Here is a 112,830-nt window from a genome sequence, read left to right as displayed (position 1 = left end):
GTCCGGCCTCGACGCCCCTGTGCAGCACGCGTTCGGCCGTCGCGACCGCGGTCGCGTTGAGATCAGGGATCACCTCCGACTGGGAGATGATCTCGGCCCGATGCACGTTCTCGATCGCCACCAGCCGCACGAAGTCGCGGTGGCTCGTGTGATGATCATAGGTCGCCTCGGCCAACGCGCGAAGCGCGGCGACCGGTTCGAGATGGTCGATCTCCAGTTCGCGCTCGAGTTCGCGGATCACGGTGTACGCGCTCTCCATCGCGGCGAGATAGAGCCCCTCCTTTGACTCGAAGTAGTAGTAGATCATCCGCTTCGTCGTGCGCGTGAGACTCGCGATCTCGTCGATCCGCGATCCCGCAAGCCCGTGCGCGGCGAACTCCGTAGTCGCGACGCGCAGGATGTCCGCGCGCGTCTGCGCGGCATTGCGGGTCTTCGGTGTTCCGCGGTCCCCGGTCTTCTGCTCCACGTCGTTCTCCCGTGCGCTCATCGCTTCGTTCTCAGAATGTCACAATCGGGGTGAGCACCGAGCCGACCCCGCCGACGACCTCGAGGGCGGCGCAGCTCGCGAAGAACTCCCAGCGTCCGATCGATGCCGCGTGCGCGGCGACCGCCTCGAGATCGAGCATCTCCCCGAGTGGCATCCCGACATCGCGGATGAGCACGCAATGCAGGGGCATCTCGTCCCCGCCTCGCGCAGGCGTCGCCTCGACGCCCCAGTTATCCGAGGCCACGAAGGCGACGTCCCTATCGGCGAGCCAGGACGCTGTGTCGAGCGCGAGCCCCGGTTCAGTCGCGAAGAATCCCCGACGGTCATGCTCCTCGGTGATGCGGGCGATCCAGCCCGTGCGGATGAACAGCAGGTCACCCGCACCGATCGCGACGCGCTGCTCGCGGGCGGCGCGCTCGAGCAGCGCGGCGGAGATCTCCTCTGAGCGGCCGAGTCGTCGCCCGAGCAGTCGCGGGATGTCGAGCAGCACGCCTCGGCCGGTGAGGGCCGTCGCGAGATGCTGGACGCCGAGGCGCGCCGCCCCGGCTCTCGTCACCGCGGTCACGGGCACCCCGTTGTACAACTGCCCGTCGTAGCCGACGTGAGCGAGACCGTCCAGCTGAGTGCTCGCCTGCAGGTGCACGAAGAGCGCATCGTCGAAGTAGTGGAATCCCGTCGGATGCGGCGGATCGTCGACGGTGCGCGTCATGAGGTGCAGGGGGTTCTGCCTGCCGGACTCACCGGTCTGCGGACCGTCGGCGCCGAGCGGCAGACCGAGCCCGAAGCTCAGGCCGGAGGAAACCAGGGCGGCGGCCGCGGCCCGTCGCTCCGGCGTGATGAGGTTGATCGTGCCGAGCTCGTCGTCCGGTCCCCAGCGCCCCCAGTTCGACAGTTTCCGTCCGAGGGCGCGGTACCCGTCCGTCTCCGCGTCTGCGCGCATCTTCGCCGCTCCGTCCTCGTCCTCGGCCCCGGCCGCCTACCGCCCTGCCGTCCGCCGCTTGCGGCGGCTGTTGACGGAGTCGAGGAGCACGGCCAGGAAGATCAGCGCGCCCTGCACGAACTGCACCCAGAACGAGGATACGTTCAGCAGCGTCAGTCCGTTGTTGATCACGCCGATGAGCAAGACGCCGACGAATGTCCCCATCATGCTCCCCTTGCCACCGAAGAGGCTCGTGCCCCCGATGACGACCGCGGCGATGACCTGCAGTTCGGTTCCCGTGGCCGCATTCGGCGTGGCGGAGTCAAGGCGCCCGAGCAGGATGATGGCCGCGATTCCCGCTGTAAGGCCGGCGATGACGTAGCAGGCGAACACCACCCTGCGCACGTCGATGCCTGCGAGCCGCGCCGCCTCCGCGTTCCCGCCGACGGCGAAGACGCGATGACCGAACGTGGTCTGCGAGAGCACGAGGTGAGCCAGGATGAACAAGAGAACGGTGACGAGCGCCGAGGTCTTGATGTCGAGGATCGCCGAGGCTCCGAGCCAGCTCAGGGACGGCGGCAGCCCGTAGACCGACTGACCCTGTGAGATCTGGAGCGTGAGCCCCCGCGCCATGCCCATCACGGCGAGCGTCACAATGAACGGCGCCAGACCGAGCCAGGCGACGGAGGCCCCGTTGGCGGCGCCCACGAGCACCGACACGAGCACCACCGCCGCGACCCCGAGGAATCCCGACCCGCTCGCCTGCGCGACGATCGCACCGATCATCCCGGCGAGCGCGATGTTCGAGCCGACCGAGAGGTCGATGCCGCTCGTGATGATGACGAAGGTCGCCCCGATCGCCGCAATGCCGACGACCGCACTCTGCGTCACGATGTTCGTGAGGTTGCTCGCCGTCAGGAAGCTCGGCGTGAGGAACGCGAGCGCGATTGAGACGAGGACGAGCGCGACGACGATCGGAGCCAGGCTGCTGCCGACCAGTCGGCTCAGCCAATGCGGCGAACGCGCCGCATTCGGGCGCTCCTGAGTAAGTGTGTCAGCCATGCGTGGTCTTCTCTCCTGCGTGCGCACCTGCCCCAGAGGACAGGTGAAGAATGTGTTCGCGTTCGAATGTGTCTCGAGTGCGCTCGGCGATGATGCGTCCGCCGGCGAGCACGTACACCCGGTCGGCGACGGCGAGGACCTCGTCGGTGTCCGAGCTGCTCACGAGGACGGCCGCACCGCGCTCGGCGAGTTGGAAGATCTCCTCGTAGATGCTTGCCTTGGCCCCGACATCCACGCCGCGCGTCGGATCGTCGAAGCAGGCGACCCGCGGCCGGCGCTCCGAGAGGCGCGCCACGACGATCTTCTGCTGGTTCCCGCCCGAGAGCTCGCCGATCGCCTGCCGCGTCGAGTGCATGCGCACCCGGTAGCGGGCGACGATCGAGCGAGCGTACTCGGTCAGCGCCCGGACGTTCAGTACGCCCAGACGGGAGACCCGGCCGTAGTCGCCGTAGACGAGATTCGCCTCGATCGTGCCGTCGAGGACGAGGCCGTCCTGTTTGCGATCCTCCGAAGCGTAGTGGAGTCCGCGGCGCATCGATCGGCGGATCGAGCCGGTGCGCACGGCGTCGCCGTCGACCCGCACGCGACCGGAGACCGCAGGAGTGACGCCGCACATGGCGCGCATGAGCTCGGTACGCCCGGCACCGGCCAGTCCGACGAGTCCGACGATCTCCCCGGCGCGCGCCTCCAGGGACGCGCCCCGCACCCCTGGGGCGACGAGGTCCTCGACGTCGAGCACCCGTCCGCCGAGTTCGCGCTCGCGCCACGGATAGGCCTGCTCGAGCTCCGCGGCGAGCATCGTCCGGACGAGGGAGTGCGCATCCCACTCGCCCGCGGGGCCCTCCGCGACTTTGCGCCCGTCGCGGAGGACGACGAAACGATCGGCGATCCGGAAGAGCTCGTCGAGGTGATGGGTGACGTAGAGGATCGCCATCCCCTGGGCGCGCAGACGCTCGACGACGGTGAGGAGGGTCTCCACATCGCCCTCGGGCAGCGAGGACGTCGGTTCGTCGAGCACGAGCACTCGTGCGTCGCGGATGAGGCATCGTGCGATCTCGGCGAGCTGCCGCTGGGCGATCGTGAGCTCGCGCAGCGGCGCCTCGAGTTCGAGGTACTCGAGGCCGACCGCCCGCAGTCCGGCGAGCGCCCGCTCGCGATTCGCGCGGTGCCGCTTGACCCCGGCGCGCGCGTCGAGATTGCCGAGGAGGAGGTTCTCGAGGAGCGACAGGTCCGGCACATCCGTGAGCTCCTGGTAGATCACGCTGATGCCGGCGTCGATGACGCCTCGCGTGGTCGCAGGCAGCGGTCGACCGTCGAGGACGACGGAGCCGCCGGTGGGCTCCGTCGCACCGGAGAGGATGCGGATCACGGTCGATTTCCCGGCCCCGTTCTCGCCGACGAGGCCCGTCACGGTGCCGGGGCTGAGGGCGAAGCCGACGTCGTGGAGTACGGTGTGGCTCCCGTAGGTCTTCGAGACGCCGGTGAGGCGCACGATTGGCTCAGGAGTCGAGGTCATCCGCCCAGATTCCGTACTCGGCGACGTCGTCGGAGTCGATGTTGGCCGGCGTGAAGACCATGCCGGGCCACTCGATGAACCCGCTGACGTCTTCGCCGCTCTCGAGATCGGCGATGCCGTCCATGACCCGCTCCGCGAGTCGGATCGGATGGGACGCGACGGTCATGTCCTGCCGATTCGCACGAATGTCCGCAACAGCCGGAGCCGGGGCATCGTTCCCGGTGACGAAGATGTGCCCATCCTCACCGACGGGCACGAAGAGGCCGGCGGCTTCGATGGCCTTGGTCGCGCCCTGCGCCTCACTGTCGTTCGCGTTCATGACGGCGTCGACATCGGGGTGGGCCTGCAGGATCGTCGAGAGCGCCTGGAAGGTCTTATCCGTGTCGAAGCCGCCGTCCGCGGTCGCGACCACCTCGATCCCGGGGTACTCGCCGATGACGTTCTCGAACCCGCGCGTACGGTCCGCGCCCGCTGCGCTGCCCGCAATGCCCTGCATCTCCACGACTTTGCCCTTCGGCTCGCCGTACTTCTCCGTCAGGAAGTCGACGATGCCCTGCGCGCTCTGCTCGCCGATACGCACGTGGTCCATCGCGACAGTGAACGTGACGGCGTCCGATTCGATCGTGTCCGAGATCGCCACCACCGTCGCGCCGGACTCGGCGGCCTGCTCGACGGCGGGGACGATCGCCGAAGCGTCTGCCGGGCTCACGACGATGTAGTCGGCGCCCTGGCTGACGAGATTCTGGATGTCGCTCGCCTGGGTGTTGTTATCCCCGTTGGAGTTGGTCTGCAGCAGAGTGAAGCCGTGCGCCTCCGCCCCGTTCTCGAGTCCCGTGATGAGGCCGGCGAAGTACGGATTGGTCAAGGTGTAGCCGGAGAAGCCGACGACGACGCCGTCGTCGGCGCCGTCCGCGGCGCCGCCCTGCTCCGCCGAGGCGCAGGAGGTCAGCGCAAATGCGGAGACGGCGAGGACGGCGAGCCCCGTGAGGAGTCCGCGGTGGATGCGATGTCGTGGAGTCATCTTTGATTCCTTCGTGTGTCGGTCGTGCAGGGTGGATGGGTGGGAGGTCACGGCGACGGCGCGGAGCCGAGTTGCGCGCTCCGCTCGTCGAGGAGGCCGAGGAAGTGGGCGCGCATTCGCGCCCGATCCGGGTCGAGGCCCGTGATGATTCGGAGGCTGTGGTACGCCTGCCCGACCGCCATCATGCCGCCGTCGAGCACACGGTGCCCGAGGACGGTAGCAGCCCGCAGCAGTTGCGTCTCGAGCGGCAAGTAGACGACCTCGGAGATCCAGGCGTCACGGTTCACCGCTTCGGGGTCGAACGGCAGCCCTGGGCTCAGCGCCATGCCCGTGGGCGTCGCGTGCACGACGCCGTGGGCGCGGGAGAACGCGCCGGGCAGCTCGTCCAGGGCGATCGCGCGCACCCGACCGCCCGGGAACGGGCCAGCGAGCCGGGCGAGCAGCTCGGACGCCCGCGCCGCATCGGCGTCGGCGATCGCAAGCTCACCGACACCGAGGCTGAGCAGGGCGTACGCCGTGGCCGAGCCGGCGCCTCCCGCTCCGACCTGAACGACGCGGCGACCTCTGACGTCCCCGATACCGATTTCGACGGCGTCGCGGTAGCCGATCCAATCGGTGTTGTGCCCGACGGCGCCGGCCTCGCCGAACTCGATGAGATTGACCGCACCGAGGCGCTCTGCCGAGGGACTCAGCGCGGCGATGTGATCGATGACGCGCTGCTTGAACGGGTGGGTCACGTTGATCGCGTCGTACCCTTGCGCGAGCACCCGATCGAGGATGCGCGGGAGGTCGTCGGGGGTCTCGCCGGTCTCCGCGATGTCGATCACCCGGTACTCGTAGTCGAGCCCGAGCAGCAGCGCCTCTTGACGATGCATCGGCGGCGTCAGCGACGCTGTGATGCCCTCGCCGAGCAGCCCGACTCGGATCGCGCGATCGTGCCGCGGGTGCGCGGCCGCATTCTTCGGAGACGCGCGCGGATCCGGCGTCATCGGGCGGTCCCCGCGAAACGGCGTGCGAGCACGACGAGGGCGGCGGCGTAACCGTCGGGGCCGGCCCCGGAGATCGTGGCGGTGGCGCGTTCGGCGACGAATGACACGGCGCGATAGGGCTCGCGACGGTGGACATTGCTGAGGTGCACCTCGACGACGGGGATGGGGATCGCGGCGACGGCGTCGCGCAGGGCGATGGAGGTATGCGTAAGTGCCGAGGGGTTGAAGACGACGCCGTCGAAGCGCTCGGGCGCGGCATGGAGAGCGTCGAGGAGCGCGCCCTCGTGATTGCTCTGGATCAGTTCAACCTCGATCCCGAGCGGCTCGGCGGCCGTTCGGACCTGGTCGATCAGCTGCTGCTGCGTGAATTCCCCGTAGATGCTCGGTTCGCGCGCGCCGAGCAGATTCAGGTTCGGTCCGTGTAGGACCAGCACGCGCTGGGACATCGTCGTCGGCCTCTCGTTTGTTACTAACCAGATAGTACATTAAGGGCGTTCACGTCGGTCGTCAAGTCGACGGATGCCGCGGTGACAAATTATTAACCATTTGGTACATTGTCGCCATGCGCACCTCCATTGCCACGGTCTGCCTCTCCGGCGGCCTCACCGAGAAACTCCACGCCTGCGCCGCGGCGGGCTTCGACGGCGTCGAGATCATGGAGGCCGATCTCCTGGCGGCCTTCGAATCACCCGAGGAGATCCAGGCGCTCTGTCGCCGCCTCGGGCTCAGCATCGACATGTACCAGCCCCTGCGCGACATCGAGGGCGTGAGCACGGGACTCTTCGAGGAGAACCTCCGCCGAGCGGAGGCGAAGTTCGAACTCATGGAGCGTCTGGGGACCCGTCTCGTGCTGCTCTGCAGCAATGTCGCGACCGCCACGGTGGCCGATGAGACCGTCGCTGCCGCGCAGCTCGGCGCCCTCGCCGACCTCGCTGCCGAGCACGGGATCCGCATCGCCTACGAGGCGCTCGCCTGGGGACGGTACGTCAGCGACTACCGTGACGCGTGGCGACTCGTCCAGCTGGCGGATCGCCCCAATCTCGGCCTCTGCCTCGACAGCTTCCACATCCTCTCGCGTGGGCACGATCCGTCTGAGATCGAGTCCATCGACGCGGAGAAGCTCTTCTTCCTGCAGCTCGCGGATGCTCCGGCGCTGGATCTCGACGTGCTGTCGTGGAGCCGTCACCATCGCCTGTTTCCCGGCGAGGGCGCATTCGATCTCGTCGGATTCCTCGGTCACGTGTTGCGAGCGGGCTACGACGGGCCGCTGTCGCTCGAGGTGTTCAATGACACGTTCAGGCAGACCGACGTGCGCCGCACGGCGCAGCACGCGCAGCGTTCGCTGCGCTGGTTGGCGGATCGGGCGGCGGCGGCCGGCGGGTGGAGCACCGGCCGTCTCGCGCCCGCACAGCCCCCGCTCGGCGTGGACTTCGTGGAGATCGCCGGGCAGGACCTCGCGGCGGTCGATGAGATGCTCGACCGGCTCGGCTTCGCCTTCGCCGGGCGGCACCGCAGCAAGCCCGTCCGCCTCTGGACCGCGGGAGACGCCAGCATCATCCTCAACGAGCAGGATCGAGGGCTAGAGCCGCGGATCGCCGCGCTTGGCCTGCTCGTCGCGGATGCCGAAGCGGCCGCTGAGCACGCGCGCGGCATCGGCGCTCCCCCGGTGTTCCGGCGGATCTCTGCAGGGGACCAGGAGCTCCCCGCGGTCTTCGCCCCGGACGGCACCGAGGTCTACTGGGCGGACGGCCCGGCGAGCGCGAGTTGGCGTGCAGAGTTCGGCGGCGGCTTGGCTTCCGCCGACGGCCTGCTCGGGATCGTCGACCACGTCAACCTCACGAGCCCCTGGCAGGACTTCGACGAAACGGTGCTCTTCGGGGCCGGCGTCCTCGGCCTCGAAGCCGAGGCAAGCTCAGAGGTGCCGGGCCCGCTGGGCTTGGTCCGCAGCGTCGTGATGCGCAGCGCCGACGGGGCGGTGCGCTTGGCGATGAACCTCGCCCCTCCGGCGGCCCCCGCACTCCCGCGTCACCTCGCGATCCGCGTCGACGACGCCGTCGCGGTCGCGTCCGCCGCACGACAGCGGGGCATGGAATTTCTGCCCGTCCCCGACAACTACTACGACGATCTCGCGGCGCGCTTCGCCCTTGACCCGGCGTTCGGCGCCCGACTCCGCGGTCTCGGGCTCCTCTTCGATCGTGACGACGCCGGAGCGTTCATCCACGGCTACACGCCGACGATCGGAGGAGTATTCCTCGAGATCGTGCAGCGCATCGACGACTACCGAGGATACGGCGCGACCGATGCGCCGATCCGCCTGGCGGCGCAACGCGTAGCGGCCCTACAGTTGACCTCATGGTGAACTATCGATTCCTCGGCAACAGCGGCCTCAAGATCTCCGAGATCACGTACGGCAATTGGATCACGCACGCCTCGCAGGTCGCGGACGACGCCGCGGTGCGCACCGTCCACGCCGCGCTCGATGCGGGGATCACGACGTTCGACACCGCGGACGTCTACGCGAACACCGCCGCGGAGGCCGTGCTCGGCCGGGCGCTGTCGGGGCAGCGGCGCGAGAGCCTCGAGATCTTCACGAAGGTCTACTTCCCGACCGGTCCGATGGGCCCGAACGACAACGGGCTCAGCCGCAAGCACATCCGCGAGTCGATCGACGGCTCGCTCGCGCGCCTCGGCACCGACTACGTGGACCTCTACCAGGCCCACCGCTACGACCACGAGACGCCGCTCGAGGAGACCATGCAGGCCTTCGCCGACATCGTGCGGCAGGGCAAGGCCCTCTACATCGGCGTCTCGGAGTGGACCGCCGAGCAGCTGCGCGCCGGCCACGCGCTGGCCCAGCAGCTCGGATTCCAGCTCATCTCCAACCAGCCGCAGTACTCGATGCTGCACCGCGTCATCGAGGGCAAGGTGGTGCCCGCCTCCGAGGAGCTGGGCATCTCGCAGATCGTCTGGTCGCCGATGGCCCAGGGCGTGCTCTCGGGCAAGTACCTCCCCGGCCGGCCCGTGCCCGCCGGCTCGCGCGCGACGGACGACAAGAGCGGCGCCGAGTTCATCCAGAAGTTCCTGCGCGACGACATCCTCGAGGCCGTGCAGCGCCTGCGGCCGATCGCGGAGGAGGCCGGGCTCACGATGCCGCAGCTCGCCATCGCCTGGGTGCTGCAGAATCCGAACGTCGCGGCGGCGCTCGTCGGGGCCTCGCGGCCCGAGCAGCTCGCCGACACCGTGAAGGCCTCGGGCGTGACACTCGACGCCGACACGATGGCGGCGATCGACGCGGCGCTCGGCGACGCGCCGAACCGCGACGCCGAGGACACCTACCGCGTCTCGCCCGAGCGCCGGCTCGTCTGAGACGGGCCTTCGCGGCGGCGCTCGGGCGCGGCGGATCGGCGACGGGACCCCCGGCTCAGAGCAGCCGCAGGTCCGTCTCGATCGCCGCCGCCGCGCCCTGCGCGAGCGGCAGGATCCGATCCCGCAGCCCGTCCCGGGTCTCGCGCGTCGCGCTCGTCGACACGTTGAGCGCCGCGGCCACCCGTCCGTCGCGGCCCCGCACCGGGACGGCCACCGAGCGCAGCCCCGCCTCCAGCTCGCCGTCGATGAGTTCCCAGCCCCGCTCCCGGACCTCCGCGATGCGCCGCCGGAGCCGCGCGGGGTCGACGAGCGTCTGCGGGGTGAGCGGCGCGAGCTCGGAGGCGGCGAGCACCGCGTCGAGCTCGGCGTCGGGAAGCGCCGCGAGCAGCACGCGCCCCATGCTCGTCGCGGTCGCCGGGAAGCGGGTGCCGAGGGTGATCGACACGCTCATGATGCGCCGCGTGGGCACGCGCGCGATGTAGACGACGTCGGCGCCGTCGAGCACGGCGGCCGACACGGATTCCCCGACCTCGGCCGAGAGCCGTTCGAGGTGGGGCTGCATCGCCTCCGGCAGCGAGAGCGCCGAGAGGTAGCCGTAGCCGAGCTCGAGCACTCGGGGCGTGAGCGCGAACTCCCGACCGTCGGCGCGGACGTACCCGAGGGACTCCAGCGTGCGCAGGAAGCGCCGGGCCGCCGCCGCGGGGATCCCGGCGCGTCGCGCCACCCCGCTGAGGCTCAGGGCGGGGTGCTCGGCGTCGAAGGCGCGGATCACCGCGAGCCCCCGCGCGAGCGACTGGACGAAGTCGGCGGGCGCGTCGGGCGCCGGCACCTATGCCTCCTCGTTGAGCATGCGGGTGACCATGGCGACCATGAGGGGCTTCTCCTTCGGATCACTGACCGCGACCATGAGCGTGATCGCCGCGAGCGCGTTGTTCGAGATTCTCGGAGCACCCTGGACGTCGAACAGCGCACCGTTCTTCGCCAGAAAATGCACGAAGAGCGCCGCCGCACTGCGCTTGTTCCCGTCGGAGAGCGGGTGATCCTTCACCGTCAGGTACAGCAGATTCGCGGCCTTCTCCTCGACGGTGGGATAGAGATCGTTCCCCTCGAATCCCTGATACACCGCGCCGATCACACCGGCGAGTCCCGCTGAGCGCTCCTTCCCGAACATCGTGTCCGCCGGAAACTCTGCGGCCACTTCGGCGATCACCCCGCGAGCCTCATCGAGCGTGAGCACCCACTTCGGTGAGGTGCTCCCCAGCACGTCGAATACCCCGGTATCGTACGCTCGCAAGAGTCGCAGACTCGGCAGATATGCGCTCAGCACCTCCGCGACGCCCGCGACGAGCTCGTCGCTCGTGCGTTCGAGTACGCGCACGATCGCACCGAGTTGTTCCAGTCGTCGGGCGTTGGCGGCGACCCCGTCGAGCACGTACCTTCGGAGCACTCCCGTCGCCCAACGACGGAAACCGATTGCGCTCGCAGAGTTCGCACGGTACCCCACCGCAAGGATCACATCGAGGCTGTACAGCGTCACCGGCCGATCGGCGGAAGCAATTTGCACTTTCTGCAAATTGCTTTCGGCATCGACCTCCTCATCGGCGAGCACATTGCGGATGTGTCGCGAAACGCTCGACACGCTGATGCCGAACAACTGCGTGATCTGAGATTGGGAGGCCCACACCGTTTCTCGCTCGCGGTCGAACGGCAGAGCGAGTTCGATGCCGGGTGCCGAGTAGACGACGACATCTGCACTGCTCATCAGAAGGCTCCCTCGCGACTTGGGCCTGCTCCACCATCGACCCTCATTCTCTCAGGCGCGCGACGAATCGGGCGAAGACGTCGGTATGCATTGCGGGCCGCTGCACCTCAGCAGAGAGTCTGAAACGCTGGCAACCAGGAGCAGCGACCGGCGCAGGCGCGCAGTTTCGCACGGAAGCTCGAGCTACCGCTCGAGGACGACCGCGAGGCCCTGACCGACGCCGATGCAGATCGCCGCGACCGCGACGCCCCCGCCGCGGCGCGCCAGCTCGTGCGCGGCGTGGCCGATGATGCGTCCTCCGGAGGCGCCGAGCGGGTGCCCGATCGCGAGCGCGCCGCCGTGGATGTTCAGCTTCTCCGGGTCGAGCTCCGGCCAGCCGGCGAGGCACGCGAGCGACTGCGACGCGAACGCCTCGTTGAGCTCGACGACATCGACGTCGGCCCAGGTCTTCCCGGCGCGCGCGAGGGCCTTGTTGGCGGCCTCGATCGGGGCGATCGGGAAGTCGTCGGGATCCACGCCGTGCGCCGCCCGGCCCGCGATCCGCGCGAGCGGCTCGGCGCCGTCGAGCGCGCCCTCGCCGCCGATGAGCACCGCGGAGGCGCCGTCGTTGATCGAGGAGGAGTTGCCCGCGGTCACGCTGCCGTCGCGGGCGAAGAGGGGCTTCAGGCCGCCGAGCTTCTCGACGGTCGATCCGTCGCGGATCCCCTCGTCGCGCACGAGCTCCGCACCCGGGACCTGCACGATCTCGCCGTCGTACACCCCCGCGGCCCACGCCTCGGCGGCGAGGCGGTGCGAACGCACGGCGAACTCGTCTTGCGCCTCGCGGCCGATGCCCCACTCGCGAGCGATCTTCTCGGCGGACTCGCCGTTCGAGATGGTCCAGTGCTCCGGCAGCCGGGGATTCACCATGCGCCAGCCGATCGAGGTGTTCCAGAGGGTCTGGTTGCCGACCGCCGGCCACGGCTTGGCCGACTTCTCCACGACGAAGGGGGCGCGGCTCATCGACTCCACGCCGCCCGCGAGGATCAGCTCGGCGTCGCCCGACTCGATGGCCCGGGAGCCCTGGATGACGGCCTCGACCGATGAGGCGCAGAGCCGGTTGACGGTGACCCCGGTGACGGAGGTCGGGAAGCCGGCGAGGAGCGCGCCGAAGCGCGCGACGTTGCGGTTGTCCTCGCCCGCCTGGTTCGCGTCTCCGAAGATCACGTCGTCGATGCGCGCGGGATCGAGGCCCGTGCGCTCGACGGCCGCGCGCATGACGACGGCGGCGAGGTCGTCGGGCCGCACGCCGGAGAGCGCGCCCCCGGCGCGGCCGAAGGGCGTGCGGACGGCGTCGTAGATGAAGCTGGCGGTCATGAGGATTCCTCTCGGGGTCGTGCCCGTGGCTCAGTGCGTGGCGTCGGCGAGTTCGAGCCCGGTGAGCTCGCGCAGTTCGGCGACGGTCGTGTCCCCGAACACCTCGCGGACGGCGAAGCCCTCCGCGGTGACGTCGAACACGGCGTGATCGGTGTAGACGCGGGAGACGCAGCCGACGCCCGTGAGCGGATAGCTGCACGCGGCGACGAGCTTCGACTCGCCCTGCTTGGTGAGCAGATCGGTCATGACGTAGACGTCCTTCGCCCCGATGGCGAGGTCCATCGCCCCGCCCACGGCGGGGATGGCGCCGGGCGCTCCCGTCGACCAGTTCGCGAGGTCGCCGTTCTGGGCGACCTGGAACGCGCCGAGCACGCAGACGTCGAGGTGCCCGCCGCGCATCATGCCGAAGGAATCCGCGTGATGGAAGTACGCGGCGCCCGGCAGCGCCGTCACGGCCTGCTTGCCGGCGTTGATGAGATCGGGATCGACGGCGCCAGGCTCGGGCGCCGGGCCCATGCCCAGCATGCCGTTCTCCGTGTGGAGGATGATCTCCTCGTCCTCGGGGAGGTAGTTGGCGACGAGCGTCGGCGCGCCGATCCCGAGGTTCACGATCGAGCCCTCGGGGATATCGGCGGCGATCCGCGCCGCGAGGTCCTGCCTGCTGATCCGCGTGGTCATCGCGCCTCCTCCTCGCTCGGGGCCGCCTCGAGCGGCCGGCCTTCGAGGTCCACTCCGCCGACGAACTCGCCGTCCGCGAGCCACCGGCGCTCGCCCACCGCGACGACGCGGTCGACAAAGATGCCGGGGGTGACGACCGTCTCGGCGTCGATGCCGCCGAGCTCGACGAACTCGTCGACCTGCGCGATCGTCGTCGCCGCGGCGGTCGCCATGATCGGACCGAAGTTGCGTGCGGTCTCGCGGTAGACGAGGTTGCCGAAGCGGTCGGCGCGGCGCGCGCTGATGAGCGCGAAGTCGGCGCGGATGGGGTACTCGAGCGCGTAGACGCGGCCGTCGATCTCGCGCGTCTCCTTGCCCTCGGCGAGCTGCGTTCCGACGCCGGTGGGGGTGAAGAACGCGCCGATGCCCGCCCCCGCGGCCCGGATGCGCTCGGCGAGGTTGCCCTGCGGGACGAGCTCGAGCTCGATCGCCCCCTCGCGGTAGAGGCCGTCGAACACCCAGGAGTCCGACTGACGCGGGAAGGAGCAGATGATCTTCCGCACGCGGCGCTTGGCGAGGAGCGCGGCGAGGCCGACATCGCCGTTGCCGGCGTTGTTGTTGACGATCGTGAGCTCGCCCGCGCCCTGCGCGATCAGCGCGTCGATGAGCTCGACGGGCTGGCCGGCACGGCCGAAGCCTCCGATCATGACGGTCGCCCCGTCGGGGATGCCGGCGACGGCCTCCTCGACCGACGCGATGCGCTTGTCGATCATCACTCCTCCAATTTTCGCTGTGCGAAACTTGATTCGCCTTACGAACATGCTAGCGCGCTGCGCCGGGATCGGGAAGCCCCGCCCCTCCGCTAGAGTGCAGGAATGCCCACGCCCACCGCCCCGCGCCGTTCGCGGCGGCTGGTGCTGCTGTTCATCGCCGTGTGCCTCGTCGCGATCAACATGCGCATGACCATCACGGGGATCGGCCCGCTGCTCGAGCAGATCGCCGCCGACCTCGGCACGAGCCCGGCGGCGCTCGGCGGCCTCGCCTCGGTGCCCCTCGCCGCCTGGGCGATCGTCTCCCCGCTCACGCACGGACTGAGCATGCGTTTCGGCCTCGAGCGCACGGTCGGCTGGGCGCTCGTCGCGCTCATGATCGGCACGGCGTGGCGGTCGCTCCCCGGCCCTCCGATCTCGCTCTGGCTCGGCACGGCGCTCATCGGCGCCGCCCTCGCGATCGGCAACGTGCTCATGCCGGCCGTCATCCGGCGCGACTTCGGGGATCGCATCCCCCTCGTGATGGGGGTCTACACCGCCCTGCTCGGCGGCCTGGGCGCGGTGTCGGCCGGCGTCGTCGTGCCCATCTCGCACCTCGAGGGCGGCGACGGCGAGCTCGGTTGGCGACTCGCCCTCCTCACCACGGGGGCCATGATCCCGGTGGCGCTGGTCGCGTGGGTTCTCGCGGCGCGCGCGCCTCGAGCGGAGACGCCTGTCACCGACCGCGGCGCGGATCCGAGCGCCGATGGCGGCCCCCGCCGCGACGCCGCTCAGCTGGGCGAGGCGGCGCACGCCGGCGACCCCGTCGTCGCACCGCCGGCCGCGCCGCGCGCGACGGCGGGGATGCCGGTCGGCCGCCGGATCTGGCGCGATCCCGTCGCCTGGTTCGTGGCGCTCTACATGGGCCTGCAGTCCACGATCTTCTACATGCTCGCCACCTGGCTCGCCCCGATCGAGACCGATTCGGGCGTCTCGCCGGTCGACGCCGGGATCTCGGTCATGCTCCTCCAGCTCGTGAGCATCGTCGGCTCCCTCGCACTGCCCCTCATGTACCGCGGGCGCATGCGCCGCTGGCTCGCCGCGATCGTCCCGCTCGTCGTCGGCGCCTCCTTCGCGGCGATCGTGCTCTCGGGTCCGGCCCTCCCCTGGATCGTGCTGTGCGGGCTCGGCTGCGGCACGTCGCTGAGCATCTCGCTGCTGCTCATGGCGGTGCGGGCGCGCGACGCGATCACGGCGAGCGCGCTCTCGGGCATGGCGCAGTCGATCGGCTACCTCATCGCCGCGCCCGGCCCCGCGCTCTTCGGCCTCGCCCACGAGGCGAGCGGGGCCTGGATCTGGCCGCTCGCGCTCCTCCTCGCGGCATCGCTCGGCCAGGCGCTCGTCGGACTCGCCGTGGGACGCGAGCGCTTCGTGTTCGACCGGCGGGAGCGCCCTGCGCTCAGTCCGCGAAGGCGACGCGCTTGAGCAGCTCGGCGAGCCGCGCGCGCTCCTCGGCGTCCAGGCCCGCGTAGGGCCGCTCCTCGGCGGCGAGCACCTCGGCGCGCGCCGCGGCGCACAGCCGCTTCCCCTCCGCGGTCGCGACCACCGCCTTCGAACGACGATCCCGGGCGTCGGCGCGGCGCTCGACGAGCCCCCGCCCCTCCAGGTCGTCCACGAGCGCCACGATCTGACTGGGATCGAGCCTGAGGTACTCGGCGAGCTCGCGCTGCGTGGGCCGGAGCCCCTCCGCGGCGATCGACAGCACCGAGTACGAGCGCGCCTTGAGTCCGAGCCCGCGCAGCGCGGCGTTGCCCGCGGCGAGCGCCACGGCGTTCGCCCGGGCGAGCAGGAAGCTCAGGTCGTTGCCGAGATCGCTCCCGGCCCACGCGGCATCGGGGGACGGCGCTGGCGTACGTGGCATCGCACCAGCATATCAATAGATACCGTCGTCAATGATTGACTTTTTCAATCAATTCCGATGTACTGGTCCCAGTCACAGCAGAAGGAGTCAGCATGTCGCTCGCAGGCAAAGTCGCCATCGTCACGGGATCCGGGCGGGGCCTCGGTCTCGCCTACGCCCAGGAGCTCGCCGCCCAGGGCGCATCCGTCATCGTGAACGATGTCGACGCGGCCACCGCCGCCGAAGCCGTCGCCGCGATCGAGGCCGCGGGCGGCACGGCGTCGGCCGTCGTGGCGCCGGTCGGGCCGAGCGCGACCGCGAAGGCGCTCGTGGACGCGGCGTTCGAGCGCTACGGGCGCCTCGACATCCTCGTGACCAACGCGGGCGTGCTGCGCGACACCGTGCTCTGGAAGATGAGCGACGACGACTTCGACACCGTCGTCGACGTGCACCTGCGCGGCACCTTCACCTGCGTCCGCGAGGCGGCGAGCCGCATGCGCGAGCAGGGCGAGGGCGGCCGCATCATCTGCATCGGCTCCCCCACGGGGCAGCGGGGCAACTTCGGCCAGACCAACTACGCGGCCGCGAAGGCCGGCATCGTCGGCATGGTGCGCACCTGGGCGATGGAGCTCAAGAAAGCGGGCATCACGGCCAACGCGGTCATCCCCGTCGCCGCGACCGCCATGACCGCCACCGTCCCGTACTTCCACGCGGCGGTCGAGGCCGAGGCGAAGGGCGAGGCGATGCCCGCGTTCTTCCGCCACGACCTCGGCTTCGGCGACGCTGGCGACGTCGCGCCGCTCATCGCGCACCTCGCCTCCGACGCCGCGGCGGGCGTCACGGGCCAGGCCATCGGCGTCGGCGGCGACCGGCTGCAGCTGTGGTCGCATCCGGAGCCCGTCGCCACCGCCTACCGCGAGGGCGGCTGGGACGCCGCGGCCCTGAGCGAGGAGTTCGACGCGATCGTCGGCGAGCGCCTGCAGTCCGTGGGCGAGAAGTTCCCGCCGCTCCCCGAGGAGCTGCAGCCGCCGCAGGCGTGATCCCGCGTCTGCGCGGGCCCGCCGCAGGGCCCGCGCCGACGCATCGGCGCCCGCAGCGCACCGTCTCCCGACGACCCCACGACAAGGATCGAAGATGACCCGATACGAACCCGCGATCGATCTCGACGCGATCGTCGCGATCGACACGCACGTGCACATCGAGCAGGATGCGCACGGCCACAGCTCGCTGCCGGGCGACCTCGCGGAGGCCGCGGCGAAGTACTTCGCGACGGGCGGCCTGCAGCCGGAGCTCGATGCCGTCGCCGACTACTACCGGGAGCGGCGGATGGCCGCCGTGGTCTTCACCGTCGACGCGACGACGAATCTCGGGCACGAGCCGATCCCGAGCGCCGATATCGCCGCGGGCGCGGCCCGCCACAACGACGTGCTCATCCCCTACGCCTCGGTCGATCCGCGGCGCGGCGCCGCCGCCATCGAGCAGGCGAAGCGCCTCATCGAGGAGCACGGAGTCCGCGGCTTCAAGTTCCATCCGACGGTGCAGGGCTTCGATCCCAGCGACGAGGCGCACTACCCGCTCTACCGCGTGATCGAGGAGGCCGGCAGGGTCGCCCTCTTCCACACGGGCCAGACCGGGATCGGCGCCGGCATGCGCGGCGGCCGGGGCCTGCGGCTCGCGCTGTCGAATCCCATGCTGCTCGACGGCGTCGCCGCCGACTTCCCCGACCTCCAGATCGTCATGGCCCACCCCTCGGTGCCGTGGCAGGAGGAGGCCCTCTCGGTCGCCACGCACAAGCACAACACCTGGATCGACCTCTCCGGGTGGAGCCCGAAGTACTTCCCCGCAGAACTGCAGCGCTACGCCGGGACGGTCCTCAAGGACCGCGTCCTGTTCGGCTCCGACTTCCCCCTCATCACCCCCGACCGCTGGATGCGCGACATCGAGCACACCTCGATCAAGCCCGAGGCGCTGCCCGGCATCATGAAGGACAACGCGGTCAGGCTGCTGGGCCTCGGAGGCGCGGCATGACGACGCCCCGCGATCCCGCGCTCGCTCCGTCCGAGGTGTTCGGGATCGATGCGCTGCGGATCGCGGAGACGATGCTGAGCCCCGCCGGCGCCGCCGCGCTCGCGGAGCTGCAGCGCACCCTCGACTCCGCGGTGCGCCCCCTCGTGAACGAGGCGTGGGAGACGGCGACCATGCCTCCCGGGATCATCGGGGCGCTCGCCCCGCTCGGCCTGATGGCGCCGGACGGCATGCGCCCGGAGGAGGCCGATTCCACGCTCTTCTCGGGCCTGCGCAACTTCGTGCTCGCCCGCACCGACGTGTCCGTCGCGACGGTCTACAACGCGCAGTCGGGCCTCTTCCGCTCGACCGTGCGCCTGGGCGGCTCGGACGAGCAGATCGCCCGCTGGGATCCGGCGATCCGCGACTTCTCGTTCACCGGGGCCTTCGCGCTCACCGAGCCCGAGCACGGCTCGGACATCGCCGGAGGGCTCGCCACGACGGCGACGCGCACGGGCGACGAATGGCGCATCTCCGGCCGGAAGCGGTGGATCGGCGGCGCCGGCGCCGCCGATGCGCTCGCCGTCTTCGCCCGCAGCGCGGAGGACGGCGAGGTCAAGTGCTTCATGGTGCCCCGCGACGCCGCGGGCGTCTCGCTCGAGACCATTACCGGCAAGGTGTCGCTGCGACCCATGCAGAACGCGGAGATCACCCTCTCGGACGTGCGCGTGCCCGAGTCCGCGAGGCTCCAGCGCATCGACTCCTGGCGCGACGTCGCCCGGATCATGGGACGGCTGCGCTCCGATGTCGCCTGGATCGCCGCCGGCCTGCAGTCGGGCGCACTCGACGCCGCGGTGCGCTACGTGCGCGAGCGCGAGCAGTTCGGCCGTCCCCTCGCGGGCTTCCAGCTCATCCAGGAGAAGCTCGCGCGGATGGCCGGCAACGTCACGGCCTCGCTCGCCTTCGTCACGAGGCTCTCGCAATTGCAGGACGCGGGTACCTTCACTGACGAAAACTCCTCGCTCGCGAAGATGTGGGTCGCCCTCCGCGCCCGCGAGACGGCGGCGCTCGGCCGCGAGATCGTCGGCGGCAACGGGATCCTGCTCGAGCACGACGTCGCCCGCTTCTTCGCCGACGCCGAGGCCGTCTACTCCTACGAGGGCACCCACGAGGTCACCTCGCTCATCGTCGGCCGCGGCCTGACCGGCGTCTCCGCCTTCACCTGACCCCGGGGACGGTCGCGATCCGTCGCGGCCCCATCCCGTCACCCATCCCGACCACCCCGATCCCCACGACCCGACCCCAAGGAGCCCCCATGACCACCACCGCCGACTACGCCGACGCCGCCTCCCTCGCCGGGACCGACCTCGGCTGGAGCGCCTGGACCGAGGTGACCCAGGAGCAGGTGAACACCTTCGCCGACGCGACCGACGACCACCAGTGGATCCACGTGGACCCCGAGCGCGCCGCCGCGGAGAGCCCCTTCGGCGCCCCGATCGCGCACGGCTTCCTCTCGCTGTCGCTGACGGTGAAGTTCTGGAGCGAGCTGTTCGAGCTGAACGGCGTCACCACCAAGGTGAACTACGGCCTCGACAAGGTGCGCTTCGTGTCCCCCGTGAAGGTCGGCGCGCGGATCCGCATGAACGCCGTCATCGCCGAGGTCACCGAGGTGAAGGGCGGCGTCCAGTTCGCCGTCGACCAGACCATCGAGATCGAAGGCGGCGAGCGCCCCGCGCTCGTGGCCAGGGGCATCTACCGCTTCTACGCGTGACGCGCGGCGGGGCCCGGCTCCGGGCCCCGCGCACCCCGCCCCGGGCCTCCCGCCCCCTCCCCGCATCAGCCCACTCGACGAAGAGACACCATGCAGAATCACGGACTCGGCTCCTGGCTCGCCACGCGCAGGCAGAAGCACCCAGACAAGGTCGCCCTGATCTTCAACGCCCAGGATTCCGGCGAGGACGAGCGGCTGACGTACGCGGAGCTCGCCGACCGCGCCGATGCCTTCTCCGGCATGCTCTGGCAGCGGGACGTGCGCAAGGGGGACGCGGTCGCGTATCTCGGGGAGAACAGCCCGGACTTCCTCGCGGCGCTCTTCGGCTGCGCCCAGCTCGGGGCCGTCTTCGTGCCCGTGAACACGCGCCTCGCCCCTCCCGAGATCGAGCACGTGCTGCGCGACTCGTCGGCCCGGGTGCTCGTGCACGGCCCGGGATTCGCCGAGCGGGTGCGGCCGGTCGCCGCGTCCGCGGGCGTGCCGCACCGCATCCAGACGGGCGAGCGCGGCGCCGACGGCGAGCCGGGACTCGACGCGATCCTCCGCGAGGGGCTCCGCGGCCACGTCGATGCGGGGGTCGCGCACGAGGATCCCGCGGCCATCCTCTACACCTCCGGCACCACCGGCCGGGCGAAGGGCGCGGTGCTCAGCCACGGCAACCTCACCTGGGTGAGCGTGAACGCCCTCGTCGACTACGACATCGTTTCCACCGACGTGGCGCTCATGATCTCCCCGCTCTTCCACGCCGCCTCCCTCGGCATGGGGGCCCTGCCGACGCTCCTCAAGGGCGGCACGATGGTCCTCGAGCAGGGTTTCGACGCCGGTCGCGCGCTCGCGCTCATCGAGCACTACGGCGTCACGATGCTCAGCGGGGTGCCGACGACCTACCAGCTCATGGCCGACCATCCCGCGTGGCCGACGACCGACGTCTCGACGCTCGCGAAGCTCACCTGCGGCGGCTCCGCCGTGCCCACCCGCATCCTCGAGGCCTACGAGGCGCGCGGCCTCTCCTTCTCCCAGGGCTACGGGATGACGGAGACGTCCCCGGGCGCCACGAGCCTCGCCCCCGAGATGACGCGCGCGAAGCAGGGCAGCGTCGGCCTCCCCCACTTCTTCACCGAGGTGCGGGTGGCGGCGACCGAGCCCGGCCCCGAGGGCGCGCACGCGATCGCCCCGCGCGGCACCGTCGGCGAGATCGAGGTGCGCGGGCCGAACGTCTTCCTCGGCTACCGCGGCCTGCCCGAGGCGACGGCGGCCGCGTTCACGGCCGACGGCTGGTTCCGCTCCGGCGATCTCGGGTACCTCGATGAGGACGGCTACCTCTTCATCGCGGACCGGTTGAAGGACATGATCATCTCGGGCGGCGAGAACATCTACCCCGCCGAGATCGAGGACCTGCTCAACGGCCTCGAGGGCGTGACGGGCGCCGCGGTCATCGGCGTCCCCGACGAGCAGTGGGGCGAGGTGCCGTGGGCCGTGCTCACGCTCGCGCCCGACGCCGACGCCGAGGCGCTCGGCACCGACGCGGTCCGGGCCGCGCTCGACGGGCGGCTCGCGCGCTACAAGCTCCCCAAGCGGGTCGTCGTCGTCGACGACTTCCCCCGCACGGCCTCGGGGAAGATCCGGAAGGCGGACCTGCGGGCGCGCTACGCCGGCTGAGGGAAGCCCTCCCGCATCGCCGCGTCGGCGGCGTCCGCGATCTCGGCGCGGCGCGCCCGGTAGGCGGCGAGCGAGCACGGTGCGGGCCAGTCGGGATCGAGGGAGCCCGCGGGGAGGCGCGGGTCGCGACGGAGGAGCTCCAGCCAGTCCGAGACGAGCACGGTGAGCGCGGCGAGGGCCGGCATGCCGTCCGCGGCCCCCGGATCCGACCAGCGCGCGATGAAGCGCTCGTGCTCCGCCCGGATGGCCGCGAAGTCCCAGGCGCTGCGCAGGGCGACGTCCACGGGGAAGCCGTCGATCTCGGCCGCGTGGAAGGCGAGCACGCCGCCGAGCGGCAGCTCCGCGCGCACCGGGGCGAGGGCGGTCTCCGGATCCCGCCGGCCGGGGGCGATCCAGAGACCGTCGCGCAGCACGGCGAAGCCCTCCCAGGCGAGCGCGGCCCGCAGCTGATGCCGGAGCCCCCGCTGCCCCTCGGGGATCGAGAAGGTGACGAGGGTCCACCCGGGGCCGCTCGCGTCGAAGGGATGCTCCGCGTGCACCCGCCGCGACGCCTCGGTGAGGACGCTGCGCGCGCTCGGCGTGATGCCGTACACGAGGTGGCGGCCCGAGCGGTCGCGATCGAGGAAGCCGCTGAGCGCGAAGCGGTCGAGCGCGGCGCGGGCGGCGGGGGCGGCGACCCCGGCGTGCTCGAGGACGTCGACGAGCGCGATCCCGCGGAGCGGGCCGTCCCGCCCCGCGCGCAGCAGCTCGCCGAGCAGGGCGAGCACGAGGCTCCGGGAGCGATGGCCCCGCGGCGCCTCGTCGGCGCGCGGGGCCAGGCTGCGGGGGATCATGCGCTCCATGGTGGCACAGCTCAGGCCGCGGGGCGGGCGGCGTCCCCGCGCTTGGCGCGCTGGATCTGCTCGTAGACGTGCGTGCGCAGCTCGGTGAAGCGCGGCAGCGCCCGGGTGGTGATCTGGTCGCGCGTCGGATCGAGATCGATCGCGAGATCCTCCTGCACCCACGTCGGCGATTTCGAGAGCACGACGACCCGCTCGCCCAGGTACACCGACTCGTCGATGTCGTGGGTGACGAAGAGGATCGACATGCCCCGCTCCAGGTGGAGCGTGCGCACGAGGTCCTCGAGATCCGCGCGCGTCTGCGCGTCCACGGCCGCGAAGGGCTCGTCCATCACGAGCACCTCGGGCTGGTAGGCCACGGCCCGCGCGATCGCGACGCGCTGCTGCATGCCACCCGAGAGCTGCCAGGGGTACTTCGCCCCCGCATGCTCGAGCCCGACGGCGACGAGCGCGTCGTCGACGGCGCTGCGGATCTCCGCCTTCGGCATCCGGCGATTCTTGAGCGGCAGCTCGATGTTGCCGCGCACGGTGAGCCAGGGGTAGAGGCTGCGGCCGTACTCCTGGAAGACGAGCGCCATGTTCGGCGGCGGGTCCGTGACGGCCCGCCCGTCGAGGGTCACGCTGCCGCTCGTGGGTCTGAGCAGACCGGAGATGCACTTGAGCAGCGTCGTCTTCCCGCAGCCCGAGGGGCCGACGATGCAGACGAGCTCGCCGCGGCGCATCGTGAAGTCGATGTCGCCGATCGCCTCGACGCTCCCCGTCGAGGATTCGTAGACCTTGCGCAGGTGCTCGACCCGCAGCAGCGTGTCAGCCACGCTCCACCTCCCTTGTCCCGTGGTACCAGCGCAGCACGCGCCGCTCCACGAATCCGAATACCGCCGCGAGCAGCACGCCCACGAGGCCGAGCAGCACGATGCCGCTCCACATTTCCGCGATGAGATAGTTCCGCTGGAAGAACACGATCCGATAGCCGAGTCCCGAGGACGAGTAGAACATCTCGGAGATCACCATCAGGATCAGCGCGATCGACAGCGTCTGCCTGACTCCCGCCATGATGCGCGGGCTCGCCGCCGGCAGGATGAGGTACCGGATCCGGTTCCGCGTCGAGAGCGAGAAGGAGCGCGCGGTCTCCTGCATCACCGCGTCGGTGGCCTTCACGCCGTCGATCGTGTTGAGCAGCACGGGCCAGATCGCCCCGGCGACGATGACGACGACCTTCATGGAATCCGTCGCGCCGATGAGCACGGCGATGATGGGGATCAGCGCGGGCGGGGGGATCGCCCGGAAGAACTCGAGCACCGGCGTGGTGAGGTCGCGCAGCCAGCGCACCCGCCCGATCACGGTGCCCGCGGCGACCCCGATGACCACGGAGAGGACGATCCCAAGCAGCAGCCTCCCGAGGCTTGGGAGCACGTCCGTGAGGAAGGCCGGGCCGACCCAGGTCCGCACGAAGGCGTCGAGGATCGTGAGGGGGCCGGGGAAGAACTTGCCCGGGGCGAGGGTGCCCCACACGCCCCAGACGACGAGCAGGAGGACCGGGAGCCCGAGCGCGAAGAGCGTGCTCTCGCCGAGCTTCGCCCAGACGCCGGGGCGACGGCGGGGGACCACGACAGTGCTGGTGTAGAGCGTCATGCGGGATCCTCCGAGCGGACCGATTGATGCCAGAACAGCGCGCGGCGCTCGACGGCGCCGAAGATGAGATTGACCACGAGGCCGATGAGGCCGGTCGCGATGACGACCGCGAAGACCCCGGCCTGGTCGCCGTTGCTGTAGCTGAGCATGAGCGCGTTGCCGAGACCGGGATTGCCGATCGTCATCTCCGCCGTCACGGCGAGGATCAGCGCCACCGAGGCGGCGAGGCGCAGCCCCGTCACGAGGTAGGGCAGAGCGGTGGGCAGCACCAGCCGGAGGAGCTGCGCGCGGCGCCCGAGGCCGTAACTGCGCGCGGTGTCCCGCGCCACCGCGTCGATGTCGGCGACGCCGTAGAGCACCTGCACGAACACCTGCCAGAAGCTCGCGAACACGATGATGACGAGCGCGGCCTCCATGGTGATGCCGAAGCTCAGCACCGCGAGCGGGATGAGCGCGACCGAGGGGATCGGCCGGAGGAACTCGACGAGCGTGTGCGTCGCCCGGCGCAGGAACGGCACCATGCCCACGACCGTGCCGGCCACGAGCGCCGCGACCGTCGAGACGAGGAGGCCGATGCCCCACGACGCCAGGGTGCGTCCGACGTTGCGCCAGAACTCGAGATCGAGGAGGTCCGTCCCGAATCGGGCGAGCACGCTCGTCGCCTCCGGGAAGTGGGCGGGGTTCACGAGCCCCGTAGTCGGCAGCAGCTGCCAGAGGAGGAGGAGGCCCGCGACCCCCGCCGCGCCGAGCAGCGTCTGCTGCACGACGCGGCGGGAGCGGGATCCGCCTGCGGGGTGGGCGCGCCCCTCGGGGGGCGCGGATGCGGCGTTCATGCGTATCCTTCGCGGTGATGCGGCGGGGCGCCGCGTGCCGGGCGGGTCAGTACTGGACGAACACGGAGGCGATGTCGGGCTTCTCCTCGAGCGTGCCGTACTCGACGGCGAGGTCCGCGAGCTCCTCGATCTGGTCGAGATCCAGTTCGGCGTCGAACACCGGGAGCGTGATCCCCGCGGCGACCTCCTCGGGGATGTCGAGGTGCTTCACGAGCGCCGCCCGGGCGGCCTCGTCGTTGTTCTCGGTGAACTCGAGCGCCTCGGCGACGGCGACGGCGTAGTCCTCGACGAGCTCGGGATCCGATTCGATGAGCTCGTTCGTGGTGATGTTCGTGAGCACGGTGAGCCCGGGGAGGACCGCCTGGTAGGGCGAGACGACGAGATTGCCCTCCTCGGCGATCTGCGACATGAAGGGATCCGGGACCCACGCGGCGTCGATGTTGCCGGCCTCGAGCTGCGCCTGCGCGTCGGGGAAGGCGACCTCGACGAACTCGATCGTCGACGAGTCGCCGCCGTCGGCGTCGACCGCGGCCTTGATGGTGAGGTCGCCGGCGGCGCCGAGCGAGTTCACGGAGACCTTCTTGCCCGCGAGGTCGCTCGGCCGCTCGATGCCGGAATCGGCCAGGGAGACGACGGCGTTCACATCGTCGCCTTCGGCGCGGCTCGAGGAGAAGTTGCTGATCACGGTCACGCCGAGATCCTGGAGGGCCGCGCGGAACGGGCCGAAGGGCTGGCCGATGGCGAACTGGATGTCGCCGCTCATGAGGGCGGGGATCGCCTGGGCGCCGCCCTGGGCGGGGACGACCTCGACCTCGAGCCCGTGCTTCTCGAAGATGCCCTCGTCGATGCCGACCTGGAGGGCGATCTGATCGCTGATGGGGAGCGAGGCGACGCGGATCTGGCGGAGCTCTCCGCTCTCCGCGGTCGTGGCCTCGCCCTCGGTGCTCTCGCTCGCGCCCGAGTCGGTGCAGCCGACGAGGGCGAGGGATGCCGCCGCGAGGATGGCGAGCAGTGCGGTTCTCTTCTGCATGGGGACGGACCTCCGGGGTTCAGTCGTCGTTGACTTGCGCCGCGCGGCGTCGGTGCCGGGCGGAGTGTCTCCATAGTGCGGCACGACCGCGCCTGATGCAAGTTTTGTTGCACGATCGTCACCAATCTGCAAATCTGTGGCGCTCGTTCCGCTGTCGCGAGTCGCGCCCGCGGCCGGTGCGGCGCTGCGGATACGATGGAGGCGATACCCACCCGACGCCGCGAGGAGGCCCCGTGCCACGAGGACGCCCGCGCAAGGCCCTGCTCTCCGTCGATCTCATCGTCGACACCGCCATGCGCCAGATCGACGCGGGCGAGCAGCTCAGCATGAGCCGGGTGGCGAGGGAGCTCGGGGTGCACGTCTCCTCCCTCTACAACCACGTCGACGACCGCGACGGGCTCATCGAACTGCTGCGTCTGCGCATCGCCCACGAGTACCCGGTGCCCCCGCTCGACGGCCTGAGCTGGCAGCAGACGCTGCGCGCGATCGCGCTCACGATCCACGACGCCTTCGCCGCGCACCCGCGGCTCATCCCCTATCTCGCGGTCACGCCCGTGAGCTCGCCGGAGATCGTCGAGATCTACGCGCGGCTCGCGGAGATCATGCTCGACGCCGGCCACCGCGCGACCTCCGCATCGCTGGCCATCCGCATGATCGACTCGCTGGCCCTCGGCACGGCGCTCGTCAACTCGACGGACGCGGTGCCGTGGAAGCACACGACGCCGGGCGGGCGGGCGCTCCTCGAGGCCTCGGAGCACTGGGAGGACGAGCTCGCCCAGACGGCGGAGGCCTTCACCCGGGGCCTCGACTACATCGTGAGCGGCCTCGAGGCGGAGCTCGCGGCGCGAGAGACCGCCCCCCGCGGCTGACCCCTCCTCACGGCGACCTCCCCTTCGCACGTCAGTCGTTGCGGCTTGTGAGGCGTTCAAGCCGCAACGACTGACGTGCGAGGAGGTGCGCGGAGGGTTGGGGAAGGAGGGGAAGAGCGGGGCGGGGCGGGGACGGTGCCGCTCAGTCCAGGCTGAAGCCCGGACCGCCCGGCACCGAGGCGACGAGCCGCTGCGTGTACGGATGCTCGGGCGCCGAGAGCACACGATCGGAGGCCCCCGCCTCCACCACGTCGCCGTGCAGCAGCACGATCACCTCGTCGCTCACCTGCCGCACGACCGCGAGGTTGTGCGAGACGAACAGCACGGTGAGGGCGAGCTCCCGCCGCAGGCGTTCGAAGAGCTCGAGGATCTCGGCCTGGGTCGACAGGTCGAGCGCCGAGGTGATCTCATCGGCGATGATGAGCTCCGGCTCGACGGCGAGCGCCCGCGCGATCGCGATCCGCTGCCGCTGGCCTCCGGAGAACTCCCTGGGGTAGCGGTCGATCGCCGAGTCGTCCAGCGCCACGAGCGCGAGCAGTTCGCTCACCCGCGCACGGTGGGCGCGCAGCGAGGCGCGCCGCGGGTCGAGCGCCTCCGCGAGCGTCTGACCGATCGTTCGCCTCGGGTCGAGCGAGGAGTACGGATCCTGGGGGATGAGCTGGATCCGGCGCCGCAGCGCGGCGCGCCCCCGCCGGCCGCCGGCGTCCATCGGCGCGCCGTCGAATCGGATCTCGCCCGCGGCAGGGCGGTGGATCCCCACGATCGTCTTGGCGATGGTCGATTTGCCCGATCCGGATTCCCCGACGAGACCGACCGTCGTCCCCGCGGGGATCGCGAAGGAGACGCCGTGCAGCACCCGGGTGGCGCGGGCGCCGTGCCCGAGCACGACCTCGAGGTCGCGGACGTCGAGTCGGATCGCGGGCGCGGGCCCCGACCCGTGGGCCTGCGGCGCGGGTTCGCGCGTGGAGGGGGTCATCGCTGCTCCGCTTCCCGCGGCGCCGTCGAGCGCGCCGCGATCGGGTCGTCCATGCGCGGCGAGGCGTCGAGCAGCCGCTGCGTGTAGGGGTGGGTGGCGCGTCCGTCGCGCAGTTCGGCGCCGGTCAACCGCTCGATGATCTCGCCCGAGCGCATCACGAGCACCCGGTCGCAGAGCTCCTGCACCACGCCGATGTCGTGGGAGATGAAGAGCATCGCCGTGCCGTGTTCCCGGTTGATCCGGCGGAACTGCCTGAGCACCTCGGCCTGCACGGTGACGTCGAGCGCCGTGGTGGGCTCATCGGCGACGACGAGCTTCGGATCCGCGAGCGTGGCGGAGGCGATCGTGGCGCGCTGCAGCATCCCGCCCGACCACTGGAAGGCGTGCTGCTGCATCCGCACCCCGGCGTCGCGCACGCGGATGCGCTCGAGCGCCTCCCGGACGCGGCCGCGCGCGGCCGTCCGCCCGAGGCCGAGATGGATGCGCGCGACCTCGGCGAGCTGCCCGCCCATGCGGAGCGCCGGGTTGAAGGTCGTGCCGGGATCCTGGTAGACGAGCCCGATCTCGGTCGCGAGCCGCTGCGGGTCGTTGCGCCGTGAGAGATCGAGGTCGTCGAGCCGGATCGTCCGCGCGGTGGAGCGCACGCCGTCGGCGAGCAGGCCGGCGATCGCCATCGCCGTCATGGACTTGCCCGAGCCGGACTCGCCGACGAGCCCGAGCACCTCGCCGCGGTCGATCGCGAAGCTCACGCCGCGCACGAGCTCCGCGCCGTTCGGCGCGAAGACGTGGAGATCGTTCACCTCCACGAGCGCCTCGGGCTGCGCGGGCGCCGCGTCGCCCGTCGTCGGCACGAGCGCCGCCGGACGCCGCGGGAGGCGCAGGCCCGGGTCGAGCGTCTGCGCGAGCCCGTCGCCGATGAGCATGGCAGTGATGCCCGCGTAGACGAGCATGATCGACGGAGCGATCGCCTGCCACGGCTGCGCGTAGATCGCCGTGAGGCCGTCGCTGAGCAGCTGGCCGAAGTCGTACTGCGGGCTCTGCACGCCGAGCCCCACGAAGGAGAGGCTCGCGATCTCGAGCAGCGCGAGCGCGAAGCTCGACGTCGTGAGCACGAGGAGCGGCCCGGAGATGTTCGGCAGCAGGTGGCGCGAGAAGAGGCGGAAGCCCGGCACCCCGAGCAGCCGCGCGGTCGTGACGAAGTCGCGCTGCACGATGCCGGCGACCATGTTGGAGGTGAGGCGCGCGAAGCCGGGGATGCCGGCGATGCCGATCGCCGCGACCGCCGACCAGGCGCCGGCGCCCAGGATCGCGGCGACGACGAGCGCGAGCACGAGGGCGGGGAAGGCGACCGAGGCGTCGATGATCCTCAGCACGATCTCCCGCAGGCGGCGGGGCGCGAGCCAGATCAGACCGCCGAGCAGCACGCCGCAGACGACCGACACGGCGGTGGCGCCCGCGGCCATGAGGAGCGTCAGCCGCGTCGCGACGAGCGCCCGGGCGAGCACGTCGCGGCCGAGCGCGTCGGTGCCGAGGAGATGCTCGGCGCTGGGGCCCTGGCGCGAGCCGCCGCCGAGCGCGTCGGCGGCGCCCCCGAACAGGATGGGCGCGAGGATCGCGACGAGCAGGAGCAGGCCGCCCATCGCCAATCCCGCGACGAGCGACGGGGCGAGCGCTCGGGACCGCCGGGCCGTCGGGCGCATGCGCGCGGTGAGGTCAACCATGGTGTCCTCCCAGGGTGCGGGGATCGATCGCGCCGAGCACGATGTCGATGAGCAGGTTGATGAGGATCGCGAGAGCCCCGATGACGAGGATGATGCCCTGGATCGTCGGGTAGTCCTTGTAGATGATCGACTGGACGACCTCGAGACCCAGCCCCGGGTAGGAGAAGACCGTCTCGATGATGATGGTGCCGCCGATGAGCCCCGCGAGGATGAGCCCCGTGAGGGTGAGCGTCGACGTCATGAGGTTGGGCAGCGCGTGCACGAGGTAGAGCCTGACGGCGCGGAGCCGGCGCCCGCGCGCGGTGCGCATGAAGTCCTGCTGCAGCACCGTGTAAGTCTCCTGGCGGACGACCCGTGCGACCGCAAAGGTCGGGCCGAGCGCGAGCGATGCGATCGGCAGCACCCAGAAGCCTGGCGCGTCCACCCCGCCCGCGGGGAGCACGCGCAGCACGATCGCGAAGACCACGACGAGCAGGGTGCCGGCCACGTACGCCGGGAAGGAGGCGAGGAACCCCGCCACGGCCCCGAACACGGTGCCGAGCGCGCCCCGGCGGCCGCCGCGCGTGAGCACGCCGACCGTCATGCCGAGCGGGATCGCGACGACAAGCACGACGACGATCGAGCCGAGCGCCAGCAGCGCCGTGTAGGGCAGCTTCGTCGCGATGATCTCCGAGACCGGGACGCCGTAGCGGAAGGAGCTGCCGAACTCGCCCTGGAGCAGGTTCCCGAGGAAATGGACGAACTGCGCCCACAGCGGCTCGTCGAGCCCCAGCCGCTCGCGGAGGGCGGTGACCGCCTCGGGCGTCGCGTTGGTGCCGAGCATCGCGACCGCCGGATCCCCCGGGATGAGCGGGACGATGAGGAAGGCGACCACGACGAGCAGGGCGAAGGAGAGCACGAGCCCCCCGAGCCGCCTGACGGCGAAGGCGGCCCAGTCCGATCGGAGCCAGGCGAACCGCCCGGCGCGCTCGCGCCGGGCGATCGTCGCGAGGTGCTGCGTCGTGTCGACGGGGGGCGCGCTCACGGCCGCGGCCCCTCCCCCGCACCGGGGGCGATGCGCGTGTCCCACCCGAACACCGGCTCCAGCTGTGAGGCCACCCGGATGAGCGATGCCTCGTCGAAGGGGCCGGCGACGAGCTGCGCGCCGACCGGCAGTCCATCGGCCTCGTGCACCGGGAGCGAGATCGCCGGGAGGCCCGCGATGTTCGCCCATGCGGTGAACGTCACCTGGCGCGCCTCGGTGAGGCGCGGGGCGTCGGGCGTCTCGTTCGCCTCGTCGTAGACGACGCCGACCCTCGGGGTCGCGACGGCCATCGTCGGCGTGAGCAGCAGGTCGAAGTCGCGCCCGAACTGCGCGTTCACCTGGCGCGTCTCCCACTGCAGCAGCCCGGCGAGCGCGGCGTACTCCCCCGAGTGGAAGGTCTTCGCCTGCTCGATGCGGTACCGGATGTAGGGGTCGACGAGCTCCACGTCCTCGTACGGCGAGGCGTAGACGCTCGCGCTGATGACGAGGTCGACGAAGCCCTTGCCCGCCTCGGGGCTGAAGAGGAACGGCGACACCGGCTCCACGATGTGCCCGAGGGCTTCGAGCGCGGCGGCCGCCTGCCGCGCCGCCTCCGCATTCACCTCGTCGACCGGGAGGCCGGACGGGCTCTCGAGCAGCAGGCCGATGCGCAGGCGACCGGGATCCGCTCCGACCTCCCGTGCGAACGGACGCGCGGGCGCCGGCGCCGAGTACCAGGCGAGGGGATCGAAGGGAGAGAGCACGTCGAGCGCCGTCGCACTGTCGGCGACGGTGCGGGCGATCACGCCCGACGTCGTCGAATGCTCCCAGCCGCGGACCTCGGCGGGCACGCGGCCTCGGCTCGGCTTCAGGCCGACGAGGCCGGTGACGCTCGAGGGGACGCGGATCGATCCGCCGCCGTCGGAGGCGTGGCCGATGGGGGCGAGGCCTCCGGCCACGGCCGCGCTCGCGCCGCCGCTCGAGCCCCCGGAGGTGAACTCCAGGTTCCAGGGGTTCCGGGTCTTCCCGTGGCGCGCGTTCTCGGACGCCGTGAGCGGGCCGAACTCGGGGCTGTTGCTGCGCCCCATGAGCACGAAGCCGGCGTCCTCGAGCAGCCGGACGTCGATCTCGGTCTCCGTGGCGGGTCGCTCCGGGATGGAGAGCGAGGACATCGTGTTGGGCTGTCCGGCGACGCTGCTGAGGTCCTTGACCGGGATCGGCACGCCCTCGAACGGGCGCGCGGCGTCGCCGGCTCGGACGCGGGCCTCGGACGCGCGCGCCCGGCGCAGCACGTCCTCGCGGTCCAGCCAGACGATCGCGTTGATGGCGTCGTTGCGCCGATCGATCTCGGCCAGGTACATCTCGGCGACCTCGACCGCGCCGACGGCGCCGCTGCGGATCGCCGCGGCGATCTCGAGCGCTGAACTCGTGGGGCTGATCATGCTCACTCCCCCGATCCGTCGCCGACGATGCGGAAGATGTGATCGTCGAGGGAGCCGCCGAGCATCGTCACCTGGAAGCCGGGTCGCTGGGCGTAGATGAAGGAGTCCGTGATGAGGGGGACGGCGTGCGCGTCGGCGATGATCGCGTCGGCGGCGGCGTTCAGCGCGCCGCAGCGCGCTTCCTCGTCCGCGGCGGTCAGCGACTCGGCGAAGAGCCGCTCCACCTCGGGCGCCTGCGCCCCGCCGATGTTGCCGCCGCCCTCGAGGATGCCGGGGCCGATGAAGTTGGTGATGGGGCTCGAGAGCGAGCCGACGAAGTTGAGATCGGCGTACACGGTGAGGTCCCACGCATCGGGCTCGGTGAGCACGGTCGAGATCCAGGTGCCGACGTCGACGTTCTCGAGTTCGACCTCGGCGCCGGCGGCGCGCAGGATCTCCTGGAGGTAGGTGTTGCCCGCGCCGTTGGTGCCGACGATCTGCGGCGCGACGAGACGGATCTTCGTGCCGGCGAGCGCCTCGGCGGCCGCCGCCGCGTCCTGGGGGATCAGCGCGTCGGCGTCCCCGGTCACGCACTGGGTCTGCGACGAGACGAGGGTCGTGGCGATCTCGCCCGTGCCCTGCATCGTGGTCTGCCCGAACTCCTCGCGGTCGATGAGCTGGGCGACCGCGGTGCGCAGCTGCTGGTCGACGAAGGGGCTGCCCTCCCGCTCGTTGAAGACGAGGGAGAAGTCGCTGAAGAGGAAGGGGGTCACCTCGTAGGCGGCCTGGTCCGTGAAGCGGTCCATCGACTCCGGCATGATCTTCGCGATGTCGAGCTGTCCGTCCAGCACGAGGTTCGTCGTCGCGGAGGTGTCGGGGGAGATCACGAACTCGATCGTCCGGGCGGGCTCGCCCGCGACCTCGCTCGTCCACTCCGGCCACATCTCGTAGTCGTCGCGGAGTTCGTAGGTGTAGCGGACGCCCGGCTCGACGGCGGTCTGGATGTACGGGCCCGACTCGGCGCCCTCGACGTGCCCCGCTGCGAGGCCCTCGAGGTCCGCGAGCCCCGCGGGGCAGACGATGCCGGTGCTCGAGGTGGACAGCGCCTGCACGAGGTACGGCCAGGGGGTCTCGAGCGCGAGCGAGACCGTGCCGGCGGCGTCGTCGGCCGTGATGGTCGGCACCTGACCGCCGAAGGTCTGCGGCACGATCGAGCCCGCACTGCCGGCGAGCGCGTCGAGCGAGTTCTTCACGACGGTGGCCGTGATGGGCGTGCCGTCCGAGCAGGTGGCGCCGTCGCGCAGCGTGAAGCTGGCCGAGGTCGGCGTCGAGTCCCAGCTCGCCGCGAGGCCGGGGACGAGCCCGCCCTCGTCCTTGCGCACGAGCGTGTCGAAGCTCTGGCGCGCCAGGACGAAGTCGGGGAGGGAGAGTCCGAGCATGGGGTCGAAGGTGGCCGGGATGTCGAGCGTGGCGCGGATCGTGTCGGTGGGGGTGAACTCGGCGCCGGCGCTGGAGCCGCCCTCGCCTCCCCCGCTGCAGGCGGTGAGGGCGAGTGCGGCGGCCGCGGCGATCGCCCCGCCTCGGATGATGGATCGTTTCATGGGGTGTCCTCTCGTCGGTGAGCGGGATGTTTCGGGGTGGACGAAGCGTCCGAGGGCGGCTCGGCCGCCCGCGGTCGGGAGGGGTGCGCGGACTCGGTCGCGCTAGGCGACGACCTCGAAGACGTCGATCGTGGTGTGGGTGCCGAAGGCCTCGGCCCGGCCGACGAACACCCGCTGCGTGAGCCATTGGAGGCCGGGCGCGGTGGTGCGGAACTGCGGGGTCGACATGAAGAGTCCGTCGGCGGCGTCGGGAGCCGAGCCCGGGGCGATCCTGCCGAGGTTCACGACGTCGACGACGTCGCCGTCGTCGGTGCGGATCCAGTAGCGGGCCTCGACGTTGAGGGCGCCGTCGTTGCGGTACAGGCACCAGTCGGCTCCGCCCGGCTGGACGGTCCCCGAGATCCTGCCGCTGACGCTGCCGCCGGTGATCGGGATGATCTCGAGCGATTCGCCCGCCCGCCGCTCGATCGGCAGGCCGGGGTCGACCTCGGCGACGATCGTGAAGGCGTAGGCGAGTTCGGGGAGCGCGGGGGCGGAGGTCATGGCGGCACCTGATTCATCGTCGATTCGGGCGGATCGGATCCGTTTTAAATCCAAACCTTTTGGTTTATCAATGATGATGATCGACAACGAACGCGCTGTCAAGCGCGTTACCGGAATGACATCGGGTGGTTACATCTCCGACGGGGACGGGGTCTCGAGCCGGGTGCGCCCGGATGCCCGCCGGCCGGCGCTCGACCGCCCGGGCGCGGGGAACTCGTCGCGGGCGCCTGCGCCACGCGGGAGCGGGAGCTACGCGTCCCGGGACGGATCGGCGAGCTTACCGAGCTCGGCGAAGGTGTGATGTCCGGCGAGCGCCCCGAGTTCGGGGCGGAAGGGCTCGAGCACGTTCCGGAACGCGCGCTCCGCCGGCTCGCCCAGGGCGTCGTAGAGGAACTCGCAGATATGCGCCGCTTCGGCCAGGGGGAAGGCCTCGTCGAGCAGCTGCTGCGGCAGCATCGGGTCGGCGTGGCGGAGCTGGCGCCATTCGCTCATGAGCGCGGTGCGGATCCGCAGAGCCTCCTCGGGCGGCCGCTGCTCGTGCGCGCGGAACGAGACCGATGCGAGCTCGGCGGCGATCGGGCGCCACCGCTCGACGAACTCCGTGTACCCCGCTGCGACGCCGGGCAGGTCGAAGGCGCGCGCGATCGCCGCTCCGGAGTTCGCGCCCTCCGGCAATCGGGCGCCGACGAAGCAGCTGAGATCCTCGACCGGGATGCTCCGGCCGAGGGACTCCCGGATCTCGGCGACCGCGTCGCCGTGATCCCCGGGGCGCACCCAGACGCCGTCGACCAGCTTGCCGAATCGGAGCCGCTTCAGGTGGTCGCGTACGGCGTTCCTCGTGGTCCGCTCGACCTCGGCGAGGGAGTAGGCCACGATCGTCCAGCCGCCGTCCCAGCTCGCGTGGCGGTTGCCCATGAACAGCGCGCGCGTCCGCTCCGCGAGCACGCCGCCGGTGTTCGCGTGCACCGCGTACGACGTCGATCGGCCCTCGCGATGCGCCACGAAGAATCCGCGCTGCGCCAGACGCTGGATGGCCGCGCGAGCGCCCGCCTCGGTGACGTCGAATACTCGGAGCAGGGCGACGAGCGCCCCGGAGGGCAGCGGCTCGGCCCGCAGGTACCAGTAGTCGCCGAGCAGCACGGTCAGGAGCTGCTGGGAGCGGGCACCCTGCTGATTCCGCGGGAGGAGCTGCGCTGCTGTCGACATGGCACCAGGATTCACTCGGCGGCCCGGAGCGGGGCTCCTGACCGGCGGCCGGTCAGGCCCGTCCCGCTCCGCGCGCGCGGACCAGGTCGAGCGGCACCGACCTCGGACCGTACTCTAGCCAGTTCATCATAGTGATCTCCCCGGCGAGGGCGAAGGATTCGGTGCGAGCGAGCAGCTCCTTGAGCGCGAGGAGCAGCTCCATGCGCCCCATGCTCGCCGCCGGGCACTTGTGCGCGCCGCGGCCGAAGGACATGTGCGAGTTCGCCTTGCGGTGCAGTACGAACTCGTGGGGCTCCGAGAACTGGGCCTCGTCTCGGTTGCCCGAGGGGAAGAGCAGTGCGACGGGCTCCCCCTGACGCACGAGCCGACCGTGCACGACGGTGTCCTCCTTCGGCGTCCGGGCGAAGACCCGGTACGGCGCGTGCAGCCGGAGGAACTCCTCGACCGCCGTCGGCAGCTGGCCCGGATCGGCGCGGAGCCGATCCTGCAGCGATCGGTCCTGCGCGAGATGCGCCACGATACTCCCCAGCACGGCCTGCGGTGCCCCCATGCCCGCGACGATCATCTGCCGCACAGTGGCGATCGCGGTCTCCTCGGTGATCGCGTTCTCCGGGTCCTCGGCGGCGCGGTGCAGACTCGCGACCAGGTCGACCGAGGCGTCGGGCGACGTCGCGAGACGGGCCGCGTACACCCGTCGGGCGATCTCGTAGAGTTCGGCGCTCGCCTCCTGGATGACAGCATCGTCCATGTCCTGGATCGCGAAGCCGTAGCGCACGCCGATCTCGCGGATGCGCCCGGCCAGCTCGGACTCGACGCCGAGCAGGCGCGCGAAGCAGTCGACCACGAACGGCGCGGCGAAGTCGGCGACGCCGTCAGCGCGGCCGCGCGCCAGCATGCCCTCGACGAGCTCCTCGGCGGACTCGCGGAACTCCGCTTCGTGCAGGCGGAGCGAGGCCCGACGGAAGATCGGATCGATCGCCGTGCGGTACGCGGTGTGCTCGGGCGGATCGAAGTGCAGCGGAGGCCGCCGCGAGGAGCGTGGGACGTGCGGAACGACGTTCTGCACGGAGGTGATGAAGTTGTCGTCCTGCGCGATCGCGGCGATGTCGGCGTACGTCGTCGCCGCCCAGAACCCCCCGAAGTCCTCGCTCCAGGGGAACGGCGTCTCGGCGCGCAACTGCGCGTAGTCGACGTGCGCGCTGCCGAAGGTCTCGTCGCGCGCGGGCGACCACTCCGAGGCGCGCTCCGCGCGACCCCGCGTGTCCACGGCTCGTCCTCCCTCGTGGTAGGGGCATCCCGTCATCTCACAGCACCTTTCTGCGCGCCTGCTGCGCGACGGTCTCGAGCGCGACCACCACGACCACGAGGCCGATGAGGATCCCGGCGGTCGTCTGATAGTCGAGCGACACGATGGACTCCTGCAGGAGGAAGCCGATCCCGCCCGCACCGACGATGCCGAGCACGGCCGACTCGCGGAGCGCGAGGTCGGAGGTGAACAGCGTGTTCGAGATGAACGACGGCACGAACTGCGGCCAGACGCCGCTCACGAACACCTGGAGCCGTCCGGCTCCGGTGGCCTCGAGGGCGCGGACCGGCAACGGGTCGATCTTCAGCAGGCCGTCCGTGAAGAACTTGGAGGCGAGCGCGGTGCAGGAGATCGTGAGGGCGAGGAAGCCCGCGAACGGGCCGAGGCCGAGCGCGGCGACGAACAGGAGCGCCCAGATGATGTCGGGAACACCGCGGAGCAGCACCACGAGGCCGCGCAGAAGCAGATTCAGCGGCTCGAAGCGCACGAGGTAGGGCGTGGAGAGCACCGCGATGACGAGTCCGAAGACGACACCGAACGCGGTCGCCGTCATCGCCATCACGACGGTCTCGAAGATGCCCATGAGGATCTCGACGCTGAAGTGCGGCGGGAGGAATCCCGCGAGGATGTCGCGGGCCTGGGACCAGGCCTGGCCGAGTCGCGAGGTGTTGAGCGAGAGCTGCGAGACCGCGACGGCGAAGAGCCCGAGCGGGATCCACACCGCGAGGGCGCGCGACACCCGCGGCCGATTCCATCCCGGTCGCGCGGTGTCGGGGCCGGCGCCGTAGAGCTGGGCGACCGTCCGCTCGGCGGCGTGCTGCGTGAGCGCGCGCTGCGCGAGGTACGAGAGCCCTTCGAGCACGAGGAGCAGCAGGACGATGACGACGATGATCCCCGCCGCGGTGCGGTAGGACAGCGATCCGATCGCCTGCTGGAGTGCGACCCCGATGCCGCCGGCACCCACGATGCCGAGCACGGCGGAGGCGCGGATGTTGATGTCGAGCCGGTAGAGGACGAGCGAGACGATGTCCGGCATCGAGCGGCTCAGCGTGGTCGCGACGAACGTCTGGGCGCGGCCCGCGCCGGCGGCGGAGACCGCCTCGCGCGCCGTCGGGCTGAGCTCGTCGAAGGTGTCGGCCATCATCTTCGCGATCATGCCGATCGAGTGGCAGCCGATCGCGAGCGCTCCGGCGAACGGTCCGAGGCCGAAGATCCTGACGAAGATGAGCGCGAACACGAGCGACGGGATCGCCCGGAGGACGATGATGATCCCGCGAGCCAGCAGGCCGACGACCCGAGGTCCTGCGTAGTGCCGGCTCGCGGCCGCGGCGAGGAACACGGAGACGATCGCCGCGAACCCGGTGCCGGCGATGGCGATCCAGAGCGTTTGCAGAATGAGCGCGAAGAGATTCGCGGGCTCGGGGATCGCCGGTGGCAGCATGCGGCCGAGCAGGCTCGCGATGTCGTCGAGTCCGGCGAGCACGGCGCTCGGCCGCACGTCGATCCACCAGATCCCGAAGCCGGCGATGACGAGGTACGCGAGCGGGATCGCGAGGGTCCGCCAGAGCGAGCTCCGGGGGCGCCGGGCCCCGCGCGCCGTCCGGCGCGTCGGTACCGGCATGAGATCAGTCATCATCGGAGGGCCCCCGATGCTGCGCGTAGACGGCGCGGATCTGCTCCTCGGAGGTCTCCGCCGTCGCCCGGTCGATCACGAAGGATCCCTCGCGCACGGCCACGACCCGATCCGAGACCTGGAGCGCGAGATCCACCTGATGCAGGGAGCAGAGCACGGTGAAGCCATCCTCCGCGCTGAGGCGCTTGAGCATGTCGAGCACCGCGACGCTCGAGCTCGGATCGAGCGAGGCGACCGGCTCGTCGGCCAGCACGAGCTCGGCGTTCTGCATGAGGGTGCGGGCGATCGCAACGCGCTGCTGCTGGCCACCCGAGAGCGTGTCGCAGCGCTGGAAGCGCTGCTCGCCGAGTCCGACGCGGTCGAGGTGGGTCGCCGCCTGCTCGCGCAGCGCCTTACCGTATGAGGCCACCCCGTAGCGCGGCAGCCGGAGCGATCCGAGAGAGCCCATGAGCACGTTCTCCATCGCGCTCAGCCGCCCCACGAGCCCGAACTGCTGGAAGACGAAGCCGACCCGCGTGCGGAGCGCCTGCAGCGCGCGGGCGCCGCAGGCCGCAGGATCGGTGCCGAGCACGGAGACGGTGCCCGACGCGGCGCGCACGCTGCCGTTGATGAGTCTCAGCAGCGTCGACTTGCCGGCCCCTGAGGGGCCGACGAGGGCGACGAACTGCCCGGGATCGACCGCGAGGTCCACCCCGTCGAGCACGGTGTTCGCACCGTAGCGCACGGTCGCCCCGGCGATCCTCACCGCGGGCGCGGTGCCGGACCGCCCTGCCGTTCCATTCACGTTCGTCTCCATGCTCAGTGCCGTGCTCATCGTCCGCATCGCCCGCACTACGCCTCTTCGCCGCGGCACACGTCTGCGTCGAGCACGCTGCAGATGTCGCTGATCACGGCGTAGGTCTCGTCGTCCGCAGGTTCGAAGGCGAAGGCCTGCGTGCCGCCCCAGAGGCACGCGGTCTCCCCGGCGTACTCCTCGCCCCACTCCGGAGGCGCCTCGCGGGTCTGGGTCTCGCAGAGTCCGGCGGCGTGCGCCTGCACCGCGTCCGTACCGGTGACGGCCTCGGTGATCTGAGCCCTGAGGTCGTCGCTCAGCCAGTCGCCGAGCACGATGGGGGTGCCGGGGATCCCGTCGGACTTCCAGATCGTGGAGGTGTCGCCCTCGGAGATGACACCGCGCGCCGGGAGGATGTCGTCGATGAAGGTGCCGGCGACGAAGGCGACGTCGCAGTCGCCCGCGAGCATCTGCGTCACGGCGACGTCGTGCGAGCCGACGAAGACCGGGGTGATCTCGCTCTCGGGGTCGATACCGGCCTCCTGCAGCGCGACGGCCGCCGTGAGATACCCCGTGGTGGAGGCGGGATCGGTGAAACAGACGTTGGCCCCGGCGACATCCGCGATCTCCGCGATGTCGGATCCTGCGGCGACGACGCCGTAGGACTGGACGGCCCCGGATCCGGGCTCGGGCGTCCGCTGGTCCATCGCGACGGGCGTGACATCCGCCACGCTCGAAGCCAGGTAGTAGGAGAAGGCGCCGTACGTGGCGATGTCGACGCGCTCGGCGACCTGGGCCTCGATGACGCCGGAGTTGGTGCTCACGGCCTGGATGCTCGTCGGGATCCCCGTGGCCTCCTCGATGGCGGCGACGACCGGCTCGAAGGACTTCTCGAGTTCGGAGCTGTCGTCCGTCGGAACGACAGCGAACACCAGCTCGCTCGGATCGCCGCCCGCGGCGTCGTCCGTGCGAGCGTTCGGGCTCTGGCCGCATGCCGTCAGCAGCAGACCTGCCGAGAGGATCGCGGCGAGCGCGGGAAGTGACTTTCTCATGAGGCTTCCTAACCAGATCGGGCGTCGATGACCGAGTTCGTCTACTGTCGACTCTGACATTCAAACAAGACACATTTTACTGCACACGTCTCTGAACATGTGGCTCATAATCTTGGCAACTTCCATTGAGAATGTCAACTATTTAGATCTTCTCAGATTTTTGCCCCTCATTCATTGACTTCCACCGACGCCGCTGCGAAAGTATTGCCACACAAGCACCGACCGATGCACGATGAAGTGTGTTCATTCGATGACCACTCCTCCGCCCGCAGGCGACCGGTCCCGTGCGCGTTCCACGCCAGAACACGACCGACACCAGGAGGAAGCAGTGCGAACATCGAAGATGCTCGCCGGGCTCGCCGCGACAGCGCTGACGCTCGGCATATTCGGGCAGGCCCCGCCGGCCGTCGCGGAGAGCGGCGCGCGCTCAGAGACCGGAGAGCTCGCCTCCGGCGCTCCGTACAGCGTCGAGATCCCCGAGGAGTGGAACGGGACCCTGCTCCTCTGGAGCTCGGGATACGGCGGTGGCACGCCGGGGCGCCCGATCTCCCTCGGCGAGAGCGACACCACGAACCGCTGGCTCCTCGATCACGGCTACGCGCTCGCCTCGATGAAACCGAGCCAGGGCTGGGCCGTCGAGGACTACCTCGCGGGTCAGCCCGAGGTGATCGCGCGTGCCACGGAGGCGCTCGGATCCGCCCCGCAGGCCACGATCGCGTGGGGGTCCTCGATGGGCGGGCTCACCTCGGCGGCGCTCGCCGAGCGCTACCCCGAGCTGATCGACGGCGCCTACGCGCTCTGCGGGTCGCTCGCCGGGAGCGTCGGGATGCTGAACCAGGGACTCGACGCGTCCTTCGCGTTCAAGACGCTCCTCGCCCCGGAGGACGAGGCGATCGAGCTCGTCGACGTGCAGGACGAGGCGACGTCCACGGCCGCCGCGAAGTCCGCCCTGGACGCGGCGCAGGGAACCCCCGAGGGGCGGGCGCGCATCGCGCTCGCGGCCGCCATGGCCCAGATCCCGGGCTGGACCTCGCCGGACGCTCCGGAGCCGGCGCCGACGGACTACGCGGCCCAGCAGCGGCAGCAGTACGACATCTTCATGTTCAGCGTCTTCTCGCCGAGGCAGGAACTCGAGGCGCGCGCCGGCGGCGCCTTCTCCTGGAACACCGGCACCGACTACGCGGCGCACCTCGCGGCCTCGCCGATGCGCGCGCAGGTCGAAGCGCTGTACGCGGAAGCCGGGCTCGTGCTCGACGACGATCTCGCCCGGCTCGCCGCCGAACCGCGGCACAGCGCCGACTTCGACGCCGTGCGGTACATGATCGAGAACGCGACGCCTTCGGGTGCGATCACGCAGCCCGTGTTCACGCTGAACGAGACGGGCGACACCGCGCCCGCCGTCGCCCAGGCCGGCGCATACGCCGACGCCGTCGCGGCGTCCGGGAACGGCGAGCTGCTGCGGCAGGCGTACCTCGACCGGCCGGGACACTGCGCATTCAGCCCTTCGGAGGTGCTGGCCGGCCTGACCACCCTCACCGAGCGCGTCGGCACCGGGGCGTGGCCCGATGCCTCCGCTGCGGCGCTGCGGGCCAGGGCCGCCGAGATCGCGTCCGCCGCTGAGGGGCTGGACCTCGGAGCGCCGGGAGACTTCACCGACGAGGCGCCCGCCGCGTTCTTGCGCCCGTTCTCCCCGCAGGGCTGGCGCACGGAGTTCTCGGGCACGCTCGAGAACGTCGAGCAACCGTACGCGGGGATCGTGCCGGCGAACTGGGACGGCTCGCTCGCGATCACCCCGAATCAGGCGGAACTCGACCGCGCCGACCTCGTCTGGCTCAGAGAGCGCGGCACGGCCACCGTCGGCTACGACCTCTCCGACGACTGGCAGCTGGAGGCCGACCGCGACAACGCGAGCGCCGTGCGCGACGCCTTCATCGCCGCGGTCGGGGTGGTGCCCGGTCGGGTCTTCGTCACCGGCCGTTCGCAGGGCGGACTCACCACCCGGAACATCGTGCAGCAGGATCCCGATTGGCTCGACGGCGCAGCGCCGCTCTGCGGCGGGGGCGCCGGAGCGGTCTCGATGTACAACTCCAAGCTCGATGCCGCCTTCGCGCTGCGCGCGCTCGTTGACCCCGCATCGCCGATGCGGATCGTCGGGATCGACGACACCCCGGCAGAGGTCGCCGCGCTCGACGCGCTCATCGACCAGTCGATGGGCACCGGGGCGGGGCAGGCCAGGCTGATCTTCGCCGCGGCGCTCGCCGGCGTCCCCGCGGTCGACGCGAATGGTGCCGAGCTCGAAGCCTCCGAGGAGCGGCTCGCCGCCTACGAGGCCGGTCTGCCGTTCGGGATCGGCGCGCACGTCCGCGCCGGCTTCGAACGGGTGATCGGGGGCAACTTCTCGTGGAACACGGATGTCGACTATCGGAAGCAGCTCGCGCAGTCCGGGCGCCTCGCCGAGGTCCGCGCGGCGTACGCCGCCGCGGGCGCCGACCTCGAGGCAGATCTCACCGCACTGCAGCAGGCGCCGCGGATCGCCGCCGATCCGGGAGCCGTCGCGGCCGTCGAGGCGATGGCGACCTTCGACGGGGCGCTCGACGTCCCCGTCGTGTCGATGACCACGCTGGGCGACCCGGCCGGACCCATCTCCGACGAGCGCAGCTACCGTTCGATCGTGGAGGCCGCCGGGGCGGACGGGTTCCTCGCGCAGACCTTCGTCGGCGCGTCCGGGCACTGCACCTTCTCGGCCGCGGAGCACATCGCCGTCTACGAGCTGCTGCTCGAGCGGATGGCCGACGACGCCGGCGGCACGGCCGCCGACGCCGCGTCGATGAACGAGCGGGCCCGGGCCGCGACAGTGTCGAGCGGGGCCGATCTCGGCGCCGCGCGCTTCGTCGACGCCGTCGCCCCGGCCGGCCTGCGCCAGTGGGACGCGCGGAATTGGGGCAGCTACGATCCAGCCGCCCAGCCGACCGCACCCGTGCTCGGCATCGCGCGGTCGGACGCCGCCCCGGGGGATGCCGTGGACGTGACGCTGAGCGACTTCACCGCGGACGGGAGCTACGCCCTGGCCATCGATCAGGTGTCCTCGGCGGCGGGGTCAGGCGGCGCGCCCGAAGACGGCTCGGCGTCTGCGGACGGCGCCCGTTCCGGCAGCGCGCAGGCGCCCGGCGCGCCGGTCACCGTCGACGGAACGGGGGCCGCCACGACGACGATCGTCATTCCCGCCGATCTCAGGACCGGCACCGCCGTCGTCCGCGCGGTCTCTGGGGGCGGCACCGTCGTCGCAGAGGCCTCGATCGAGGTCGCCGCAGGCCCGGGCTCCGGCGGATCGGGTGCCGGCGGGCCCGGCGCCGATGCCGCGGGCGGTGGCGCCGACGCGGACGGGGCAATGCCGGGAGGTCCGCTCGCGATCACGGGCGCGTCGGCGACCGGCGTCGTCGCGGCGGCGATGCTCCTCCTGCTCCTCGGCGGCGCGGTGCTCCTGCTTCGGCGGCGGTCGCGGCAGGGGGAGTAGCCGCGGCGCAGCGGACCGCTGCTTCCGCACGACTGACGGATCCCTTCCCGACGATGGGATCGCCGTCCCGCGCCTCCAGGGCGCGGGACGGGCGTATCCGCCCGGCGAGAAGGGGTCCATGCGTGCCGCACCGCGCCCCTGCGTGCGGCGCGGGTCGCCGCCCCCTACAGCGGGTACTGCCCCGGCTCGCGGCGCATCGTGATCCAGCGCGTCTCCGTGAACGCGTCGATGTTCGCCGCGCCGCCGCCGTGGCGCGAGCCCGTGCCCGAGGAGCCGACGCCGCCGAAGGGCGCGTTCGCCTCGTCGTTCACCGTCTGATCGTTGATGTGCACGATGCCGGTGGGGATGCGCCTCGCGAGCGCGAAGGCTCCGAGCGCATCGCGGCTCACGATGCCGAGGGACAGGCCGTACTCGGTGTCGTTCGCGAGCGCCACGGCCTCGTCGTCGCTCCCGTAGGGCACGACGGAGGCGACCGGGCCGAAGACCTCGTCGCAGTACGCCGCCGCGTCCCGCGGCGGGTCGGCGAGGACCGTCGGGCGGTAGAACAGGCCGTCGTAGTCGCCTCCCGCGGCGAGGCGCGCACCGCCCGCCACGGCGGCCTCGACGAGTCCGTGCACGCGATCCCGCTGCGTCTCGTCGATGAGCGGCCCGAGGTGCACCTGGCCGCTCGCGGGATCGCCGACGACCATGGACTCCGCCTTCGCCGCGAGCTTCTCGACGTACTCCTCGAAGCGGGACTCATGGACGATGTGCCTGCCGACGGTCATGCAGATCTGCCCCTGGTGCAGGAACGATCCCCAGGTGGCGAGATTCACCGCCTGGTCGATGTCGGCATCCTCGCGGATGATGAACGCCGAGTTGCCGCCGAGCTCGAGGTGGGCGCGCTTGAGGTGGCGACCCGCGAGCTCGCCGACGGCCCGGCCCGCCCGCGTCGAGCCGGTGAAGGCGATCACGCGCACGAGCGGCTCCGTGACCAGGGCCTCGCCGACCTCGGCGCCGCCGGGCACGAGCTGGAGGAGCCCTGCGGGCAGCCCGGCCTCCTCGAAGATGCGCACCATGGCCACGCCGCCCGTGATGACGGTGCGGGGGTCGGGCTTGAGGAGCACGGCGTTGCCGAGCGCGAGCGCCGGGGCGACGGCTCGGATGCCCAGGATGAGGGGCACGTTGAACGGGGAGATCACGCCGACGACGCCCACGGGCACCTGCTCGGCGAGCGAGAGGCGCGGCTCCTCGCTCGCGAGCATCGAGCCGAGCGGCGCCGAGGGCAGCGCGGCCGCCTCGTAGCATTCGGACGCCGAGACGTGCAGGGCGAAGCCCGCGAGCGGCGGGATGGCGCCGACCTCCCGGATGTTCCAGCCGCCGATCTCCTCGGCGTGCGCCTCCCACAGCGCCCCGGCCCTGCGCAGCACCGCGGCGCGCGCCGGATGCGGCAGCGCGGCCCACTCGCGCTGCGCCCGGGCCGCGGATTCGGCGGCCCGGTGCACGTCGGCGGGCCCGGCGATGCCGACCTCGGCGAGCGTCTCGCCGGTCGCCGGAGCGACCGACGGGATCGACCCGCCCTCGCCGGGCACCCAGGCGCCGTCGATGTAGATGCGTCCCTCGAATTCGGGGACGGTCAGGAGCTTCGCTGCGTCCGATTCAGTCATCTGCGGTTCCTTTCGTGAGGGTCGGATCGCCGGGCACCGGTCAGCCTCCCGCGACAGCCTGGTGCCGACGCTCTCACAGTAGTTCCCCCGCGTGTGAACGTGCACCGGGTGCGCGCCTGTCTCCGAAGCGGCTCAGCTCTCGATCGTCTCCGACTCCTCGAGGAATCGCAGCAAAGCAGGGCCGAGGTCGTCGAACCGCGTGCCGATCGCATGCACGACGGTGAAGTGATTGGCCGCTCGCGCGCGAACGCACGCGGGCAGCGCGCCGGTGCGCTCGCTCGCGTCTCGCAGTGCCGCGAGGAACTGCTCATGGGCCTCCGGCGTATCGAACTCGCCGACGGCGAAGAGCTGAGGAACATCGCTCGCGGCGAGCTGGGACTTGAGGTCCCAGTCGTCGACGATCCCGGGATCGTCGCCGAAGTAGGAGCGCAGTCGCTCCCAACCGAATGCGGGAAGATCGTAGACCCCCGAGATGAGCGCGATCGATGCAGGTGCAGGGTCGGCCGCCGGGACCCCGGGGCCGCCGCAGGTGTAGTTGACGACGTGGACGGCACCCGAGGAGTTGCCGACCACGTGCACGGGAACCGCCCCGCCCGTGTCTCGGCCCAGCCGCGCGCGGCCCCACTCGATGGCGAGGGCGAGGTCCTCCACCGCGGCGGGCCACTGCGCCGCAGGGGCGAGTCGATGACCCACCAGCAGCGCCGCCCATCCGTGAGCCGCCGCCCAGCGCCCGATGTTGCCGTGGTACGGGCTGTCCGGGCGCTGTCGGCTCCCCCCGATGAACGCGCCGCCGTGCACGTAGACGAGCATCCCCCGCGGCTCGCGCGCCGTCGGGAGGTACCAGTCGAGTGCCTGCTCCGGATGCGGCCCGTAGGCGATGTCCCGCTCCACCGTCGAGGAACCGGGCAGGGACGTTGGGACCCCGTGCAGTGCCTCCAGGAGGCGTCCGGAGGCTGCGATCGTCTCCGGGTCCACCGCGGGACCGATGGCCCGCACCGCCGACTCGAGTGCGCTCCACGAGTCGGGGGCGGGACGTGCGCTCAATCGCCCGCCGGGACCCACTCGATCTCCCTTCCGTCTTCAGTCGCATAGCTGCGCCGATTGGGATCCCCCAGCTCGCCGGTGACCGGCATCTCGCCGACGGCGACCTCCGCCGGGAGCGCACCGCCGCGTGCGCGCTCCGGCCAGCGGAACCAGTCGAGGGCGTTGTCGGTGAACACCTTCCGGTGCCAGGCCTCGGGCACGCGCGCCGCGATGTCCTCGACCGAGTCGCAGTCCCAGGCGGGGAAGCCGGAGGCATAGCAGATGAGATCATCGAGTCCCCCGAACGACTCGAGCGCGCGGATGACCCGCTCGGCGCCGTCGCTCTCCGGTGCTCGGTCGAACGGCCAGGTCCCGATGCGGAAATGCTCTCGGAAGTACTCGCTCGGCAGCCTGCGCACCCACGGCACCTCTCGGCGGAGGCCGCGCCAGTTCACATCCAGGCGGAAGAAGAGTCCCGGCACCCAGGCGACGCCCGCACCGGAGACGAACACGCGGAGGGCCGGGTACTTCTCGAACACGCCCTGCACGATCATGCTCTGCACGTGCGTCATCATGGGGCTGTAGGCGAGCGCCGCGACCTCCGCGAACGTCGACGGCATGCCGCCGGCCGTCGGATGGGTCAGCGTGTCGGCTCCCTGATCTCCTCCGGTGTGGAGCACCACCGGCAGATCGAGTTCGGCCGCCGCCTCGTAGATGGGGTGGTACGCCGGATGGCCGAACGGCTTGTTCAGGCCGTTCGCGGCCATGAGGACGCCGACCATCCGCTCGTGCTGACCGGCACGCCGGATCTCCTCAGCCGCCTGGTCCGGCGTCTGGTTGGCTGCGACGATCAGACCGAAGAACCGCTCGTCGTGCCCGAACCAGCGATCCGCCGTCCACTCGTTCATGGCGCGTGCGAGGGCGGCGGCCCGATACGCGTTGGGCACGCTCGGGATGAACATTCCGCGGTCATGCGACAGGATCGCCCGGGAGACCCGACCGCTCCCGAAGATCCGCTCGGCGGTGCGCGTCGGATCCGAGGCCGCGGGAGCGAGCGGGTCGCCGGCGGAGCCGTCGATGTAGTCCCCGCCCGGTCGGCGATACGCCGTCGCGGGCAGGATGTGCATGGCGCCAGCCCCGCCCGGGAGCGAGCCGGGGACGCCGAGATGCTCGCGCCACCCCGCCGACATGTAGTCGGTCACGTCGAGCTGCGACGCCCAGTGGTGGTGCACCGTCGCATCGATCACCGACCGCGGAGTGGAGGTCTGCGCAGTTGCCATGGTCGTTTACTTCCTTCCGAGACTCAGGACGACTCGATCGGCTTCGCGCCGCACGCGATACGTGCGCATGCGGAAGCCGGGAGCCGCCGCGGCTCCGTCCTCCAATTGGAACTCCCAGCGGTGCCAGGGGCAGAGCACGACCGGTTCGTCCTCGCTCACCGTCAGCGCGACATCCGGCGCATCTCGCGCGATCGACGTCTCGGCGGTCAGCTTCTTCTGCAGGAACCCCGCGCACAGCGGCGCGCCCTCGTGCGGGCAGGCGTTGCGGAAGGCGTAGATGCGTTCGCCCCAGCGGCAGACCCCCAGCTCCATGCCCCCGACCTCGACGCTCACCATCTGCCGATCGGGGAAGTCCTGCCAGGCGCCGATGTCGATCCCCTGGCTCATGCGCCGACCCCCGTCTCGGCGGGCACGGGCTGCAGGCGCAGCATCGCGCGCGCGTTCTCGGAGAAGAGCTTCGGCAGCCAGGCCTTCGGAAGCCGGCTCGCGACGTAGAAGGGATCGTCGGCGTCCCAGTGCGGATAGTCGCTGGAGAAGCACAGCAAGTCCTCCATGCCGCCGAACGCCTCGAAGAGCTCGACGAGCTGTTCCTTGCGCGGGGTGAGCTCGAACGGCTGCGTACTGAACTTCACGCGCTCGCGCAGGTACTCGCTCGGCATCCGCTTCACCCAATCGCTCTCGGCCCGCATCTCCGTGCGCACCGCGTCCAACCGCCAGAAGAAGTTCGGGATCCAGGCCAGTCCCGTCTCCACGACGAGCACGTTGAGCCGCGGGAACTTCTCGAAGGTGCCGTGCGCGACGAAACTCGCGAGATGCGCGAGCGTCGGCTGCTGCAGCAGGGTGTGCCACTCGAGGCGCGACCCCGGGATGCCGCCCGCGGCGGTGTGCGCGAGGCCGCCTTCGGTCTCGCCCGCGGCCCCGTGGATGATGATCGGAAGCCCGGCTTCCTCGGCCGCACGCCAGATCGGGTCGTACACGGGATGTCCCAGCGGTTTGCCGAACGGGTTCCAGGCGATGAGCACCCCGGTCACCTTGGGATTGGGCGCCATCCGCTCGATCTCCCGCACGGCGCGGTCGGGAAGCTCCGGCGGCACGACGATGGCGGTCCGCATGCGCGCGTCGTAGCTCAACCAGGTGCGCACGACCCAGTCGTTCATCGCGGTGGCGAGTGCTGCACTGAACTCGGGATTGCGCTGAGCGATCTCCTGACCGATGTCGAAGGTGAGGTTGACCGCCTCGACCGAGGGGTACTTGTCCAGGTACTGCGACTTCATCAGCGCGAACGACGTGCCCTTGCCGTCTTCCGGCAGCGCCTCGAGGCGCTTGTTCACACCGCGGTGGAACGGGTAGCTCAGTCCTGCGGGCACGAGTGCGGTCATCCGTCCGCCGGTGCGTCCCTCCGCGTACTCGCGCCACTTCTCCGGCAGGGTGTCGAGCACCTCTCCGCTCTGCCGCCAGCGCTGGTGCACGTCGACATCGATGATCGGATAGTCGAAGTCGGGGGTTACTCGGCCCATCTGTGGATTCCTCTTCTCTGCTCCCCGTCGAGCGGTCGCTCCGGTCCCTCCAGGCTCGCAGCCCGCATAAACACGGTCAAACAGTGTTTATGGTGTTGAATACGAATTTCCGCTTTACAACTCGAGCACGAGACGCGTTCCGCAGGCGCGGGAGACGCAGATCATCATCGTCTCGCCGAGCTCTCGCTCCAGCTCGCTCAGCACGCTGTCGCGGTGGTCCGGCCGGCCGTCGAGCACGACGGTCTCGCAGGATCCGCAGGTGCCCTCCTCGCACGACGAGGCGACATCCGCTCCCGCCGAGCGCACCGCCTCCAGGATGGAACGGCCTGGCGGCACCTCGACCTCGACGCCCGTCTCGGCGAGCTCCACCGTGAAGGCCTCGTCGACGGTTCCGGGCGCGGCCTCCCGGGGCCGGAACCGCTCGAGTCGCAGTCGATCGGCCGCCGCGGCGCCGACGACCGACTCGACGTCGGCGAGCAGCCGTTCGGGGCCGCACGCGTAGAAGACGGCCCGCTCGCCGGCCTCGGCGACGACCGATGCGAGATCCAGACGCGCCCCCTCTTCGGAGACGTAGACGCGCACCCGATCCGCGTGCCTCAGCAGCAGCGATGGGAGCGCGACCATGCGCTCGCGTCTGCGGCCCGCGTAGTGCAGCGTCCACGGCACCCCGCGGTCCTCGAGCGCGACGATCATGGGGAGCAGCGGGGTGATCCCGATTCCCCCGGCGATGAGGACGACCGCCGGCGCGTCGACGGCGAAGCCGAAGTGATCCCGAACCGCGGTGACCAGGAGCTCGTCACCGATCCCGAGCTCCTCGTGCAGAAATGCCGAGCCGCCCCGGCTCTCCTCCTCGCGCAGCACGGCGAGCTCCCACCCCCGCGTGTCCCGCGGGTCCCCGCAGAGGGAGTACTGGCGCACGAGCCCGTTCGGCAGCTGCAGCTCGACATGGGCCCCGGGCGACCAGGCCGGGAGCGCCGACCCGTCCGCAGGCGCGAGGCGCACCCGCCTCACCCCGTCCGCAGGCGAGTCGATGCGCTCGACCGACACGAGCGTGGGCGCGCTCACGCCGTCACCGCCCCGCTCGGCGCCGCCCGTTGCGCGACCAGCGGATAGTGGCAGGCCGCCCGCCTCCCCGGCGCGATGTCACGGAGCTCCGGCTCCTCCCGCGCGCAACGCTCGTCGGCGAGCGGGCAGCGCGTCCGGAAGCGGCAGCCGCTCGGCGGGTGCATCGGCGAGGGCAGCTCGCCCCGGAGCTCGGCATCCGCCGACGCCGCGGTCCCCGCCATCGGCACGGAGGCGATGAGCGCGCGCGAGTAGGGATGCGCGGGACTGCCGTAGACGCCGTCGGTGTCACCGATCTCCACGATCTTGCCGAGGTACATGACCGCCACGCGATCGCTCACATTTCGGACGACGGACAGATCGTGAGAGATGAACAGCATCCCGAGGCCGTGGTCCGTCCGCATCCGCTCGAGCAGATTAAGCACCTGCGCCTGCACCGACACGTCGAGCGCAGATACCGGCTCGTCGCAGATCAGGACCTCCGGGGACAGCGCCATCGCTCGTGCGATCGCGATGCGCTGGCACTGCCCGCCGGAGAAGTCCCCGGGCCGCCGGTCGCCCATGGTCTCCGGGTCGAGGCCCACCTCCTCCATGACCTCGCGCACCCGCGCCGCGATGCCGTCGCGCTCCGCGCGATGGATCCGCAGCCCTTCCGCGACGATGTCGCGCGTCCGGCGCCGGGGGTTGAGCGACGAGATCGGATCCTGGAAGATCATCTGCATCCGTGCGAGCATGCGTCGCAGCCGGCGACGGGGCATCGAGGTGAGCTCCTGGCCGAGCAGGCGCACCGAGCCGCTCTTCGGGCGCTGCAGCCGGACCAGGGTGCGGGCGAGCGTCGACTTCCCGCACCCGGACTCCCCGACGAGCGCGAGCGTCTCACCGCGGCGCAGCGAGAAGCTCACCCCGTCGACGGCGTGCACGGTGCCTCCGGGCACGGAGAAGTGCTGGACGAGGTCCTCGACCTCGAGCACGGCTTCGTCCGGCCGGTCCGCCGCAGTCCCCGCGACGGGGTGGCGTGCGGTGTCGACGGCGCTCATGCCGTCCTCCTCTCTGACGGCGTCGCCGGCGCGAAGCAGGCGAAGCGATGACCGGGGTGGCCCGCAACCCGGGTCACCGGAGGCCGCTCGAGGGAGCATCGCTCGACGGCCGCGCTGCAGCGCGGCGCGAAGCGGCACCCGTCCATAGCCGCGGCGGGGTCGGGCGGCACGCCGGGTATCGCGCGCAGCACGCTGTGCCTCGGCTGCTCCATCCTGGGGATCGCCTCGAGCAGCGCCCGGGTGTACTGATGTCTCGAGTCCCGGAAGAGCGCCGCGCTCGGCGCGGCCTCCATGACCCGACCGCCGTACATCACGAGCGTGCGATCGGTCCTCCCGGCCAGCACGCCGAGGTCGTGGCTGACCATGATGACGGTCATGCGGCGCTCCGCCTGGATCGACTGCAGGAGATCGAGGATCTGCTTCTGCACCGTGACGTCGAGCGCCGTCGTCGCCTCGTCGGCGATGAGCAGCTGCGGATCGCAGGCGAGCGCGATCGCGATCATGACGCGCTGCCGCATGCCTCCGGAGAGCTCATGCGGGTACTGCCGCAGCCGTTTCCGGGGCTCGGGGATCCCGACGAGCTCGAGCAACTCCAGCGCCTTGGCCTTCGCCTGCGCCCGGGAGAGCCGGAGATGCCTGCGCGGCCCCTCGGTGATCTGGCGCTCGATGGGAACGACGGGGTTGAGCGCCGTCATGGGGTCCTGGAACACCATCGCCATCTGCGGGCCGAGATACGCGCCCATCCGGTCGATCGGCAGGTCGAGCAGGTCGACGCCGTCGAATCGCACCCGTCCCCCGATCGCTGCGGACCGGGGTGCGATGCGCATGAGGGAGCGGATGAGCATGCTCTTGCCCGAGCCCGATTCACCCGCGATGCCGAGCGTCTCGCCCCGATGCAGCGCGAAGGAGACGCCGTCGACGATGCGGAGCGCGCCGCGCGGCGTCGCGAGGGTGCAGCTGAGATCCTCGACGTCGAGGATCCGGTCCGCCGCGGGCGCCTCGTCCGGCGTCGCGAGGAGTGCAGTGTGGGTCATCGCCCACTCCTTTCAGGTGGCGTCAGATCTGGTTCTGGCCGACGTCGAATCGCGCCCGGAGCCAGTCGCTCATCGCGTTCAACGCGAAGACGGTGAGGAACAGGAAGACGATGGGGATCATCACCGCGGCCGGGTGCGTCGCGAGCTGGCTCTGGGATTCGGCGACCATGCCGCCCCAGCTGGGCTGCGGGGCGGGGATGCCGTATCCGAGGAAGCTCACGGACCCCTCGATGACGATGAGCGTCGCGGTGACCATGATGGCGAACGACGCGATGCTCATGAGCGTGTTCGGCAGGATCTCGCGGAACATGATCCGGATCGGGCCAGCGCCCTGGGCCCGGGCGGCCGCGATGAACTCGCGGCCGGTCTGGGCGAGCACCGCCCCCTTCATCATGCGGGCGAACGCGGGCACCATCAGCACGGCCATGCTGATCGTGAGCGTCGCGAGGCTCGGCCGGATCGCCGCGGCGAGCGCGACGAGGAACAGCATCGCGGGGAACGCCTGGACCACCTCGGAGCACAGATCGACGACCGTCTCCATGACGCCCCGGTAGTACCCGGCGACGAGCCCGAGCAGTCCGCCGAGGACGAGCGAGATGGCGGCCGCCACGACCCCGAGCGTGAGGGAAGCCCGGGCGCCGTAGATGGCGCGCGAGAAGATGCTCCGGCCGATCGAGTCGGTGCCGAGCGGCGCATCGGGTGCGAAGACCGGCTGGAACGGGGCACCGACGATCTCGTCGTAGCTCGGAATCGGCAGCCACTGGACGCTCGTGGCGAGCGCCGTGAGCAGCAGGAGCCAGACGACGGCGAACACGAGTCCCGCTCTCCGAGCGAGGCCGCCGCTCCGGGGTCTGCGGAGCGGGAGCGCCGACTGGCGGGTCGTCGGCACCGGGGACGGCGCGGTGATCGGGGCGGTTACGAGGCTCATGCGGCACTCCTCACTCGGACGCGGGGATCGACGGCGGAGTAGATCAGGTCCACGGCGATGTTGACGAGCACGTACACGACGGCGATGACGAGCACTACACCCTGGATCACGGGGATGTCGCGCGACGGCACGGACTGCAGCAGGAGAGACCCCAGGCCGGGCAGGGCGAAGAGCACCTCGACGACCATCGCGCCGCCGAGGAGGCGCCCGAGCGCGAGACCGGTGAGCGTGAGCAGCGAGAAGAGCGACGGCCGCAGCACGTGCCGCAACAGGACGTACCGCTTGCCCATGCCCCGTGCCCTGGCCGCGAGCACGAAGGTCTCGCGCACGGTGGCGATGACGTCGCTGCGCAGCACCCGGTAGAACATCGCGGCCTCCATCAGGCCGAGCACGAGGGCGGGCAGGAACGCGTGCTGCAGGTTTCCGAGCGGATCCTGCGTGAACGGCGTCCAACCGCTCACGGGGAAGATCTTCATGCGGATCGCGAGCAGGTAGATCAGGATCACGGCGGCCGCGAACGACGGCAGCGAGATCAGCGCGCTCGACGCCGTGGAGGCCGCGCGATCCACCCAGCCGCCGACGTTGGCCCCGGCGACGAGCGCGGTCGGCACCGAGAGCACGAGCGCGATGAGCAGGGCGAGGATGGTCAGCTCGATCGTGACGGGCAGCCGCTGCGCGATCACCTCGCTCACGGGCAGCTGGAGCCGGATGGATTCCCCGAGGTCGCCGCGCGCCGCGCCGGACAGCCATTCGATGTAGCGGGCGTGGAGCGGCTGGTCGAGACCCATCTGGGCGGTGAGTGCGGCGACCTGCTCGGGAGTCGCCTCGTTGCCCAGAATCGCCACGGCCGGCGAGCCGGGCATGAAATCCACCGCCGCGGTGGCGAGGAAGGTGATCAAGACCATGACCGGGATGAGCCGGATCAGTCTTGTCCCCACTTGGTGCAGCACGATGACCCTTTCCGTTCCTGGGACGTTCGATGAGGGGAGGGCGCTGCGCGCCCTCCCCGGGAGACCTATTCGGCGGCGAATCCGACCTCGGGCCAGGACACGACCCCGCGCGCGTTGTAGCTCATGCCGGCGACGCTGGGGTCCGCGACGACGGTGATCGTCGGCGTGAAGGTGAACAGGCCGGGCAGATCGCTCATGAACTGCTCCTGCACGAAGCGGTACTCGGCGCGCCGCTCCTCCGGATCGGCCGTCGCGCGGGCCGCGTCGAGCGCCGCGTCGACGTCGGCGTTCGCGTAGCCGGTCGTGTTCCACAGGCCGCCGCTCGCGAGCAGGTTGTACAGACCGGGCTCGGGATCGGGGAACTTGTACGCGCCCGGGTAGGGGCTCATGTCGTAGTCGCGGTTCACGAACACCTGCTCGCGCGCCGCCGTCACGTCGAGCGTCTCGATGTCCACGGTGACGTTCTCGAACTCGGACAGCTTGGCCTGGATGAACTGCGCGGTGCGCGAGTTCACCTCGCCGGCGATGTTGACGTAGGTGATCTCCACTGGGGCGCCCTCGTCCGCCAGCTCGTCGAAGAGTGCCTGGGCCTCCTCCGCATCCGGCTCGGGGAAGGTGATGTCGGCCTCGTGGTAGGGCGAATCGGCGACGAACATGGTGTCGATGGCCGTCGCCTCGGCCGACCCGAGCGCCACCTGGGCGAGTTCCGCGCGGTCCAGCGCGAGGTACATCGCCCGGCGTGCCCGCTCGTCGTCGAAGGGCGGCCGCTCGTTGTTGAGATAGATCCAGCCGCCGCCGTTCTGCGCGACGCTGGACGTCACGAGCCCCTGGCTCTCGGCGTTGGCCAGGAGCGCCGCATCGGCGTCGGAGCTCGGTGCCTGCGCGTTCGCGGCTCCCGAGGCGATCGTATTGATCCGCTGAGCCGCGTCCGGCACGAGCTCCAGTCGCAGCCCGTCGAGCTTGGGCAGGCCCTCCTGCCAGTACTCGGGATTGGCCGAGTAGACCTCGTAGTTGTCGGGCTCGTACTCGTCGAGGACGAACGGGCCGGCGCCGACGGGCGCGCTCGCGAAGCCCTCGGGGTCGGCCTGCACCGCCGTCGGCGACACGACGAAGGGCAGGGAGTCGGCGATCGTGCGATCGAGGTGCATGTTCGGGGTCGGGATCGCGATCTCGAGGGTGAGGGGGTCGACGACGGTCATGCTCCAGCTCTGGATCGCCCGGGTCTGGGAGGAGATGCCCTTCTGCGCGATGTGCTGGTACGTGAACTGCACCGCCGCCGCGTCGAGCGGCGTGCCGTCCGAGAAGGTCACGCCGTCGCGCAGTCGCAGCGTCCAGATGCTGCCGTCATCGTTCGGCGTCATGCTCTCGGCGAGCTGCGGCCGCACCTCGCCGGTGACCGGATCGAGCACGAGCAGCAGATCGTAGATGGCCGACATGCGCGTGGCGTCGCCGGTGCTCGCCATCGTGTTGTCGTCCGCCGGATCGAAGCTGCGCGTCGGCACGTGCATGAGCATCGTGAGTTCGCCCCCGGCGCGCGCCTCGCGCGGAGCGTCGCTGTGCGCAGGGTTCTCGGCTGACGCCGTACCCGCGCAGCCGGTGAGCGCGAGCGCGCCGACCACGGCCAACCCGGCCAGCTTCGGCAGCGTCAGGCGCCAGGAGGAGGTTCGTGTAGACATCGTTGCCCTTCTTGTGCATCGGCGCGCCTGCGGCCGACGGCGTTTCCACGCACGTGCAGCGGAGGCTGCGCCTTCACAGCCCGCAGGAGCGTCCAAGATCGACTGCTCGGGAGCGTCTCCCAATCGCACGACGCGGATCTCGCGACGTTGCGAACGCGTCCTCGCACGCGAGGAGGCTCGTCAATTATCATCATTCCCTCAAGCAAAAGAAAAATTCCAATACCATTCAATTAAGCAAAGCTAGGCTTATCTACACTGGCACTCCACGTGCCGTGCGGGCCGGACGACGGAAGGAGCGCGGACATGCAGGCGCAGTGGACCCTCAAACAGCTCGAGTACTTCGTCGCGGCTGCGGAGACCGGTACGATCCGCGCGGCGGCCGAGCGCTGCCACGTCTCCCCCGTCGGCCTCGGCGTGGCCCTGACCGAACTCGAGCGGGCGCTCGGCACGCAGCTCCTGCACCGGCGGCGCGCCAAGGGCGTCGTGCTCACCCCCGAGGGTCGCGTCGTGCTCCCGATCGCGCGTGCGATCATCGTGCAGTCCACGGAGTTGCAGCTCAAGCTCAATGCCCACTCCGACGCCGTCACGGGCACGCTCCACGTCGGCTGCCTCACGGGCATCGCGTCGATGCTCATGCCGGACGTCTGCGACACGTTCGCGAAGCAGCACCCGGCGCTCTCCATCGACTTCCGCGAGGGCACGCAGGATGCGCTGTATGCGGCGCTGGAGGGCGGCGAACTGGAGGCGGCCTTCCTCTACGAGCGCGATCTCCCGGAGACCCTGGACTACGTCCGCGTCATCGAGATGAAGCCCTACGTGATCGTGGCGGCCGATCATCGTCTCGCCCACCGGACCTCGGTCGATCTCCGCGAGCTCGCGGACGAGCCGCTCATCAGGCTCAGCATCCCCCCGATGTCCGATCCCTCCTCGTGGTCCGATCACATGGACGCCGCCCCCCGCGAGGCCTACACGGTCTCGAGCGTCGAGCTCATGCGCACGCTGGTCGGCCGAGGACTCGGCTATGCCGTGCTGGGCCAGCGCTCGCCGATGACCGTGACGGCCGAGGGCCTGCCGATCCGGGAGCTCGAGATCACCGACCACATCCCGACGGTGCGCGTGGTCCTCGCGTTCGCGCGGGGGATGCGCCTCCCCCCGCGCGCCCGAGCGCTCGCGGAGTTCGCCCGGGCGCTGCCGCCGGCACGACAGGTCGTCTGACACCCGCACCCCTCCCGCCCGGCGCGCACCCCGGGTATCATCGCGACCATGACCGACGACTGGCGCGCGCACCGCGTTGCGGAGATCCGCTCCCTCATCCTCCGGGCCGTCCCCGGCGCGACCGAGGAGGTGAAGTGGGTGAAGCCCACGAACCCCGCCGGAGTGCCGACCTTCTCCCACGGAGGACTCATCTGCACCGTCGAGACGTACCGGGACAAGGTCAAGGTGACCTTCGCGAAGGGCGCCTCGCTGAGCGATCCCGCCGGGCTCTTCAACGCGAGCCTCGACGCCGGCACGCGGCGCGCGATCGACCTCCGCGAGCACGACGCGCTCGACGCGGAGGCGTTCGTCGCGCTCGTCGCCGAGGCGGACGCCGCGGCGTCGGCCTGACCGCCGCGGGCGAGCGGCGGGTCGGGTCCCGCCGGCGTGCGAGCAGTCCGCGCGGCGCCCGGCCGCTGGACGGGGCTACGCCTCGCCGAGCTCCGCGAGCACCTGCTGCGCCAGCTTGAAGGCCACGTTCGCCGCGGGGACGCCGCAGTAGAGACCGGCCTGGAGGATGACCTCCTTGATCTCCGCCACGGAAAGGCCGTTGCGCCTCGCGGCCGCCACGTGCATCGCGAACTCCTCGTGGTGGCCGAGGGCGATCATCGCCGTGAGCACGGCCACGGAGCGCGACCTGCGGTCGAGGCCGGGCCGCGACCAGATGTCGCCCCACGCGGTGCGCGTGATGAAGTCCTGGAAGTCGCTCGTGAACTCCGTGATCCCGGCGTTCGCCCGGTCGACGTGGGCGTCGGACAGCACCTCGCGACGCACCGTCATGCCCCGCGCGAAGCGCTCGGCGTCGCCGAGACCGCCGCCTGCGGCATCGGCGCCGGGAGCGCCGCCGTGGCCGGCCGCCTCGGCGCTCATCGCGCGACCTCCCCGAAGAACGCGAGCAGCTCCGCGGCGACGGCCTCCGCCTGCTCGGCGGGCGGCTGGTGGGCGGCCCCCGCGATGATGGCCTTGCGCCCCTGCTGCACGCCCGCGACGAGCTCGTCCTGGCGGTCCTCGGGAGCGACGCCGTCGAACTCCCCGCCCATCGCGAGGACGGGGATCGCGATCTCCCCCAGCCGCTCGCGGAGGTCGTAGCCGCCGAGCGCCTCCGCGCAGCGCGCGTAGCCCTCGTCGGACACGGACTGCAGGACGCGCAGGATCCGTCCGGTGATCTCCGGTTCGTCCGCGATCGAGTCGGGGGCGAACCAGGCCTGGGCCGAGGAGATCACGAGGGCGGAGGTCGACTGCTCCCGCACGAGCGCGGCGCGCGCGGTCCAGTGCTCTGCCGTGCCGAGGGACGCGGCCGAGGCGATGATGGCCACCGCCTGGAAGAGCTCGGCGTGGTCGAGCGCGAGCTGCAGCCCGAGCGCCCCGCCGATCGACACGCCCGCGTAGAGCGCACCGCGGGGGGTCAGCTCGCGCACCGCGTCCGCGACGGCCTGCGCGAGCTCCGCGATCGAGAAGGGCTCGGTCGGCACGGGGGCCCCGTCGTGCCCGGGCAGCGCGAGGAGGGTCACCCGGTACTCCGCCGCGAGTGCCGGGACGACGCGCTCCCAGATGAGTCCCCCGGTGCCGAGCGAGTGCCCGAGGACGAGCAGCGGCCGGTCGGCCGCGCCCACCGGCTCGGTGAGGGTGATGGCGGGTCGGGTCATGCGGGCTCCTCCGTGCGGGGGTCGGGATCGGGGTCGGCGGCGGTGACATCGGGATCGGCCCTGGCGCCCTCCGCGAGCGCGGCGTCGACGATGCGGGCGGCGAGGCCGGTATAGCCGGCGGGGTCGAGGATCGCGTCGATGTCGATGCCGGCGAGCGCGGGCTCGGCGCGGAGGAGCTCGGCGAGATCGCCACCGGCGCCGGCCGCGGCGACGATCTCGCGCAGCCGGTCGGCGCCGATGCGCGGCGCGAGTTCGATCGAGAGCCGCTCGGCCACGATGAGACCGCCGGTGAGGTGCAGGTTGCGCTGCACGGCGGCGGGGTCGACGCGCAGCCCCGAGACGAGCTCGACCGCGCGCGCCGCGGCGCCGCGGGCCGTGCGCAGCAGCTCGCGGAGCGCTGGCCACTCGGCGTGCCACGCGCCATCCGGCCGCTCGTCGACCGCGAGGGCGGCGGCGGCGTGGAGCGTCGCGGCGAGATGCGGCGCCCGGATCGCCGCGGAGCGGATGAGCACGGACCGCGCCGGGTTGCGCTTCTGCGGCATCGCGGAGGAGCCGCCGCCCGCCCCCTCGGCGAGTTCGCCGACCTCGGTGCGGCTGAGGGTCGCGACATCGGCGGCGACGACGCCGAGCGCGTCGGTCGCCCGCACGAGCGCGTCGCCGAGCTCCGTGACGGGCCATCGCACCGTGTGCCAGGGCCCCTCGGGGGCGGCGAGACCGAGCTCCGCCGCGAAGCGCGCGGGGAGCGCCGGGGCCGCGTCGCCGCCGATGCTCGCGAAGGAGGCGAGCGTGCCGCCGGCCCCGGCGAGCTGGGCCGGGAGCTCCGCCGCGATCCGCTCGAGACCGTCGGCCGCCCGGCGCACGCCGCGGAGCCAGCCGGCGGCCCGGGCGCCCACCGTGGTGGGCACCGCGTGCTGCGTGAGCGTGCGGGCCGCAGCGGGCTCGTCGCGGTGCGCGCGGGCGAACTCCGCGAGGCGTTCCGCGGTGTCGCGCAGATCGGCGAGCAGCGCCGTCGCCGAGCGCTTCGCGAGCAGCATGAGCGCGGTGTCGAGCACGTCCTGGCTCGTCGCGCCGCGGTGGACCCAGCGGCGGTGCGGCTCGGCGACGCGCTCCTTGAGGACCGCGACGAGCGGGATCACGGGGTTGCCTCCGCCCACGGCCTCGGAGACGAGCCGTCCGATCGGCAGCTCGCCGGGTGCGCACGGCTCCCCCGCCGCGCGCCAGCCGAGCGCGGCCGACACGGCCGAGACCGTCTCCGCCGGCGCGACGCCCGCCGCGCCCCAGGCGCGCACGAGCGCCGCCTCCGCGGTGACGAGCGCGTCGGCGAAGCGCGCATCGGCGAGCTCGTCGGCGGTTCCCGCCGCCACGGGGGCGAGCAGGCCCACGTCGAACGCCGCCCCGTCGGGGGCGGCGGCAGCGGGATCAGTAGGCAAGGAAGACGGTCTCCTTCTCGCCCTGCAGGTGGATGTCGTGGCTGAGGTACCCCTCGGGCGTTCGCGTTGCCACGAGCGTAGCGCGCTCCGCGGGCGACAGGCCCGCGAGGAACGGATCGGCGGCGAGCGCCGCCTCGTCGTCCGGCAGGTAGATGCGGGTGTGCAGCTTGTCGGGGAGGCCGCGCGCGAACACCACAACGGCGAAGAACGGGGCCTCGCCTCCCACCGATCCGGGGTTGCGGGTCCAGAACTCGTAGCGGCCCTCGTCGCTCGTGAACGCGCGGCCCCAGCCGGTGAAGGAGTGGCCGTCGCGGCGGAAGGAGCCGCGGGCGCGCGGAACGGTGCCGTCGCTGTCGGCGCCGAAGACCTCGATCATGGAGTCGGGGATCGGCTGGCCGGCGCCGTCGAAGACCGTGCCGCCGAGCACGATGGCCCCGGGCGAGTGCGGGAAGGCGATCTCGTGCTTCTGGATGAAGTCGGTGCCGTAGGCGAAGAACGGGCCGATGGTCTGGCCGGCGGTGGGCTCGTGCGTCTTCGCGGGTGCCTCGTGCGTCATCAGTGCTCCCCTTCTTCGGGCTCGAACCAGGTGGCGTTCGGTCCGTCGACGACGATGTCGAAGCGGTACCCCATCAGGAACTCGGGCTGCGTCAGATCGTGGTCGTAGACGCCGATGAGACGGTCGCGGTCCCGCTGCTCCCTGATCGTGTTGTAGATCGGGTCGAGCGGGAAGAGCGGATCGCCGGGGAAGTACATCTGGGTGATGAGCCGCTGGGTGAATGACTGCCCGAACACCGAGAAGTGGATGTGGGCGGGGCGCCAGGCGTTGACGTGGTTCTTCCACGGGTACGGGCCCGGCTTGATCGTCGTGAAGGTGTACTCGCCGCGGTCGTTCGTGATGGTGCGGCCGGCGCCGGTGAAGTTCGGGTCGAGGGGGGCCGGGTGCTGGTCGCGCTGGTGGATGTAGCGCCCGGCGGAGTTCGCCTGCCAGATCTCGATGAGCTGGTTCGCGAGCGGCCGGCCCCAGGAGTCGAGGAGCCGCCCGGTCACGATCATGCGCTCGCCGAGCGGTTCGCCGGCGTGCTGCAGCGTGAGATCGGACTCGATGGCGGCGACGTCGCGCTGCCCGTAGGCCGGGGAGAACAGCTCGATCGTCTCGGGGTCGACGAGCTTCGGATCCTTCGTGGGGTGCCGCAGGATGCTGGAGCGATAGGGCGGGAAGTCGATCATCGTGCGCGGCAGCCGCTCCCCCGCGGCGGTGCGCCGCGCGAAATCGGCGTGGAGATCGGTGATCTCCTGCGTGATCTGCCGCTGCGTCGCCTGATCCGGCGCCGCGAGCAGCGACTCCGGGGCCGCGGCGGGCGAGGTGGGTTCTGCCATGCCAGTCTCCTTCGACATCCGGTGGGGAATCGCATCCAGGGTGCCAGCAGCGGACGGGAGGCCCCGTCGATACTCTCAGTCAGTGAGAGTCGCGAGACGCTGCGCGGGAAGGCTCAGCCCCGTTTGAGCTCGGCGTGCAGCTCGCGGGCGGTCCGCAGCACGATGGCGGCGAGCCGGCGCTCGTCGGCGCGCGCGAGGTGGACGACGACGCCGATCGCCGCAGGCGGGAGGCCCGGGATGCGCGGCAGCGCCGCTGCGACCGAGATGTTGCCGAGGGTCATCTCCTCGCGGGTCGTCGCGTAGCCCCGCCCCCGCGCGCGTTCGAGATCGTGGCGGAGCTCCGCCTCGTCCGTGATCGTGTGCGCCGTCTCCCGCGCCCGCGGCGCGGAGAAGTAGCGTTCGAGCCACGGCTCGTCCTGCGCGGCGAGGAGCGCCTTGCCCACCCCTGTGGTGTGGAGCGGGTTGCGGCCGCCGGCCCGGCTCACCGTCGGGATGGCCTGTCTCCCCGTGACCCGGCCGACCATGAGCGCCACGGCGGCCTCCGGCGCCTCCCCGTGCAGCACGGCGAGGTGCACGTTCTCCCCCGTCGCCTCGTAGAGGCGCGCGAGGTGCGGCAGCGCGGTCTCGCGCAGCCGGACCGAGACGGGCGAGGCCTCGCCGAGCTCCCAGAGGCGCATGCCGATCGCGTAGCCGTGCTGCGGGGCGCGCATGAGCAGGCCCCGCTCCACGCAGCCGCGCAGCAGCCGGTGCATCGTCGACTCCGGCAGCCCCGTACGCGCGCACAGCTCGGCCGCGCCGAGCTCCGGCTCCTCCTCGGAGAAGCAGTCGAGCACGCGGAGCACCCGGTCCAGAATCCCCTCGCCGTCCACAGCACGAGCGTACCGCGGCGCGGTGCACCGCTGACGCGCGCCGTCGCGCATCGCGCCCGGCTCCGCCGTGGCATGCTGGGCGCATGGCGAACTCCCCGAGCGGCGACGCGATGATCACCCGCGTCGTGCGCGTGCTCGAGACCTTCTCCGCCGAGCGCACGGTGCAGAGCGCCAGCGAACTCGGACGCCGCGCGGGGCTCCCCTCCTCGACCGCGCACCGCCTCGTCGACGAGCTCGTCGCGGTCGGCATCCTCGAGCGCGACGACGAGCGCCGGGTGCGACTCGGGATGCGGCTGTGGGAGCTCGCGCTCCGCGGCTCGACGGCCCTCCGGCTCCGGCAGGCCGCGCTGCCCCATATGGAGGAGGTGCAGCGGGTGATCAGGCAGCACACCCAGCTCGCCGTCCTGGAGCAGGACGCCGCGCTCTTCCTCGAGCGGCTCTCGCACCCCGAGGCCGGTGCGAACATCGCGCGGATCGCCGGGCGCCTGCCGCTGCACGCCTCCTCCGCGGGGCTCGTGCTGCTCGCGCACGCCGATCCCGCCGTGCGGGCCCGGGTGCTCGCCGGGCCGCTCGGCGCCGTCGCGCCCGGCACGATCACCGACCCCGTCCGTCTCGACCGCACGCTCGCCGAGATCCGGCGTGCCGGGGTCGTCGTGGCCCCCGGCACGGTGGAGGCCGTCTCGACCGGCGTCGCGGTGCCGGTGCGCGACTCGGGCGCGGTGATCGCGGCGATCTCGGCCGTGCTCCCGCGGGACGCACCGCCCGAGGCTGCCGTACGGGCCCTCCGCGCCGCCGCGGCCGCGACCGAGGCGGCGCTGCGCGACAACCGGCCCTGAGCGGGGCGGCGGCGATCCTCGATTCCCGTTCAACGGGAACACGGCGCCGTCGGGCGGCCTGCCGGGGCACACTGGAGGCGACAGCGCGGGGCCGAGGGACGGCCCCGCATCCGCACGCCGTCGAAGGAGACGCCATGACCGAACGGACCCGGGTCGCCATCGTAGGAGCGGGGCCGGCCGGCCTCGTCCTCTCCCACCTGCTCGCCGAGGCGGGCATCGACTCGATCGTCGTCGATGCGCGCGGCCGAGAGGAGATCGAGCACACGATTCGCGCGGGCATCCTCGAGCAGGGCACCGTCGAGGTGCTCGACGGGATCCCGGGCAGCCGCGCCCGCACCGTCGGCCAGCGGCACGACGGCATCGAGCTGCGCTTCGCGGAGCCGGGGGGCGAGGCGCAGGGGCACCGCATCGACTTCGCCGATCTCGTCGGGCGCGGCGTCTGGCTCTACCCGCAGCACGAGGTGCTGCGGGATCTCATCGCCGCGCGGCTCGCCGCCGGGCAGGACCTGCGATTCGGGGCGACCGTCACGGAGGTCACGGGCGTCGACTCGGCCCGGCCGACCGTGCGCGGCGCCCGCGCCGACGGCACCCCCTTCGAGATCGTCGCCGACTTCGTCGTCGGCGCCGACGGATCGCGCAGCGTCGTCCGCCCGTCCGTCACCGGGGACTCCCGCTCGGGCGGGTACTTCCGCGAGTACCCCTTCGCGTGGTTCGGCATCCTCTGTGAGGCGCCGCCGAGCTCCGAGGAGCTCATCTACAGCAATGCCGCCGACGGCTTCGCGCTCATCAGCCAGCGCTCCGAGACCGTGCAGCGCATGTACTTCCAGTGCGATCCCGACACCGACCCGAACGCCCTCGACGATGCCGAGATCTGGGAGCGCCTGCAGGCGCGCGTCCCCGGCACCCGGCTCGCCGAGGGGCCGATCTTCCAGCGCGACGTGCTCCGCTTCCGCAGCTTCGTCTCCCACGAGCTGCGACGCGGTCGCGCGGCGCTCGTCGGCGACGCGGCGCACACCGTCCCGCCCACCGGGGCCAAGGGCATGAACCTTGCGATCGCCGACGTGCTGCTCCTCGCCGACGCGCTGCGCCGCCTCCTGCTCGAGGACGACCCGCGCGGCGTCGACGGCTACGCAGAGGCCGCCTCCCAGCGCATCTGGAAGGCGCAGCACTTCTCCTGGTGGATGACGAGCATGCTGCACGTCGCCCCCGATGCGAGCGACTTCGACCGCCGCCGCCAGATCGGGGAGCTCCGCTCCGTCGTCGAGTCGGAGGCGGGCCGGCGCTACCTCGCCGAGGCCTACACCGGCTGGCCGCTGCGCGCCGCGGTGTGACGCGCAGCGGTGCCGCTCAGCGCACGAGCGAGCGGAGGCGCCGCAGCGCGACCGACAGCGTCGCGAGCCCGGTCCCCTCACCCGCGCAGACCGCCGCGAGCGCCTCGTCGAGCACGCGCCGGCCGGGGGCCGACCCCGCGCCGAGCCACGCCTCGATCCGCTCCGCGGGCTCCGCGCCGCGCGCGTCCGCGGCCGTCGCCTCGGTCTCCAGCACCGAGGCGGCGAGCGCGATCATGACCGCGTAGAGGTCGTCGCGCATGGCGGCGCGCGCCATCGAGCCCCAGCGGTCGTCCTGAGGCAGCGCCGTGACCGCGCTGAGCAGCTCGTCGAAGCGCATCCGCGACGACAGCTCGAAGTACACCCGCGCCGTCTCCTCCGGGTCCCAGCCGCGCAGCTCCGACTGCTCGACGATGTCGAGCAGCGGCAGCGAGGCGAGGAGCCCCGCGCCGCGCCGCGCGAGCTCCGCGGGCACTCCCGCATCCGTCAGCTCCGCGACCCGCGCCTCGAAGCGGCCGAGCTCGTCGCCCTGCAGCAGCTCCCCGAGCCGCGACGCGAGCCGGGCGACCGGAGCGCTGAACCGCTCGATCTCGGCGCCGATGTCCACGCGCTCGTCCCGGTGGTGCACGACCCAGCGGGTCGCGCGGTCGAGCAGCCGGCGGAAGGTGAGGTAGAGATCGGTCTGCACCGCCGTCGCCACCGCGTTGTCGGTCGCCTCGACCCCGGCGACGAACCCGCGCAGGTCGAAGACCTCCCTGACGACGACGTAGGCGCGGGCGATCTGGGCGCCGGAGGCCCCGGTCTCGTCGGCCGCGCGGTAGGCGAAGGTGATGCCGCCCCGGTTCACCATCGAGTTGACCACGGCGTTCACGATGATCTCGGCGCGCAGCGGATGCGCCGCGAGGTCGCCGGCGGAGTCCTCGCGGAGCGCGCTCGGGAAGTACTCGGCGAGGGTGCGGGCGAACCACGGATCGTCCGCGAAGTCCGTGCTCGCGAGGTCGGCCTTCAACGCGAGCTTCGCGTAGGCGACGAGCACCGCGAACTCGGGGCGGGTGAGGCCCCGATCCTCGGCGATGCGGGTGCGGATCTCGGCCGCGCCGGGCAGGAACTCGAGCTCCCGGTCGAGCTCGTCGCGCTCCTCGAGCCACGCCATGAGTCGTTCGTGGGAGGGGAGCATGTCCGCGGCGTTCTCGCGGGAGTTGCCGAGCAGCACGTTCTGCTCGTAGTTGTCGCGGAGCACCTGCGCCGCCACCTCGTCGGTCATGGAGCGCAGCAGCGCGTCCCTGGCGTCCCGGTCCAGCCGCCCGTCGCGCTCCACCGCCCCGAGGAGGATCTTGATGTTCACCTCGCGGTCGGAGGTGCCCACCCCGGCCGAGTTGTCGATCGCGTCCGTGTTGATCCGCACCCCGGCGAGCGCCGCCTCGATGCGTCCGCGCTGGCTCACCCCCAGGTTGCCCCCCTCGCCGACCACTCGGACGCGCAGCTCCGCGCCGTCCACGCGGATCGCGTCGTTGCCGCGATCGCCGATGTCGGCGTTGCTCTCGCCGCTCGCCTTGACGTACGTGCCGATCCCGCCGTTCCAGAGCAGGTCGACCGGCGCGAGCAGCACGGCCCTCTTGAGCTCCGCCGGAGTGAGGCTGCCCGTCCCCTCGGGCAGGCCGAGGGCTGCCGCCATCTCGGGGCTCACGGGGATCGACTTGGCGCTCAGCGGGAACACGCCGCCCCCGGCGGAGATGAGCGAGCGGTCGTAGTCGTCCCAGGAGGAGCCGGCGAGCTCGAACAGTCGCCGGCGTTCGGCGAAGGACGCTCCGGCCTCGGGCTCGGGGTCGATGAAGACGTGCCGGTGGTCGAACGCCGCCACGAGACGGATCCGCTCGGAGAGCAGCATGCCGTTGCCGAACACGTCCCCGGACATATCGCCGATGCCGGCGACGGTGAACTCCTCGCGCTGGGTGTCATGGCCGAGCTCGCGGAAGTGGCGCTTCACCGACTCCCACGCGCCGCGCGCCGTGATCCCCATGCCCTTGTGGTCGTAGCCGGCGGACCCGCCGGAGGCGAAGGCGTCGTCGAGCCAGAAGCCGTACTCGGCGGAGATGCCGTTCGCGATGTCGGAGAAGGATGCGGTCCCCTTGTCGGCGGCCACCACGAGGTAGGGATCGTCCCCGTCGTGCCGCACCACGTCGCGCGGCGGCACGATCTCGTCGCCGACGCGGTTGTCGGTGAGGTCGAGGAGGCCGCGGATGAAGGTGCGGTACGCCTGCCTGCCGCCCTCCATCCACGCGGCACGGTCCCCGGGGGCCGGCAGCCGCTTCCCCACGAAGCCGCCCTTGGAGCCCGTCGGCACGATGACGGCGTTCTTCACCATCTGCGCCTTGACGAGGCCGAGCACCTCGGTTCGGAAGTCCTCGCGCCGGTCGCTCCACCGGAGCCCGCCGCGCGCGACCGCGCCGAAACGGAGGTGCACGCCCTCGACCTCGGGCGAGTACACCCAGATCTCCGTCATCGGGTGGGGCTTGGGCAGACCGGGCACCCGCGCGCAGTCGAGCTTCATGGACACCCAGGGCTTCGCGCCGCCGTCGGCCGCGGGCTGGTAGAAGTTCGTGCGCCACGTCGCCTCGATCACCCCGATGATCGACCGCAGGATGCGATCCTCGTCGAGGCTCGCGACCCCGTCCAGCCGGCGCCGCAGCTCCTCCGCGAGCTCGCCGGCCCGCGCACCGCCGGCGTCCGCGCTCGCGAGCGCGGGGTCGAAGCGGAGCTCGAAGAGCCGGACGAGGCCGGCGGCGATGCCGGGGTTCGCGATGAGCGCCTGCTCGATGTACTCGACGGAGAAGGCCGAGCCGATCTGGCGCAGATACATGCTGATGGCGCGCAGGAGGACGATCTGCCGCCAGTCGAGTCCCGCGAGCAGCACGAGGGCGTTCAGCCGGTCGCTCTCGGCCTCGCCCGTCCAGACCGCGGCGAAGGCGGCCGTGAACTCGGCTCCCCACGCGGGGTCGCGCCACAGCTCGGCGTCGTCCGCGACGAGGCCGAAGTCCGAGATGTGGCGCGTCTCGCCGCCGGGGAGGGCGATCGTGTTGGGGCGCTCGTCGACGACGTCGACGCCGAGGTCGGTGAGCAGCGGCAGCACGCGCGTGAGCGGGTACTGGGTGCGCGAGACGAGGGTGAGGAAGCGCTTGCCCGGCTCGGCGTCCTCGGGGGTGTAGAGGTGCACGGCGAACTCGTCGCCGCGGTCGAGCCGCTCGAGCAGCGCGACGTCGCCGAGGGCCTCCTGCGGCGGGACGTACTCCTTGTACGACTCCGGGAAGGCGTTGCCGTAGCGGCTGAGCAGCTCGGCGGCGGCGACCTCGTCGTGCGACTCGTGGAGCGCATCGACGAAGGCCTGGTCCCAGCTGCGGATCGCCTCCTCGAGCTGCTCGCGCAGCTCCGCCTCGTCGACGTCGGGCACGGCCCCGCCGCGGGGCACCCGCACGACGAAGTGCAGCTGCGCGAGCGGCGCGTCCCCGACGCTGACCGTGTGCTCGACGCGCTCGGCCCCGAACACGCTCCGCAGCAGCGCCTCGATCCGCAGCCGCACCGCGGTCGTGTAGCGGTCCCTGGGCAGGAAGACGAGCACCGAGACGAAGCGCCCGAACTCGTCGCGGCGGAGGAAGACGCGGGAGCGCCGCCGGTCGCGCAGCCGGCTGACCTCGCCGGCGACGGCGAGCAGGTGCTCCGGGGTGTCCTGGAAGAGCTCGTCCCTCGGGTACTTCTCGAGCACCTGCAGCAGGTCCTTGCCCGAGTGCGAGGTCGGCGCGAAGCCCGAGGCGTCGAGCACCGCCCGCACCTTCGCCGAGACGATCGGCAGGGCGAGCACCGAGGAGGCGTAGGCGACCGAGGTGAACATCCCGAGGAAGCGGCGCTCGCCGGTGACGTTCCCCTCCGCGTCGAAGGTGCGCACGCCGATGGAGTCGAGGGTGACGTCGCGGTGCACCGTCGCGCGCGAGTTGGCCTTCGTGATCGTGAGCAGCCGGGGCTCGCGCGCGGTGCGCCTGGCCTCGGGGCGCAGCCGGGCGACCGCCGCGGTCGACTTGCGCAGGATGCCGAGCCCCGTGTGCGGGATGGACCGCAGCACGTCCTCCCCGTGCTCGTCGGTCTCGAGCACGTGCTCGCGATACCCGAGGAAGGTGAAGTTGTCCTCCGCGAGCCAGTTGAGGAACTCGACGGCGGGCGCGACCTCGGCAGGGTCGACGGTCCGCGGCGCCGCCGTACGCAGATCGGTGACGATCTCGAGGCAGGCGCGGCGCATGGCCTGCCAGTCGCGCACCGCCGCGTGCACGTCGCCGAGCACGCCGCGCAGCCGCTCCTCGAGCTCGCGCTGGCCGTCCTCGGTCGGCACCCGGTCCACTTCGAGGTGGATCCAGGACTCGAGGGCGCCGCCGTGGGCGTCGAGCTCGAGGAGCGCTCCGGCCTCGTCGCGGCGCACGGACACGACGGGGTGCATGAGCAGGTGCACCGTCAGCCCCTGCCGCGCGACGGCCATCGCGACGGAGTCGACGAGGAACGGCGCATCGTCGGTGCAGATGTCCACGATCGTCCGCCGGGAGGTCCACCCGTGCTCGCGCAGCGTCGGCGTGAACACGGCCACGAGGGTCTCGCCCGGCGCGCGGGAGGCGGCGAGCGCGCGCTGGGCGAGCGCGGCCCCCACGACGTCGCGCGGTTCGCGCTCATCGAGGTCCTCGGCGTCGGCGCGCGCGACGAGCCGCGCGATCTGGGGTCTGAGCGCGGGCTCGATCGCGTCGAGCGCGTCGCGCAGCCGCGCGGATACGGTGTCACTGGTCATGAGCGCCCCGTTCGTCGTACGGTGCGGGGCGCCGTCGCCCCGGGTCGTGCTCAGCCTAGCCCGACGCGGGGTGGCGCGGGGATGAACCGTGTCCGGACGGCCGGACCCGGGGTTCGCCGCTCCCGCGCCGGGCAGGCGCCCGGCCGGCATCGCCGTCGCCGTCCCCCGGACCCGCGGCCGGGCTCAGCAGGCGCGGCGCGGGGCCGCTCGGCTCCCGGGAGAGCGCCGGCACGGTGCGCGCCAGCACGCCCCGCAGCCATTCGATCGCGGGATCGGCGTCGTCGCGCGGGTGCCAGTACATGCGCTCCGCCATCGGGATCTCCATGCCGCGCGGCAGCTCGAACACGGCCAGGCTCAGCGTGCGCGAGGCCTTCGCCGCGAGCATGCGGGGCACGAGCGCGACCATCTCGGTGTCGGCCACGAGCAGCGGCAGCGTCGCGAGGCCGAACAGTCGCGCCCCGACGATGATCCGGTCGATGCCCGCGCGTCCCAGCAGGTCCTGCAGATTGTCGTGGTCGGGATCGTTGAGGTAGGCGATCGCGTGCGGCAGCTCGACGAGCTCCGCGATGCTCGGCCGCGGGTGGCGGACGAGGGGGTTGCCCGGGTCGGCGATGAGCACGAAGTCGTCGACGAAGAGCTCCTCGCTCGCGCCGGGCAGCCCGAAGCCCTCGGGGCCGACGATGAGGTCGAGCCGGTCGTAGGGCGCGAGCGTGCCGTCGCGGACGGGCTGCGGCGCGAAGTCGAGCGAGGCGCGCGGCGCCTCGCTCGAGAGCACCCTGAGCACGGGCCCCGCGAGGATCGCCGTCATGTAGTCGGTGGCGCCGATCACGAAGCGGCGCTCCGTGCGCGCGGGGTCGAACAGCCGTTTGCGTCCGATGACCGGCTCGAGTTCGGCGGCGGCGCGGCCGACCGCCGGCAGCAGGTCGCGTGCGAACGGGGTCAGCTGCATCGTGCGGCCGACGCGCACGAGAAGCGCGTCGTCGTAGTGGCGCCGCAGTCGCGCCAGCGCCGCGGAGGTCGCGGGCTGACTCAGGTGCAGGCGATCCGCGGCGCGGGTGACGCTCCGCTCCTCGAGCAGCGCCAGCAACGGCCGCAGGAGGTTCAGGTCGAACGCGGGCAGGCTCCGACTATCCATGTCGTGAATATATCTCATCAGAATCACGCGATTGCATGGATACCTGGGCGCTGGGACCATGAAGGCCGGACCCGCCGCGCGGCGGGCCGATCCCTGATTTCAGCGTCGAACGAGGAGTGCCCGTGTCCCCTACCGCCATCGCCGAGGACGCGGCGATCCACACCCCGCGAGGCGAGTTCCGCCGCGGCTGGCCGACCCTCGTCTTCAGCACGATCGGCGCCGGCGTCGGCCTCAGCGCGCTCGGCTACATCCTCGGCACGCTCGTCGTGCCGCTGCAGGAGGAGTTCGGCTGGGGCCGCGGCGAGATCAACCTCGCCTCCCTCGTCAGCTCGCTCGGCCTCGCCGCCGCGCTGCCGGTCATCGGCAAGCTGCTGGACCGCTACGGCGTGAAGCGGGTCGCCATCGTGTCCATCCCCGTCTTCGCCGCGGTGCTGGCGCTGCTCTCGATCGTCACCTCGAGCCTCGCGACGTTCCTGGCCCTCTACGCGATCGCCGGCCTGCTCGGCGCGGGCACCTCCGCGGTGACCTATTCCAAGGCGGTCGTCGAGAAGTTCGACCGCCGGCGCGGCATCGCGCTCGGCATCGTGGCCGGAGGCCTCGGCACCGCCGGACTCCTCCTGCCGCCGCTCATGGGCATGGTGATCGCCGGAGGCGGATGGCGCTCGGCCTATCTCACGATGGCGCTCCTCGCGATCGTGCCGTTCCTCCTCGTGTTCTTCGCCCGGCTCGCACCGCCGAAGCAGGTGGCGGCGGTCGACCCGGCCACGCTCCCCGGCCTGACGTTCCGCGCCGCCCTGCGCGGGCGGGAGTTCTGGAGCCTGTGCGTCGTCTTCTTCCTGCTCGGCTGGGCGCTCCTCACCATGGTGCCCCACTTCGTCCCGCTGCTCATCGATTCGGGCGTGGATCCGGTGCGGGCGGCGCTCCTCTCCTCGCTCGTCGGCGTCGGCACCGTCATCGCACGGCCCGTCATCGGCTGGCTCTTCGACCGCTTCTACGCGACCACGGTCGCGGTGCCGCTGTTCCTTGCCGCGGCTCTCGGCTGCCTGCTGCTGCTGTGGGCGGGGCCGGGCGCCGCGCCGGTGACCGCCGTGCTGATCGGGATCGGCTTCGGCGCCGAGATCGACCTCATGGGCTATCTGAGCTCGCGCTACTTCGGCCCGCGCTCCTTCGGCGCCCTGTACAGCCTCGTGTACAGCCTCTTCATGATCGGCAGCGCGTTCGGCCCGGTCACGGCGGGCTTCGCCTACGACGCGACCGGCTCGTACGGCGTGCCGCTCGTCGTGGCCGCCTCGATGATGGGCGTCGCCGCGGTCATCCTGCTCACCCTCCCCGCTTCCCGCGGAGCGCGGCCGCATGAGCGCCGCGCCGACGCTGCAGGAGGTGGCCGGCGGGGTCTGGGCCTACGTCCAGCCCGACGGCGGCTGGATGGTCAACAACATGGGTCTCATCGCGGGGGCCGACGGCGCGACGAGCATCGATGCGACCTCCACCGAGCCCCGCATGCGCGCCTACCTCGCGGCGGTCGCGCGGACGACCCCGGCACCCGTGCGGCGGCTCGTGCTCACCCACGCGCATCCCGACCACTGCAACGGCGCGTCCCTGCTGCCCGACGCCGAGGTCATCGCGCATCGCGCGGTCGCCGAGGAGTTGGCGCGGCCGCACGCGCTCGCCCCCCACATCTTCGAGCCCTTCGCGCAGGGCGACATCCGCGCCCGGCGCCCGACCCTCGTGTTCGAGGACGCGATCGCGCTCCTCGACGCCGAGCGCCGCATCGAGGTGCGCCACCCCGGGGGGCCCGCGCACACCGCGGGCGACGCCTACGTGTGGCTGCCGGACGACGGGGTGCTGTTCACCGGCGACCTGGTCTTCAGCGGCGGCACCCCTTCGCCCTGTCCGGCTCCCCGGCCGGCTGGCTGCGCGCCCTCGAGCAGATGGCGGCGCTCGCGCCGGGGGTCGTGGTCCCCGGGCACGGCCCGGTCGGCGGGACGGAGCTGCTCGAGCCCGTGGCCGACTACCTGCGGTTCCTCCTCGACGCCGCGCGGAGCGCGCGGGAGCGGGGCCTGACCCCGTTGGAGGCGGCGCGCGGGCTCGATCTGGGGCGCTTCGGGGGCCTGCTCGAGCCCGAGCGCATCGCCGGCAACCTCCGCCGCGCCATCGCCGAGCTCGAGGGCGACGCGGCCGTCGACGTCGCCGCCGCCTGGCAGGACATGTACGACTACAACGGATCGCAGCCCCTGGAGGTGCGCGCATGAGGATCGCTCGATGGAATGCCGGAACGGCCGGGACCGCCCCAGGGGAGGGCTTCGTGATCGGCCCGCCCGGCCGGGAGCGGCTCGTGCCCTTCCCCGACGGCTCCTCCGTGACCGAGGTGCTCGCGCGCGGCGCCGAGCACGCGGAGAGCCTCCACGCGACGGCCGTCGCCGGCTCGGATCCGGGCGTCGCGCTCGCCGAGGCGACGCTCCTCGCGCCGCTCGTCCCGGCCTCGATCCGCGACTTCGTCGCGTTCGAGGAGCACGTCGAGGGCGTCAGCGCCGGCGTCGAGGGCACGAGCCACGTCGCCGACGAATGGTACGAGGCGCCCACGTTCTACTTCACGAACCCGCACACCGTGCTCGCCCCGGGCGAGAGCGTGCCGATCCCCGAGACGCGCCGCATGGACTTCGAGCTCGAACTCGCGGCCGTCATCGGCGGCGTCCCCGGCTCCGACGGCGCGAACCTCGACGTCGAGGCCGCGCGGGCGCACATCTTCGGCTACACGATCATGAACGACTGGTCCGCACGGGACCTGCAGGCCCGCGAGATGCAGGTGCGGCTCGGCCCCTGCAAGGGGAAGGACTTCGGCACCACCCTCGGGCCCTGGATCGTGACGGCCGACGAGCTCGACGCGTTCCTCGACGCCGACGGCTTCCTCGCGATCCGCGCCGAGGCCCACGTGCGCGGCGAGCTCGTCGGCGAGGACCTCGTCGCGAACATGGGGTGGCCCTTCCCCGAACTCGTCGCCTACGCCGCCCGCAACTCGCGGGTCGTGCCGGGCGATGTGCTCGGTTCGGGCACGGTGGGCAACGGCGGCTGCCTGGGCGAGCTGTGGGGGCGCGGCTCCGCGCTGGCGCCCCTCGAGCCCGGCGACGAGGTGCGGCTCGTGATCGAGGGCGTCGGGGAGATCGCCAGCACGGTGGGCGAGCGGGTCGCCGCGCCCGAGCTGCCGCCCGCCCGGCTCCGCGACCGGGCGAGGCGGCGCACCGCCTCCGCCTGATCCCCCGTCCTCCCCGCCGTCACCCCTCGGCGACGGCGGGGACGAGCGACGCCGGCCGCGCTCCGGCGAGCACGGCGGCGACCGAGGCGGCCGCCTGCTCGGCGAGCGAGGCGATCGACTCGGCCGAGTAGAAGGCGGTGTGCGGCGTGATGATCACCCGGGGCTCGGCGCGGAGCGGGTGCTCGGGCGGCAGATCCTCCGGATCGGTGACGTCGAGCCCCGCCCCCGCGATCCGGCCGTCGCGGAGCGCCGCCACGAGGGCGTCGGTGTCGACGAGCGGCCCGCGCGAGGCGTTGATGAGGAAGGCGTCCGGGCGCATCGCGGCGAGGAAGTCGGCGTCGACGAGCCCCTGCGTGCCGGGCAGCAGCGGGAGGTGCAGGGAGACGTAATCCGCGGCGCCCAGCACGGCGCGCAACCGCTCGGGATCCGGCCGCGAGGGGTGGTAGACGAGGGCGGTCATGCCGAGCGCCTCGACCCGGGTGCGCAGGGCCTCCCCGATCCGGCCCGCGCCGATGATGCCGACGGTGCGCCCGGCGATGCGGCGCGTGCCGAGCCCCGTGCGCAGCGCCGCCCCGCCGCTGCGGGTGTCGCGGTCGTAGACGGTGAGGCCGCGTTCGAGCGCGAGCATGAGCGCGAGCGCGTGCTCCGCGACCTCGTCGACGCAGTACTCGGGCACACGCGTCACGGCGACGCCGCGCGCCTGCGCGTGCGCGACGGCGATGTTGTCGACGCCCACGCCGTAGCGCGCGACGACGGCGAGGCCGGGCCCCGCCGCGTCGATCACGCGCTCCGTCACCCGCGCGAAGCAGGTGAGGATCGCGTCGACGCCGGGCGCGAGCGCGACGAGCGTCTCCTCCGAGCCGTCGGGCGCCTCGATCACCTCGGCGCCGAGGGGCTCCAGGATCGCGCGCTCGCGCGAGGCGTCGTCCCAGGTGTAGTCCGTGATGAGGACGCGGAAGGCGCTCACGACGTCCTCCCGAGGGCCGAGGGTCCGGCGAACACGGCCGCGTCGCCCAGCGCCTCCTCGATGCGCAGCAGCTGGTTGTACTTCGCGAGTCGTTCGGACTGGGTGATGGACCCGATCTTGATCTGCCCGCCGCGCCAGCCGACGGCCAGATCGGCGAGCGCCGGATCCTCGGTCTCCCCCGAGCGCGCGGAGATCACGGTCGCGAAGCGGTGCGCCCGCGCGAGCTCGACCACCTCGGCGGTCTCCGTGATCGTCCCGATCTGATTCATCTTCACGAGCACGGCGTTCGCCGCTCCCGTCTCGACACCCCGGCGGACCCGGGCGGGATGGGTGACGAAGAGGTCGTCGCCGACGATCTGCACGCGGTCCCCGAGCCGCGCGACGAGCTCGGGCCAGTGCTCCCAGTCGTCCTCCGCCAGGCCGTCCTCGATGGAGATCACGGGGTGCTCGGCGACCATCCGCTCGAGCAGGCGCACCATGCCGCTCGCGCTCAGCTCGCGATCCTCGCTGCGGAGCCGGTAGGTTCCGCCCGCGGGATCGTGGAAGTGGGTGGACGCGACGTCCACGGCGTAGGCGATCTCGCTCCCGAGCGCGCGCCCCGCGCGCTCGACGGCGGCGTCCAGCACGTCGAGCGCCTCGCGGTTCGATCCGAGCGCCGGGCCGAAGCCCCCCTCGTCCGCCTTCAGCAGGGAATGGCCGCGCGCCGCCAGCTCCTCGGCGAGCGCGGCGTGCACGTCGCCCGTCCACTCGAGCGCCTGCCGGTAGCTCTCGGCGCCGACCGGCATCACGAGGAAGTCCTGGAAGTCGAGCTGGCGCCCGGCGTGCAGCCCGCCGCTGATCATGTTGACCATCGGCAGCGGCAGCAGCGGCTCGGGCCCGGCGAGATGGCGCCAGAGCGGCACCCCGGCGACCAGGGCCTCCGCGCGCGCCGCGGCGAGGGACACCGCGAGCACGGCGTTCGCCCCGAGCCGGCTCTTGCCCGGCGTGCCGTCGAGCTCGAGCAGCACGCGGTCGATGACGGCGCCGATCGCGGGCAGCCCGCGCAGCACGGGATCGATCTCCGCGCCGATCGCGGCCGCGGCGTCGCGCACCCCGAGCCCGCGGTAGCGGGCGGGGTCGCCGTCGCGCCGTTCGACCGCCTCGTGCGAGCCGGTCGACGCTCCGGAGGGGACGCTCGCCGCGACGATCCGGCCGTCGTCGAGCTCGAGCTCGGCCTCCACGGTGGGGCGCCCCCGCGAGTCGAGGATCTCGCGGCCGACGGCGCGGGTGATGGTGATGGTCATGCGGTCCACTCCTTCGAGATGATGCGGCGCGCCGCGGCCGCGGCGTCCATCGGCGATCCGCCGCCCTGCTCGCGCAGCAGCAGCTTCGCCGCGGCGCGCACGGACGGGCCGCGCGCGCCGAGGTATTCGACCGGGGACTTGCCGTCCACACGGGCGAGCAGCAGGCAGCCGAGCTCGCCGACGACCTCCGCCTCCGCGGCCGCCGCGCTCCCGGCTGCGGCCGTGTACGCCTGCCAGAACGCGCGCACGAGGCCGTCGAGCTCGGCGTCCGCCCCCGGCAGCAGCAGCGACTTGAGCACGAGGTGGGCGAGCATGAATGCCGGGTCGAGCGCGGCGTCGCCGAGGTGGGCGACCTCGAAGTCGAGGGCGAGCACGCCGCGGTCTCCCACGATGAGGTTCTTCGGCGAGAAGTCGCCGAGCGCGAGCACCGCGGCGCGCGACTCGAGTCTCGCGGCGTCCGCTCGCAGCGCCTCGGCGACATCGGGGTTGCGCTCCGCGGCGACGCGGTGGAACGGATCGGTGCGCCCCTGCACGAGGGTCGTGCGGTCGGCGAGGGCGGCGAGGCGCTGCGCGCCGCCGCCCGCCAGCTCGGCCGCGGAGCGGCGCTGGATCGTCCCGAGGAGCGCGCCGGCGTCGGCGGCGGTCCCGGGATCGAGGACGCCGGCGCGCAGGCGGTCCTTCCAGGTGCCGCCGGCCCCGGGGGCCATGGTCATGGCGAACGCGAACTCCGCGTCGTCCCAGGCGAGCACGCGGGGGACGCGCCCGGGCACGAGCGCGGCGAGCGCCGACATCGCGAGGCGCTCCGTGACGATGCGCGCCCGGTCGTACTCCCACCGCTCCGCCACGCGGAGCACGGGCAGCGACTGCTTCACGACGGCTCGGCGGCCGGCGGCCGAGCCGACCTCGCCCGCGGCCTCATCCCACGCGACCCCGATGACGACGTTCGAGACGCCGCCGGCGAGCTCGCGCGCCCGCGCCGTCGCGGCGGAGGGGACGACGCCGGCGCGGCGCAGCCAGGCGATCGCCGCCTCGGGGTCGAGGAGGCGCGGTTCGGCGGTGCCCGGCATCAGGATCGGTGCGCGGGGGCCGGGCGGGCGAGGGGGGCGAGATGCGTCATCGGCGGCGGCCTTCCTGCGTCGGTGCGGGGACGCTCTCCATGCTGGACGAACCCGGTGCGGCGGGGAAGACGCGCATCACTATGGTGGGTATCGTCATGCGGAATAGTCGGGACGCCGGGGTCCGCGGAGCGGACCGGCGCGAGCGGAGGGCACGGCCATGCGGTTGGAAACGACGGATCTGAATCTGCTCGTGTCGCTCGGCGCGCTGCTGGCGGAGCGCAATGTGACGCGGGCCGCGGAGCGCCTGATGGTCAGCCAGCCCACCATGAGCGCGGCGCTGCGCAAGCTGCGCGCGCACTTCGGCGACGAGCTGCTCGTGCGCACGCAGGGACGCTACGAGCTCACCCCGCTCGCGCAGGATCTGTCGCTGGAGATGCCCGAGCTGCTGCGCGCCATCGAGCGCACCTTCATCGAGCGCCCCGCCTTCGATCCCCGCACCGCGACGCGGGAGTTCCGGATCCTCTCCTCGGATCTCACCACCACCGTCGTGGCGCCGCGCCTCGTGGCGGCCGTCGCGGAGGCCGCGCCGAACGCGCGGCTGTCCTTCGAGCGCATCCGGCCGCTCGACCCCGCCGAGCAGGTCGACCAGCTGCTCGAGGTCGACCTCGCGCTCATGCCGGACAGCCTCGAGCTGCCGCTCGCCCGCGCCGAGGTGTTCCGCGATCGCTGGGTGTGCGTGGGGGGTCGCCCGCGGCGGAGCCCGCTGGGCTCCGCGGATCTCGCCGCGGCGCAGTGGGTCGCGGTCTACGGCAGGGACGCGTTGAACGTCTTCGCGGCCAACGGTCTCGGCGAGGTGATCATGGACGACGCCCGCCGCGTGACGGTGGACAGCTTCCTGGCGGTGCCGTGGGCGGTCACCGGCACGGACCGTCTCGGGCTCGTGCAGCGGCAGCTCTTCGAGCGGGTGCGGCGCATCGTGGACATCCACGAGATCGCGGTCGAACCGGAGCTCGCGGCGATCCGCGAGATGGCGTGGTGGCACCCGGCGCGCGCCTCGGACTCGGGGCATCTGTGGCTCCGCACGCTGCTCACGGACCTCTTCGCCCCCGCGACGGGCTGACGCGGGGACGGGCATCGGGGATCGTGATGCCCGGTATCGGGCTTTGCGCCTTCCCGGGCGACGGCTCCCGATGCTTCACTGCAGGTACCCAGACGACGGCGTTCCGGGGACTCCGGGCGCCGTCGCTTCCACGGACTCACGGAGGTCACGCAGCATGAGCGCAGTTTCACGCGTCGCGATCGCCGGCGCCGGCATCGCCGGCACGGCGGCGGCGATCCACCTGGCCGAGCAGGGCGTCGAGGTCGACGTCTTCGAGCGCAAGGACTCGCTCTCGGCGCTCGGCTCCGGCATCACCCTGCAGGGCAACCTGCTGCGCGTGCTGCGCGAGCTCGGCGTGTGGCAGCAGGTGGAGCGCGCGGGCTACTCCTTCGACGAGACCGCGCTGCGCGCACCCGGCCCGGGCGCCGAGGTCCTCGCCACGATCCCGGACGCGCGGACCGGGGGCCCCGACCTCCCCGCGACGACCGGCATGCACCGGCCCGCGCTCGCGGAGATCCTGCTCGCGCGCGCCGAGGAGGTCGGCGCGCGCGTCCGCTTCGGCGCCCCCGTCACGGGTTTCTCCCAGAACGCCGAGCGGGTCACCGTCGCGTACGGGGACGGCGGCCGCGGCGACTACGACCTCCTCATCGGCGCCGATGGGCTCCACTCGGCGATCCGGCGGGAGCTCGGGATCGACGTGGGGCCCGAGCCGATGGGCATGGGCGCGTGGCGCGCCTCGGTGCCGCGGCCCGCCGAGATCACCCGCACGGACCTCTACTACGGCGGCCCCGCCTACCTCGCGGGCTACTGCCCGACGGCCCCTGACGCGATCTACGCCTATTTCGTGGAGGCGGCGCGGGATACGCGGGGGTTCGGCCCGGCGGAGTGCGCCGCGGAGATGGCGCGCCTCGCACGCGCCTACGGCGGTCCGTGGGACGAGATCCGCCGCTCCCTCCCCGAGGCGACCCAGATCAACTACACCCAGTTCACCCACCACGTCGTGCCCGGGCCGTGGCACCGCGGTCGCGTGGTGCTCATCGGCGAGGCGGCGCACAGCTGTCCGCCCACCATCGCGCAGGGCGCGGCGCAGGCGGGCGAGGACGCGCTCGTGCTCGCGGAGCTGCTGCTCGACCGCGCGCGGCTCGAGGACGTCTGGGAGGAGTTCCACGCCAGGCGGCTCCCCCGCGCGACCGCCGTCGTCGAGGCTTCCGTGCAGCTCGGCCGCTGGCTCATCGACGGCGACCGCGACGCCGACGTGCCCGGGCTGATGCGCCGAGTCGCCGAGCTCGTGAGCGTTCCCGCGTGAGCGCCCCGGCGTGGGCGCTCGGCACCTTCGCGGATGCCGCCGGCCCCTTCCCCGCCGTCGTCGTCGACGGGACGGCCTACGATCTGCGGCGGATCGGCGGGCCGGAGCTGACCGTGGACGCGCTGCTGGCCGATTGGGAGGCCGGCGAGGCGCGCGTCGCCGCCGCGGTCGCGGAGCTGACGTCCAGCGCCGCGGGAGCCGGAGCCGCGGAGTCCGCGGTCGCGCTCGGCGCCGGCGCGCCGCTGGCCGCCCTGCGCCCGCTGCCGCCCCACGCCCCCGCGCAGATCCTGTGCGCCGGGGCGAACTACCACCGGCACGTCCAGCAGATCGTGGTCTCCACCCTCCGCAACGCGGGCGACACGCGGCCGGAGGCCGAGCTCCGGCGGGAGGCGGACGCGCAGGCGAAGGCCCGCGCGAGCGCCGACGGCCCGTTCTTCTTCACCGGGCTCCCCTCCGCGCTGTCGGGCGCGCACGACGACGTGCCGCTCTGGGGCCCCGGCCGCGAGCACGACTGGGAGCTGGAGCTGGCCGTCGTGATCGGCAAGCGCGCCCACCTCGTGGACCCGGCCGACGCCATGGACCACGTCGCGGGGTACACGATGTCGAACGACATCTCGCTGCGGGACGTCATGCGGCGTCCGGGCTTCCCGATGACCGATTTCCTGCTCTCGAAGAACCGCCCGGGTTTCTTCCCGACGGGCCCGCTGCTCGTGCCCCGCCGCTTCGTCGCCGATCACCGGGAGCTGCGGCTCGAGCTGCGCGTCAACGGCGAGACGATGCAGGACGAGCGGGTCTCGGACATCATCCATGACATCCCCGCCCTCATCAGCGCGGCGTCGCACGCGACCGCGCTCTCGCCCGGGGATCTGATCCTCACCGGCTCACCCGCGGGGAACGCGGGGCACCACGGCAACCGCTGGCTGCGCCCGGGCGATGTCATGGAGGCGAGCATCACGGGACTCGGGCGGCAACGGAACCGCTGCGTCGCGCCGCCGCAGGGGTGAGCGGGGGTGCGGAAAGCGGCCGGGCGGCGCGGCCCGATCGCCTCAGCGAGCGGCGCCGCCCGCGCCGGCGATGCGGTCGGCCATGAGCTTGGCGCCGGAGGACGACGCGAACGCGCCGTCGACGGGGATCTCGGCGCCCGAGACGTAGGAGGCGGCGTCGGAGAGCAGGAAGGCCGTGACCCGCGCGACCTCCTCAGGGTCGCCGAAGCGCTCCAGGGGCGTGAGCTCCAGCTGGGCGTCGCGCATCGCGGCCGGCGCGTCCGCCGTCATCGGCGTCTCGATGAAGCCCGGATGCACGATATTCACGCGGATGCCCCGCGGGCCGTACTCGGTCGCGGCGACGTGCGTGAGGCCGCGCAGCCCCCACTTCGACGCCGTGTACGCCGCCGTGGCGTGCGCGGTGAGCCCGGCCACGGATCCGACGTTCACGATCGACGATCCGGCGGCCATGAGCGGCGCGAGCGCCCGGATCCCGAGCATGGGACCGGTGAGATTCACCGCGAGCACCCGTTCCCACGCGAGCAGGCCGGTCGCGGCGAGTCCGGCGCGGTGCGTGATCCCGGCGTTGTTGACGAGCCCGCGCAGCGGCCGTCCGCCGAGGAGCTCGCCGAGCTCCGCGGCGAGGACCGCCCATCCGGCCTCGTCCGCGACGTCGAGGCCCCGAACCGAGATGCGGCCGTCGCCCCGGTCGGCCGGGGCCGGCCCGAGATCGACCGCGACGACCCGCGCGCCGGCGGCGGCGAGCAGGCGGGCCGTGGCGGCGCCCTGGCCGACCGCCGCGCCCGTCACCACGACGACCGCGTCGGCGAGCCCCGGGTATCCCGCGCCCGCCTCGGCACCGGGCGCGGCCCCGCCCGCCCCGCTCACGCGCTCCTCCGCAGCAGCCCCTCCGCGCTGCCGCCCAGCACCGCCGCGATCTCGTCCTCGCCGAAGCCCTCGGCGGCGAGGTCCGCTGCGACCTCGCGCGCGGGGTCGTCGAGCCCCATGTCGAAGGGGAAGTCGCTGCCGAGCAGCACCCGGTCGGCGCCCGCGACCTCGATGAGGTGCCGGAGCGCCGCGGCGTCGTGCACCACCGTGTCGAACCAGAGCCGACGCAGATAGGCCGACGGCGGCTCCGCGCAGCCCGCGGCCTCGGGGCGCACCCGCCAGGCGCGATCGGAGCGGCCGATCGCGGTCGGCAGGTAGCCGCCTCCGTGCGCGGCGACGACCCGCAGCCCCGGGTGCCGATCGAGCACGCCCGCGAAGATGAGGTGTGAGAGCGCGACCGCGTTCTCCGCGGGCTGGCCGACCGTGTTCGCGAGGTAGAAGCGGTCGAGCCGTTCGTCGAGACTGCACCCGAAGGGGTGCAGGAATACGACGGCGCCGAGCTCGGCCGCGCGGGCCCAGAACGGCTCGAGTCGCGGGTCCGAGAGCTCCACGCGCGGCGACTCGCTGCCGTCCTCCCGCGGCGCGGGGCCGGCGAAGGACGAGATCTCGACGCCGGCGAGGCCGCGGCCGAGGATCGCGTCGTCGAGGCATTCCACGATGCGCTCCGGATGCTGCAGCGGCACGACGCCGAGCCCGACGAGGCGATCGGCCGCGGCGGCCGTGTGCGCGGCGACGGCGCGGTTCGCCTCCCTGGCGATCCAGACGGCGAGCCCCTCCTCCGCCCAGGGGTAGAAGTGGTTCGGCGAGACGCTCACCCACTGCCGGTCGACGCCCTGGGCGTCCATGGCGGCCAGGCGCGCATCGAGGCGCGTCAGCTTCGGGATCCGAGCGCCGACCATCGGGCCGGAGTGCGCCTGGCTCTCCGCGCCGTTGCGCCGCAGTTCGAGCTCGGCCGCGGCCGCGACGCCGCTCGGCGAGTAGCGCTCGACCGCGGCGTGCAACTCGGGCAGGAGGAGATGCGCGTGGACGTCGACGACGCTCATGCCGGCACCGCCATCTGCTGCGCGATCCCGAAGATCAGCGGCCCGGGGTCGGCCTCCCGGTTGCCCTCGAGCTGCCACCGGCCCAGTTGCACGGACGCCTCGACGACGGCGCGGGCGCGCGGCAGCCGGCGCTCGTGGAAGGCGTCCCAGAGTCCCTGATCGAGCGCCTCGGCACCGGTGAGCAGCTCGGTGAGCACGAGCGCGTCCTCGACGGCCTGCGCCGCGCCCTGCGCGATGGTGGGCGGGCAGCTGTGCGCGGCGTCGCCGATGATCACGACGCGGCCGCGATTCCAGGGCGCGTCGACGAGGTGCGACGTGAACCAGGTGTAGTTGACCCGCGCCCCGCCCGCGGCGAGGGACTCGCGGATCGCGTTCCACGGCCCGTCGTAGGCCTGCGACTCCTCGATCATGATGCGGTGCGCCTCGTCGTCGCCGACGGCCGAGCGATCCTGCGCGCGCTCGACGAGGATCGCGTACATGGAGTCCTCGCCGGTGGGCGTGTAGCCCGCGATGTAGACGGGGCCGCCGTAGTAGAGCTCGGTGCGCACGACCTCGGCGGGACGCGGCACGAAGGCCCGCCAGATCCCCATGCCCGTCCGTTCGGGGCTCGTGTCGATGCCGATGAGCCCGCGCACCGTCGAGTGCAGTCCGTCGGCGCCGATGAGGAGGTCGAAGCGCCCGGCCGGGGCGCCGTTCACCTCGAGGTCGACGCCGTCGTCGTCCTGCGCGAGGCCGGTGACCTCGGCGTCGAAGTGGAGGCTGGCGCCCGCGGCCTCGGCCCGCTCGGCGAGGATCCGCGCGAGATCGGGCCGGTACATCCCCATGCCCGCGGGGTAGTCGGGCCCTCCGGTCTGCACGTCGGGGAGCTCGGCGACGATGGGAGCCCCGGGGCCCGGCGCGCGCAGCGTCAGCCCGTCGAAGGGGTAGCCCAGCGATCGGGCCTCGTCCCAGACGCCGAGCTCGTCGAGCGCGCGGAGCAGATTGCCCTGCAGGGTGATGCCGGAGCCGAGCGCCGGCAGGCCGGGCTGCTGCTCGAAGACGTCGACGGCGACGCCGTGGGAGGCGAGGCGGATCGCCGCGGCGAGCGCCGCGACGCCGCTGCCGGCGATGGCGACGCTGCGGACGGCGGCGGGGGCGGTGTGGGTCATGGTGCGAGAACCTCTCTGTTCTTCAGGTGCCGGGCCGTGCGACGGCCTCAGAGCACCGCGATGGGGTTCACCGGCGAGCCGACGGCCCCGGTGATCGGCAGGGTCGGGGCGGTGAGCAGGAACTCCCAGCGCCCGGCTTCCGCGCACGCGGCGGCGAGCTCGTCGAGCGCCCACATCTCGCCGAGCGTGAGCCCGAGATTCGGGATCGCGATCTGGTGCAGCGGCTGGAAGGCGGGCACGTCGAACTCGTTCGGCCGCACCTCGAAGCCCCAGGTGTCGGTCGCCGCCGCGGCGATGCCGTGGCGGTGCAGCCACCCTGCGGTGGTGAGGGACATCCCGGGCGCCGGCCCGCCGGCGTACTCGCCCCATCCCTCCCGGCGGGCGCGCGCGTACTGCCCGGTGCGCACGAGCAGGATGTCTCCGGATCGGATCTCCACGCCCTGCGCCGCGGCGCAGGCGTCGAGGTGCTCCGGGAGGATCGCGAAGCCGTCGGCGAGCTCGCCCGCCGCCGCGCCGGCGCTCGGCTCGGACCCGAGGTGGCGGCCGACGTCGAGCAGCACGCCGCGGCCGACGAGCGCGGCGGCCGTGTGCTCGATCCCCGTCACGAGATCGCCGTCGCTCGTCACCACGTCGCCCGCGCGGCGCCCGTTCCACGCGGAGCCGCGGTCGAAGATGTGGCCGAGGCCGTCCCACTGGGTCGAGCACTGCAGGGGCATCGCGATCACGTCGTCGGCGCCGCCGATGCCGTGGGGGAAGCCCTGCAGGCCGCGCTCGGCGTCCGTGCCGGTGTCGAGCATGGTGTGCACGGGGTTGGTGCGCCGCCGCCAACCGCGCTGGGGGCCGTCCATGTCGAAGGACTGGGCGAGGGAGACGGCGCGGCCCGTGCGCACGAGCGCCGCCGCTGCGGCGCGGCCCGCGTCGTCGATGAGGTTGAGCGTGCCGAGCCGGTCGTCCTCGCCCCAGCGCCCCCAGTTGCGATAGGCCAGGGCGCGGCGGGCGATCTCGCCATCCGGGTCCCGGCGGTCGATCGACTCGGGGCGCTCGAGCTCCGCGCTCACCGCTCCGCCCCCGTCGGCTCGGCGACGCAGCGGACCGTCTGGGTGCCGAGGCCCGCGATCGTGCCGGTCATGACGTCCCCGTCGGCGAGGAAGCGCCGCCAGTACTGGCCGTTGCCCGCGGGGCTGCCCGTGAGCAGCAGATCCCCGGGGAGCAGCGGAGCGGTCAGGGATGCGGCGGAGATGAGGGCGGGGATGTCGAAGAGCAGGTCGCTCGTGTTCGCGTCCTGCTTCACCTCGCCGTTCAGCTCGAGCCGGATGTCCAGCGCGGCGCCGTCGACGTACGGCGCCGGCACGAGATACGGGCCCGTCGGCAGGAAGCCCGGGGAGTTCTTCGAGCGGTACCAGTCGGAGCCGATCTCCTCCATGTCCTTGCGGAAGGTGAACTCCCGGGTCGAGATGTCGTTGACGATCGTGTACCCGGCGATGTGGCCGAGCGCCTCCTCGCGGCTCACGTGGAACGCCTCGCGACCGATCACGACGGCGAGCTCGAGCTCCCAGTCGTGCGTGTCGCTCGCGGCCGGGAGCACGAGCGGCACGTCGTCGCCGACGACGCAGGCGGGGAGCCCGATGAAGAAGTAAGGCTCGCCCGTGGCTCGGCGCTCGTCCATCAGACGCGCGGCGCGCTCGCGTGCCTCCTCGGGGCTCGCGTCCGTCTTCGTGGAGAGCCCCGAGGCCACGAGCTGGATGACGTGGGCGCGGTAGTTCGCGCCGGTCTGCAGCACCTGCCTGGGCTCGACGGGGGCGGTGAGGGTCACCGTGCCGATCGGGACCCAGGGCCCGTCGGCCGCGGCGAGCGCGGCGAGCCGGTCCCAGTCGGGGCCGGCGAGGAAGGCGTTGAGGCCGCTCGCACCGAGCTCGCGCGGCCCGATCGGCCGCACGCGCTCGCCGGCGGCGAGGCCGAGCACGACCTCGCCGCCGGAGCGGTACCTGACGAGCGCGAAGGGCGCCGAGAGGGTCATACCTCGGCCCCTCAGCCGCGTCCCTGCACCGCGTACGGGTTGAGCAGCGCGTCCTTGATGTCGTCGGGGACGCCCTCCTCGGTGGCGCTCGGCCCGTCCGCCGACGGGAACGACTCCGTCATCGACATCGGCATGGCGCCGTTGCGGTAGAGGTTGTTCGAGCCGAGCGAGGGCGTCCAGGTCCGCGGCTCCCAGTCGGGCACGTAGTTGCGGTACCCGCCCGTGTTGAGCTCGATGCGGAGGGTCGAGGGCTCGCGGTAGTAGAGGAAGTTCTGCTCGCCGATGCCGTGGATCGAGGGGCCGTACTCGATCGGGACCCCGTTCTCCATGAGCGTGTCGGCCGCGATGAGGAGCTCCTCGCGGGTGTCCACCCAGAAGGCGAAGTGGTTCACGCGACCGGCGCGCGTGGAGCCGTCGAGGACGACGCCGAGGTCGTGCGACTTCTCGTTGGTGGTCAGCACCGAGAACACCGAGATCGGCGCCTCGTCGAGCACGGTGCGGGCCATGATGCGGTAGCCGAGCACGTCGCGGTACCACTGCGTGAAGGCGTCGACGTCGCTCGCCGCGATGGTGACGTGGTCGAGCTGGCGGGGCGCGCCCGCCACCGTGCTGCGGCGCGACGGGCGGTCGGGGTAGATGGAGGCGGCGTCGCCGCTCGTCTCGCGGTAGTGCTCGGCGTCCCAGTGCAGGGTGAGCCGGTGCCCCCACGGGCCGACGAAGCTGAAGGCCCGGCCGATGGCGGGGCCGTCGAACCACTCGACCTCCGCGCCGGCCGCGGCGACGCGCTTCGCCGCCTCCTCGAGCGCCTCGGCGCTCGAGGTGCGCCACGCGGCGGTCTCGAGGCCGGGCTCCTCGCCCGGCACGATCACGAGGCTGTAGCGGTAGTAGTCGCCCCAGCAGCGCAGATAGACGCGATCGCCGATGCGGTCGACGACGGTCAGGCCGACCTGCTCCTCGTAGAACCGGACGGAGGCCTCGACGTCGGGCGTCGTGATGGCGACGTAGGAGAGGTGGGAGAGCAGTGTGATCATCGTCGATCCTTTCGGGTGGCACGGGTGTCGGTGCGTGTGTCCAGTCTGCGGCGATCCTGAATATCCAGGAAGGCGATGTTGTCGATGTGGATCATCAGCTTCATCTATGCCGCGGCGTGCGGGGCCGCCGGGGAGAGGATCCCCTCGCCCATCTCGGCGAGCTGGTCGACGATCTCCCCCGGGCTCCGCTCGCCGACCTGCTTCTGCAGCATCGGGGTGCGGTCGAGGATCGCGTCGCGCAGGGGCCGCAGCGGAGCGGGCAGATGATGGAAGAGCCTGCCGAGCACGTAGGCCTGCTGCACCTGCGCGGTCGTGTGCGGGATCCGGGTGCGCTCGTAGGACTGCAGCGCGGCCGAGACCGCCGCCGTGTCGGCGAGGTCGACGCCCGCGAGCCGCTGCCCGAGGAAGTAGCCGTCGCAGATCGACATGCCGGCGCCGTAGGCGGCGTAGGGCGAGGTCGCGTGGGCGGCATCGCCCGCGAGCGTGATCCGGCCGCGCGACCACTGCCGCATGGGTGCGATGTCGCGGATCGGCCAGCGCTGCATGTCCTCGGGCCTGGTCGCCCGGACGAGCGCGGCGAGGGGTCCGGGGAAGCCCTGCGCCCGGTCGAGCGCGTGCTCGTGCAGCCGGGCCGGGGCGGCGCGATCGTCCGGCCACGCCTCGAGCACCCACCACTGCACGCCCGTGCGGCCTCCGCTGCGGATGGTCGTGTAGGTGCCCTGCACCGCGCGGGTATGGCTGAGGACGACCTCGTCCCACTCCACGCCGGCCCACTCGGGCGCAGCATGGTCCGGCGCGAAGGTGAAGCCCCCGATGACGTGGAGGTGGTGCGGGCGCTTCTCCGGCCCGCCCCACAGGTGCCTGCGCACCTGGGAATCGATCCCGTCGGCGCCGATGAGGAGGGGCGTCTCGGCGCCCGAGCCGTCCGCGAAGCGGAGGGTCACGCCGTCGCCGTGATCGTCGATGCCCGTGACCTCGCGGCCGGTCCGCAGGATCCCCTCGGGCAGCGCGTCGAGCATGCGGGCGTAGAGGTCGGGCCGGAGCATGCCGATGAAGCCGCCGCCGTAGCGCGCGACGATGTCCGGGGGGATCCGCACGTCCGCCCGCACCTTCCCGCGCGCGTTCCGGAAGGTCGTGTGGCACGGGGCCCCGAGATCGACGGTGTCGACGCCCATGTCCTGCAGCGCCTTGATCGGCGGCGGCCAGAGGTTCAGGATGTTCCCCGCCGGCCGCGCCTGCGGGTAGCGCTCGTAGATGACGACCTCGTGCCCCGCGACGCGGAGCGCGAGGGCCGCCGCCATGCCGGCGGGGCCGGCGCCGAGGACGGCGATCGGATGCTGCTGCTCGGTTCCCATGGTTCCTCCTTGAACGCACGATCGGGATCGGTCCTCAAATCGTAAGGGCGTTACAGTTTTGCGGGCATCACCATCTCCGATGGCGGGTATCACGATGCGCGACCGCGCGTCCCGCCGCGGTGCGCATGGCAGGATGAGTGCATGCGCGACCCGGTCAGGCCCCCGCTCCAGGAGCGCAGCCGCGCCGGCTGGGAGCGGGCGCTCGACACCGCCTCGGCGCTCTTCGAGCAGGGGGGCTACGAGGCGCTCTCCGTCACCGAGGTCTGCCGTCGCGCGGGGATCTCCGCGCCCTCGCTCTACGCGCGGGTCGACGGCAAGGACGGGCTCTTCCGCGCCGTCTACGCGCGCGGCATGGCCGCGGCCGCGGCGAGCGAGGCGGAGCTGCTCCCCGCCTCCCCCACCACGGTCGAGGAGGTCGTGGGCGCGATCACCGAGGTCTTCGCCAGGCACGAGGGCTTCCTGAAGCCCGTGATCCGGCACGCCGCCGTCGACCCGATCCTCTACGAGGCAGGGGCGCAGTACTCCCGCGCGCTCGTCGAACGCCTCGCCGCGCTTCTGCCGGGGTCGCGCGAGGCCGCAGCGGCCGCGGCACGGCTGCTCTACGCGGAGTGCACCTTCCGCACCATGTACGGCCCGACGTTCTGGGACCCGGCGGGTGAATCGGGAGCCGCGTTCCGCGCGCACCTCACGGAGGCGTGCCGCCGCATGCTGCGCGACTGAGGGCGGGGCGGGCCGCGGTTTCGCATCGATGTGCCGGATATTCTCCCGCCGAGCATCGATGACAGCGATAATGAGGACGCGCCCCCGCCGTCGCGGGCGCCGATCGCGCCGTCCGCCGGCCGCATCGCCCCGATCCCGCAGAGAGGCCCGATCCGGTGCCGCAGCCCCCGCCGATGTCCCGCCTGGACCTCAACCTCCTCATCGCGCTCGACGCGCTGCTCACCGAGCGCAGCGTCACGCGCGCCGCCGCGCGGCTGCACCTCAGCCAGCCGGCGCTCAGCGCCTCGCTCTCGCGCCTGCGCACCCACTTCGGCGATCCGCTGCTCGCGCGCCGCGGCAACGCGTACGAGCTCACCCCCCTCGCGGTGCGGCTCGCCGAGCACACCTCGACCGCGCTCGAGGCGGCGAGGCGCGTCTTCGAGAGCCAGGCCGACTGGACGCCGGAGGCCTCGACCCGCGAGTTCCTCGTCTACGGCTCCGACTACGCCTTCGCCACGGTCGGCCAGGCCGCCTCCAAGCTCGCGGCGGCCGTGGCGCCCGGCGTGCGGTTCCGCTTCGAGCTGCATACGCCGGGGCTGGTCGAGGAGGCGCAGGCGCGGATGCGCTCGGCGGACGGCATCCTCATCCCGCACGGCCACATCACGGATCTGCGGAGCACGGAGCTCTGGAGCGACCGCTGGGTGCTCCTCGCCGACGCACGGCATCCCTTCACCGGCAAGACGCCCGCGATGACCGACCTGGCCGAGCGCCCCTGGGTCTTCACCTACCAGTCGCGCTCGGCGTTCACCTCGGTGGGGCAGCAGCTGCGCGCGCTCGGCATCGAGCCGCGCATCGAGGCCGTCGTGCAGAGCTTCCTCGCCCTGCCGCACTTCATCCGCGGCACCGATCGACTCGGCGTCGTGCAGTCGGCCGTGGCGCTCCACGCGGCCGAGCTCCCCGGGATCAGGATCGTCGACCCTCCGTTCGACGCCGTCCCCGTGGCCAACGCCCTCTGGTGGCACCCCGTGCACGAGCACGACCCCGAGCACGCCTGGATGCGCTCCATCTTCCAGAGCGCCGGGCGCACGGTCGCGAAGCAGACCGCCATCGGCTGAGCGCGAAGCAGGTCGCCTTCGGGTGCGCGAAGCGGACCGCCGTCGGGTGCGCGGGGCGGCCCGGCCGGGCGCCGGCGTTCGGCGGCCGGGCCCGGCACCGGGGCCCGACCCGGCCCGACCGGGTTACGCCGCCGCGACGGCCGCCGCGCCCTTCGACGAGCGCGCACCCACGCCGCTGATGACCGCCATCGCGAGCGCCGCGATGCCGATGATGCCGATCGCCGGCACGAGGCTCCCGAAGGCGGCGCCGAGGCCGTTCGCGACGAGCGGGGCGAGGAAGTTGCCGAGGAAGAACGAGGCGGTCCACACGCCCGTCACCCGGCCGCGCTCGGCGAAGCCCGCCCGCGCGACGACCCAGGTGAGGAAGCCGGGGAGCAGCAGGCCGGAGCCGAAGGAGGCGATGAGCGCCCCGGGGACGATGCCGGCCACACCCGCGCCGCTCATCACCCAGAGCGCCAGGATGCCGACGGCCTGAAGGGCGAAGCCGAGGGGCACGACGCGGTCGCCGAGCCGTCGCTGGAACTGCTGGAAGAGCAGCCCGCCGAGCATGACGAACACCGAGGCGAGCGCCGCGAGCCCGCCGATGACGGCCGTGTTCGTGGCGGCGACGCCGGCCTGCCCGATGAGCACGGGCAGGTTCACGGGGAGCACGTAGAAGGCGATGCCGCCGACGACGGTGACGAGGAGCGGGCCGATGAGCGGGCGCCACGCGATGCGGCCGGGGCGGACGGGCTCGCCCGCGGCGGCGGCCCCGCCGGCGCTCGGCTCCCAGAGCAGCCACAGCGCGGGGACCGCGATCGCCACGCTGATGAGGTACACCCAGAACGGCGCCTGCCAGCCCGAGGCGCCGAGCGCGGTGCCGATCACGATGAACAGGGTCGCCCCGATGCCCGCGGTGGCGGCCTGGAGCCCGAGGTAGCGGTTGCGGGTGCGCTCCTCCTGGAAGTAGTCGATGAGCAGCGCCGTCGCCACGGTCATGATGGCCGAGTCGCAGACGCCGAGCACGAGCCGGGAGACGAGGATCCCGGTCAGCCCGTCGATGAACGCCGGCACGACGCCGATCGCGGCGTAGGCGACCAGGGCGATGATGAGCAGCCACTTGCGCCCCACGCGATCGACGATCTGACCGGCGAACGGGGCGAAGACCGCGACCATGAGCGCGGGCGCCGAGACGATCATCGGCACGAGCACGGCGGCCCCCGCGACGTCCGCGAAGTGCTCGAGCAGCTGCGGCAGCACGGGCGTGATGAGCGTCGCCGCCATGACGGGCATGGAGGCCGCGGCGAGCAGCAGGATCGCCTGCGCGATGCCGGCGCGGCGCGGCGCTGAGGACGTGGTGGTCATGGAAACTCCCTTGTTCACGTGACGCGCGGCCGTCTCGTCGTCGAGGCGGCGCGACCGAGCAGACGCATCGATCGTCTCCACTCTGGGAGCGCGCCGGGCGATGCGCACCCGGGATTCGCTGATAGCGGGTATCGACGCTTCCGATGGGGCTCACCGGCAGTCTGGCCCGCCGGCCCCGCCGCGTCGACCGGGGATTTCCGGATGAGGATCCGGTTCGGCCGGACGCTCCGCGCTCCAGCCCGCGGTGCGCCGAGGTTCGGCCCGCGGTGCGCCGGGGTTCGGCCCGCGGTGCGCCGGGGTTCGGCCCGCAGTGCGGAGGTTCAGCCCGCGGCGCGCGGGCCGTCGGCCGCCACATCGCGGGCGAGCGCGACGAACGCCGCGAGCGCCGCGCTCGGCCGCTCGTCGCGCAGCACGAGCAGCGACCGGACCTCGAGCGGGCTCTCGAGCGGCACGAAGCGGATCCCCGGGCGGTGGTACGACTCGCGCGCGGCCGATCCGGCGATGTTCAGCCCGGTCCCGGCGGCGACGAGCTCCATCGTCTCGTCGGCGCTGCTCACGAGCGGCAGGATCCGGCAGCGCTCCGTGAGGCTCGGATCGATGCCGGCGTACCACGGGTCGCGCGCATCCTCGGCGCGCGGCTCGGACGGGGCGGCGCCGATGAGCGTCTCCCCCCAGAGCTCCTCCACCGCGATGCTCGCCCGGGCCGCGAGCGGGTGGGCGTCGGGGACGGCGACGAGCAGCGGCTCCGACCAGAGCTCCCAGCTGCGCAGACCCTCGGGCGGGGCCTCCGCGGACAGCCCGACCGCGAAGGCGCAGTCGACCTCCCCGCGGCGCACGGCGCGCAGCCCGCCCGTGAATCCCACGGGCTGGAGCCTGAGGGACACTTCGGGCAGCCGTTCGGCCGCCGCCTGCAGGATCGCCCGCAGCCCGTGGCTCGACCCCGCGGTCCCCACGACGAGCGCGGCCCGCTGCGGCCCGCGACCCCAGGCGAGCACGGCGTCGGCGGCCGCGACCGCCTCACGCGCGAGCGGGAGCAGCTCCTCGCCCTCCGGCGTCACGCTGACCGCGCGCGGCCCGCGCTCGAAGAGCCGCCTGCCGAGCACGCGCTCGAGCGTGGCGATCTGCTCGCTGAGCGTCGACGGGCCGATCCGGAGGGCCTCCGCCGCGCGCGCGAAGTGCAGGCTCGCGGACACCGCGAGGAAACAGCGCAGTTGGTGCAGCGTCACGTCCACGCCTCGACTGTAGTCGCCCCGCGCGTCATCCGGATCCGCCGAACATCGATGCGGAAACCCGGTCCGCCGCCGGCTGGCCCGCACGGCCGCGCCTCCGCGAGAATGACGGCATGTCCCGCAGTCGCGACCCCCTGATCTCCGGCATCGCCTACGCCGAGCGCGCGGAGGGGCCCTTGCTGCTCGATCTGCGGCTCCCGCCCGCGCCCGCCGCGGATGCGGACATCCCCCTCGTCGTCTGGCTCCACGGCGGCGGCTGGTTCACCGGCGACCGCAGCCTCGCCCCCGACCTCGCCGCGCGCGCCGCCGCGACGGGCTTCGCCTACGCGAGCATCGAGTACCGCCTCTCGGGGAGCGCCCGCTTCCCCGCGCAGCTGCACGACGTGCGCGCGGCCATCCGCTTCCTCAAGCGGAACGCCTCGCGCTGGGGACTCGATCCCGAGCGCATCGGGCTCTGGGGCGCTTCTGCCGGCGGGCACCTCGCGGCGCTCGCCGGGGTCACGGGCGGCATCGCGCGATTCCCCGGCGAGGAGGCCGATGCGGAGACGGGATCGGACACGGCATCCGTCGATGCCTCGGTGCGCGCCGTCGCCGCCGGGTATCCGCCCGTCGACCTCCTCGGCGTCGTCGCCGACGCCCGCGCGGCGCGCCCCGACGCGGATCCGGCCGGCTTCCCCGAGTCGCGGCTGCTCGGAGCCGTCCCCGACGAGGCCCCCGAGCTCGCCGCGACCGCCTCCCCGCTGAGCTTCGTCTCCGCAGCGGCTCCGGCGTTCCAGCTCGCGCACGGCACGGCCGATCCGCTCGTGCACCACCGGCAGAGCGTCGCGCTCCACGAGGCCCTCGTCGCCGCGGGCGCCGACGCCGAGATCTTCCTGCTCACCGGGTACCGGCACGGCTTCCTGAACCCCTCCGGCCGCCTCGACGTGGCGCTGCGGTCCGTGATGGACGACGGCAGGCTCGACGCCGAGGGCGAGGCCGACGCCGAGTACCGCGATCGCACGGGAGGCCCCGCGCGTCCCGCCCGATTCGGCTTCGCGGCCGTCGACCGCTTCTTCCGCACGCACCTCGGCTGAACCGCCCCTCGGCCGGACCGCCCCTCCGACCACGGCGCCGGCCGCTCGGCCGTCGTCGCCCCGCTCGAACGAAGGAGTCCCGATGACCACCCCCACCGTCGCCGACGTCAACGGCATGCGGCTCGCCCACGGCGCGCTGCCCGGCGCCGCCGTGCCCTACCATCTCGCGAGCGGGGAGGGGCTGCGCTTCGAGACCGCGGGCCAGCTCTGGACCGTCATCGCGCGCACCCAGGACACGGGGGGCGCGTTCGACGCGGCCTACGTGACCGGCCCGCGCGGCGCCGAATCCCCCCTCCACGCGGTTCCCGACGTGCACCGCACCTTCGCCGTGCTCAACGGGCAGATCCGCATCTGGCTCGGCGACCGCTCGCGCGTGCTCGGCCGCGGCGACGCGGTGCAAGTGCCGCCAGGCACGCCGTTCGGCTACCGCATGCTCTCCGAGCTCAGCCGCATGCTCATGTACTCGGCGCCCGGCGGGGCGCTCGACGCGCTGCTCGCCTCGGACGCGGGCACGCGCAGCTTCATCTACTCCGCGCGGCGCGGCGACGACGCCCTCATCCTCCCCGAGGGCGCGAGCCGCGAACCGCTGCCCGCGGTGCCGCACGCCGACGCGGACGACGCGGCGGCCTGGGAGGACGCCCTGCCCGCCGGCGAGGAGCCGTACGTGCTGCGCGGGCTCGAGGGCGATCACCGCGCCTGGCCCGACGCGGTGAACTCCTACGTCAGCCGCGGCCGGAACACCGGCGGTCGGTACTTCGCGGTGCACACGCTCGCGGCGCCGCAGCCGTACATCATCCAGCACTTCCACCGGCTGCACACCGAGAACTTCTTCTGCCTCTCGGGGCGCGTCTGGCTGTGGGTCAACGGCGAGGAGGTGCTGCTCACCGAGGGCGACTTCGTGCACGCCCCGGCCGGGACCATCCACAGCTTCGCGATCGGCGCGCACCACACCCGCATGCTCGGGATCCTCTCGAGCGACGTGTTCGAGCCCTTCTTCGACGTGACCTCCGAGCACACGGCGGATCGCGTCTACACGGAGGGGCTCGTGAACCCGTCCGTGATCATGGGCGGGATCCAGGGCGCCCCGGACCTCGACCTGCAGGTGGTGGGCCCGCCGCCGCAGGGCACGGCGCACAGCCCGCAGGGCTGAACCGAGCCGCCGCGCCGGGCGGAGCCGCCGCGATGCCCGGCGGCGCCATGGGCCGGGCTCCGGCGGTGCCGGGGGCGCCGGGGGCGCCCCGGCGGGCTCACACGGCGCGCAGCACCACCCCGGATCCCTGTCCCCCGCCGCCGCAGATCCCGACGGCGCCCAGCGCCCCCGCTCCCTCGGCCGCGAGCTGACGGGCGAGCGTTCCCACGATCCGCGCCCCCGAGGCCCCGATCGGGTGACCGAGCGCGATCGCCCCGCCGTGCCGGTTCACGATCGCCGGGTCCACGCCCAGTTCGGCGATCGACACGAGCCCGACCGCGGCGAACGCCTCGTTGATCTCGACCGCGCGCAGATCGGACGCGCCGACGTCGCCGTCGAGCTTCGCGAGCGCGGCGGCCACCGCCCGCGCGGGCTGCGCGTGCAGCTGCGTATCCGGGCCCGCGACGAACGCCGTCGCCTCCACCCGCGCCAGCGGGGCGATCCCGATCCGCTCCGCCGCGCGCTCGCTCACGAGCACGAGCGCCGCCGCGCCGTCGGTGATCTGCGAGGCGTTCCCCGCCGTGATCGTGCCGTCCTGCGCGAAGGCGGGCCGCAGCCCCGCGAGCGATTCCGCCGTCGTGTCCGCGCGCACCCCGTCGTCCGTCGACACCAGCTGCTCGCCGCGGCGGGACGCCACCGCGAACGGTGCGATCTCCCCGGCCAGGAACTCCGCCGAGGCGGCCGCCCGCTGATGCGAGGCCGCCGCGAAGGCGTCCTGCGCCTCCCGCGTCAGCCCGTGCGGCGCGTTCCCCGTCTCCGTGAGCGCCCCCATGGCCACCTGATCGAACGCATCCGACAGGCCGTCGCGCTCCACCGTGTCCACGAGCGCCGCATCGCCGTACTTCACCCCGGCCCGCAGCGGCACGACGTGCGGGGCCAGCGACATCGACTCCTGCCCCACCGCGACCACGATCTCGGCCTCGCCCGCGCGGATGAGCCGCACCGCCTGCGACACCGCCTCGGTGCCCGAGAGGCACACGGCGTTCACCGTGAGCGCCGGCACGGACAGCGGGATCCCCGCTCCCACCGCGGTCTGCCTGGCCGGGTTCTGCCCCGCCCCCGCCTGCAGCACCTGCCCGGCGACGAGCTGATCCACCTGCTCGGGCGCCACGCCCGCCCGCGAGAGCGCGGCGCGCACGGCGTGCGCCCCCAGCGTCGTCGCCGGCTGCGCGGCGAACTGCCCGGCGAAACGGACGAACGGGGTGCGGGCGTACCCCGCGATGAGCACGGGCGGATGGGCGGGCATCGGGGCCTCCTCGGGGTCGCGGCGGGATCCGGAGCCGGTCCCGTCCGCATCATCCTGCCCGATCCGCCTCCGAACGTCACGGGGCACTTCGCACACCGCCGCCGGGAGCTGCTGTGCAGAGCGGGCACGCCGGCACCGCGAGGCGATGCGGCGCGGCGCGGGCGAACCGCCGGGGCCGCGCGGAGCCGGACCGGCGGGGCCGCCTACGCTGGTCGGGTGACCGATCCCGATCCCTCCCCGAGCCCCCGGGTCTCCCGCCGCCGCGGCCGCCGGCTCGCGGCGACGCTCACGGCCCTCGCGGCGCTGCTCGTCGGCGGCTACGCGGCGGCCTGCGCGCTCGCACCGCTGCCCGCGCCCGCGCTCGCGGTCTCGGGGGCGGCCGAGCAGCGCATCGACGCCGATCCGGCCGCGGTGCAGGCGGCGGTGGATGCGCAGCCCCGCCCCACGGCCGCCGGCTGGCTCGACGGCGAGGAGATCTGGGCGAACTCCGAGGAGCCTGCGCCCATCGCGAGCATCTCGAAGCTCGTGACCGTGCTCGTCGCGCTCGAGGCCGCGCCGCTGGAGGCCGGCTCCGAGGGGCCGGTGCACGTATGGACGGCCGAGGATCGGGAGCGCACGGAGGAGTACCTCGCCGAGGACGGGGTCGCCTACCCGATCCCGGTCGGCACCGAGGTCACGACGCGCCAGATGCTCATGCTCGCGCTGATCCCCTCGGCCAACGACTTCGCCGCGGCCTACGCCGCCTCGGTGTTCGGCGACACCGCGAGCTTCGTCGCGGCCGTCGACGATTGGGCGCAGCGCCACGGCCTCGACTCGCTCACGCTCTTCGAACCGACGGGCATGGACGAGCGCAATGCGGCGTCCCCCGCCGACGTGCTGCGCGTGGCCAGACTGGCCCTCGGCGACGAGACCGTCGCCGAGATCGTGTCGATGCCCGAGGCGGACCTGCCGTGGGGCATCGGCACCGTCGAGAGCACCAATCCGCTCTTCGGCGCGCTCCCCGACATCCGGGGGCTCAAGACCGGCCGCACGAGCATCGCGGGGTACAACCTCGCCTCCGCCCAGGCGGGCGAGGCGTCGGGACGCGCGCTCGTGAAGCTCGCCGTGGTGCTCGGGCGCGACACCGCGAACGCGCGCTTCGCCGACAGCGTCGCCGTGCTCGCGGCGCTCGACGCGGCGCCGCAGGCGATCGACGTGGTCGCGGCCGGCGAGGAGATCGGCGTCGCGACGACGGTCGACGGGCTCCGCGTGCCGCTCGTCGCCGCAGGCGCCGCGGAGGCCGTGCTCATCCCCGGGGAGTCCGCGACGCGCACGGCGACCCTCGCGGAGCTCCGGATCGGGGACGCCGGGCAGCGCGCGGGCACCGTCGCCGTGGCCGCGCCGAGCGGCGACGGGGACGTGCCCGTCGTGACCACCGCGGAGATCGCCGAACCGGGCTTCTGGTGGCGCGTCGCGCACCCGGCCCGCCTGTTCGGCGGCTGAGGCGCCCGCGCGGGCCTTCGGCGGCCGGCGCGTCCGCGGGCCGCGGGCCACGGGCCGCGCTCAGTCCGCGAGGGCGCCCGCGGCGAGACGGCGGATCACGCCGGTGAGATGCGCGACTCCGGCGAGGAGATCCTCGTCGCGGGTGTGCTCGTCGAGGTTGTGGGACACGCCGTTCACGCTCGGCACGAAGAGCATCACGGTCGGCACGACGTCCTTCATGTTGGTGGAGTCGTGCCCCGCCACCGTCATCACCCGGTCGTGGGCGAGGCCGAGCGATTCGGCGACCTCGCGGGCCAGCTCAACCCCGGCCTCGGCGTAGGGGTTCTGGTCCCAGCTGTGCTCGGCGACGATCCCGATCTCCACCCGGTCCTCGCGCTGCACCCGCTCGATCGTGCGCATGAGCGAGGCGTGCGCCGCGGCGATGACCTCCGCGCTCGGCGAGCGCAGGTCGAGCAGCAGCCGCACCTCGCTCGCCACGACGACGGGGGAGTTCGGGTAGACGTTCAGCTCGCCGCAGGCGGTGTGCAGCTGCCCCGGCTCGAACTCGTCGACCAGTTCGCGCGCCGCGACCACCAGTCGGGCGGCTCCGAGCAGCGCGTCGCGACGATCCGCCATGAGCGTCGATCCGCTGTGCGCCTGCTCGCCCCGCACGACGAAGTCGAACTTGTGCGCGGCCCAGGTGGCGTTCACGAGGCCGATCGTGACACCCTCCTCCTCCATGCTCCGGCCCTGCTGCACGTGGATCTCGGCGTAGGAGGCGAGCTCCCGCCCGCCCGCGGCGAAGACGTCGGCGTCGCCGCGCTCCCCGAGGGCGTCGAGCGCCTCGCGCACGGTGACGCCGCGCGGATCGCGCGTCGCGAGCGCCTCCTCCAGCTCGGACTTCCCCGTGAACACGTTGCTGCCCATCATCGAGGGCTTGAAGCGCGAGCCCTCCTCGTTGAACCAGTTCACGACCGCGAGGTTGTGGCGGGGGGTCTCGCCCGCGGCGCGGAGCTCCTCGGCGGCGCGGATGCAGGCGTGCGCCGAGGCCATGACCCCGTACGCGCCGTCGAAGCGCCCGGCGGTCGGCTGCGAGTCCATGTGCGAGCCCGTGAGCACGTACGGCGCTCCGGGCACGAGCTCGAGCAGCCCGAACTGGTTGCCGATCCGGTCGCGGTGCACCGTGAAGCCGTGCGACTCGAGCAGCTCGGCGAACCAGGCGCGCTGCTCGCCGTCGGCGGCGGAGGCCGCCTGGCGGTCGACGCCGTTCGTGCCGGGCACCGCGCCGAAGCGGGAGTGCACCGCCCAGTCGGCGAGGAAGGCGTCGTCGTGCTGCTGCGTCATGGGTCGTCCTTTCGGGGCGGCGGGGGTCGTTGCGGGAGTGGCGGTTCGGGATCGGGTCGTGCGGATCTGCGGGCGACGGTCAGGACGCGGCGGATCGCGCGTCGTGGCTCAGCGCGCCGCCGAGCACGGTGGCGACGATCTCGAGCTCGTCGATCCGCGGAGCGGTGAGCGGCGAGGCGGAGAACACCGTGAGGTCGGCGAGCTTGCCGCGCTCGAGCGTGCCCTTGTCGGCGATCTGCCCCGTGGCGCGCGCGGCCCACTCCGTGTGGGTGCGCAGCGCCTCCTCCGGCGTGATCGCCTCCGCGGCGCCGAGGACGGCCCCGCTGTCGGTGCGCCGATCCACGGCCGCCTGCATGCCGCGGCGCAGGTCGTTGTCGGCGACGGGCAGATCCGAGGAGCCCGCGAGCAGGATCCCCGCGTCGATGACCGAGCGGCCGCGGTAGAGCCACGACTCGCGCTCGGCGCCCACCCGGGCCGCCATCTGGTCGCCGAGCGGGCCGATGAAGCCGGCCTGCGGGGTGACCGCGATCGAGAGCCGCGCGGCGCGCTCGACCTGATCCGGCCGCGCGATCCCGAAGTGCTCGATGCGGCACGGCACGGCACGCGCGCCGTAGCGCTCCTGCGCCTCCTCGATCACATCGAGGGCGAGATCGATCGCGGCGTCGCCGATGGCGTGGAGGGCGAGCGGCCAGCCGGACCGGTACGCCGCGAGCGCGCGTTCCCGGTACACGGCCGGCTCGTCGAGGAGGTACCCCGTGTTGTGCTCGTGCCCGCAGTAGTCCTCGGTGACCGCGGCCGTCGCGCCCAGCAGCGAGCCGTCGAGGAACACCTTGACGTGCCCGAAGCGCACGAGCTCGTCGCCGAAGCCGAAGCGGATGCCGAGATCGAGCCCGGCGCCGGCGCCCTCGCGGGCGAAGTCGGCGGCGTGGCCGGCGAGCGGCCGCAGCGCGTCGATCGCCGGCATGAGCTGCGCTCGCGCGTGGAGCCTGCCGCTCTCGGCGGCCGCCTGATACGCGGCGACCTCGATGGGGCTGTGGCCGATCCAGCCGCCGCCGACGCCCGCCTCGGTGAAGCTCGTGATGCCCTGGGCGGCGTACCGGGAGGTGGCCGCCTCGAGCGCGTCGACGAGCCGCTCGGTCGAGTAGGGCAGCAGCAGCGCCTGCACGAGGCCCTGCGCGGCCTCCTCGACGAGCCCGGTCGGGCGGCCCGCGGCGTCCCGGACCACGACGCCCCCGACCGGATCGGCGAAGCCGGGATCGAGCGCGCCGACGAGGCGCAGCGTGGCGGAATTCGTGATGGAGGCGTGCCCCGAAGTGTGCCGCAGGTACAGCGGCCGGTTCCCCGTGAGTTCGTCCAGACGTGCGATGTCGGGGAAGGCGCCGTCGTGATGCGACTGGTTGAAGCCGGTCCCGTGCACCCAGGCATCCGCGTCTCCGAGCGCATCGAGCCGGGCGACCTCGGCAGCGATCATCGCGTAGAGCTCGTCGAGGCCGCGCGCGGCGGCGAGGTCGATCGCGGCGAGGCCGAGGCCCCACCACGCCGTGTGGCAATGGGCGTCGATGAGCCCGGGAGTGACCGTCGCGTCGCCGAAGTCCTCGGTGCGCAGCGCCTCGAGCCCGGCGATCTCCTCGTCGAAGCCGACGATGCGATCGCCCAGGACGCCGAGGGCCGTGGCCACGGGGCGCTCCGGGTCGAGGGTCAGGATCCGGGCGGCACGGACGACGAGATCGAGCTTCATGCGGAGACCCCCGCGTCGGCCGCGGCGATCTCGGAGGAGGCCGGGGGCATCACGGCCGCGTCGATGATGAGGTGGAGCAGCGCGGGGCCGTCGGCGGCGAGCGCGCGATCGAGTGCGGCTTCGACGTCCTCGGTGCGCTCGACGCGCTCGCCGTGGCCGCCGAAGCTGCGCATCCATCCGGCGAAGTCGGGGTTCGCCATGCGCGTGCCCGAGGGGCGCCCGGGGTAGTGCCGTTCCTGGTGCTGCACGATGGTGCCGTACACGCCGTTGTCGACCACGATCACGAGCGGTGCGCCGCCGTGGGCGAACGCCGTCGCGAGCTCCTGCCCGTTCATGAGGAAGTCGCCGTCGCCGCACACCGCGACGGCGCGCCGCTCGGGGAAGGCGAGGGACGCGGCGACGGCCGCGGGGACCGCGAGGCCCATGGCGCCGTTGCGCGCGCCCACGAGGCTCGCGGGGGCGAGGTGCCGCACGAAGCGGTGCGCCCAGATCGTCGCGTTGCCGGCGCCGAAGGCGAGCACGGCCTCCCCGGCCAGCCGCTCGTCGAGCAGGCCGAAGGCGATCCCCAGATCGACGCCGGGCTCGGCGAGGCCCTCGGGGATGCCGGACGACCCGGGGACCCCGGGCACGGACGCGTCGGGGCGGTGCGCCGCGAAGCGCGCCTGCGCCTCGGCGCGGCCGCGCATCCAGGCGTCGTCGCGCGACCCGCGGGCCCGCGCGGCATCGACGTCGGCGAGCGCCGCGACGAAGGCGGCCGGGGTCGCGAGGATCTGCTGGTCGATGCGTCCCGCGTGCATGGTCGCCTCGGGATCGGGGCCGACCACCACGGTCTCGGCGTCGAAGCCGAGGGTGTAGCCGTCGCTCGACACATCGGCGCGGCCGCAGCCGACGAAGACGATGAGGTCGGCGGCGGCGTAGCCGGCGGCGACGGCGTCGGCGCGGCCGTAGCCGAGCCACCCGGCCCAGGCCGCGCCCGCGTGCGGCACCGCGTCGTAGGCGCGCCAGTCGCAGAACACGGGGATGCCCGCGGCCTCGGCGAAGGCGAGGAGCGCGCGGCCCTCCCCGGCCTGCCAGCCGTCGCCGCCGAGCACGAGGGCGGGCCGGCGCGCGCCGGCGAGACGGCTCGCGAGCGCGTCGAGCTCGGCGGGCGCCGGCTGCGGGCGTGCCGGCGGGATCGCGGCGGGCGCCGCCGCGTCGGTCTCGCGCACCAGCAGATCCTCGGGGAGGCCGATGACGACCGGGCCCGGACGCCCCGACGCGGCGACCCGCATCGCCTCGGCCACGAGCTCGCCGGCGCGGTCGGGATCGTCGATGGTCAGCACGCGCTTCGCCGTCGAGCCGAACCACCCCGTGAGGCTGAACTCCTGGAACGCGTCGCGCTCCCGATCGGCGACGGGGATGAGGCCGACGAAGAGCACGAGCGCGGTGGCGTCCTGCCACGCCGTGTGGACGGCGATCATCGCATTCGCGGCGCCCGGGCCGCGCGTGACCATGGCGACGCCCGGGCGTCCCGTGAGCCGCCCCTCCGCGAGCGCCATGAAGCCGGCGCCGCCCTCGTGCCGGCAGACGATCGTCTCGATCGGGGAGTCGTGGAGCCCGTCGAGCACGTCGAGGTAGCTCTCGCCCGGGACCGCGTACACGCGTTCGACGCCGTGCGTCTCGAGGGTCTTGACGATGAGGTGTCCGGCTGACTGCGCCATGTGCGCCAGGTCCTTTCGTGGGATCGGTGCGCGAGGGATCGCGCGATGGGGAGACGACGGGCCGGCCCGGAGCACCGGACCGGCCCGTCGGACAGCGGTCAGTGCTTGAAGCCGGGGAGCTTCACGCTCAGTCGCGGGGCGATCGCGCCGGCGACGGCGCTGAAGAGCGACAGGAAGACGAGCATCGCCGCAGCCGGCCACCAGTGGTTGGCGGCGCCGGCCACGAACCCGGTCGCGAGCAGCGGGATGAAGCCGGAGAGCATGCCGGCGACGTTCTGCGCCATGCCGACCCCCGTGTAGCGGGTCTTCGCGGGGAACAGACCGGTGAGCACGGTGCCCGAGGCGGCGTAGGGCAGGGAGAGCGCCGCGACGGCGAGGGTCATCGAGACGACGACGAGCACCGGGTTGCCCGAGGAGAGCATGAGGAACGCGGGGACCGAGACGATCGCCGAGGCGATGCCGCCCCAGAGGATCACCTTGCTGGCCCCGTACTTGGCGCCGAGGCTGCCGCCCCACAGCAGGGCCAGGATCTCGACGGCGGCCGCGACCATGCTGCCGAGGAGCATGAGCGAGGAGGAGTAGCCGAGCACGTTCACGCCGTACCAGACGCAGAACGCGGTCACGAGGTAGAAGCCGCCGACGCCGAGCAGCGCGGCCGCCATGCCCACGATGATCTGCCTCCAACTGTCGCGGAAGGTCGTGAGGACGGGGCTCTTGACGACCTCGCCGGACTCCTCGAGCTGCCGGAAGACCGGGGACTCCTCCAGCCTCGAGCGGATGTAGACGGCGATGAGCAGCAGCGGCAGGGCGATGAGGAACGGGATGCGCCAGCCCCAGGCGTCGAAGTTCTGCTGCGAGAAGAGGAGCGTCATGACGAAGAAGCCGCCCGAGGAGAGGATCGTGCCGATCGGCGAGCCGATCTGCGGGATCGCCGCGTAGCGGGCGCGCAGGTGCAGGGGGGCGTTCTCGACGACGATCGTCATGGCGCCCGACCACTCCCCGCCGACGAAGAGGCCCTGCAGCACGCGCAGCAGCACGAGGAGCACGGGGGCGGCGATGCCGATGGCCGCGTAGGTGGGCAGCAGGCCGATGAGGCCGGTCACGAGGCCGATGCCGACGATCGTGATCATGAGCACCTTGCGGCGGCCGACGCGGTCGCCCATGCGGCCGAAGATGATGCCGCCGATCGGTCGCGCCGCGAGCCCGACGCCGAAGGTGGCGAAGGAGGCGAGAGCCGCCGCGGTGGCGTTCTCGCTCGTGAAGTACTGGACGTTGAAGACCAGGGCTGCGGCGGCGCTGAACAGGAAGAAGTCGTACCATTCCAGGGCGGTGCCGATCAGGGCGCCGAGGGCGACCTTGTTCGCGTCCTTGACGCTCAGTTCCTGCGTCGCGTCGTATTCGATCGACGCCGTGTGCGTTGTCTCGCTCAAGTTTCTCTCCGTCGAGGGATGCGGGCTGAGGATCGACCGGCGCGGGTGCGGCGGTCTCGGTAGTCGAGCCTCTCAAGGATTCTGCCCGGGTGCGGGCGTCCATCGCCCCCGATTCTCGCGCACGCCCTGTGCATATGCACATATTCTGGGGGCATGCACCCCGAGTCTCCCCGCAGCCTCAGCGGCATCCCCGAGCCGGCGGATGCGCGCCGCTGGTCCGAGCTGCTCGACCGCCTCGACGTCGACGCCCTCACGGAGACGTTCCTCGGCCTCGTCGTGAAGATCCCGGGGTACGACCCGCCGCCCGTGCCCCTCTCCGAGGTCCGGCGCACGGGCAGGCTCTCCTTCGAGGCGCTCGTCGACGGGCTGCGGGACGGGGGCTTCGGCGCCCGGATCCCCGTGTCGAGCGATGTCGGGGTGTCCCGCGCGCGCGCCGGGATCCCGATCACCTCGCTCATGACCGCGATCCGGCTCGACTTCACGGTGCTGTGGGATGCGCTCACCCGGGTCGCGACCGCCGAGGACGCGGAGCTGATCGTCCGTCACACGGGCAACGTGCTCCGCACCGTCGACGAGTACGCGGGGCAGACGCAGCAGGCCTACGTGGAGGAGCGCGCCCGGATGCAGGAGGAGGCTTCGTCCGTGCGGCGCGGTCTCGTGGCCTCGCTGTTCCAGGAGCCGCAGCCGACGGAGGAGCGGCTGCGCGGCATCGCCGAGGCCCTCGGCGTCCCGCACGAGGCCCCGCTGCTCGTCGCGGCGGCGATCGAGGCGGATGTCGCGGCGCTGCGGGTCCACGTCTCTGAGCTCGAGCGGGCCGGGGCGACCGTCTTCACCTACTATCTCGGCGACACCCTCGTCGTCTTCACGCAGCGCCTCGCGCTCCCCGGATCGCGGCTCGAGGAGCTGGCGCACGGCGTGCTCGACCTCCGGGTCGGCGTCGTCGTCGCGGAATCCGGCATGCCGGGTCTGCGACGGGCGGCCACGACCGCACGGGATCTCGCGCGGCTCTTCCGACCCGAGGAGAGCGGGGCGATGACCTGGAACCGCGGCTGGGCGCGGATGGCCGGGCGCGGGCTCCTCGCGGCGGGCAGTCCGATCATCGAGGACGTCAACGCAGCGCTCGCCGGCTGCGGGGAGGCGGAGCGGACGCGGCTCGAGGAGGCGACCCGCAGCTACCTCGCGACCGGGAGCATCGGCCGCTCCGCGACCGAGCTCTTCTGCCACCGCAACACGGTGACCAATCGGCTGCGGCGCTTCGCCGAGCTCACGGGCGTCGACCCGCTCGTCCCCGAGCAGGCTGCGCGCCTCGTGATCGGCTGGGCCTAGGCGCCTACCCGGGCAGGGAGGGGCGGCGCTCGGCGCTCGGTCCGCGCGGGATGAAGCAGGTGAGCGCGGTGGCGGCGACGGCGAGGGCGATCGCGATCCAGAAGCAGGTGACGAACGCGGCCTCCGTGGGGATCGCCCGGCCGTCGACCGTCGTGCTCATCGCCGCGAGCACCCCGCCCATCACCGCCGAGGCGCTCGAGGTGCCCACCGAGCGGAAGAGCGCGTTGAGGCCGTTGGAGACCCCGGTCTCATCGGCCGGCACCGATCGCATGATGATCATCGGCATGGCCGCGAAGGCGAAGGCGATGCCGATGCCGATGATCGCGTTGGCGACGACGATGTGCCAGATCTCCGAGGACCACAGCAGCACGAAGACGTAGGCGAGCACGATGCTCGCCGTGCCGATGGTGAAGAGCGGGCGCGGACCGAAGAGCCGCTCGAGCCAGCCGGACAGCGGCGAGAGCACCATCATGATGACGCCGGCCGGCATGATGCAGATCGCCGCCTCCATCATCGTGAGCCCGAAGCCGACGCCCGTCTCCGCGGGCAGCTCGAGCAGCTGCGGGAAGGTCACGTTGGAGCCGAAGAGCGCGAAGCCCATGCCGATGGCGGCGAGGTTCGTGAGCAGCACGGGGCGGCGCGCGGCCACCCGGAGGTCCACGAGCGGTTCGGCCGTCCTCAGCTGGTAGACGCCCCAGAGGAGGAGCGCGACGATCCCCGCACCGAGCGAGGCGAGCGCGGGCGCCGATCCCCACCCCCAGTCCGAGCCGCGCGACACGTACAGCAGCAGGCCGGTGAGGCCGAAGGCGAGGCCGAGCGCCCCGAGCAGGTCGAGCCGGCCGGGCGAGCGCAGCGTGTCCTCCGGCACGGCGAGGGCGACCGCGACGACGCAGAGCACCCCGAGCCCCGCGGATACCCAGAACAGCATATGCCAGTCGGAGGTCTCGGCAATGAATGCCGCGAGCGGCATGCCGAGCGCGCCGCCCACCCCCATCGTGGCGCTCATGAGCGCCACGGCGGTGCCGAGCCGGGCCGGCGGGAGGACGTCGCGCATGATGGCGATGCCGAGGGGCACCACGCCCGTGGTGATCCCCTGCAGTCCGCGGCCCGCGATGATCCCCGGGACCGACTGCGAGAGGGCCGCGACGACCGAGCCGACGATGAGCGCGGCGAGGAGCGCGAGCACCACGCGGCGCTTCCCGTACATGTCGCCGAGACGCCCCGAGATCGGTGTCGCGACGGCCGCGACGAGCAGCGTGATCGTCACGACCCACGCGGCGTCCTCCTTGGAGGCGCCCAGCAGCTCGGGCAGCTCCCCCTGCAGCGGCACGACGAGCGTGAACATGAACGCCGAGTTGAGCCCGGCGAAGGCGAGCGCGGCGATGACGGCCCAGGTGGGCGGTCGCCTGGTGAGCCGCCGCATCAGAAGTGGTACGGGAACGGCGACCAGTCGGGCTCGCGCTTCTCCAGGAAGGAGTCGCGCCCCTCGACCGCCTCGTCGGTGCCGTAGGCGAGGCGGGTGGTCTCGCCGGCGAAGAGCTGCTGGCCGACGATGCCGTCGTCGACGGCGTTCATCGCGTACTTGAGCATGCGGATCGCGGTCGGCGACTTCCCGAGGATGGTCCGCGCCCAGGCGATCCCCGTCCGCTCGAGCTCCGCGTGGGCGACGACCGCGTTGACCGCGCCGATCTCGCGCGCCCGCTCCGCGTCGTAGGTCTCGGCGAGGAAGAAGATCTCCCGTGCGAACTTCTGCCCGACCTGCCGGGCGAAGTAGGCGCTGCCGTAGCCCGCATCGAACGAGCCGACGTCGGCGTCGGTCTGCTTGAACCTCCCGTGCTCGCGGCTCGCGATCGTCAGGTCGCAGACGACGTTCAGCGAGTGCCCGCCGCCCGCCGCCCAGCCCGGCACGAGCGCGATGACGACCTTCGGCATGAAGCGGATGAGGCGCTGCACCTCGAGGATGTGCAGCCGTCCGGCCCGCGCGGCCGACTCGGGGCCGACAGCGGTCTCGGAGTCCGAGTACCGGTACCCATCGCGGCCGCGGATGCGCTGGTCGCCGCCCGAGCAGAAGGCCCAGCCGCCGTCCTTCGGCGACGGGCCGTTGCCGGTGAGCAGCACGACCCCCACCCGCGGGTCGATGCGCGCCCGGTCGAGGGCGTCGTACAGCTCGTCGACGGTGCGCGGGCGGAAGGCGTTGCGCACCTCGGGACGGTCGAATGCGACCCGCGCGATGCGGCCGTCGCGGCTCAGGTGGGCGGTGATGTCGGTGTACCCCTCGGCGCCGGGTGCGAGCTCCCACTCGGCCGGGTCGAAGAGCTCGGATACCTGGTGCGTCATGCCTCCACCCTATTCCCAGGGTCGGAGGCGGGCGCCGGAGGGGATGCCCGCTCAGGACACGGCGACCCCGAAGAGCATGCCGATGAGGTAGGTCGCCGCCATCGTGGCGGAGCCCATCACGACGTTGCGCACGATCGCCGGCACCCGCGGCGCATCCCCGAGCGCTGCGCTGATCCATCCGGTGAGCAGCAGCCCGATGACGACCGCGGCCGCGGCGATCCAGACCCGGTGCTCGCCGAAGGGCAGCAGGATCATGATGAGCGGGATCAGGGCGCCCGCGGTGAACGCGACGAAGGAGGAGACGGCTGCCGCCCACGGGCTCGTGTACTCGTCGGGATCGATGCCGAGTTCGACCTCGGCGTGCGCGGCGAGCGCGTCGTGCGCCGTCAGCTCCTCGGCGACCCGGGCGGCGAGCTCCTCCGAGAGCCCGCGCTCGCGGTAGAAGCCGGTGAGTTCCGCGAGCTCGGCCTCGGGCATCTCGCGCAGCTCGCGCCGCTCCTTCGCGATGAGCGCGCGCTCGGTGTCGCGCTGCGTGCTCACCGAGACGTACTCCCCTCCCGCCATCGAGAAGGCGCCCGCGACGAGCGCGGCGAGCCCCGCGGTGGCGATGGCGAGCACGTTGCCCGGGGTGGCGCCGGCGACGCCGATGACGACGCCAGCGGTCGAGACGATCCCGTCGTTCGCGCCGAGCACCCCGGCCCGCAACCAGTTGAGCCGCCGCCCCACGCTCTGCTCGTGGGCCTCCCCGGCGTGCGCCGCCGGCGTCGTCTCGCTGCGCTCGGTCATGCCGCCATTGTCCCGCGGAACGCCCGCGGGTCCAAGCACCCGTGGCAGGATCGGAGCATGGAGCTTCGCCCCGCCGGATCCGCCCGCCCGCCCCTCGACGCGGTGCTCGACGCGATGCGGGTCGTCGCGATCCCCACCCGCACGCGCTTCCGCGGGGTGACCGTGCGCGAGGCGGCGCTCTTCGACGCGCCGCTCGGAGCGAGCGAGTTCTCGCCGTTCCCCGAGTACGGCGATGCGGAGGCCGCGGCGTGGCTCGCCGCGGCGCTCGACTTCGGCTGGCGGGAGCAGCCGGCTCTTCGGCGCGAGCGCATCGCGGTGAACGCGACGGTGCCGGCGGTGCCGGCAGCGGCGGTGCCCGGGATCCTCGCCCGCTTCCCCGGCTGCCGGACGGCGAAGGTGAAGGTCGCCGAGCGCGGCCAGACGCTCGCGGAGGACGCGGCGCGGGTCGGCGCCGTGCGCGCGGCCCTCGGCCCCGATGCCCTGATCCGCATCGACGCGAACGGCGGATGGACGGTCGCGGAGGCGCTCGCGGCGCTCGAGGCCCTCGCCCCCGTCGGCCTCGACTACGCGGAGCAGCCGTGCGCGGACGTCCCCGGGCTCGCGGCGGTGCGCTTGGGGCTCCGGGCCCGCGGCATCCCCGTGCGGATCGCGGCCGACGAGAGCGTGCGGAAGGCGGAGGATCCGCTCGCCGTCGCCCGCGCGGGCGCCGCCGACCTCCTCGTCGTGAAGGCGCAGCCGCTCGGCGGCATCGGGCGGGCGCTCGGGATCGTGGCCGAGGCCGGTCTCCCGGTCGTCGTGTCGAGCGCGCTCGACACCTCCGTGGGGATCGCGATGGGGCTGCGGCTCGCCGCGGCCCTCCCCGACGGCGCGCTCGCGGGGGCCTGCGGGCTGGGCACGGCCGCACTGCTCGCCGGCGACGTGGTCGCGGACCCCCTGCTCCCGGTCGACGGCGCGATCGCCGTGCGCCGCCCCGCGCTCGACCCCGAGCGACTCGAGCGCCATCGCGCACGGCCCGAGCGGGAGGCGTGGTGGCGGGAGCGCGTGCGCCGCGCCTACGCCCGCCTCCCCGCCTGAGCCGCCCGAGTCGCCCGCTCCCCTGCGTCCCCTCTCGTCCCCTCGCGTCGCGTTCACCCCCTCCGCTCGCGTCTGCCCGCTCCCCATGGATCCGGGTCGCTGCGGCAGGGTGCGTCGGCCGCGCACCCTGCCGCAGCGACCCGGATCCTGAAAGGGGATCGGGCGGAGAGCGATCGTTGTCGGGACAATCCGGGGATGGAGGCGTCCCGGGGACCCCGGGTTCGGAGATTCGAAGGTCCGGGTTCATGCTCAGGGTGTGAGCTCGGGGGCGCTCGGAGGGCCGCGCTCGGAGATTCCGGTTTCGGGACTCCGGAATGGGGCGGGTCGGGGCCCACGGAGAGGAATAAGGATCCGGGTCGCTGCGGCAGGGTGCGTCGGCCGCGCACCCTGCCGCAGCGACCCGGATCCTGCGCGCGTTGCGGCTCCCGGGTGCTGCGCGTGCTGCGGGGGTGGCGGGTCGCGGGGTGGCGGGATCGCGGGCCGCGGGATCCCGGGATCGCGGGGCCGGGGGATCGCGGGGTGGCGGGGTGGCGGGATCGTCGCCCCGCGGGGCGACGATCCCGAAGAATCTCGATTTACCTATGGACATAGGCTATGTCCATCGTTACTCTGTTCACGTGGGTGCAACGCGGCACCCCGGGAAAGGACGACACCGTGACGAGTTCCGCCGCCCTCAAGCTGCTCGACGGCTTCTCCCTCGAGATGACCGGCAAGGATGTCCCGGGGCTCGAAGAGGCCCGCGACGCGATCCCCCTCGGCACCAAGATCAACGTGACCTTCCTCGGCAACGAGGATCTCGAGATGCGCGTGAACGCCGCGAAGGCCGTCAAGGACATGGGCTTCGTGCCCGTGCCCCACATCTCGGCCAGACGGCTCTCCTCCCAGGCGCAGCTCGAGGAGTTCCTCGACCGCCTGCAGCAGGTCGGGGCCACGGAGCACGTGTTCTGCGTCGGCGGCGACCCCGCCACGCCCGAGGGCCCCTACCCCGATTCGCTGTCGGTCATCCGCACCGGGATCCTCCAGCGCTACGGCGTCGCCGAGGTGAGCATCGCCGGCTACCCCGAGGGTCACCCGGACATCGCGGACGACGTGCTCTGGAAGCACCTCGAGGACAAGTCGGCCGCGCTGCAGGAGCAGGGCCTCGGCGCCGTCGTCCTCACCCAGTTCGCCTTCGACGCCGACGCCGTCCTCTCGTGGGTCCAGGGCGTGCGCTCGCGCGGCATCGACTCCGAGCTGCGCATCGGCACGCCCGGCCCCGCCGGCATCAAGCGCCTCCTGAACTACGCGCGCCGCTTCGGCGTCGGCTCGAGCGCCGGCATCGTGAAGAAGTACGGCTTCTCGCTCACCAACCTCATGGGGACCGCCGGGCCCGACCGCTTCATGACCGAGCTCGGCCAGCGGCTCGAGTCCCATCCGGAGTCCGGGGTCGTGGGTACCCACTTCTACACCTTCGGCGGGCTCCGCGCGACCGCGGAGTGGGCGCGCAGCTTCGCCACGGGCGCGCAGGCGTAGGGGGCGAGCATGACCATCATCGAAGCCCGGAGGGATCAGGCCTGCCTGATCGTGCACGGGCCGGATCAGCCCGGCATCGTCTCCGCCGTCACGACGCTCATCACCCGCAATCGCGCGAATATCGTCTCCCTCGACCAGTACACCGACGACCCCGAGGGCGGCGCCTTCTTCCAGCGCCTGGTCTTCCACCGCACCGACTTCACCGCGGCCCGCCCCGAGATCGAGGCGGACCTCGAGCGCACGCTCGAGCCCTTCGGCGTCTCCTGGCGCCTGGAGGACATGTCGGTGCCCAAGCGCATGGCGGTGCTCGCCTCCACGAGCGACCACTGCCTGCTCGACCTCCTCTGGCGCCAGCGGCGCGGCGACCTGCCGGTGACCATCCCCATGGTGATCTCCAACCACACGAACGTGGCGGAGGACGTCCGCTCCTTCGGCGTCCCCTTCTTCCACGTCCCCTCGCAGGGGCCGGACAAGTCGGAGGCCGAGGCGCGCATCCTCGAGCTGCTCACCGGCAACGTCGATTTCGTCGTGCTCGCCCGCTACATGCAGATCATCTCGGGGGACTTCCTCCAGAAGGTCGGCGTGCCCGTGATCAACATCCACCACTCCTTCCTGCCGGCCTTCATCGGCGCCGCCCCCTACCGCAAGGCCAAGGAGCGGGGCGTGAAGCTGATCGGGGCGACGAGCCACTACGTGACGGAGGACCTCGACGAGGGCCCGATCATCGAGCAGGACGTCATCCGGGTGACGCACTCGCAGACCGCCGCCGAGCTCCAGACCCGGGGCGCGAACGTCGAGCGCAACGTGCTCAGCCGCGCCGTCATCTGGCACGCGGAGGACCGCGTGATCCGCAACGGCAACTCCACCATCGTCTTCAACTGACACGGGTCCCTCCCCCGAGGCTCCCCTTCCACCCGCAACAGAGAGGTTCAACCATGGCGAACAATCTCCAGCAACTGCTCGATCAGACCAACCCGGTCGAGCTGCTGCGCAACTCCCAGATCGGCTCGTACATCTACCCCGTCGTGCCGGCCGACTTCACCAACTGGATCAAGGAGCAGCGCGCGTGGCGCGAGACCGCGGTCCTCTACGATCAGTCGCACCACATGGACAACGTGTTCCTCAAGGGCTCCGACGCCATCAAGCTGATCTCGGACACCGCGATCAACTCGGTCGCGAACTTCGCGGTGAACAAGGCGAAGCAGTACGTCCCCACCACCGCGGCGGGCCACGTCATCGGCGACGGCATCCTCTTCCGCGAGGCCGAGGACGAGTACGTGTACGTGGGCCGCGCCCCGGCGTCCAACTGGCTGATGTTCCACGGCGAGACCGGCGGCTACCAGAACCTCGACATCGAGGTGGATCGCCGCTCCCCGTCGCGCCCCTACGGCGCCGCGGTCGCGCGCAAGTACTACCGCTTCCAGATCCAGGGGCCGAACGCCTGGGCCGTGATCGAGAAGCTCAACGGGGGGCCGCTCGAGAAGCTCGGCTTCTTCAACATGTCGACGATGCGGATCGCCGGCAAGGAGGTCCGCACGCTCCGCCACGGCATGGCCGGCGCCCCCGGCCTCGAGATCTGGGGCCCGTACGCGGATCACGATCACATCCGCGACGCGATCGTCGAGGCCGGCGCCGAGTTCGGCCTGCTCCCCGTGGGCTCCCGGGCCTACCCCTCGAACACGCTCGAGTCGGGCTGGATCCCCTCGCCGCTCCCCGCCATCTACACGGGTGAGGCCGAGCGCGCCTACCGCGAGTGGCTCGGCGTGGACAGCTACGAGGCGACGGGCACGCTCGCCGGCTCCTTCGTCTCCGAGAACATCGAGGACTACTACCTCACGCCGTGGGAGCTCGGCTACGGCTCCTTCGTGAAGTTCGATCACGACTTCATCGGCCGCGACGCGCTCGAGCAGATGGACCCCGCCCAGCAGCGCAAGAAGGTCACCCTCGCCTGGAACGCCGAGGACCTCGGCAAGGTGTGGACCTCGCTGCTGAACGTCGACGGACCGAACTACAAGTTCTTCGACCTGCCGCTCGCGAACTACGGCTCGGCCAACTACGACGCGGTGGTCGACGCCGACGACAACGTGGTCGGCTACTCCATGTTCACCGGCTACAGCGCGAACGAGCGCCGCGGTCTCTCGCTCGCGACCGTCGATCCGTCGGTCCCCGAGGGCACCGAGCTGCGCGTGGTCTGGGGCGAGCCGAACGGCGGCACCAGCAAGGCCTCCGTCGAGACGCACGAGCAGACGGACGTGCGCGCCGTCGTCAGCCCCGTGCCCTACTCCACCGTCGCCCGCAGGACCTACCAGGGCGGCTGGCGCACCGGATACCAGGAGTCCTAACCTGGAACCGGAGGGCCCGCGTCTCTGACCGGGCCCTCCGACGCCGTCCAGCCATCCTCGAGGAGACGACCATGAGCCTGCGCCACGCGCTTCTCGCCCTGCTGCGGGTCGGCCCGCTCTCGGGCTACGACCTCCAGAAGCAGTTCTCCCAGTCCGTGGGGCACGTGTGGCACGCCGCGGACTCCCAGATCTACCCCGAACTGCGCAAGATGGCTCTCGAGGGCCTCGTGACCGTGGAGGAGCAGACGCGCGGCGAGCGCGGCATGCGGAAGGTCTACCACGTCACCGAGGACGGGGAGCGCGCCTTCACCGACTGGCTCGACAGCGCTCCCGAGTACCAGCGCATCCGCGACGCGGCGCATCTGCGCGCCGCGTATCTCGAGAGCGCCGATCCCGAGGCCGCCCGCGCATTCCTGCGCGCGCACATCGCCCACT

Annotated in this window: 98 protein-coding genes and 1 pseudogene (2 of these 99 only partly in view); 31 read left to right on the top strand and 68 right to left on the bottom strand. The window is 72.5% G+C overall.

The annotated features are described in order from the left end of the window. The 7 genes in view from MUN78_RS01235 to aroQ are tightly spaced (at most 47 nt apart) and all read right to left on the bottom strand, a layout consistent with a single transcriptional unit that may run on beyond the window. Positions 1-487, bottom strand: partial view of a TetR/AcrR family transcriptional regulator gene (locus MUN78_RS01235; RefSeq protein ID WP_244692550.1) — the 5' portion only. 209 nt of this gene lie to the left of the window's left edge; 487 of the gene's 696 nt are visible here — the first part of the coding sequence; its start codon is at positions 485-487; its stop codon lies off the left edge, out of view. Between the two features lie 10 nt (positions 488-497). Beyond that, complete coding sequence (locus tag MUN78_RS01230; protein WP_244728253.1) at positions 498-1,427, bottom strand: cyclase family protein; 930 nt, start codon at positions 1,425-1,427, stop codon at positions 498-500. Between the two features lie 36 nt (positions 1,428-1,463). After that, the gene (locus MUN78_RS01225) at positions 1,464-2,468 is read right to left on the bottom strand and encodes an ABC transporter permease (protein WP_244728251.1); all 1,005 of its coding nucleotides are present in this window, start codon (positions 2,466-2,468) and stop codon (positions 1,464-1,466) included. After that, positions 2,461-3,984 carry a sugar ABC transporter ATP-binding protein gene (locus MUN78_RS01220; protein WP_244728249.1) on the bottom strand — a complete coding sequence of 508 codons (1,524 nt, stop codon included), beginning with the start codon at positions 3,982-3,984 and terminating at the stop codon, positions 2,461-2,463. Before MUN78_RS01220 ends, MUN78_RS01225 begins: the two co-directional genes overlap by 8 nt. Continuing rightward, positions 3,968-5,005, bottom strand: coding sequence for a sugar ABC transporter substrate-binding protein (locus tag MUN78_RS01215; RefSeq protein WP_244728247.1), 1,038 nt, complete (start codon positions 5,003-5,005; stop codon positions 3,968-3,970). The genes MUN78_RS01220 and MUN78_RS01215 overlap by 17 nt, the downstream gene beginning before the upstream one ends. A 47-nt stretch (positions 5,006-5,052) precedes the next feature. Then, positions 5,053-5,994, bottom strand: coding sequence for a shikimate dehydrogenase (locus tag MUN78_RS01210; protein WP_244692545.1), 942 nt, complete (start codon positions 5,992-5,994; stop codon positions 5,053-5,055). Then, a complete protein-coding gene (aroQ, locus tag MUN78_RS01205) occupies positions 5,991-6,440 on the bottom strand; it encodes a type II 3-dehydroquinate dehydratase (RefSeq protein ID WP_244692544.1) in 450 nt (149 codons plus the stop codon). Before aroQ ends, MUN78_RS01210 begins: the two co-directional genes overlap by 4 nt. Positions 6,441-6,556: 116 nt before the next feature. Here aroQ and MUN78_RS01200 point away from each other — a divergent pair, with 116 nt between their 5' ends. Next, entirely contained in the window at positions 6,557-8,353 is a 1,797-nt protein-coding gene (locus MUN78_RS01200; RefSeq protein WP_244692543.1) for a sugar phosphate isomerase/epimerase and 4-hydroxyphenylpyruvate domain-containing protein, read from the top strand. Then, positions 8,347-9,360, top strand: coding sequence for an aldo/keto reductase family protein (locus MUN78_RS01195; protein ID WP_244728245.1), 1,014 nt, complete (start codon positions 8,347-8,349; stop codon positions 9,358-9,360). Before MUN78_RS01200 ends, MUN78_RS01195 begins: the two co-directional genes overlap by 7 nt. Positions 9,361-9,415: 55 nt before the next feature. On the opposite strand, the gene MUN78_RS01190 is transcribed toward MUN78_RS01195, so the two are convergent. From MUN78_RS01190 to MUN78_RS01170, 5 genes are all read right to left on the bottom strand, one after another. Then, positions 9,416-10,189, bottom strand: a complete 774-nt coding sequence (locus tag MUN78_RS01190; protein ID WP_244728243.1) for an IclR family transcriptional regulator domain-containing protein — start codon at positions 10,187-10,189, stop codon at positions 9,416-9,418. Then, positions 10,190-11,122, bottom strand: a complete 933-nt coding sequence (locus MUN78_RS01185) for a type II toxin-antitoxin system death-on-curing family toxin (protein WP_244728241.1) — start codon at positions 11,120-11,122, stop codon at positions 10,190-10,192. 183 nt (positions 11,123-11,305) lie between these two features. After that, positions 11,306-12,478, bottom strand: a complete 1,173-nt coding sequence (locus tag MUN78_RS01180) for a thiolase family protein (RefSeq protein WP_244728240.1) — start codon at positions 12,476-12,478, stop codon at positions 11,306-11,308. A 30-nt stretch (positions 12,479-12,508) separates the two neighbouring features. Then, a complete protein-coding gene (locus MUN78_RS01175; protein WP_244692539.1) occupies positions 12,509-13,156 on the bottom strand; it encodes a 3-oxoacid CoA-transferase subunit B in 648 nt (215 codons plus the stop codon). Continuing rightward, on the bottom strand, positions 13,153-13,908 hold the full coding sequence (locus MUN78_RS01170; RefSeq protein ID WP_244728238.1) for a 3-oxoacid CoA-transferase subunit A: 756 nt from the start codon (positions 13,906-13,908) through the stop codon (positions 13,153-13,155). Before MUN78_RS01170 ends, MUN78_RS01175 begins: the two co-directional genes overlap by 4 nt. A gap of 102 nt (positions 13,909-14,010) precedes the next feature. Here MUN78_RS01170 and MUN78_RS01165 point away from each other — a divergent pair, with 102 nt between their 5' ends. After that, positions 14,011-15,369, top strand: a complete 1,359-nt coding sequence (locus MUN78_RS01165; protein WP_244728236.1) for an MFS transporter — start codon at positions 14,011-14,013, stop codon at positions 15,367-15,369. Here the strand turns inward: MUN78_RS01165 and MUN78_RS01160 are convergent. Beyond that, entirely contained in the window at positions 15,344-15,805 is a 462-nt protein-coding gene (locus tag MUN78_RS01160; RefSeq protein ID WP_244728234.1) for a MarR family winged helix-turn-helix transcriptional regulator, read from the bottom strand. The genes MUN78_RS01165 and MUN78_RS01160 overlap by 26 nt on opposite strands. A gap of 92 nt (positions 15,806-15,897) precedes the next feature. Between MUN78_RS01160 and MUN78_RS01155 the strand changes: the two genes are divergently transcribed. The 5 genes from MUN78_RS01155 to MUN78_RS01135 all read left to right on the top strand — a co-directional run bounded on the left by MUN78_RS01155 (position 15,898) and on the right by MUN78_RS01135 (position 21,218). Continuing rightward, on the top strand, positions 15,898-16,824 hold the full coding sequence (locus MUN78_RS01155; RefSeq protein WP_244728232.1) for an SDR family NAD(P)-dependent oxidoreductase: 927 nt from the start codon (positions 15,898-15,900) through the stop codon (positions 16,822-16,824). A gap of 94 nt (positions 16,825-16,918) precedes the next feature. After that, entirely contained in the window at positions 16,919-17,812 is an 894-nt protein-coding gene (locus MUN78_RS01150) for an amidohydrolase family protein (RefSeq protein ID WP_244728231.1), read from the top strand. Continuing rightward, a complete protein-coding gene (locus tag MUN78_RS01145) occupies positions 17,809-19,014 on the top strand; it encodes an acyl-CoA dehydrogenase family protein (protein WP_244728229.1) in 1,206 nt (401 codons plus the stop codon). Before MUN78_RS01150 ends, MUN78_RS01145 begins: the two co-directional genes overlap by 4 nt. An 89-nt stretch (positions 19,015-19,103) precedes the next feature. After that, positions 19,104-19,559, top strand: coding sequence for a MaoC family dehydratase (locus MUN78_RS01140; RefSeq protein WP_244692528.1), 456 nt, complete (start codon positions 19,104-19,106; stop codon positions 19,557-19,559). Between the two features lie 90 nt (positions 19,560-19,649). Then, on the top strand, positions 19,650-21,218 hold the full coding sequence (locus MUN78_RS01135) for an acyl-CoA synthetase (RefSeq protein WP_244728227.1): 1,569 nt from the start codon (positions 19,650-19,652) through the stop codon (positions 21,216-21,218). Here MUN78_RS01135 and MUN78_RS01130 read toward each other — a convergent pair. From MUN78_RS01130 to MUN78_RS01110, 5 genes are read right to left on the bottom strand one after another with little or no spacing between them, the layout of a single operon-like run. Further along, positions 21,206-22,051 (bottom strand): PaaX family transcriptional regulator C-terminal domain-containing protein, encoded by an 846-nt coding sequence (locus MUN78_RS01130; protein ID WP_244692526.1) that lies wholly within the window; start codon positions 22,049-22,051, stop codon positions 21,206-21,208. The two genes, MUN78_RS01135 and MUN78_RS01130, sit on opposite strands and share 13 nt — an antisense overlap. Before the next feature lie 20 nt (positions 22,052-22,071). Beyond that, positions 22,072-22,872 carry an ABC transporter ATP-binding protein gene (locus MUN78_RS01125; RefSeq protein WP_244692525.1) on the bottom strand — a complete coding sequence of 267 codons (801 nt, stop codon included), beginning with the start codon at positions 22,870-22,872 and terminating at the stop codon, positions 22,072-22,074. Continuing rightward, complete coding sequence (locus MUN78_RS01120) at positions 22,865-23,689, bottom strand: ABC transporter permease (RefSeq protein WP_244692524.1); 825 nt, start codon at positions 23,687-23,689, stop codon at positions 22,865-22,867. The genes MUN78_RS01125 and MUN78_RS01120 overlap by 8 nt, the downstream gene beginning before the upstream one ends. Then, positions 23,686-24,522, bottom strand: coding sequence for an ABC transporter permease (locus MUN78_RS01115; RefSeq protein WP_244728225.1), 837 nt, complete (start codon positions 24,520-24,522; stop codon positions 23,686-23,688). Before MUN78_RS01115 ends, MUN78_RS01120 begins: the two co-directional genes overlap by 4 nt. A 46-nt stretch (positions 24,523-24,568) precedes the next feature. Continuing rightward, a complete protein-coding gene (locus MUN78_RS01110; protein WP_244728223.1) occupies positions 24,569-25,552 on the bottom strand; it encodes an ABC transporter substrate-binding protein in 984 nt (327 codons plus the stop codon). 233 nt (positions 25,553-25,785) lie between these two features. On the opposite strand from MUN78_RS01110, the gene MUN78_RS01105 reads away from it, so the two are divergent. Next, positions 25,786-26,421 (top strand): TetR/AcrR family transcriptional regulator, encoded by a 636-nt coding sequence (locus MUN78_RS01105; protein WP_244728221.1) that lies wholly within the window; start codon positions 25,786-25,788, stop codon positions 26,419-26,421. A 142-nt stretch (positions 26,422-26,563) separates the two neighbouring features. Here the strand turns inward: MUN78_RS01105 and MUN78_RS01100 are convergent, their stop codons facing one another. The 11 genes from MUN78_RS01100 to phnD form a co-directional block, all read right to left on the bottom strand. Then, positions 26,564-27,397 (bottom strand): ABC transporter ATP-binding protein, encoded by an 834-nt coding sequence (locus tag MUN78_RS01100; protein ID WP_244728219.1) that lies wholly within the window; start codon positions 27,395-27,397, stop codon positions 26,564-26,566. Next, complete coding sequence (locus MUN78_RS01095; RefSeq protein ID WP_244728217.1) at positions 27,394-29,118, bottom strand: dipeptide/oligopeptide/nickel ABC transporter permease/ATP-binding protein; 1,725 nt, start codon at positions 29,116-29,118, stop codon at positions 27,394-27,396. Before MUN78_RS01095 ends, MUN78_RS01100 begins: the two co-directional genes overlap by 4 nt. Then, positions 29,111-30,142: an ABC transporter permease gene (locus MUN78_RS01090; protein WP_244692518.1), complete on the bottom strand. Its 1,032-nt coding sequence runs from the start codon at positions 30,140-30,142 to the stop codon at positions 29,111-29,113. The genes MUN78_RS01095 and MUN78_RS01090 overlap by 8 nt, the downstream gene beginning before the upstream one ends. Further along, positions 30,139-31,563 carry an amidase gene (locus MUN78_RS01085; protein WP_244729968.1) on the bottom strand — a complete coding sequence of 475 codons (1,425 nt, stop codon included), beginning with the start codon at positions 31,561-31,563 and terminating at the stop codon, positions 30,139-30,141. Before MUN78_RS01085 ends, MUN78_RS01090 begins: the two co-directional genes overlap by 4 nt. Positions 31,564-31,565: 2 nt before the next feature. Then, on the bottom strand, positions 31,566-33,143 hold the full coding sequence (locus MUN78_RS01080; RefSeq protein WP_244728215.1) for an ABC transporter substrate-binding protein: 1,578 nt from the start codon (positions 33,141-33,143) through the stop codon (positions 31,566-31,568). 102 nt (positions 33,144-33,245) lie between these two features. Then, the gene (locus tag MUN78_RS01075) at positions 33,246-33,686 is read right to left on the bottom strand and encodes a DUF3237 family protein (protein ID WP_244692515.1); all 441 of its coding nucleotides are present in this window, start codon (positions 33,684-33,686) and stop codon (positions 33,246-33,248) included. A gap of 249 nt (positions 33,687-33,935) precedes the next feature. Beyond that, positions 33,936-34,892, bottom strand: coding sequence for a PaaX family transcriptional regulator (locus tag MUN78_RS01070; RefSeq protein ID WP_244692514.1), 957 nt, complete (start codon positions 34,890-34,892; stop codon positions 33,936-33,938). Positions 34,893-34,944: 52 nt separating this feature from the next. Then, the gene (locus MUN78_RS01065) at positions 34,945-36,159 is read right to left on the bottom strand and encodes a cytochrome P450 (RefSeq protein ID WP_244728214.1); all 1,215 of its coding nucleotides are present in this window, start codon (positions 36,157-36,159) and stop codon (positions 34,945-34,947) included. A gap of 37 nt (positions 36,160-36,196) precedes the next feature. Next, complete coding sequence (gene phnE / locus MUN78_RS01060; RefSeq protein WP_244728212.1) at positions 36,197-37,819, bottom strand: phosphonate ABC transporter, permease protein PhnE; 1,623 nt, start codon at positions 37,817-37,819, stop codon at positions 36,197-36,199. A gap of 4 nt (positions 37,820-37,823) precedes the next feature. After that, positions 37,824-38,645 carry a phosphonate ABC transporter ATP-binding protein gene (locus tag MUN78_RS01055; protein ID WP_244728210.1) on the bottom strand — a complete coding sequence of 274 codons (822 nt, stop codon included), beginning with the start codon at positions 38,643-38,645 and terminating at the stop codon, positions 37,824-37,826. A gap of 17 nt (positions 38,646-38,662) precedes the next feature. After that, the gene (gene phnD / locus MUN78_RS01050; RefSeq protein WP_244728208.1) at positions 38,663-39,655 is read right to left on the bottom strand and encodes a phosphate/phosphite/phosphonate ABC transporter substrate-binding protein; all 993 of its coding nucleotides are present in this window, start codon (positions 39,653-39,655) and stop codon (positions 38,663-38,665) included. A gap of 328 nt (positions 39,656-39,983) precedes the next feature. Here phnD and MUN78_RS01045 point away from each other — a divergent pair, with 328 nt between their 5' ends. Further along, complete coding sequence (locus MUN78_RS01045) at positions 39,984-43,169, top strand: alpha/beta hydrolase (protein WP_244728206.1); 3,186 nt, start codon at positions 39,984-39,986, stop codon at positions 43,167-43,169. A 164-nt stretch (positions 43,170-43,333) separates the two neighbouring features. On the opposite strand, the gene MUN78_RS01040 is transcribed toward MUN78_RS01045, so the two are convergent. From MUN78_RS01040 to MUN78_RS00990, 11 genes are all read right to left on the bottom strand, one after another. Then, entirely contained in the window at positions 43,334-44,815 is a 1,482-nt protein-coding gene (locus tag MUN78_RS01040) for an aldehyde dehydrogenase family protein (protein ID WP_244728204.1), read from the bottom strand. Positions 44,816-44,947: 132 nt separating this feature from the next. Continuing rightward, entirely contained in the window at positions 44,948-45,859 is a 912-nt protein-coding gene (locus tag MUN78_RS01035) for an alpha/beta hydrolase (RefSeq protein ID WP_244728202.1), read from the bottom strand. Then, positions 45,856-47,118, bottom strand: coding sequence for an amidohydrolase family protein (locus MUN78_RS01030; protein WP_244728200.1), 1,263 nt, complete (start codon positions 47,116-47,118; stop codon positions 45,856-45,858). Before MUN78_RS01030 ends, MUN78_RS01035 begins: the two co-directional genes overlap by 4 nt. A gap of 6 nt (positions 47,119-47,124) precedes the next feature. Further along, positions 47,125-47,505 (bottom strand): Rieske (2Fe-2S) protein, encoded by a 381-nt coding sequence (locus tag MUN78_RS01025; RefSeq protein WP_244728199.1) that lies wholly within the window; start codon positions 47,503-47,505, stop codon positions 47,125-47,127. Then, positions 47,502-48,635 carry an amidohydrolase family protein gene (locus MUN78_RS01020; protein ID WP_244728197.1) on the bottom strand — a complete coding sequence of 378 codons (1,134 nt, stop codon included), beginning with the start codon at positions 48,633-48,635 and terminating at the stop codon, positions 47,502-47,504. Before MUN78_RS01020 ends, MUN78_RS01025 begins: the two co-directional genes overlap by 4 nt. A 114-nt stretch (positions 48,636-48,749) precedes the next feature. Further along, positions 48,750-49,700, bottom strand: coding sequence for a PDR/VanB family oxidoreductase (locus MUN78_RS01015; protein WP_244728195.1), 951 nt, complete (start codon positions 49,698-49,700; stop codon positions 48,750-48,752). Continuing rightward, positions 49,697-50,734, bottom strand: a complete 1,038-nt coding sequence (locus tag MUN78_RS01010) for an ABC transporter ATP-binding protein (protein WP_244728193.1) — start codon at positions 50,732-50,734, stop codon at positions 49,697-49,699. Before MUN78_RS01010 ends, MUN78_RS01015 begins: the two co-directional genes overlap by 4 nt. After that, a complete protein-coding gene (locus MUN78_RS01005; RefSeq protein WP_244728191.1) occupies positions 50,731-51,768 on the bottom strand; it encodes an ABC transporter ATP-binding protein in 1,038 nt (345 codons plus the stop codon). The genes MUN78_RS01010 and MUN78_RS01005 overlap by 4 nt, the downstream gene beginning before the upstream one ends. A 22-nt stretch (positions 51,769-51,790) precedes the next feature. Further along, positions 51,791-52,696 (bottom strand): ABC transporter permease, encoded by a 906-nt coding sequence (locus MUN78_RS01000; protein ID WP_244728189.1) that lies wholly within the window; start codon positions 52,694-52,696, stop codon positions 51,791-51,793. Beyond that, positions 52,693-53,601: an ABC transporter permease gene (locus tag MUN78_RS00995; protein ID WP_244692488.1), complete on the bottom strand. Its 909-nt coding sequence runs from the start codon at positions 53,599-53,601 to the stop codon at positions 52,693-52,695. The genes MUN78_RS01000 and MUN78_RS00995 overlap by 4 nt, the downstream gene beginning before the upstream one ends. A 110-nt stretch (positions 53,602-53,711) precedes the next feature. Beyond that, on the bottom strand, positions 53,712-55,322 hold the full coding sequence (locus tag MUN78_RS00990) for an ABC transporter substrate-binding protein (protein WP_244728187.1): 1,611 nt from the start codon (positions 55,320-55,322) through the stop codon (positions 53,712-53,714). 303 nt (positions 55,323-55,625) lie between these two features. Here MUN78_RS00990 and MUN78_RS00985 point away from each other — a divergent pair, with 303 nt between their 5' ends. Both MUN78_RS00985 and MUN78_RS00980 read left to right on the top strand, forming a co-directional pair. Next, positions 55,626-56,537 carry a LysR family transcriptional regulator gene (locus MUN78_RS00985; protein ID WP_244728186.1) on the top strand — a complete coding sequence of 304 codons (912 nt, stop codon included), beginning with the start codon at positions 55,626-55,628 and terminating at the stop codon, positions 56,535-56,537. 48 nt (positions 56,538-56,585) lie between these two features. Beyond that, positions 56,586-56,927, top strand: coding sequence for a DUF1801 domain-containing protein (locus MUN78_RS00980; protein WP_244728184.1), 342 nt, complete (start codon positions 56,586-56,588; stop codon positions 56,925-56,927). A gap of 75 nt (positions 56,928-57,002) precedes the next feature. Here the strand turns inward: MUN78_RS00980 and pcaC are convergent, their stop codons facing one another. The 6 genes from pcaC to MUN78_RS00950 all read right to left on the bottom strand — a co-directional run bounded on the left by pcaC (position 57,003) and on the right by MUN78_RS00950 (position 61,898). Next, on the bottom strand, positions 57,003-57,446 hold the full coding sequence (pcaC, locus tag MUN78_RS00975; RefSeq protein WP_429951308.1) for a 4-carboxymuconolactone decarboxylase: 444 nt from the start codon (positions 57,444-57,446) through the stop codon (positions 57,003-57,005). Next, positions 57,443-58,222 (bottom strand): alpha/beta fold hydrolase, encoded by a 780-nt coding sequence (locus MUN78_RS00970; protein ID WP_244728182.1) that lies wholly within the window; start codon positions 58,220-58,222, stop codon positions 57,443-57,445. Before MUN78_RS00970 ends, pcaC begins: the two co-directional genes overlap by 4 nt. Further along, positions 58,219-59,652 (bottom strand): lyase family protein, encoded by a 1,434-nt coding sequence (locus MUN78_RS00965; protein ID WP_244728180.1) that lies wholly within the window; start codon positions 59,650-59,652, stop codon positions 58,219-58,221. The genes MUN78_RS00970 and MUN78_RS00965 overlap by 4 nt, the downstream gene beginning before the upstream one ends. Beyond that, positions 59,642-60,208, bottom strand: a complete 567-nt coding sequence (gene pcaG, locus MUN78_RS00960; RefSeq protein ID WP_244692482.1) for a protocatechuate 3,4-dioxygenase subunit alpha — start codon at positions 60,206-60,208, stop codon at positions 59,642-59,644. Before pcaG ends, MUN78_RS00965 begins: the two co-directional genes overlap by 11 nt. Continuing rightward, positions 60,208-61,029, bottom strand: coding sequence for a protocatechuate 3,4-dioxygenase subunit beta (pcaH, locus tag MUN78_RS00955; protein WP_244692481.1), 822 nt, complete (start codon positions 61,027-61,029; stop codon positions 60,208-60,210). Before pcaH ends, pcaG begins: the two co-directional genes overlap by 1 nt. 113 nt (positions 61,030-61,142) lie before the next feature. Further along, positions 61,143-61,898, bottom strand: coding sequence for an IclR family transcriptional regulator (locus tag MUN78_RS00950; protein WP_244692480.1), 756 nt, complete (start codon positions 61,896-61,898; stop codon positions 61,143-61,145). Between the two features lie 83 nt (positions 61,899-61,981). Between MUN78_RS00950 and MUN78_RS00945 the strand changes: the two genes are divergently transcribed. Further along, positions 61,982-62,734, top strand: a complete 753-nt coding sequence (locus tag MUN78_RS00945; protein ID WP_244692479.1) for an IclR family transcriptional regulator — start codon at positions 61,982-61,984, stop codon at positions 62,732-62,734. Between the two features lie 134 nt (positions 62,735-62,868). Further along, positions 62,869-64,065, top strand: a complete 1,197-nt coding sequence (locus MUN78_RS00940) for a 4-hydroxybenzoate 3-monooxygenase (protein WP_244692478.1) — start codon at positions 62,869-62,871, stop codon at positions 64,063-64,065. A 16-nt stretch (positions 64,066-64,081) separates the two neighbouring features. On the opposite strand, the gene MUN78_RS00935 is transcribed toward MUN78_RS00940, so the two are convergent. Both MUN78_RS00935 and MUN78_RS00930 read right to left on the bottom strand, forming a co-directional pair. Beyond that, positions 64,082-68,884 carry an NAD-glutamate dehydrogenase gene (locus MUN78_RS00935; RefSeq protein ID WP_244728179.1) on the bottom strand — a complete coding sequence of 1,601 codons (4,803 nt, stop codon included), beginning with the start codon at positions 68,882-68,884 and terminating at the stop codon, positions 64,082-64,084. A gap of 55 nt (positions 68,885-68,939) precedes the next feature. Continuing rightward, positions 68,940-70,019, bottom strand: a complete 1,080-nt coding sequence (locus MUN78_RS00930; protein WP_244728178.1) for a LysR family transcriptional regulator — start codon at positions 70,017-70,019, stop codon at positions 68,940-68,942. Positions 70,020-70,135: 116 nt separating this feature from the next. Here MUN78_RS00930 and MUN78_RS16785 point away from each other — a divergent pair. The 3 genes and pseudogenes from MUN78_RS16785 to MUN78_RS00920 all read left to right on the top strand — a co-directional run. Then, a pseudogene (locus tag MUN78_RS16785) lies at positions 70,136-71,329 on the top strand (MFS transporter); the annotation flags it as partial. 43 nt (positions 71,330-71,372) lie between these two features. Continuing rightward, positions 71,373-72,083: an MBL fold metallo-hydrolase gene (locus MUN78_RS16780; protein WP_429952315.1), complete on the top strand. Its 711-nt coding sequence runs from the start codon at positions 71,373-71,375 to the stop codon at positions 72,081-72,083. A 184-nt stretch (positions 72,084-72,267) separates the two neighbouring features. Continuing rightward, positions 72,268-73,272, top strand: coding sequence for a fumarylacetoacetate hydrolase family protein (locus tag MUN78_RS00920; RefSeq protein ID WP_244728176.1), 1,005 nt, complete (start codon positions 72,268-72,270; stop codon positions 73,270-73,272). Between the two features lie 19 nt (positions 73,273-73,291). Here MUN78_RS00920 and MUN78_RS00915 read toward each other — a convergent pair whose 3' ends face one another. The 3 genes from MUN78_RS00915 to MUN78_RS00905 are packed head-to-tail and all read right to left on the bottom strand — an operon-like array spanning position 73,292 to position 76,589. Continuing rightward, a complete protein-coding gene (locus tag MUN78_RS00915; protein WP_244728175.1) occupies positions 73,292-74,239 on the bottom strand; it encodes a C-terminal binding protein in 948 nt (315 codons plus the stop codon). After that, entirely contained in the window at positions 74,236-75,516 is a 1,281-nt protein-coding gene (gene eno / locus MUN78_RS00910; RefSeq protein ID WP_429952314.1) for a phosphopyruvate hydratase, read from the bottom strand. The genes MUN78_RS00915 and eno overlap by 4 nt, the downstream gene beginning before the upstream one ends. A 2-nt stretch (positions 75,517-75,518) precedes the next feature. Then, positions 75,519-76,589: a phosphotransferase family protein gene (locus tag MUN78_RS00905; protein ID WP_244728173.1), complete on the bottom strand. Its 1,071-nt coding sequence runs from the start codon at positions 76,587-76,589 to the stop codon at positions 75,519-75,521. 208 nt (positions 76,590-76,797) lie between these two features. On the opposite strand from MUN78_RS00905, the gene MUN78_RS00900 reads away from it, so the two are divergent. From MUN78_RS00900 to MUN78_RS00890, 3 genes are all read left to right on the top strand, one after another. Beyond that, positions 76,798-77,700, top strand: coding sequence for a LysR family transcriptional regulator (locus MUN78_RS00900; protein WP_244728172.1), 903 nt, complete (start codon positions 76,798-76,800; stop codon positions 77,698-77,700). Between the two features lie 154 nt (positions 77,701-77,854). Then, positions 77,855-78,985 (top strand): FAD-dependent monooxygenase, encoded by a 1,131-nt coding sequence (locus MUN78_RS00895; RefSeq protein ID WP_244728171.1) that lies wholly within the window; start codon positions 77,855-77,857, stop codon positions 78,983-78,985. Next, a complete protein-coding gene (locus MUN78_RS00890; protein WP_244728170.1) occupies positions 78,982-79,989 on the top strand; it encodes a fumarylacetoacetate hydrolase family protein in 1,008 nt (335 codons plus the stop codon). The genes MUN78_RS00895 and MUN78_RS00890 overlap by 4 nt, the downstream gene beginning before the upstream one ends. A gap of 42 nt (positions 79,990-80,031) precedes the next feature. Here MUN78_RS00890 and MUN78_RS00885 read toward each other — a convergent pair whose 3' ends face one another. The 7 genes from MUN78_RS00885 to MUN78_RS00855 all read right to left on the bottom strand — a co-directional run bounded on the left by MUN78_RS00885 (position 80,032) and on the right by MUN78_RS00855 (position 87,450). Further along, positions 80,032-80,856, bottom strand: a complete 825-nt coding sequence (locus tag MUN78_RS00885; protein WP_244728169.1) for an SDR family NAD(P)-dependent oxidoreductase — start codon at positions 80,854-80,856, stop codon at positions 80,032-80,034. Next, the gene (locus MUN78_RS00880) at positions 80,853-81,899 is read right to left on the bottom strand and encodes an amidohydrolase family protein (RefSeq protein ID WP_244728168.1); all 1,047 of its coding nucleotides are present in this window, start codon (positions 81,897-81,899) and stop codon (positions 80,853-80,855) included. The genes MUN78_RS00885 and MUN78_RS00880 overlap by 4 nt, the downstream gene beginning before the upstream one ends. After that, positions 81,896-83,047, bottom strand: coding sequence for an FAD-dependent monooxygenase (locus MUN78_RS00875; RefSeq protein ID WP_244728167.1), 1,152 nt, complete (start codon positions 83,045-83,047; stop codon positions 81,896-81,898). Before MUN78_RS00875 ends, MUN78_RS00880 begins: the two co-directional genes overlap by 4 nt. 47 nt (positions 83,048-83,094) lie before the next feature. After that, entirely contained in the window at positions 83,095-84,105 is a 1,011-nt protein-coding gene (locus tag MUN78_RS00870) for a cyclase family protein (protein WP_429952285.1), read from the bottom strand. Next, positions 84,102-85,064 carry a fumarylacetoacetate hydrolase family protein gene (locus MUN78_RS00865; RefSeq protein WP_244728166.1) on the bottom strand — a complete coding sequence of 321 codons (963 nt, stop codon included), beginning with the start codon at positions 85,062-85,064 and terminating at the stop codon, positions 84,102-84,104. Before MUN78_RS00865 ends, MUN78_RS00870 begins: the two co-directional genes overlap by 4 nt. 11 nt (positions 85,065-85,075) lie before the next feature. Then, the gene (locus tag MUN78_RS00860; RefSeq protein ID WP_244728165.1) at positions 85,076-86,095 is read right to left on the bottom strand and encodes a VOC family protein; all 1,020 of its coding nucleotides are present in this window, start codon (positions 86,093-86,095) and stop codon (positions 85,076-85,078) included. Positions 86,096-86,199: 104 nt separating this feature from the next. Beyond that, the gene (locus MUN78_RS00855) at positions 86,200-87,450 is read right to left on the bottom strand and encodes an FAD-dependent oxidoreductase (RefSeq protein WP_244728164.1); all 1,251 of its coding nucleotides are present in this window, start codon (positions 87,448-87,450) and stop codon (positions 86,200-86,202) included. Between the two features lie 141 nt (positions 87,451-87,591). Here MUN78_RS00855 and MUN78_RS00850 point away from each other — a divergent pair, with 141 nt between their 5' ends. Both MUN78_RS00850 and MUN78_RS00845 read left to right on the top strand, forming a co-directional pair. Next, the gene (locus tag MUN78_RS00850) at positions 87,592-88,170 is read left to right on the top strand and encodes a TetR/AcrR family transcriptional regulator (RefSeq protein ID WP_244728163.1); all 579 of its coding nucleotides are present in this window, start codon (positions 87,592-87,594) and stop codon (positions 88,168-88,170) included. Between the two features lie 173 nt (positions 88,171-88,343). Next, positions 88,344-89,264 carry a LysR family transcriptional regulator gene (locus MUN78_RS00845; protein ID WP_244728161.1) on the top strand — a complete coding sequence of 307 codons (921 nt, stop codon included), beginning with the start codon at positions 88,344-88,346 and terminating at the stop codon, positions 89,262-89,264. Between the two features lie 123 nt (positions 89,265-89,387). On the opposite strand, the gene MUN78_RS00840 is transcribed toward MUN78_RS00845, so the two are convergent. Continuing rightward, positions 89,388-90,608 (bottom strand): MFS transporter, encoded by a 1,221-nt coding sequence (locus MUN78_RS00840; protein ID WP_244728159.1) that lies wholly within the window; start codon positions 90,606-90,608, stop codon positions 89,388-89,390. A 320-nt stretch (positions 90,609-90,928) separates the two neighbouring features. After that, a complete protein-coding gene (locus tag MUN78_RS00835) occupies positions 90,929-91,840 on the bottom strand; it encodes a LysR family transcriptional regulator (RefSeq protein WP_244728158.1) in 912 nt (303 codons plus the stop codon). A 110-nt stretch (positions 91,841-91,950) separates the two neighbouring features. On the opposite strand from MUN78_RS00835, the gene MUN78_RS00830 reads away from it, so the two are divergent. Together MUN78_RS00830 and MUN78_RS00825 are read left to right on the top strand one after the other, a co-directional pair. Continuing rightward, positions 91,951-92,910 carry an alpha/beta hydrolase gene (locus MUN78_RS00830; protein ID WP_244728156.1) on the top strand — a complete coding sequence of 320 codons (960 nt, stop codon included), beginning with the start codon at positions 91,951-91,953 and terminating at the stop codon, positions 92,908-92,910. An 82-nt stretch (positions 92,911-92,992) separates the two neighbouring features. Beyond that, positions 92,993-94,060: a quercetin 2,3-dioxygenase gene (locus tag MUN78_RS00825; RefSeq protein WP_244728154.1), complete on the top strand. Its 1,068-nt coding sequence runs from the start codon at positions 92,993-92,995 to the stop codon at positions 94,058-94,060. Positions 94,061-94,157: 97 nt separating this feature from the next. On the opposite strand, the gene MUN78_RS00820 is transcribed toward MUN78_RS00825, so the two are convergent. Continuing rightward, positions 94,158-95,345 (bottom strand): acetyl-CoA C-acyltransferase, encoded by a 1,188-nt coding sequence (locus MUN78_RS00820; protein WP_244728152.1) that lies wholly within the window; start codon positions 95,343-95,345, stop codon positions 94,158-94,160. Between the two features lie 216 nt (positions 95,346-95,561). Here MUN78_RS00820 and MUN78_RS00815 point away from each other — a divergent pair, with 216 nt between their 5' ends. After that, entirely contained in the window at positions 95,562-96,827 is a 1,266-nt protein-coding gene (locus MUN78_RS00815) for a D-alanyl-D-alanine carboxypeptidase family protein (protein ID WP_244728150.1), read from the top strand. 60 nt (positions 96,828-96,887) lie between these two features. Here the strand turns inward: MUN78_RS00815 and MUN78_RS00810 are convergent, their stop codons facing one another. The 4 genes from MUN78_RS00810 to MUN78_RS00795 all read right to left on the bottom strand — a co-directional run bounded on the left by MUN78_RS00810 (position 96,888) and on the right by MUN78_RS00795 (position 103,018). Continuing rightward, entirely contained in the window at positions 96,888-98,150 is a 1,263-nt protein-coding gene (locus MUN78_RS00810; RefSeq protein ID WP_244728149.1) for a M20 family metallo-hydrolase, read from the bottom strand. 79 nt (positions 98,151-98,229) lie between these two features. Next, the gene (locus MUN78_RS00805; protein WP_244728147.1) at positions 98,230-99,888 is read right to left on the bottom strand and encodes an amidohydrolase; all 1,659 of its coding nucleotides are present in this window, start codon (positions 99,886-99,888) and stop codon (positions 98,230-98,232) included. Further along, positions 99,885-101,588: a thiamine pyrophosphate-dependent enzyme gene (locus MUN78_RS00800; protein ID WP_244728145.1), complete on the bottom strand. Its 1,704-nt coding sequence runs from the start codon at positions 101,586-101,588 to the stop codon at positions 99,885-99,887. Before MUN78_RS00800 ends, MUN78_RS00805 begins: the two co-directional genes overlap by 4 nt. A 98-nt stretch (positions 101,589-101,686) precedes the next feature. Further along, positions 101,687-103,018, bottom strand: a complete 1,332-nt coding sequence (locus MUN78_RS00795) for an MFS transporter (RefSeq protein ID WP_244728143.1) — start codon at positions 103,016-103,018, stop codon at positions 101,687-101,689. A 153-nt stretch (positions 103,019-103,171) separates the two neighbouring features. On the opposite strand from MUN78_RS00795, the gene MUN78_RS00790 reads away from it, so the two are divergent. Further along, positions 103,172-104,344, top strand: a complete 1,173-nt coding sequence (locus tag MUN78_RS00790; protein ID WP_244728141.1) for a PucR family transcriptional regulator — start codon at positions 103,172-103,174, stop codon at positions 104,342-104,344. Positions 104,345-104,348: 4 nt separating this feature from the next. Here the strand turns inward: MUN78_RS00790 and MUN78_RS00785 are convergent, their stop codons facing one another. From MUN78_RS00785 to MUN78_RS00775, 3 genes are read right to left on the bottom strand one after another with little or no spacing between them, the layout of a single operon-like run. Continuing rightward, on the bottom strand, positions 104,349-105,767 hold the full coding sequence (locus MUN78_RS00785) for an MFS transporter (RefSeq protein WP_244728139.1): 1,419 nt from the start codon (positions 105,765-105,767) through the stop codon (positions 104,349-104,351). Continuing rightward, the gene (locus tag MUN78_RS00780; RefSeq protein ID WP_244692450.1) at positions 105,767-106,681 is read right to left on the bottom strand and encodes a 1,4-dihydroxy-2-naphthoyl-CoA synthase; all 915 of its coding nucleotides are present in this window, start codon (positions 106,679-106,681) and stop codon (positions 105,767-105,769) included. Before MUN78_RS00780 ends, MUN78_RS00785 begins: the two co-directional genes overlap by 1 nt. A 51-nt stretch (positions 106,682-106,732) precedes the next feature. Further along, positions 106,733-107,467, bottom strand: coding sequence for a VIT1/CCC1 transporter family protein (locus MUN78_RS00775; RefSeq protein WP_244728137.1), 735 nt, complete (start codon positions 107,465-107,467; stop codon positions 106,733-106,735). Positions 107,468-107,524: 57 nt separating this feature from the next. On the opposite strand from MUN78_RS00775, the gene MUN78_RS00770 reads away from it, so the two are divergent. From MUN78_RS00770 to MUN78_RS00750, 5 genes are all read left to right on the top strand, one after another. After that, complete coding sequence (locus MUN78_RS00770; protein ID WP_244728135.1) at positions 107,525-108,541, top strand: o-succinylbenzoate synthase; 1,017 nt, start codon at positions 107,525-107,527, stop codon at positions 108,539-108,541. A 594-nt stretch (positions 108,542-109,135) separates the two neighbouring features. After that, the gene (locus tag MUN78_RS00765) at positions 109,136-110,053 is read left to right on the top strand and encodes a methylenetetrahydrofolate reductase (RefSeq protein ID WP_244728133.1); all 918 of its coding nucleotides are present in this window, start codon (positions 109,136-109,138) and stop codon (positions 110,051-110,053) included. Between the two features lie 9 nt (positions 110,054-110,062). Next, positions 110,063-110,935, top strand: a complete 873-nt coding sequence (gene purU / locus MUN78_RS00760; RefSeq protein WP_244692446.1) for a formyltetrahydrofolate deformylase — start codon at positions 110,063-110,065, stop codon at positions 110,933-110,935. A 53-nt stretch (positions 110,936-110,988) separates the two neighbouring features. Then, positions 110,989-112,395, top strand: coding sequence for a vanillate/3-O-methylgallate O-demethylase (ligM, locus tag MUN78_RS00755; protein WP_244692445.1), 1,407 nt, complete (start codon positions 110,989-110,991; stop codon positions 112,393-112,395). Positions 112,396-112,466: 71 nt separating this feature from the next. After that, on the top strand, positions 112,467-112,830 hold the 5' portion of the coding sequence (locus MUN78_RS00750; protein WP_244692444.1) for a PadR family transcriptional regulator. Its footprint extends 230 nt past the window's final position; only the first 364 of its 594 coding nucleotides appear in the window; the start codon lies at positions 112,467-112,469; its stop codon lies off the right edge, out of view.

The organism is Leucobacter allii (assembly GCF_022919155.1).
Taxonomy (GTDB): domain Bacteria; phylum Actinomycetota; class Actinomycetes; order Actinomycetales; family Microbacteriaceae; genus Leucobacter; species Leucobacter allii.
This window is presented reverse-complemented; position numbering and strand designations above follow the sequence as displayed.

What these genes read in the sequence shown, in the direction of transcription:
- MUN78_RS01230 (WP_244728253.1), bottom strand. Translation starts at nt 1,427, where the DNA reads ATGCGCGCAGACGCGGAGACGGACGGGTACCGCGCCCTCGGACGGAAA.
- MUN78_RS01225 (WP_244728251.1), bottom strand. Translation starts at nt 2,468, where the DNA reads ATGGCTGACACACTTACTCAGGAGCGCCCGAATGCGGCGCGTTCGCCG.
- MUN78_RS01220 (WP_244728249.1), bottom strand. Translation starts at nt 3,984, where the DNA reads ATGACCTCGACTCCTGAGCCAATCGTGCGCCTCACCGGCGTCTCGAAG.
- MUN78_RS01215 (WP_244728247.1), bottom strand. Translation starts at nt 5,005, where the DNA reads ATGACTCCACGACATCGCATCCACCGCGGACTCCTCACGGGGCTCGCC.
- MUN78_RS01210 (WP_244692545.1), bottom strand. Translation starts at nt 5,994, where the DNA reads ATGACGCCGGATCCGCGCGCGTCTCCGAAGAATGCGGCCGCGCACCCG.
- aroQ (WP_244692544.1), bottom strand. Translation starts at nt 6,440, where the DNA reads ATGTCCCAGCGCGTGCTGGTCCTACACGGACCGAACCTGAATCTGCTC.
- MUN78_RS01200 (WP_244692543.1), top strand. Translation starts at nt 6,557, where the DNA reads ATGCGCACCTCCATTGCCACGGTCTGCCTCTCCGGCGGCCTCACCGAG.
- MUN78_RS01195 (WP_244728245.1), top strand. Translation starts at nt 8,347, where the DNA reads ATGGTGAACTATCGATTCCTCGGCAACAGCGGCCTCAAGATCTCCGAG.
- MUN78_RS01185 (WP_244728241.1), bottom strand. Translation starts at nt 11,122, where the DNA reads ATGAGCAGTGCAGATGTCGTCGTCTACTCGGCACCCGGCATCGAACTC.
- MUN78_RS01180 (WP_244728240.1), bottom strand. Translation starts at nt 12,478, where the DNA reads ATGACCGCCAGCTTCATCTACGACGCCGTCCGCACGCCCTTCGGCCGC.
- MUN78_RS01175 (WP_244692539.1), bottom strand. Translation starts at nt 13,156, where the DNA reads ATGACCACGCGGATCAGCAGGCAGGACCTCGCGGCGCGGATCGCCGCC.
- MUN78_RS01170 (WP_244728238.1), bottom strand. Translation starts at nt 13,908, where the DNA reads ATGATCGACAAGCGCATCGCGTCGGTCGAGGAGGCCGTCGCCGGCATC.
- MUN78_RS01165 (WP_244728236.1), top strand. Translation starts at nt 14,011, where the DNA reads ATGCCCACGCCCACCGCCCCGCGCCGTTCGCGGCGGCTGGTGCTGCTG.
- MUN78_RS01160 (WP_244728234.1), bottom strand. Translation starts at nt 15,805, where the DNA reads ATGCCACGTACGCCAGCGCCGTCCCCCGATGCCGCGTGGGCCGGGAGC.
- MUN78_RS01155 (WP_244728232.1), top strand. Translation starts at nt 15,898, where the DNA reads ATGTCGCTCGCAGGCAAAGTCGCCATCGTCACGGGATCCGGGCGGGGC.
- MUN78_RS01150 (WP_244728231.1), top strand. Translation starts at nt 16,919, where the DNA reads ATGACCCGATACGAACCCGCGATCGATCTCGACGCGATCGTCGCGATC.
- MUN78_RS01145 (WP_244728229.1), top strand. Translation starts at nt 17,809, where the DNA reads ATGACGACGCCCCGCGATCCCGCGCTCGCTCCGTCCGAGGTGTTCGGG.
- MUN78_RS01140 (WP_244692528.1), top strand. Translation starts at nt 19,104, where the DNA reads ATGACCACCACCGCCGACTACGCCGACGCCGCCTCCCTCGCCGGGACC.
- MUN78_RS01135 (WP_244728227.1), top strand. Translation starts at nt 19,650, where the DNA reads ATGCAGAATCACGGACTCGGCTCCTGGCTCGCCACGCGCAGGCAGAAG.
- MUN78_RS01130 (WP_244692526.1), bottom strand. Translation starts at nt 22,051, where the DNA reads ATGATCCCCCGCAGCCTGGCCCCGCGCGCCGACGAGGCGCCGCGGGGC.
- MUN78_RS01120 (WP_244692524.1), bottom strand. Translation starts at nt 23,689, where the DNA reads ATGACGCTCTACACCAGCACTGTCGTGGTCCCCCGCCGTCGCCCCGGC.
- MUN78_RS01115 (WP_244728225.1), bottom strand. Translation starts at nt 24,522, where the DNA reads ATGAACGCCGCATCCGCGCCCCCCGAGGGGCGCGCCCACCCCGCAGGC.
- MUN78_RS01110 (WP_244728223.1), bottom strand. Translation starts at nt 25,552, where the DNA reads ATGCAGAAGAGAACCGCACTGCTCGCCATCCTCGCGGCGGCATCCCTC.
- MUN78_RS01100 (WP_244728219.1), bottom strand. Translation starts at nt 27,397, where the DNA reads ATGACCCCCTCCACGCGCGAACCCGCGCCGCAGGCCCACGGGTCGGGG.
- MUN78_RS01095 (WP_244728217.1), bottom strand. Translation starts at nt 29,118, where the DNA reads ATGGTTGACCTCACCGCGCGCATGCGCCCGACGGCCCGGCGGTCCCGA.
- MUN78_RS01085 (WP_244729968.1), bottom strand. Translation starts at nt 31,563, where the DNA reads ATGATCAGCCCCACGAGTTCAGCGCTCGAGATCGCCGCGGCGATCCGC.
- MUN78_RS01080 (WP_244728215.1), bottom strand. Translation starts at nt 33,143, where the DNA reads ATGAAACGATCCATCATCCGAGGCGGGGCGATCGCCGCGGCCGCCGCA.
- MUN78_RS01075 (WP_244692515.1), bottom strand. Translation starts at nt 33,686, where the DNA reads ATGACCTCCGCCCCCGCGCTCCCCGAACTCGCCTACGCCTTCACGATC.
- MUN78_RS01070 (WP_244692514.1), bottom strand. Translation starts at nt 34,892, where the DNA reads ATGTCGACAGCAGCGCAGCTCCTCCCGCGGAATCAGCAGGGTGCCCGC.
- phnE (WP_244728212.1), bottom strand. Translation starts at nt 37,819, where the DNA reads ATGCCGGTACCGACGCGCCGGACGGCGCGCGGGGCCCGGCGCCCCCGG.
- MUN78_RS01055 (WP_244728210.1), bottom strand. Translation starts at nt 38,645, where the DNA reads ATGAGCACGGCACTGAGCATGGAGACGAACGTGAATGGAACGGCAGGG.
- phnD (WP_244728208.1), bottom strand. Translation starts at nt 39,655, where the DNA reads ATGAGAAAGTCACTTCCCGCGCTCGCCGCGATCCTCTCGGCAGGTCTG.
- MUN78_RS01040 (WP_244728204.1), bottom strand. Translation starts at nt 44,815, where the DNA reads ATGACTGAATCGGACGCAGCGAAGCTCCTGACCGTCCCCGAATTCGAG.
- MUN78_RS01030 (WP_244728200.1), bottom strand. Translation starts at nt 47,118, where the DNA reads ATGGCAACTGCGCAGACCTCCACTCCGCGGTCGGTGATCGATGCGACG.
- MUN78_RS01025 (WP_244728199.1), bottom strand. Translation starts at nt 47,505, where the DNA reads ATGAGCCAGGGGATCGACATCGGCGCCTGGCAGGACTTCCCCGATCGG.
- MUN78_RS01020 (WP_244728197.1), bottom strand. Translation starts at nt 48,635, where the DNA reads ATGGGCCGAGTAACCCCCGACTTCGACTATCCGATCATCGATGTCGAC.
- MUN78_RS01010 (WP_244728193.1), bottom strand. Translation starts at nt 50,734, where the DNA reads ATGAGCGCCGTCGACACCGCACGCCACCCCGTCGCGGGGACTGCGGCG.
- MUN78_RS01005 (WP_244728191.1), bottom strand. Translation starts at nt 51,768, where the DNA reads ATGACCCACACTGCACTCCTCGCGACGCCGGACGAGGCGCCCGCGGCG.
- MUN78_RS01000 (WP_244728189.1), bottom strand. Translation starts at nt 52,696, where the DNA reads ATGAGCCTCGTAACCGCCCCGATCACCGCGCCGTCCCCGGTGCCGACG.
- MUN78_RS00995 (WP_244692488.1), bottom strand. Translation starts at nt 53,601, where the DNA reads ATGGTCTTGATCACCTTCCTCGCCACCGCGGCGGTGGATTTCATGCCC.
- MUN78_RS00990 (WP_244728187.1), bottom strand. Translation starts at nt 55,322, where the DNA reads ATGTCTACACGAACCTCCTCCTGGCGCCTGACGCTGCCGAAGCTGGCC.
- MUN78_RS00985 (WP_244728186.1), top strand. Translation starts at nt 55,626, where the DNA reads ATGCAGGCGCAGTGGACCCTCAAACAGCTCGAGTACTTCGTCGCGGCT.
- MUN78_RS00980 (WP_244728184.1), top strand. Translation starts at nt 56,586, where the DNA reads ATGACCGACGACTGGCGCGCGCACCGCGTTGCGGAGATCCGCTCCCTC.
- pcaC (WP_429951308.1), bottom strand. Translation starts at nt 57,446, where the DNA reads ATGAGCGCCGAGGCGGCCGGCCACGGCGGCGCTCCCGGCGCCGATGCC.
- MUN78_RS00970 (WP_244728182.1), bottom strand. Translation starts at nt 58,222, where the DNA reads ATGACCCGACCCGCCATCACCCTCACCGAGCCGGTGGGCGCGGCCGAC.
- pcaG (WP_244692482.1), bottom strand. Translation starts at nt 60,208, where the DNA reads ATGACGCACGAGGCACCCGCGAAGACGCACGAGCCCACCGCCGGCCAG.
- pcaH (WP_244692481.1), bottom strand. Translation starts at nt 61,029, where the DNA reads ATGGCAGAACCCACCTCGCCCGCCGCGGCCCCGGAGTCGCTGCTCGCG.
- MUN78_RS00945 (WP_244692479.1), top strand. Translation starts at nt 61,982, where the DNA reads ATGGCGAACTCCCCGAGCGGCGACGCGATGATCACCCGCGTCGTGCGC.
- MUN78_RS00940 (WP_244692478.1), top strand. Translation starts at nt 62,869, where the DNA reads ATGACCGAACGGACCCGGGTCGCCATCGTAGGAGCGGGGCCGGCCGGC.
- MUN78_RS00935 (WP_244728179.1), bottom strand. Translation starts at nt 68,884, where the DNA reads ATGACCAGTGACACCGTATCCGCGCGGCTGCGCGACGCGCTCGACGCG.
- MUN78_RS00930 (WP_244728178.1), bottom strand. Translation starts at nt 70,019, where the DNA reads ATGGATAGTCGGAGCCTGCCCGCGTTCGACCTGAACCTCCTGCGGCCG.
- MUN78_RS16780 (WP_429952315.1), top strand. Translation starts at nt 71,373, where the DNA reads ATGAGCGCCGCGCCGACGCTGCAGGAGGTGGCCGGCGGGGTCTGGGCC.
- MUN78_RS00920 (WP_244728176.1), top strand. Translation starts at nt 72,268, where the DNA reads ATGAGGATCGCTCGATGGAATGCCGGAACGGCCGGGACCGCCCCAGGG.
- MUN78_RS00905 (WP_244728173.1), bottom strand. Translation starts at nt 76,589, where the DNA reads ATGCCGGGCACCGCCGAACCGCGCCTCCTCGACCCCGAGGCGGCGATC.
- MUN78_RS00900 (WP_244728172.1), top strand. Translation starts at nt 76,798, where the DNA reads ATGCGGTTGGAAACGACGGATCTGAATCTGCTCGTGTCGCTCGGCGCG.
- MUN78_RS00895 (WP_244728171.1), top strand. Translation starts at nt 77,855, where the DNA reads ATGAGCGCAGTTTCACGCGTCGCGATCGCCGGCGCCGGCATCGCCGGC.
- MUN78_RS00880 (WP_244728168.1), bottom strand. Translation starts at nt 81,899, where the DNA reads ATGAGCGTCGTCGACGTCCACGCGCATCTCCTCCTGCCCGAGTTGCAC.
- MUN78_RS00875 (WP_244728167.1), bottom strand. Translation starts at nt 83,047, where the DNA reads ATGACCCACACCGCCCCCGCCGCCGTCCGCAGCGTCGCCATCGCCGGC.
- MUN78_RS00865 (WP_244728166.1), bottom strand. Translation starts at nt 85,064, where the DNA reads ATGACCCTCTCGGCGCCCTTCGCGCTCGTCAGGTACCGCTCCGGCGGC.
- MUN78_RS00860 (WP_244728165.1), bottom strand. Translation starts at nt 86,095, where the DNA reads ATGATCACACTGCTCTCCCACCTCTCCTACGTCGCCATCACGACGCCC.
- MUN78_RS00855 (WP_244728164.1), bottom strand. Translation starts at nt 87,450, where the DNA reads ATGGGAACCGAGCAGCAGCATCCGATCGCCGTCCTCGGCGCCGGCCCC.
- MUN78_RS00850 (WP_244728163.1), top strand. Translation starts at nt 87,592, where the DNA reads ATGCGCGACCCGGTCAGGCCCCCGCTCCAGGAGCGCAGCCGCGCCGGC.
- MUN78_RS00845 (WP_244728161.1), top strand. Translation starts at nt 88,344, where the DNA reads ATGTCCCGCCTGGACCTCAACCTCCTCATCGCGCTCGACGCGCTGCTC.
- MUN78_RS00840 (WP_244728159.1), bottom strand. Translation starts at nt 90,608, where the DNA reads ATGACCACCACGTCCTCAGCGCCGCGCCGCGCCGGCATCGCGCAGGCG.
- MUN78_RS00830 (WP_244728156.1), top strand. Translation starts at nt 91,951, where the DNA reads ATGTCCCGCAGTCGCGACCCCCTGATCTCCGGCATCGCCTACGCCGAG.
- MUN78_RS00825 (WP_244728154.1), top strand. Translation starts at nt 92,993, where the DNA reads ATGACCACCCCCACCGTCGCCGACGTCAACGGCATGCGGCTCGCCCAC.
- MUN78_RS00820 (WP_244728152.1), bottom strand. Translation starts at nt 95,345, where the DNA reads ATGCCCGCCCATCCGCCCGTGCTCATCGCGGGGTACGCCCGCACCCCG.
- MUN78_RS00810 (WP_244728149.1), bottom strand. Translation starts at nt 98,150, where the DNA reads ATGACGCAGCAGCACGACGACGCCTTCCTCGCCGACTGGGCGGTGCAC.
- MUN78_RS00805 (WP_244728147.1), bottom strand. Translation starts at nt 99,888, where the DNA reads ATGAAGCTCGATCTCGTCGTCCGTGCCGCCCGGATCCTGACCCTCGAC.
- MUN78_RS00800 (WP_244728145.1), bottom strand. Translation starts at nt 101,588, where the DNA reads ATGGCGCAGTCAGCCGGACACCTCATCGTCAAGACCCTCGAGACGCAC.
- MUN78_RS00790 (WP_244728141.1), top strand. Translation starts at nt 103,172, where the DNA reads ATGCACCCCGAGTCTCCCCGCAGCCTCAGCGGCATCCCCGAGCCGGCG.
- MUN78_RS00785 (WP_244728139.1), bottom strand. Translation starts at nt 105,767, where the DNA reads ATGCGGCGGCTCACCAGGCGACCGCCCACCTGGGCCGTCATCGCCGCG.
- MUN78_RS00780 (WP_244692450.1), bottom strand. Translation starts at nt 106,681, where the DNA reads ATGACGCACCAGGTATCCGAGCTCTTCGACCCGGCCGAGTGGGAGCTC.
- MUN78_RS00775 (WP_244728137.1), bottom strand. Translation starts at nt 107,467, where the DNA reads ATGACCGAGCGCAGCGAGACGACGCCGGCGGCGCACGCCGGGGAGGCC.
- MUN78_RS00770 (WP_244728135.1), top strand. Translation starts at nt 107,525, where the DNA reads ATGGAGCTTCGCCCCGCCGGATCCGCCCGCCCGCCCCTCGACGCGGTG.
- MUN78_RS00765 (WP_244728133.1), top strand. Translation starts at nt 109,136, where the DNA reads ATGTCCATCGTTACTCTGTTCACGTGGGTGCAACGCGGCACCCCGGGA.
- purU (WP_244692446.1), top strand. Translation starts at nt 110,063, where the DNA reads ATGACCATCATCGAAGCCCGGAGGGATCAGGCCTGCCTGATCGTGCAC.
- ligM (WP_244692445.1), top strand. Translation starts at nt 110,989, where the DNA reads ATGGCGAACAATCTCCAGCAACTGCTCGATCAGACCAACCCGGTCGAG.